Source organism: Amycolatopsis sp. NPDC101161 (genome assembly GCF_044768185.1).
GTDB lineage: Bacteria > Actinomycetota > Actinomycetes > Mycobacteriales > Pseudonocardiaceae > Amycolatopsis.
On the sequence record NZ_JBIWPI010000003.1, the window covers coordinates 1,082,087 to 1,190,216 of the forward strand.

The following is a 108,130-nucleotide window of genomic DNA, read 5'->3' on the forward strand; positions in this document are numbered from 1 at the left end:
CCCACCCATCTCCCGGTGTGCGGGGCCCCGCCCGACTCGGGGGCGCGGGTGGGGTGGGGGGGGCGGCGCGTGCGTTTTCTTTTTGCTCCCTTGTACTACCACCCCCCCCCCCCCCCCCCCCCGGCCGCGGCAGATCCGGGAACCGGTGATCAGTCGTTGGCCAGCTGCTTGCGCTGGTGTTCCGTGATGTCCGCCAGCGTGCGCTTGAACCGGTCGTAGTCCTCGCGCCCCAGGCGGTCCGCGTGGCGGCGCTGGATCGCCGCCATGATCGCGTCCGCCGCGCGCATCTGGGCCAGGCCCCGCTCGGTCGGGCAGATCAGCTTCGCCCGGCGGTCACTCGGGTCCGGCCGCCGCTCGACGTACCCCAGCGCCGCCAGCTCGTCGATCAGCGTGCCGATGATCTGCTTGTACTGCCCTGAAAGCCGGGACAGCTCCGTTGCCCGCACGCCGTCCGGGTCGAGGTAGGCCAGCACCGCGCCGTGCCGGTGCTTCAGGTCGTCGAACCCCCGCGCCGCCAGCGTCGCGAAGAGCTCGCGCTGCACCGCGAACAGGAGCCGTCCCGAAAGGACACCCAAGTCGGGGTCCGTCGCGTTCCGCTCCGCGCGGGTGACCATCGGCTGCTCTCCTCACCGTCGGTCTCCCACCTTAACCAGCGGTGGGGAGGAACGCCGGAGCCCGGCGCGCCGGGGCGGCGCGTTCGAACGCCGCGGCGAACGCGAGCACGCGGGCGTCGGCCCAGCGGCCGGCGAAGAACGACACCCCGATCGGCAGCGGGCCGGCGAACCCGGCCGGGACCGACACGTTCGGGTAGCCCGCGACGGCCGCCGGGGTCGACGAGCCGAGGACGAACGCGTCGCCCGCCGCGTAGTCCGTCTTCCACGCCGGGCTGTTGGTCGGCGCCACGATCGCGTCCAGCTGCAGCCGCGACAGCGTCTCGTCGATCGACCGCTGCGCCAGCGACGTGGCCGTCGCCCGCTGCTGCCGGTACGCCGGGTCGCTCGGCGCCGGCGCGGCCGCGGCCTGCTCGAACAGCTCCTGCCCGAACTTCGACAGCTCGATCGGGTCCCGCCGGTTGAAGGCGATCAGCTCGTCGAGCGTGGCGGGGTGCCCGGGCCGGTGCTTCAGGTAGGCGTTCAGGTCGCGCTTGAACTCGGTCAGCAGCGCCGGGGTCTCGGCTGCTCCGATCTGGTCCTGGTAAGGCAGATCGACGTCGACGACCGTCGCGCCGCGGGCGGTCAGCGTCCGCACGGCGTCGCCGGTGACCCGGTCGACGTCGGAGTCCAGGCCGGCCAGCCGCCAGACGCCGATCCGCGCCCCGCGCAGGGCGTCCGGGCGCAGGAGCGCGGCGTAGTCCCGCGGCTGACCCGCGGGGATCGCGCCCGTCGCGGGGTCGGCCGGGTCGCGGCCCTGCAGCACCGACAGCGTCACGGCCGCGTCGACGACGTGCCGCGCCATCGGCCCGGCGGTGTCCTGCTGCGCGGAGATCGGCACGACGCCGGTCCGGCTGACCAGCCCGAGCGTCGGTTTCTCGCCGACGACGTCGTTGGCGCCGGCCGGGCAGACGATCGAGCCGTCGGTCTCGGTGCCGATCGCGACCTGGGCCAGCGTCGCCGCGACCGCCGCGCCGGAGCCCGACGACGAGCCGCACGGGTTGCGGTCGAGGACGTACGGGTTGTTCGTCTGGCCGCCGACCCCGGACCAGCCGGACGTCGAGTGCGTCGACCGGAAGTTGGCCCACTCCGACAGGTTCGTCTTGCCGAGGATCACCGCGCCACCGCGCCGCAGCCGGTCCACCAGCGCCGCGTCGGCGGCCGGCCGGCTGCGCGGCAACGCCCGCGATCCCGCGGTCGCCGGCTGCGCGCGGGTGTCGATGTTGTCCTTGAGCAGCACCGGGATCCCGTCCAGCTGCCCGAGGGGGTGCCCCGCGCGGCGGCGGGCGTCGCTGGCGGCGGCCGCCCGGAGCGCGCCCGGGTCGACGGCGACCACCGAGTGGACCTTGCCGTCGAGGGCGTCGATGCGGCGGAGGTAGGCGGTGGTCAGCCGCACGGCGGTGAGACCGCCGTGGTCCATCCGCTGCTGCAGTTCGGGGATGGTGGCCGCGTCGAGGTCGAACCCCAGCGCGGGCGCGGCGGTGGCGGTGGCCGGGACCAGGAGGGAACCGGCGAGGGCGGCGAGCACGGCGGCCGAGCGCAGACGATTCACGGCGTCCATGCCACTCCTGAACGCGCCGGCGGTCAACCCCCCGTTGGTCGGGCCTGTCTGTCCACAAGGGACTCGATGCCGGGCGGGAGGCTCGCCCGGTCGGCCACGAACCCGACGAGCGCGGTGCGCAGCGCGCGGACGGCCCGGGTCGGCTCCACTTCCTTGCGGTACGCCAGCTGCACGATCCGCGTCATGCCCGCTTCGGGCACGAACCGCGTGCGCCGGAACCGGTCGCCCGCCACGGTGCTCGGCACCACCGCGGACCCGACGCCGGCGCGCACCAGCTCCAGCACGGCGTCCATCTCGCCACCCTCGATGGCGAACGACGGCTCGAACCCGGCCGCGCGGCAGGCGTTGACCGTCGCCTCCCTGACGTCGTAGCCGCGGCGGAACATCACCAGCGGGACGTCGGCCAGCTCGCGGACGTCGAGCCGGGTCTTCCGCACCGGCGCGTCGGCGGGGGAGATGACGACCAGCTCTTCCAGCAGCAACGGGGTCGCCGCCAGGTGCGGGTCCGCCGGGGCGCCGGCCAGCAGCGCCAGGTCCAGCGCGCCTTCGGACAGCCGTTGGCGCAGGTCGCGCGAACCGCTTTCCTGCAGTTCCAGCTGGATGCCCGGGTACCGGCGGCGGAACGCCGACAGCATCGCGGGCAGCAGGCCCGTGCACAGGCTGGGCGGCGCGCCGAGCCGCACGCGGCCGCGGTCGAGCTCGTCCAGCTCCCGGATCGCGAGCCGCGCGCTTTCCGTCTCGGCCAGGATCCGCCGCGCGATCGGCAGCAGCACCTCGCCGGCCTCGGTGAGGGAGACGTTGCCGCGGATCCGGTGGAACAGCGGCGCGCCGAGGTCGTGTTCGAGCGTGCGGATCTGCTGGGACAGCGAGGGCTGCGCGACCCGCATCTCCTCGGCCGCGCGGGTGAAGTGCCGGTGCTCGGCGACGGCGACGAAGTAGGCGAGCTGGTGCAGCTGCATGGCCCGAGCATAGCCGTTGCCTATCAAGAGCAGAGTTATCATGTCTTTGACCTCTGGTGGCCGCGCTCCTAACGTCGATCGGGTGGTGAACGACCTCGCGAGCCGGCGCTCCGTCCGGCAGTTCTGGGCCTCGACGATCGGCAAGAAGATCGTCATGGCGGTGACCGGCGCGCTGCTGCTCGCGTTCGTCTTCGCGCACATGGTCGGCAACCTTAAGACGTTCCTCGGTGCCGACGACCTCAACCACTACGCCCACTGGCTGCGGACGATCGGCGAGCCGGTCCTGCACTACGCCTGGTTCCTCTGGATCCAGCGCGTGGTCCTGCTCGTCGCGCTCGTCCTGCACGTCACCGCGGCCGTCCAGCTGGTGAAGCGGGACCGCCGGGCCCGGCCGGTCCCGTACGTCCACCGGCGGCCGGTGCGCGCCACCTTCGCCGTGCGCACGATGCGCTGGGGCGGGGCGACGCTGGCGCTGTTCGTCGTCTGGCACATCCTCGACTTCACCGTCGGTGCGGTGAACCGCGACTTCGTGCCGGGCGACCCGTACCACAACCTCGTGGCGGACTTCCAGGTCTGGTGGGTGAACCTGATCTACCTCGCCGCGCTGGTGATGCTCGGCCTGCACATCCAGCACGGCTTCGCCAGCGCCGCGCGCACGCTGGGCGTCACCAGCGCGCGGCGGGAACGGGCGATCAAGATCTTCGGCAACGCGACGGCGGTCGTGGTCGCGGGCGGCTACGCGCTCGTCCCGGTCGCGATCATGACGGGACTGGTGGACTGATGGGCGACTACCTGACCGGCGACCCGATCGCCGACACGAAGACACCGGCCGTCCCGCTGGAAAACCGCTGGGACGAACGGAAGTTCGCGGCGAAGCTGGTGAACCCGGCCAACCGGCGCAAGCACCGCGTGATCGTCGTGGGCACCGGCCTGGCCGGTGGCTCGGCCGGGGCGACCCTGGCCGAACAGGGCTACCACGTCGTCCAGTTCTGCTTCCAGGACTCGCCCCGGCGGGCGCACTCGGTCGCCGCGCAGGGCGGGATCAACGCGGCGAAGAACTACCGCAACGACGGCGACTCGGTGTACCGCCTGTTCTACGACACGGTGAAGGGCGGCGACTTCCGGTCCCGGGAGTCCAATGTGTACCGGTTGGCCCAGGTGTCGGCGCAGATCATCGACCAGGCCGTCGCGCAGGGCGTGCCGTTCGCCCGGGAGTACGGCGGCCTGCTCGACACGCGCTCCTTCGGCGGCGTGCAGGTGCAGCGGACGTTCTACGCGCGCGGCCAGACCGGCCAGCAGCTGCTGATCGGCGCCTACCAGGCGCTGTCCCGGCAGATCGACGCGGGCAACGTCGAGCTGCACCCGCGCACGGAGATGCTCGACCTGGTCGTCGTGGACGGCCGGGCACGCGGCATCGTCGCCCGCGACCTGGTCACCGGCGAGATCGAGACGCACCTGGCCGACGCCGTCGTCCTCGCCACCGGCGGCTACGGCAACGTCTTCTACCTCTCCACCAACGCGAAGGGCTCCAACGCGACCGCGATCTGGCGGGCGCACAAGCGCGGCGCCTACTTCGCGAACCCGTGCTTCACGCAGATCCACCCGACGTGCATCCCGCGGTCGGGGGAGCACCAGTCGAAGCTGACGCTGATGAGCGAGTCGCTGCGCAACGACGGCCGGATCTGGGTGCCGAAGCGCCAGGGCGACACTCGGCCGCCGGCGGAGATCCCCGAGGCCGACCGCGACTACTACCTCGAACGGCTGTACCCGAGCTTCGGCAACCTGGTGCCCCGCGACATCGCGTCGCGGGCGGCGAAGAACGTCTGCGACGCCGGGCTCGGCGTCGGGCCCGGCGGCCTGGGCGTCTACCTGGACTTCGCCGACGCGATCGAGCGCATGGGCCGCCCGGCGATCGAAGCCCGCTACGGCAACCTCTTCGACATGTACCAACGCATCACGGCGGAGGACCCCTACCGCGTGCCGATGCGGATCTACCCGGCCATCCACTACACGATGGGCGGGCTGTGGGTCGACTACGACCTGCAGAGCACGATCCCCGGGCTGTTCGTCATCGGCGAGGCCAACTTCTCCGACCACGGCGCCAATCGGCTCGGCGCGTCGGCGTTGATGCAGGGCCTCGCCGACGGCTACTTCGTGCTCCCGGCGACGTTGAACGACTACCTCGGCGGAAACCGCTTCGGCGACGTCCCGCCGGACGCGGTCGCGCGGACGGAATCCGAGGTGCGCGACCGGATCACGCGGCTGCTCTCGGTGCGGGGGACGCGGTCCGTCGACTCGTTCCACCGCGAGCTGGGCCTGCTGATGTGGGACCACTGCGGCATGTCCCGCAGCCGCGAAGGCCTGCGCAAGGCCCTGGACCGCGTGCCGGAGCTGCGCGCGGAGTTCTGGCGGGACGTCCGGATCCCCGGCGGCGCGGCGGAGCTGAACCAGGAGCTGGAGAAGGCCAACCGCGTCGCGGACTTCCTCGAGCTGGCCGAGCTGCTGCTGGTCGACGCGCTCGCGCGGGAGGAGTCCTGCGGCGGCCACTTCCGCGAAGAACACCAAACCCCCGAAGGCGAGGCCCGGCGCGACGACGAGCGGTTCTCCTACGTCGCGGCGTGGGAGTACGGCGGGCCGGACGGCCTGCCGGTGCTCCACCGCGAGGACCTCACCTTCGAGCACGTCCACCCCACCCAGCGGAGCTACACGTGAACCTCACCGTCCGCATCTGGCGGCAGGCCGGCCCGGCGACCGAGGGCAGGCTGCTGTCCTACCCGGTCGCCGGCGTCAGCCCCGACATGTCCTTCCTCGAACTGCTCGACGTCCTCAACCAGGAGCTCATCGCGAACGGCGAGGAGCCCGTCGCGTTCGACCACGACTGCCGCGAAGGCATCTGCGGCTCCTGCGGCGTCGTGATCAACGGCCAGGCGCACGGGCCGGAGCGCACGACGGCGTGCCAGCTGCACCTGCGCTCGTTCCGCGACGGCGAGGTCATCGACGTCGAACCCTGGCGCGCCAAGGGTTTCCCGGTGATCAAGGACCTGGTCGTCGACCGCTCGGCGCTGGACCGGATCGTCCAGGCCGGCGGCTACGTCAGCGCCCCGACCGGCAGCGCCCCGGACGCCCACGCGACCCCGGTCCCGAAGCCGGACGCGGACCTGGCCTTCGACAACGCGACGTGCATCGGCTGCGGCGCCTGCGTGGCGGCGTGCCCCAACGGCTCGGCGACGCTGTTCACCGCCGCGAAGGTGACGCACCTTTCGCTGCTCCCGCAAGGGCAACCGGAACGGGCGCGGCGCGTGCTGGACATGGTGGACGCGATGGACGCCGAGGGGTTCGGCGGCTGCACCAACACCGGCGAGTGCGTCGCGGCCTGCCCGAAGGGGATCCCCTTCGCGAGCATCGCCGCTCTCAACCGGGAGTTCCGGAAGGCGAGCCGGGCTTGAGCTTGGCGTACACGATGACGTTGTCGAGGTAGTTGCGGTTCGCCGCGTCGTACTTGCCGCCGCAGGTGATCAGCCGCAGCTCGGCGTCGTTCGTGTTGCCGTACACGGCCTCCGTGGGGAACTCCTTCTTGGCGATCTGGTCGACCTTCGTCACCTCGAAGGTCAGCTTGCCGCCGTCGGCGCGCTCGATGTGCACCGGGTCACCGGGCTTCAGCTCGTGCAGCCGCCAGAAGATGCCCTTGCGGTGGTCGCCGTCGATGTGGCCGAGGATCACCGCCGGCCCGACCTCGCCCGGCGTCGGGCCGTATTCGTACCAGCCGGCCTGCAGCGGCCGGTCGACCGGCGGGACCTCGACCGTGCGGTCGGCGTTCAGGCCGAGGGACACCAGCGTCGACTTCGCGTCGATCGCGGGGACGTCGAGCGCGGTCGGCAGGGACCGCGTCAGGCCCGCGGCGGCCGGCGCCGACGCCGGCGCCGGTGTGCCGGCCGGAGTCGCCGTCGCGCCGCAGCCGGCGAGCAGCAGCGCGGAGACGGCGACGAGGAGTGCGCGACGCAGCATCGGCTCAGCCCTCGGCCAGGCTGCCGTCGCCGGTCTGCGGCGCCCCGGCGGGGATGACGACGACCTGCCCCGGCCCGCGCGGCGGCGCTTCGGGCGCGCGTTCCTTCGACGGGCCGCAGGTGACGGACGCGAGCCTGATGTCGCCGCTGCCGAGCGCGGAGGTGGCCTTGCCGCCGAGCAGCTTGATGTGCAGGGCCGTCACTTCGAGCGCGCCGTCGTAGCGCTGGAGCTGCTCGTTCACGGTCACTTCGGCGACCCCGGGGATGCCCAGCTTCTGGTTGGGCGACGTCGCGGCGGGGAGCGTGCCCAGCCGGCCGAGGTTGACGCCGGCGAGGTCGCTGCTGCCGGTGACGTGCCCGTCGGCGGACCCGCAGCGGGCGCTGACCAGCCGGATCGACGGCACGCGCCCGGCGGCCGCGGCGAGCAGCGGCAGGGTCACCTCGGCGACGCTCGCCTTGGCGGCCACGGAACCGGCGCCGCCGACGACGGAGCTGCTGATGGCCTTGGCGGTGACGAGCCCCTTGAGCGGGATGTCGGCGACGCTCGCCTCGGCGGGGCCGGCGCTGCCCGACTCGGCCAGCCGGCCGGTGTCGACGGTGATCCCCTTGCTGTTCGTGAGGACACCCGGCAGCAGGGAGACACTGGCCGCGGCGCCGTAGGCGGACCCGGTGACGGTGTCGTCCGCGGTGGCGACACCGGTGGAGCCGGCGAGCACGGCGACGGTCACCCCGGCCAGGCTCCCGGCTCGGAGCAGGGTCGTGCGCATGGGGAAAGTCCTTTCGCCGGAACGGAAAACGGGGAGAAGCCGCAGCGGGGTCGTGCCCCGGCGGCGACCGAACGCTACCAAAATCGCTACCGGGGGCAAGGATTCGTTGCGGCGCCGACGTTTCCGGCGGAACGCGAAAAGTGATCACCGACGGTGTAGGCAACTCGAAGCGGTCACGCCGATGCGGAGAATTCCGCGATCGGCGGACGGGGAGTAGTGCGCGTTGCGGCATTCGAGGCGGTTCAGCGCCCGCCCAGACACGGAAGAGTGATTACCTGGACGGGCGGCGGCGAACACGCAGCGTCATGTGACCGCCACGGCGTTTCGGTGCCGCTCAAGCGCGGTACGGACCGTGGTTCCCGATGTCCGGGCTCACGTGCGGGGCCGTCCCGTTCTGCCCCGGGACCGGCGTGACGGTCGTCTGGTCGAGCGCCGGCTCCGCCGCCGGCTGGACGTACACCTCGGCCGGCCGGTCGCTCTCCTGGAAGTGCGTCTCCACGATCGTGTCCTGCCGGCGTCGGCCCAGCACCGCCACCGTCAGCGCGTGGGCCACCGCGAGCAGCAGGAGGAACACGCCCAGCCGGCCCACCAGCGCCGCCGTCGTGCCCGACCAGCCGGGCCCCACCACCGACAGCAGTGCCAGCACGCCGAACGCGACCAGGTGGAAGACCGTCACCACCATCCAGGCCATCGATCCGGTGCCTTCGCCGCCGTCCGGGCCGCTCAGGTAGCGGCGGCCGCCGCGGTAGAGGATCTGGCCGTCGGCCACCACGAAGATCAGGCCGATGATCAGGAACCCCGGGAGCTCGTTGTCGGGCATCGTCTCCTCCTCCTTTCCGAAGGGGTACCCGGGAACGGCGGCGCGACGGGGTGCTTCACCGGATCGAGCGACCGGCGCGTGGGCTCCCACCTGGAGGAACTCCAGGCTTACGATCACGATCATGCGATTCGCCATCAAGACCTCGCCCCAGGACACCGCCTGGGCGGACATGCTCGCCGTGTGGCAGGCCGCCGACGAGATCGAGCTGTTCGAGTCCGCCTGGACGTTCGACCACTTCTACCCGATCTTCTCCGACCCGACCGGCCCGTGCCTCGAAGGCTGGGTCACGCTCACCGCGCTCGCGCAGGCCACGAAGCGGCTCCGGGTGGGCACGCTGGTCAGCGGGATCCACTACCGCCACCCGGCGCTGCTCGCGAACATGGCCGCGACCCTCGACATCGTCTCCGGCGGCCGGCTGGAGATCGGCATCGGCGCGGGCTGGAACGAAGAGGAGTCCGGCGCGTACGGCATGCGGCTCGGCTCGGTCAAGGAGCGCAGCGACCGCTTCGAGGAAGCGTGCGAGGTGCTCGTCGGCCTGCTGACGCAGGAGACGACGACGTTCCGGGGCGAGCACTACCAGCTCACCGACGCCCGCTGCGAGCCGAAGGCCGTGCAGACGCCGCACCCGCCGATCTGCATCGGCGGCAGCGGCGAGAAGCGCACCCTGCGCACAGCCGCGAAGTACGCCCAGCACTGGAACTTCGTCGGCGGCTCGCCGGAGGAGTTCGCGCACAAGCGCGACGTCCTGCACCGCCACTGCGCCGACATCGGCCGCGACCCGAGCGAGATCCTGCTGTCCTCGCACGTCCGGCTGAGCCCGGACGGCGACTACGCCAAGGTCGCCGCCGAAGCGGAAGCCCTCGGCGAAGCCGGTCTCGACCTCGCGATCGTCTACCTGCCGCCGCCGCACACCCCGGCCGTGCTGGAGCCGCTGGCGAAGGCGCTCGAGCCGTTGCGCTGACGCGGCCGGGGCGGCTTCACCCTGGCGTGCGGAGCCGATCACCCGGCCGGTTACCGCGAATTGCGCGACCCCGGACCCGGTGGGAGCGTCGGGACTCCGAACTGTTTCCCACCACGGATCCAGGAGCCGCGCATGACCACCACCGAAATGCCCGCCGTGCACGAATGCACCGTCAGCGGTTGTTCCTACAACCACGACGGCTGCCACGCCTTCGCGATCACCGTCGGCGGCGACAACGGGTCCGCCGACTGCGGCACGTTCGTCCCGCTGAACACGAAGGGCGGCCTCGACCGCGTCGTGGCCCAGGTCGGCGCCTGCTCGCGGGCCGACTGCCGGCACAACTCCGCGCTGGAGTGCACGGCGTCGAGCGTGCGCGTCGGCCCGGGCGAGGGCGGTCACTCCGCCAACTGCCTCACCTTCACGAAGTAGCCGGCGCCGCCGCGGCGCGCCGCCGGGCGAACTGCAGCCCGGCGGCCGCGGCGGCACCGGCCGCGGCGACGACGCCGGTCGCCACCGGACTCAAGGACTTCGACAGACTCGGTGCCGTGCCGGGCCCGAGCAGCCAGACCGCCAGCGGGACGACGTAGGCCGTCGTCATCAGCGCGCCCCACCCGCGCGCCGCCGGCGAACGCAGGGTGCGTACCAGCACGATCGCGGCCGGGATGCCGGCCAGCAACGCGAACTGGCCCAGCACCATCACGGGGAACGCCCAGGCGGCGACGAGAACGCCGCGAGTGGTCGCAGTCATCGTCTTCTCCTTTTCAGCGCGCGTCAGCACGCGGCTTCGGCGGCGGTTTTGAGGTCGGCCAGCCAGCGGTCGAGGCCCGGGGCGAGGAACCGGATGGCCGTCGCGGGGTCGGCGTCGACCTGGCTGCCCGTCCAGCTCTCCTCGGTGCGGACGGCGACGCCGCCCCGGACCGGCGTGAACGTCCAGACGTGGACGCCCCGGTCGATGCGCAGGCCGTCGCCGATCGCGGGGCCGCTCCAGCGGACGCAGTGCTCGCGCTGGACCTGGTGGACCGTGGACGTGATGACGAGCGTGGTGGCGGGGGTGGACGGCGTCGCCGGGACGGGCGTCGTCCAGCGGAACCGCGAGCCGGGGTGCAGGGGACCCGGATCCAGCCGCTTCGCGCTGGTCACCGCGGACTGCCAGGCCGGCCACCCTTCGACGCCCGTCTGCACCTTCCAGACGGTGCTGAGCGGCGCCTTGACGAACGTTTCGGCGCCGTAGTGCAGCTGCGCGGCCGGGTCGATGCCCTGACCGCGGCAGGTCAGCGGGGTCGTGGTGGCCGCGTCCGCCGGAGCGGCGGCGAACAGGGCCGCGGCGGCCAGCGGGACGGCGAACAAAGCCTTGATCATGGCGTTTCTCCTCGGTGAGTTAGTGGCTCTTGCTGTAGTTAGAAGCTATAACCAGCAGCGGCTTAGTGTCAATAAGAAAAGTGATAGCCTCTAACTCGCCAGGAAGGAGCCGCCATGACGGACGCAGGACCGACTTCGCGCGAGCGGTACCGGGCGCAGGTGCGCGCGGAGATCAAGCAGCACGCGTGGGAGCAGATCGCGACGGCGGGCGTGCCGGCGTTGTCGCTGAACGCGATCGCCAAGCAGCTGGGCATGAGCGGCCCGGCGCTCTACCGGTACTTCGCGAGCCGCGACGAGCTGATCACCGCGCTCATCCGCGACGCGTACCGGAGCATCGCCGACACGGTCCGCGCGGCGTACGACGACGGCGCCGACCTGGCCGGGCTGGCGCACGTCATCCGGGACTGGGCCCGCGGCGACCCGCAGCGGTACTTCCTGATCTACGGCACGCCCGTCCCCGGCTACCACGCCCCCGACGACACGACCGCGATCTCGTTCGAGGTCATGGCGGTGCTCATCGAAGCGTGCGGCGCGCTGGGGGAGGGTGGGCCGGAGACGCCGTTCGACGCCCACCTCGACCGCCACCGGACGTGGGCGGGCGGCCATCCCGCGCCGCCCGCGGTGCTGCACCGGGCGCTGTCGTTCTGGACGCGCCTGCACGGCGTGCTCTCGCTGGAGCTGGCCGGCCACTTCGCGGGGATGCGGTTCGACCCGGATCCGCTACTCGACGAGGAGATCGCCGGTTTGGCGCCGGGCGGGCGGGGGTAGCCGAGCCGGCATGCCCGGACGCGAAGACCTGCCCAGCACGCTTTTGCGATCGCCGCGCAAGGCGCAGGACACGTGGGTGGCGGCGCACGACTCGGCGCTGCGGACCTACGGCCCAGGCCGCCGCGCCCAGCAGACGGCGTACTCGGCGTTGAAGCATTCGTTCGAGAAGGTCGGCGACCACTGGGAGCCGAAGCCCGAGCGCGGCCCGTCGGACGAGCAGGCGGCCCGCGGCGCGGGGCAACCGGCCAAGCCGACGCGTGGCGGCGTCAACGCGACGGCCAGCCGGCAGCACCTGTACGAGCGGGCCAAGCAGCTCGGCATCCCCGGCCGGTCGCGAATGTCCAAAGAGGACTTGGTGGCCGCGCTGGAGAAGGAGAACCGGCGGCGGACCGACCGGGCCCGCCGCGGGAAGTGAAAGTCGCTCGGCGGCGGGCGGACAGTCTCGCCACGAGGGCGGCCTCAGGCGCGGGACTCCGTCGACGGCGCGACGAGCCCGCTCAAGCCCAGCCGGGCGAGCTTCCCCTCCACCGCGGCCGATGCCGTCACGATCAGCCGGCTGCCGGGCCGCCGCAGGTGCGGGATGATCGCCGCGACGGCTTCGGTGGTGAAGTGGTCGACCCCCGTCAGGTCGAGCAGCACCGTCGCCGCGCCGCGGGTGGCGCCGGCCAGTGCCGCGGCGAGGTCCCCCGCGTCCGGGGCGCCGTGCGCGCGCACGGTCACCGTCCCGTCTACCGGGTCGCCGACCTCGATCGCGCCGTCTCCGGCCGGGTTCATCGGGCGAAACAGCTCAGCGGGGGCAAGGTCGCCGCCTCGCTGCCGGACAGTTCCACGAGCCACACGAGCAGGTGGATCACGACGCCGACGACGTCGTCCGGCCGCCCGCGGGCCGCCAGCTCCAGGTGGATGTCGCGGCTTTCGTGGTCTTCGCCGAGATCCGCCAGCAGGGCGCGCAGGGCGGCCAGCGGCCCGGGCGGCAGCCGGTCGACCTCGACCGGCCGGGCCCGCTCGTCGGTCACGGCCACGGTGAACACCGCTCCGGGATCGGCCGGCTGCCGGGCGCGGACCACCGACGCGCAGCGGCCGACCAGCTCCGCGACGATCGCGCCGGGGATCCGGTTCGAGCCGACGCGGGCGAGCACGCCCAGCGCGTCGGCCACGTCGTCGTACGCGCCCGCCATCGCCGCGTCGGCCAGCTCGGCGGTGAACTGCCGGACCGACGCGCCGGGGTCTCGGTTCTCCGTCATCCCCGGCAGGTACCCGGCCGGTGCGGGGCTAACCGGTCAGTGCGGTTCCGGCAGCGCGAACAGGGGGTGCTGGGCGGGATCGTCCGGTTCGCCGCCGAGGCGCAGGCACTTGCGGCAGGTCACCGGCCCGTCGGCGGGGGTGATCTCGCCCGCCGCGCCGAGGCCGGACCACCCCTGGTGGCAGGCGGGCGCGGGCAGGGTCAGCTCGTCGAGCCAGGGCACCCACGCGACGCGGTGCGCGATGCCGGACCGGCCGATCCGCAGCCGCATCCCGGTGAAGCGGCGGTGCTGCGCGTCGGCGAACCGCGCGGGGTCGACGCGCGTGCCGGGGAACAGCGGGATCGGTTCGCTCACCGGTCCAGTATGCGGGGCCCGGCGACGTGTGCGCGGTGGCCGGCCGGTCGGGGGGCGTGCCGCCCGGCCACCGCGACGAACAACGAGAGGGGCCGCCCGGCCCGGCTATGACGGCCGGGCCGGGGGTTCACCGGTTCGGGTGACGGGTCAGCCGGCGGCCAGCCAGTCGAGGTTGATCGAGCCCGTGTCACCGGGCGCGTAGGACAGCGTGACCACCGGGTCCCGGCCGCTGAGCGGGACGTCGCCGAAGGTCACCGTGCCCCAGTCGTCCCAGCTGTCGGAGACCTTCGGGAAGCTCACCTGCCGCAGCCGCTGCCCGTCGACCGACAGCGTCATCGTGCGGGTGTCGCTGTTGGCGTTGGCGTAGCGGACGGTCAGCGCGGTCGTCGCCGGGTCGCTCGACGCGCGGTGCAGCGTGAACGACGAAGCCGCGCCCTGCGCCCACAGCCCGTCGAGGAACGCCCGGCCGGAGTAGCCGGTGTGGTTGACGTTCGTCTTCACGCCGCCGGTGTTGAGCGCGTCCTCCGCTTCGAGGTGGGCCGGCGCCGGGCAGCCGCCGACGGTGCCCGCGGTGTCGGCGCAGCGGTCGGCCGCGTCGGGCACGCCGTCGCCGTCGCGGTCGCCGGCGGCCGCGCCGGTGAGCGTGATCGAGACGGTGTGGTCGCCGGTCAGCGTGGCCGGGACGGCGTTGCCCGGCGCGGGCCGGCCGTCGATCGTGAACGAGCCGACCTTGGTGCCCGCGCCGTGCAGCGCGATCGTGAGGGTGGCGTTGCGGTAGCGGAGGTTCCGGAGGGTCACGTCACCCCAGCCCGCCGGGAGATCGGGCGTGAAGACCAGGCCGCGGTCGGTGAACGTCAGCCCGAACAGGCCGGTGTGGATCATGTCGAGGAACGCCGTCGCCGACCAGGTCTGGTCGGGTTCGGAGCCCCAGTGGAACTTCACGGTGTCTCCGAGCCGCTGGTAGCCGCCGTCCACGACGCCGTTGTTGCCGTTGTAGATCTCCCAGAACCCGCTGTTGCCGTCGGCCAGCTTGGCCAGGCGCGCCACCTCCGACGCGAACGCGCTCTGGTTCCCTTGCCCGGCCAGGGCTTTCGCCCAGAGCCCTTGGACCAGCGGCCAGACGATGGCGTTGTGCCGTCCGGGCTGCGCGTCCGAATAGCGCGCCCAGTTCGGGAACGTGTCGGGCATGCCCCACGTCATTTCCCGGGCGTTCGCGACGATCGACCGGGCCTGCGCCGGGTTCGCGACGCCGAAGAACAGCGCGAAGGCGAGCCCGGTGCCTTCCTGGTAGGCGCCGCGGGTGCCGTCGGCGAGGAGCTGGTAGTTGTACAGGCCGGTCTTCGCGTTCCAGAAGTGGTCGTTGATCGCGGCTTTCAGCGCGTTCGCCTTGGTCCGGTAGCCGGCGACCTCCGCGCCCGGCCGGCCCAGTTTCTCCGCCATGTTGGCGGCGTTGACGTACGCGGCGTAGTAGACCTCGTTGGTGCTCAGGTACATCCCGCTCGCGACGCCCGGCCACGGCATGCTGCCGGTGCTGACCGACTCGGTGGCGTCGGCGGGCGGCGCCGGGTAGCCGGCGATGCCGTCGTTGAAGAACGACGCGCCGGTGAACAGCCCGTACTTCGCGTTGAAGCCGGCCGTGGTGGCGTGTTCGCGAATGGTCAGCGTGTTCGCCGTCGCGCGGTAGGCGTCGCCGAGGAACGCCGTGTCGCCGGTGACGAGGTAGTGGTGCCACGCGGCGGTCGCCCAGACGACCTGGTCCCACTGCTGGTCGTCCTGCTGGACGCGCAGCGCGCCGCCGGCGTCCTTGTCGACGACCGCCCACAACGTGTTCCGGGCCAGCGCGGGGGAGAGCAGGCTCGTGGCGTTCCAGCTGTTGATCGACGCGTCGCGCGTCCACGGCTGGTTGTAGCCACCGCCCGCGCGGACGATGCCGGTGTCCGGGTCGAGCAGGCCGCTCTTGTCGTACTTCGCGTCGTAGCCGATGGTGTTGGTGCGCAGCAGGTTGTCCAGCGCTTCCTGGTAAGCGGTGCCGAACAATGCCTGGCTGGCGGGGTTCGCGAACTCGATGCCCGGCGCCGCCGCGGCGGCGGCCGCCGGGGTGGCGATCAAGCCGCACGCGAGCACCGTCGCGAAGAGTGCCGAACGGACCCGTTTCCTCATGCGCGTACCTCTTCCGGCGCCGGGGGACCGGTGACAGTGCACCACGGAACGCCGGTTTTTCCCCGCCGAGCACGGGAATTTGTCCATTCTTGTCGCGGCGGTTCGCGCTGATGGCGCCGGCCGAGTGGCCGACGACAACGAGGCGCCGGCGGTCGCGGGACGGTCGACCACGCCGGCCCGGCGGCGCACGTGGTCGTCACCCTGCGGGACCTCGAGCGGCCCGAGCTGCTGCGTCGGTGACGCTCCCGGAGTCGTTGGGCCGGCCCTGGGCGCGCGTATGGAGCAACGGTCCTGGCGGCGCGGACGGGCGAAGGGCTGGTGGTGAACCCGTCGTGGGACGCGGAGCCGGCGGCCTGGGCGGTGCTGTACTACGTCGGCCCCCGCCGGTTGACGGGCCCGGAGGTCGAGATCGCCCAGCGGGATCCTGCGTAGTTGGTCGCTTTGTCCGGTTTTTTGTGGTCGGAAGGTGGCCGCGAGGGGCTGGGGGTTGCATACTGCGACCATGGCGCGAGGGAAAGCGGAGGTCGCGCGGTGAGTCCCCGGGAGGGGCCGTCCCGCCCGAAGTTCGGCAGGATCGACCCGTACTGCCTGATGGCGGTGCTGCCGGTGCTGCTGGTGGCCGGCATCATCGGATCACTGGTCAACGTGGCCCTGGGGCTGGGGTGCGCGGTGTTCGCGGGCTTGATCGTGCTGTTCGACTCGTGGGCGAACCGCCCATCCCGGGCGCGCGAGGAGCCGGAGCAGGAGCCCCGCCCGGCGACGGCCCGTCCCCCGGTGAGGCGGGCGGGCCCACCCCCGCCGGCGCGGACGCAGGTGGCTCGCGGGCAGGCACCGCGGGCGCAGGTGCCACGTGGGCAGGCGCCACGGGGACAGGTGCCTCGGACGCAAGTGCCGCGGGCTCAGGTGCCGCGGGCGCAGGCGCCGCGGGCGCAGGCGCCGCGGGCACGGCAGGCGCCGGGCGGAGCGCCTTACCGGTGAGCCCGGTGCGGTGACGCACTGGTGATCGGGCCTCGCTGAGGCTGGAAGGGTCGCTTCCTCGCCACTGCCGCCGTCCCGTCCCGGATCAGTCCGATGTGGACATCACACCGCCCCCATGTCCAGCGACAGCCAATGCTCCGGCCGCAAGAACACCACAACGTGCTCCCCGACCCGAGTCCGCTCGAACTCCAGGTACTCCTCGACCTTCTCCTCCGGCAAATACCGCCCCGCCATCTCCCGGGCCCGCGCCGGACTGTCGGGCTCGGTCCGCAGCACCGGCCCCTCCACCGACACGTACCGAACCGTCGGTGTCGCCCGCTGGGCCAGCAAACTGAACCGCCCCGCCGCGTCGATCGCCTTCATCTTGCGGGACTCCGGCAGCGTCCGGATCCACAGCTCGCCGCCCGGGGTGTACTGGTACCACAGCGGCATCGTCAGCGGGGCCCGGTCCGGGCGCTCCGTCACCGACAGCGCCCCGATGTGGGGTTCGGCCAAAAACTTCTCGCGTTCCTCCGTCGAAAGAGCCATGCGCCCGACGCTACCGGCCCCCACCGACAAAAGATCACGTCTCCGGGAGCGCGAAGACCTCCTCGATCGCCCACTGCCGCGCGGAAAGTCCCTGCTCATGGTGGTAGCGCAAATAAGTCTCCAAAGTCGCTCGATTGGCTGAAATCCCGTAGGGCCACCAATCCGATCCGAACTCGGCTTCGGTGCGCTCGACGAGCGCGTTCATCCACGGCACCATCGTCGGCACCTGGTACAGGCGGCGGTCGCGCCGGTAGCGGTCCGCGGCCGACTCCGCCGCCGACGAGAACAGGCGGTAGACCTCGGCCGCCGAGTCCAGCAGCTCGCGGCGGATCACCACCGCGTGCATGATCGGGAAGATCCCCGTGCGCCGGTGGTAGTCGCGCTCGACCGGCTCGAAGTCCGGGAACAGGCGGACCACGTCCGGGGCGCCGTCCAGCACGCACTGCGGCACGTTCGCCGTGAACAGCGCGTCGATCTCGCCCGCGGCCAGCAGGTCGCCGAGCGCCCGGTCGGACGTCGTCACCGCGACGTCCTCGGGGTGCGGGTGCGGGGTGAAGCCGAACGGCTCCGCCGGCCGGTCCAGCCCGCCGATCACCCACCGGTTGCGTGCGGGCTCGAAACCGTACTCGTCCATCAGGATTCCCTTGGCCCACACGCCGGAGTCCTGCCCGTACGTGCCGAACTCGCCGATCGTCCGGTCCACGAGATCACCCGGTCCGGTGATCCCGGACCGCCTGTTCACGAAGACGCACGAGTGCCGGAACACCCGGTTGGGGAAGATCGGCAATGCGACGTACGGCAGGCCGGATTCCAGCAGCCGCAAGTAGAACGTCAACCCGAGCTCGGCGACGTCGAACTCGTGGTCGCGGATCGTCCGCTCGAAGATCTCCGGCAGCGTGTCCGCCGTTTTCACCGTGACGTCGGTGCGGTCGAACAGCGGCCGCGTCGTGTCGTATGTGTAGCACCCGATCGTGAGAGTCATACCCACGATCGTTCGCCACCGGCCCCGCACGCGTCCAAGTCCGGCTCGGTCCGCTCGATACCGCGAAGGTATCGTGTCGTGGTGGACCTGCGTGCGCTCAAGTACTTCGTCGCGGTCGCCGACGAACGGCACGTCGGCCGGGCCGCGAGCCGCCTGCACATGACGCAGCCGCCGCTCAGCCGGGCGATCCGGCAGCTGGAGGACGAGCTCGGCGCCGCCCTGTTCGAGCGCACGCCCAAGGGCGTCACGCTCACCCCCGCCGGCACGGTGCTCTACACCGAGGCGGACGCGCTCCTCAAGCAGGCCGACCGGATCCGCGGCCGGGTCACCGCCGCGGCCGGTGCGGCGAGCCTGACCGTCGGCACCCTCGCCGACGCGGCCGAGCACGTCGGTACCCGGCTGGTCCCGCTGTTCCGGGAACGCCACCCGCACGTCGACGTCCGCGTCCACGAAGCCGGCCTCGGCGACCCGACGGCGGGCCTGCGCACCGGTCTCGTCGACGTCGCCCTGACGCGAACCCCCTTCGACACCACCGGAATCGGCACGCACGTGCTGCGCTCGGTGCCGGTCGGCGTCGTGGTGCGCGACGACGACCCGCTCGCCCGCCACTCCTCGATCCCGGCCGCCGAGCTGAAGGGCCGACGGTGGGTCCGGCTGCCCGACGGGACCGATCCACTGTGGACCGCCTACTGGACCGGCGGCGCGCCGGACGAGGCGTCGCCGGTGCTGCGGACGGTCCAGGAGTGCCTGCAGGCGGTGCTGTGGAACGGAACCGCGGCGCTCGCCCCGGTCGACCAGCCGCTGCCGGCCGGCCTCGTCGTCGTGCCGCTGGCGGACCGGCCGCCGAGCGACCTCGTGGTGGCGTGGCCGAAGAGCGGCCGCAGCCCGCTGGTGCGCAGCTTCGTCCAGGTGGCCGCGACCGGCCACCCGAAATGACGGCGGTAAAGGCCGTCCCCGGTGCGGGAAGAGCCGCACCGGGGACGTCGGCTCACTGGCAGGCTTCGCAGTCCGGGTCGTCGATGCGGCAGGCCGCGCCGTCGGTCAGGTCGAAGTCGAAGTCGTCGAGCACCGGGACCACCGGGGTGGTCGCGGCCTCGGCCGGCGTGGTGGTGGCGGACATGGCCCTCCTTGGGGGTGCGATCGGTTCCTACTCCTGTGTAGCGCCCAAGATCGACGCGCATTCCGTGACCCGGGCCACATCCGGTGTGCTAGCTTCCCCGCATGCGCCTCGCCTTCGCCCGGACGCTCGCGGTCATCGCATCCCTCCTCCTGTTTTCCCTGGTCACCCCGGCCGCGGACGCGTCGCCGGCGGCGCCGTGCGAGTGCGCGACGCCGTCGATCGACCGGTTGCAGCAGTGGCTCGCCAGCGGTGAGGGCACCACCGTCCCGGCCACCGGGAACCTTCTCGTCCGCGACGGAAACCGGTACACGGCGAAGATCGACTTCGTGAACGCCGAGTGGCACGTGGCCGTCGTGTGGCTGGGGAACCGGTTCGAGGCGCAGGCCGACCTCTCCCGTTCCGCGGGCTTCTGGCTGACCTACCGCGCCACCGACGACCTCTACGTCCAGCTGCGGCCGGCGTCGCACTGGAGTGGCGGCGACAAGTGGCTCACTCTGGTGCCGTCGACGCGGGGGAAGCTGGTCACGAAGTTCTTCAGCTTCCGGCCCCGCGCGTGGACGTCACTGCCGGAGCTGGGGACGCCGTCGTACTCGTTCGCGTCGGCGCTCGCCGAAGCCCGCGGCCTGGTCTTCGTGGGCAAGACGCCGAACCGGCTCGAGTTCCGCGGCCTGCGGATCGACGGCTACCGGCCGCCCTGCCTCTGACGGATGGCCTCCTCGGCCGTCGCGTAGGTGGGGAAGTAGTCCGACAACCCCGTCAGCGCGAACGTCCTCGTGAGCCGGGCCGGCACGGCGGCCAGGGCGATCGACGCCTCGGCCGACTCGGCGGCGTTGCGCGCCGCGATCAACGCCGAGATCCCGCTGGAGTCGCAGAACGTCACCCCGGCCAGGTCGACCACGAGCAGCTGCCCGGCCGCCAGCGCCAGCTCCCCGATCCGGGTGCGCAGGCGGGACGCGGTGGCGACGTCGAGTTCGCCGCGGACGGTCAGGATCGGCCCCGTGTCCGCGGTTTCGGTCGAGGTCGAGAACGGGCTCGTCATGGCTGATCGCCTCCGGGCAGGGGAATGCCGAACGCCAGCAGCGCGGTGTCGTCGTCGACGCCGTCGCCGAAGCCGGCCAGCAGGTCGGTGACCGCCTCGACCACCGCCGGGGCGGTCGTCGGGGCCAGGCCGGTCAGGTCTTCGCGAAGCTGTTCTTCGCTGTAGCGGGTGCGGCCGTCCGCGCGGGCTTCGGTCAGCCCGTCGGTGTAGAGCAGCAGCGTGTCGCCGGGCGCCAGGTGCACGTCGAGCGAGACGAACCGCGCGCCGGGCAGGGCACCGACGAGCTGGCCGCCGCGCAGCGGCAGGAACCGCGCGGCGCCGTCGGCCGGGATCAGCAGCGCGGGCGGGTGGCCGCCGCCGGCCAGGGTGATCGTCGCGCGGTCGCCGTCCGGCCGGATGCGGCCGTTGACCACCGTGCAGTAGCGCGGGTCGTCGCTCTGGAACTGCTGGTTGAGCGCCGTGTTGAGGATGCCGAGCGCGACGGTCGGGTCCGGGTCGTGGACGGCGGCCGCCCGCAGCGTGTAGCGCGCCAGCGACGTCACCACCGCGGCCTGCGCGCCCTTGCCCGAGACGTCGCCGAGGAAGAACCCCCACGTGTCGCCGGTGACCGGGAACAGGTCGTAGAAGTCGCCGCCGACCTCGTCGGCCGACGCCGGGTGGTAGTACGCCGCGACCTGCATGCCCGGCACTTCCGCCGGTGCCGGCGGCAGCAGCGTCTGCTGCAGGGTCCGCGCCAGCCGCTGCACGCGGTCGCGTTCCCGCTCGGCTTCGTCGCGCGCCCGCAGCAGTTCCTGCTCGTAGGCGCGGCGGTCGCGCGCGTCGAACACGGTGGTGCGGATGAGCTGGGCCTCGCCGTCGGAGCCGGTCTTGACCGTCGAGGTCACCAGCACCGGCAGCCGGCCGCCGCTCGCCGTCTTCAGCTCGAAGGCGACGCCGCCGAGCTCGCCCTGCATGCGCAGCAGCGGCGCGAAGTGCGTCTCGTGGTAGAGCCGGCCGCCGACGGTCAGCAGGTCGGAGAACCGCCGTCGCCCGACGATCTCCTCGCGCTCGTGGCCGAGCCAGTCCAGCAGGGTGGCGTTGATCCTCGCGATCGTGCCGTCCAGCAGCGTCGAGAGGTACCCGCAGGGGGCGTTCTCGTAGAGGTCCTCCGCGCTGTCCTCCAGCAGCGCGGAAAACGCCGGGTCCGCGCCCTTGCGGCCGCCCGCGTCGGCTTCGCACATCATGGGCCGCTCACGAACGCCGTGATCGCGGCGGTGGTGGCCTCGGGCGCGCTGAGCTGCGGGCAGTGCCCGATCGCGTCGAGCGTCACCAGCCGGCTGCCGGCGATCCGCTCGTGGGTGAACTGCCCGACCTCGGGCGGCGCGATGGCGTCCTGCGCGCACTGGACGACCAGCGTCGGCACGGAGACCGCCGGCAGGTCGTCGCGGTTGTCGGAAAGGAAAGTGGCGCGCGCGAAGACCCGCGCGATCGCGGGATCGGTGCGGCAGAAGCTGTTCGTCAGCTCCTCGCCCAGCTCCGGGCGGTCCGGGTTGCCCATGATCACCGGCGCCATCGTCGCCGACCAGCCGAGGTAGTTCGACTCCAGCGCTTCGAGCAGCTCGTCGATGTCCTCGCGGCTGAAGCCGCCGCGGTAGCCGTCGTCGTCGATGTAGCACGGCGACGGCGTGAGCAGCACCAGTTTCGCGAACCGCTCCGGCTCCCGGTTGGCGGCCAGCACGGCGATCATCGCGCTGACCGAGTGCCCGACGAGCACGACGTCGGTCAGGTCGAGCTCGCGGCACAGGGCCAGGATGTCGTCGGCGTAGCCGTCGAGGGTGCCGTAGCGCTCCGGCGTCCACGCGGACAGGTCCGAGCGCCCGGCGCCGGTGTGGTCGAACAGCACGACCCGGTACCGCTCGGCGAGCGTGGGAACGACGAGGCGCCACAGGTTCTGGTCGCAGCCGAACCCGTGGGCGAGCAGGACCACCGGGCCGTCTTCGGGCCCGGCCTCGACGACGTTGTTCCTGGTCCGCATGCTCACCGGCCACATCCTGCCACCCGCGCCGCGGCGGCGTGGGCCGAGCCGGACTTGTTTGATTTCCGGCCGAAGTGGGTACGACTATCGGTCCCCGCCGTTCCGTGACCCGGTGAACGCCAGCAGCGCCTCGGCCGTCCGCCCCGGGTCTTCGAGGATCGGGGAGTGGCCGACGCCGGGCAACGCGACGACCCGCGCGCCCGGCACGGACCGGTAAGCCGCGAGCGCCGTCGACGGCCGCCATCGCCGGTCGTCCTCGCCGAAGAGCACCAGCACCGGCGTGCCCAGCGCCGCCAGCCGGTCCGGGATCGACTGCCGCACAAGGTATTCGACGGCTCCTCGCTGCGCCGCGGCGAAGGCGGCGAAGGTCATTCCCCGCACGTCCTCGACGAGCGACGCCGGAGCTTCGAAGCCGGGCCGGAACGCGGAACTCATCGCCTCGCGGATCTGCGCGTCGGTCAGCCGCGCCCACTGCTCGGGGTCGAAAGCGGTCTGCGGCCCGATGTAGGTGTCCATGCTCGGTCCCGTGTCGACCAGCACGACCGCGGCCACCAGGCCGGGCCGCTCCTCGGCGAGCGCGGTCGCGACGAGCCCGCCGGTCGAATGGCCGGCGACGACGGCGTGCCCGATGCCCAGCCGGTCCAGCTCGGCTCCGGCCCGGCGGGCCTGCTCGGCGATGCCGTAGTCGGCGTCCGCCGGCTTGGCCGACCGGCCGTGCCCGAGCAGGTCGACGCGGACCACGCGGTGGTTCTCGAGCAGCAGCGGGAGCAGGGCGTCCCAGGACCGGACCGAGGACGCGGATCCGTGGACGAGGAGGAGGACCGGGGCGTCGCGGGGGCCGTCGTCGGTCACGTGCAGGTTCGTCATGCGCCGAGCCTGGCCGCACGGCCACCCGCGTGGCTTGGACGAATGTTCCGCGTAGCTTGGAACCGTGGCCGAGGCGCTGTGGGACGTCGCTCGTCCGGTGCGGCCCGGGCGGGTCGCCGGGGCGACGATGGCCGGCTTCCGCGACCGCGGCCGCACCCCGGCCGGCCTGATGCTGGTCCCTCCTCCGGCCGTGACGCTGGCGGTGATCTTCGGGTCCGGCACGGTCGCCGTGGCCGACGCCGCCGGGCGCCGGCAGCGGGGGAGCGTCGTCGCCGGGCTCGGCTTCGGCACGACGCGCATCACGCGGGCGACGGACTTCGCCTGCGTGCAGGTCCGCCTGCCCCCGGTCGTCGCGGGCGCGGTCCTCGGCGTCCGCCCGGGCGAACTCGACGGCTTCGTGACCCTGGACGACCTATGGGGCCGGGAAGCGGCGCGGCTCGGCGAGCGGCTGAGCGAAACTTCGTCGTGGGACGAGCGGTTCGCGCTGACCGACGCGCTGCTCGCCCGCCGCGGCGAGACGGGACCGGCAGTGGACCCGGAGGTCGCGTGGGCCTGGCACCGGATGGTCCGCACCCGCGGCCGGGTCCGCGTCGACGAGCTGGCCGTCGAGGTCGGCTGGAGCCGCAAGCGGCTGTGGTCCCGGTTCCAGGCGCAGGCCGGACTGCCGCCCAAGCGGGCGGCGCGACTCGTCCGCTTCGACCACGCCGTCCACCGCCTGGTCGCGGGTGACGACGCGGCCCGCGTCGCCGCGGACGCCGGCTACGCCGACCAGTCCCACCTGCACCGGGAGGTCCGGGCGTTCACCGGCAGCACGCCGGCAGTGGTGGCGGGCGAGCCGTTCTTGACGATCGACGACGTCGCTTGGCCTTCGCCGCCAAGGGGTTGAGCCGCCGGATCGGTCGCAAGTGGACAGTCGGCGGACCACGAGCGGGATTGGTCCGCTTCGCTGCCCGGTTACTGTGCGGGCTCGGCCGGAAGTCCGAAATGCCCGGTACCTATCTTTTGTCCTGTACGACGAAAGTCGGTACCGCGGGCTTCCCCGCCGGATCACCCTCGGGCGCACCGGATCACCGGACACCCATCGCGACCGGCGCGGCCATCCCTCGCGCCGGTTCCCCGTGAAAGCGAGTACCGGCATGCGCACAAGACACCTGCTCGCCCGCACCGCCACCGCGCTGGTGGCCACCGCCGCAGTCGCCGGCTTCCTGACGAGCCCGGCCGGCGCGGTCACCATCGACGGCTACGCACCCGACGTCCAGCGCGACGCCGTCGCGTCCCTCGCCGCGGAAACCGGCATCAGCGAGTCCGCCGCGGTCGCGCTGCTGCGGACGCAGGCCGCGAGCGTCGAGACCCTGCACCAGGTCACCGCGGCGCTCGGCGCCCGCGCGGTCGACGGCTACCTCGACGCCGCCGCGAAGCCCGTTGTGAACGTGCTCGACCAAGCGGCCGCCGACCGGGTGACCGCGGCCGGCGCGCAGGCTCGGCTCGTCAAGCACTCGGGCGCGGCCCTCGCGGGCGCGCAGAACGCCCTGCAGGCGCTGCCCGCGGTCGCGCACACTTCGGTCGGCCTGGACCCGAAGACCAACCAGGTCGTGCTGACGGTCGCGGACGCGGCCAAGGGCACCGACGCCCTGCTGGCGGCCGCGGCGTCGCTCGGCGACCGCGTCCGGGTCGAACGGGTCGCCGGCGAGATGCACACCGCGATCTACAACGGCGAGGCCATCACCGGCGGCGGCACGCGCTGCTCGGTCGGCTTCAACACCAACCGCGGCGGCCAGAACTACATCCTCGACGCCGGGCACTGCACGCGGGCGGTGTCGCAGTGGAACGTCGGCCCGTCGCAGGGGTCGAGCTTCCCCGGCAACGACTACGGCCTGATCCGCAACACCACCGGCAGCGCGCCGGGCGCGGTCACCCTGTGGAACGGCTCCACGCAGCGGATCAGCTCCGCCGGCACCGCGACGGTCGGCCAGCGGATCAGCAAGAGCGGCAGCACCACGCACCTGACATCGGGCTCGGTCACGCGCACGAACGTGACCGTGAACTACGCCGAGGGCTCGGTTTCCCAGCTGATCCAGACCAACGCGCTGGTCAACCCGGGCGACTCGGGCGGCTGCCTGTTCGCGGGCAGCGTCGGCCTCGGCATCACGTCCGGCAAGGGCTCCGGGACGTCGTTCTTCCAGCCGGTCGGTGAGGCGATGAGCGCCTACGGCGTCAGCCTCAACTAGTCGCGGCGGCTGCGTCCGAAGGCCATCCGGTAGATGACCAGGATGATCAGCGCGCCGAGGACCGCGAGGCCCCACGTGCGGAGATCGAAGAACGTGCCGAGATCCGTGTGGAACAGGGTCTTGCCGACCCAGCCGCCGACGAACGCGCCGCCGATGCCGAGCAGGATCGTGATGATGCAGCCGCCGGGGTCCTTGCCCGGCATGAGGGCCTTCGCGATCAAGCCCGCGATGAGCCCGAGCACGATCCAGCTGATGACGCCCACGGGTGCCTCCGTCCGCCTGTCTTCCTGACCGCAAGAGGATGGCAGGCGGACGGCGTCCCGGCGCGTTGAGCCACGCCGACGTGAGCGGATTCTCAGCCGGCGAGCGCCCGGTAACCGGAGCAGAGGACGCGCAGCCACCCGATTTCGCCGTTTTGCACCGTGTAGTACGCCTGCTGCTCGACGAGGTGGTCGACGCCGTCGCGCTCGACCCGCAGCCGGTAGGTGACGTGCTCGCAGTCCGCGACCCGGCCGGTGGTCACCGAGCACAGCTCGTGGATCGTCCGGCCGGGACCGAACCAGCGGCCGAGGATCACGTCGTCGACGATCTCCGCGGGATCGGTGGCGCTCCAGTGGCGGCCCGGGGTCAACGCGGCGAAGTCGACTTCGCCGGCCAGTACCGCGCGCAGCCCGGCGGAGTCACGGGCCGCGAGCGCGTGGGCGAACTGCTCGCCTGCGGTGGTCATGGCGTCAGTAGCTGAACGTCGTGACGGGCTCGTCGCCGATCCACTCCCACATCGGCACCGTGCCGCCGAGGGACGCGTTGGCGACCAGGCCGTCGTCGGCGAGGTGGCGGGCGGTGAAGCAGATCGGGCAGACCAGGAACCGGCCGCCGGCGGCTTCGTAGCGCTTGACGAGGTCGGCCAGCGGCGGGCAGCCCTCGCACGCCGTCGCCTGGGCGAACCCGTCGAGGGCGAGGCGGACCGCCTCCTTGGTGAGGAACATCAGCGTCGCGCGGTGCTGTTCGGCGGCGCCGACCGCGACGAGGAACGCGACGGTGACCTTCTCGGGGTCTTCGAGTCCGGTGGTGAGGCTGATGACGGCACGGGTGGGCATGGCGGGCTCCTTACGGTTCGCCCCAGCCTCGTGCTCGCCCGGCCGCCCGCGCATGGGGCGGATGCCTCATCTTCCGGGCAGGCCGGCGATGCCGTGTTCGAGCGCGAACAGCCCGGCGCCGGTCCGGTTGGACACCCCGGCCTTGGCGTAGATGTGCTCGACGTGGTTGCGGACGGTCTTCTCGCTGATCGACAGCGCCCGCGCGATCTCCCGGTTCGAGCCGCCGCCGGCGAGCAGCCGCAGCACCTCGACCTCGCGGCCGGTCAGCCCCGCGGGGTAGGACGTCCGGCGGCGCGCGTGCCCGGCCGCGAGCAGCACGGCGTCGACGGCTTCGGCGTCCAACCGGGACTCCCGCGCCTGCTGCCGCAGGATCTCGGCCGCGTCCACGGCGTCGCGCGCCGGGCGGTGCGGGCGCGGTTCGCGCAGCGCGTGGTAGACGTCGGCGGCGGCGAGCAGCCGCGCGTGCGGGGTCAGGGCCGCGCCGGCCGCGCCGAGCGGGTAGCCGGAGCCGTCGAGCCGTTCGTGGTGCGCCGCCGCGATGGCGGCGACCTGCGCCAGACCCGTGACCCGGCGCAGGATCCGGCCGGTCAGGTAGGGGTGCAGCCGGACGCGTTCCCGCTCGGCTTCCGACAGCGGCCCGGGTTTCTCCCAGATGCTGTTGGGCACGCCCATCCGGCCGAGGTCGTGCACCAGCCCGGCCCGCCGGACGAGCCGGATGTCCGGTTCGGACAGTCCGCTGCGCCGGGCGGCTTCGGCGGCGAGGTCGGCGACCCCGCGCGAGTGCCCGAGGGCGAAGGGGCACTTGAGGTCGGCGAAGTCGCCGATCGCGGTGAGCAGGTCGTCGAGCTCGTCGTCGGTCAGCGTCCGATCGCGGTCGGGAGCCTGCTCGAGGGCGGCCGTCCAGACGTCGTCGTCGAGCAGGCCGTCGAGGATTTCGCTTGCGGCGCCGGTGAAAGCGGCGACGACGGCGGGGTCGAACTGGCGCCCGCTGCGCGCTTCGGCCATGGCGCGCGCGGCGGTGACGCCCCCGCGGCGCAGGTGGACTTCGGCAACTTCGGCGAGGTGCACGACACGTACTTCGATCGGCAGCCGGTCGCCGCGGGCGCCGGTGGGCAGGCCGCTGCCGTCCCAGCGTTCGAAGGTGCCGGCCAGCGCCCGGGCGACGGTCTCGTTCAGCCCCAGCCGGTCGGCGAGCCGCCCGGCGGAGGAGCAGTGGGAGTGGATCAGCTCGGCGAGCCGGCCGCGGGCGTTGACGAGGAAGGCGGCGGCGACGACCCCGCGCGCGACGGGCGCCCGGTCCCGCCCGGCGTGCGTCGCGAGCAGACGCAGGAACGGCAGGCCGGCCCAGTCGACGCGGTAGGTGGCGGAGCGGAAGGCGATGTCGTCCCCGAACCACGCGGCGAGCTCGTGCGAGTCGGCGTGGCACCCGATCCAGGCGACGAGGGTGGCGTAGAAGGTGGTGCCGCGCTGTTCGCCGTCGAGCCCGAGCCGGTCGGCGAGCCGGGTGGCGATGAGCGCGGAGCGCAGCATGTGCTCCATGGGCTGCCCGAGCCCGAGATCGATGGCGAGCGAAAGAGCGGCGAGCACCTCGGCCCGCCGCGGCCCAGCCGGCTGCAAAGCCATGGGCACCGCCTTTCGTCCGGAAGAAGCGTGCCACCGGGGCGGCCCGGTGACCAAGCGCAGCGGAGTGGGGCCCGCCTCTTGTAACGCTCTGTGGCCGGAAGCCGACTCGTAAACATCGATGGCGGCGGGACTTCGCCGGCCGCCCCTCGGGAGAGGGATGCCCGATGTCGTCGCCGGAACCGCCGTCACAGTACGAAGAACTCGCCAGGGCTTTGGTCGGCCGGGGAGCTGCCGAGACCACGGAGTTCTACCGCGCCGGCCTCATCACGGACGTCGCCGTCGACGCCGAGCGGTTTGCACGGCAGTACCGCTACCTCGAAGAAAACGACCTCCCGATGATGGTCGTCTACGGGAGAGCCGGGGGAATTCTCCCCGTGAACCTCCACGCCGCGATCTTCCCCGCCGAGGGGGTGGAAAACGATCCGCGGACGGTTTTCACCATCCTGCGCCGGGCTACCCGTGGAGATCGAGGGCGCCGCCGGGAATTCCGTGATCTCGTCGATCCGGGCGAAGCGCGCTCGGGATTCATCGCCCGGATGGGGCGGTTCCTCTCCGTGCGGTTATCAGGGGAGGGGCGCCGGTCCGCGGAGCCCTCGGCCCCCGGTCTCGACTTCGAGGTACACACGGATTCGCCGGACCTGCGCGTGCACTACCACCCGGCGTACTGGCGTGATGAGGCGTTGGTCTTCGGGGCGCCCAGTACTCCGGTCCGAGGGTGTCTCCGGCCCGGCAGGTACTGCTTCGGCGCTTCGGGGCAGTTCCTTCCCCTGACTTTCGAAGACGCCGAGTACGACGTGCCTTCGGCGACCAGCGCGAAACTGTACTTGTGAGGCGGAGATGCAGCCCGACTACGGTTCCTTCGCCGGATTGGTCAACGTCGCCGGCACGATCATCGCGATGGGTTCGGCCCTCGCGCTGACCTTCCGAGGGCGGTCGCGGTGGGAGCCGAGCGAAGAAGACGTCCCGCGCGGAGCTCAGAAGGTCAGCGGCCTGCTGGCCGCGCTCGCCGTGGCGTTGCTGTGGGTGACCTACCGGGAACAACCCCAGGACATCGGCTGGCGCCTCCCCATCGTGCTCGGCGGCCTCACCTTCGGGTTCTTGCTGCTCTACGGCTTCCTGATCAGCAATCAGACCTACGAAGTGGAGAGAATGGCCGGTGCCACGACCAAGCAGGTCAAGATCATCGGCGGGTTCTGGCTGACCGCGAAGGCCCGTTCGCTCGTCGCCAAGGGGAAGACGTGCCAAGACGTTCTCGCCGGCGCCGCCTACCAGCTGGACCGCGTGTGGCCCAGGCCCTCGCGGTCGCTCGCGAAGCTCTCCTTCGTCGTGGGGTACACCGGCCTCGTCGTGTGCGGCACGGTCGCGCTGGGCGCCGTGGCGATCCGGGTGGGTGGTGTCTGAGGCGGTGCTGCTCCGTCCGGGTGACCATCCGTAACGATCCAGTCGCTCTCGGAGACTGACTCTGCGGTGACCCCGATGAAGCGGAGGCCGTGGATGAAGATCGACCTGTTCAACGAGATCCAGAACCCGCGGCCCTGGCCAGAAGGGCACGAACAGCTGCGGTTCCGGCAAGCCATCGAACAGGCCGTCCTCGCCGACGAACTGGGCTACGGGTGCTGGTGGCAGGTCGAACACCACGGCGCCGGGGAGTTCAGCCTTTCCTCCGCGCCCGAACTCATGCTGGCCGCGCTTTCGCAGCGGACCAGCCGGATCCGGCTCGGGCACTCCGCGGTGCTCGCGCCCGGGCGGTTCAACCACCCCATCCGCGTCGCCGAGCGGGCGGCGACGCTCGACCACCTCAGCGGCGGGCGCGTCGAACTGGGCCTGACCCGGTCGACCATCCCCGAGTGGCGCCTCTTCGGCATCGAGCCGGACGACGCCCGCGCGCAGACGCAGCAGGCCTTCGAGATGGTGCCGAAGATGTGGACCTCCGAACGGTTCTCCTACGAGAGCGACGCCTACCGCGTCGACGGCGTGGGGATCGGGCCGAAGCCGCTGCAGCAGCCGCACCCGCCGTTGTGGCAGGCCGCGGCGAGCCCGGCGTCGTTCGAGGAAGCCGGGCGCCGCGGGGTGGGCGTGCTCGGGACGACCATGTGGGAGTCCCTCGAGCGCGCGGGCCGCCTGATCGGCCTGTACCGGGCGGCGGCCGCGCAGTGCACCGAGCCGGTCGGGGCGTTCGTCAACGACCAGGTCGGCTTCTTCACGTTCGTCCACTGCGCGGACACGGACGAGGAGGCCATGCGCAACGGCGCGGCGGCGGCCGCGGCGTGGTACACGGTGACGGCGCTGACGTTCTTCGAGGCGGCGACGGAGTTCGTGCGCGCCAACGCCCGCAACGAAGAGCTGGTGAAGTCCCCGGGCCTGACGGGCGACTTCCTGCGTGGCGAGGCTTCGAACGCGCCATCGGAGGCGAACCTCCTGATCGCCCGGATCCTGCAGGGCGAGCAGGTGCCGGACGAGGAGGTCTTCGAGGTGCTGAGCGCGCAGGACTCGCTGATCGTGGGCAGCCCGGAGACGTGCCGCAAGAAGCTGCGCGCGTACGCGGAGCTGGGCATCGACCGGATGATGTGCCTCCAGCAGATCGGCGGCATCCCGCACGAGAAGGTGCTGAAGAGCATCCGGCTGATCGGCGAGCTGATCCCCGACCTGGCCTGAAGGGGCGGCGGACTGGCTGGTTGCCGCCCTCCGGAATCGTCGGGCATCCTCCGTGCATGGCTGTCGTCGTGTCGTTCATCGCGGTGCTGCTCAGCACGCTCGTGTTCGTCTACAACCGGCGGACCTCTCGCCGGGACCTGCTGCTGAACGCCCACGAGAAGCAGCTGGTCCCCGAGAATCAGCACGGCCGGCGAGTGGTCTTCGAGCTGCGCGAGACGGGGGAGTCTCCCGAAACGTTGTCCGCCGACGATTTCCGATCGGCGAACCACGCGCTCTCGTCCCTCAACATGCTGGGCTTCCTGTGCTGCCGCCGGTACGTCTCGATGTCCGATGCGATCGCGTTGTGGGGACTGACGGTCGTGCGAGTCGTCGACGCCGCCGAAAAGTCGGGCTTCTTGGCCTTGCGTGACTCCCAGCAGGAGGGAACGCCGGTCTGGCCTTACCTTCGCGAGTTCGCGCTGATCGCGCGCGCTCGGTCGCGCTTGTACTTGAACCCGTTGCGGGTAGCCGGTTTCCGGCGGAGGCCGCGGTTCAAGGTGGCGGTCCCGCCGGTTGCCGACGAGGCGTAGCCGGGTGGCGAGCCTTGGCCCGCCACCCGGCCGGCTCACGCCGTGAAGCCGCCGTCGACCGGGACTACCACTCCGCTCAAGTGGCTTGCCCGGTCGCTCAGCAAGAACGCCGCCGTCGAGCCGACTTCCGTGCCCGTGCCCGCCTTCCGCAACGGTGTTGCCGCGATGCGGGCCTCCACGCCGCCCGGGATCGTGCGGCGCAGCTCGTCCAGCATCGGGGTCTCCGTCGGGCCCGGGGCGAGCACGTTCACCCGGATCCCCAACGGCCCGAAGTCGTGGGCGGCCGTGCGGGTCAGGCCGATCACCGCGTGCTTCGTCGCCTGGTACGCGCCCATGCCCGGGCTGCCGCGCAGGCCGCCGATGCTGCTCACGTTCACGATCGAGCCCGCTCCCTGGCGCTCCATCACCGCGACCTCCGCCCGCAGGCACAGCCACGTCCCCTTGACGTTCACCGCCATGATCCGGTCGAAGTCCGCTTCGGACACCTGGTCGAGCCGGCCGCCGCCGCCCATCGCCGCGTTGTTGAACGCGCCGTCCAGCCGGCCGAAGCGGGACACCGTCGCCGAGACGAACGCGTCCACATCGGACGCCGACGACACATCGCCCGTCGTGTACGCGACGTCGTAGTCCGACAGCTCCGCGGCCAACTTGGCCAGGGGCTCCTCGTTCCGGGCCACCAGCATCACCGACGCACCGTCCGCGGCGAACACCCGCGCGGCATCCGCGCCGATGCCCGAACTGGCCCCGACGACCAGGACCACCTTGCCCGTCAGCAAACTCATGCCGCTCCTCCTCGCAGTGCCAGCATCGCGCGTGCGTCGGCCGGGGTGGCGATCGGTTTCCCGAGGTCCTCCACCACCGCCCGGATCTTCCGGACCTGCTGGGCGTTGCTCTCCGCGAGCCGCCCCTTGCCAATCCACAGGCTGTCCTCCAGGCCGACCCGCACGTGCCCGCCGAGCCACGCGCTGTGCGTGCCGAAGCCGATCTGGTCACGCCCGGCGGCGAACGCCGAAAAGCAGTAGTCGTCGCCGAAGAGCTTGTCCGCGATCCGCACCATGTGCTCCAGGTTCGCGTGGTCGGCGCCGATCCCGCCCAGGACGCCGAACACGCCCTGGATCAGCAACGGCGGTTTCGCCAGGCCCAGCTCGGCGAAGTACGCCAGCGAGTACAGGTGCCCGATGTCGTAGCACTCGTACTCGAACCGCGTTCCGGACTCGCCGAGCGTCCGCAGCGTGTGCTCGATCTTGTCGAACGTGTTCACGAACGGCTTCGAGTACGTGTTGAGCACGTACGGCTTCTCCCAGCCGTGCTTCCACTCGGTCACCTTGTCGGCGATGCCCGAGTAGACGAAGTTCATCGACCCCATGTTCATCGACGCGAGCTCGGGCCGCAGCCGGTAGGCGGCCGCGAGCCGTTCGTCCATCGTCATCGAGGACGCGCCGCCCGTCGTGATGTTGATGACCGCATCGGATTCCGCGGTGATCCGCCCGACGATCTTCTCGAAGACGTCGGGATCGGGCGTCGGCCGGCCGTCCGGCTCGCGGGCGTGCAGGTGGACGATGGCCGACCCCGCCTCGATCGCCTCCAGCGCGGCGTCGGCGACCTCGTCGGCGGACAGGGGCAGGTACGGGCTCTGCGACGGGATGTTCACCGAGCCCGTGATGGCGGTCGTGATGATGACTTTTTCGGCCGGGCGCATCAGTTCTCCTCCAAGGCGAGTGCGCGGTAGGCGTCGAGCTTGACGTCGTCGAGCGGGCCGACCAGCGTCACCGCGACCTGCGTGGCGCCCGCGTCGTACTGCGCTCGCACCGCCTCGCGCACCTGGGAAGGCGTGCCGCAGGCGACGAGCGCGTCGACGAGCCGGTCGGATCCCGGCGGCGCGAGGTCGGCGTCGGTGAAGCCGAGCCGCTTCAGCTTGGCGAGCTGGTGGGGGAGCGTCAGGTAGTAGGCGAGCCGATCGCGCGCGACCTCGCGGGCGGCGGCGCGCGACCGGCCCACCACCGCCCACTGGACCACCGACAGGAAGAGGTCGCCGACCGTTTCGCGCGCCCAGCGGGTGTGCTCCGGCGTGACGAGGAACGTGATCAGCCCGTCGGCACGCTCGGCGGCCAGCCGCGTGATCCCCGCCGAATACGCCCCGAGCACCTTCGGCACCCCGTGCGCCACCTTGTCGACGCCGTCGAGGTACTCGCGCAGGAAGGGGAGCGGTCCGACCCCGCGTTCGCGGACCGCTCCGCTCACCCCGAGCCCCAGCACGTACCGCCCGGGGTAGCCGGCGGCGAGGTCCCGCGCCGCCGAGCCCGCCGACTTCGGCACGCGCTCGAGGGCCCGGGCGACGCCGTTGCCGACGATCAGCCGGGACGTCGACGCCAGCACCAGCGCCGCCGTCGTGAACGCCTCGCGCCCGTTGACCTCGGGGATCCAGACCATCCGGTGGCCGGCGTCCTCGAGCGCCCGCACGAACCGGACGACCCCGTCGTGGTCGAGGTCGTCCAGCTCGGCGATCGACAACGCGGTGCGCGGCAGCGAGAGCGTCATGCCGTCGCGTCCCGGAACGCCCGGACCAGGCCGCGGGCGGCTTCGGCCAGCATCGTCGTGTCGTTGCTGACCAGCACGAAGTCACAGCCGTCGCGCACGGCCCGCGCCGCCTTCTCCGGGACCCCGCCGAAGGCGAGCCCGCACTTCTTCCCGGCGTCGTGCGCGGCCGCGATCGCCGAGGCGATGAGGTCGAGCACGTCGGGGGACGCGGGCGTCGACCCCATCGACATCGAGAGGTCCGCCGCGCCCACGAACACGGCGTCCACTGTGTCCAGTGCGAGCATCTCCGGCGCGGCCTTGATCGCCTCGACGCTCTCCAGCTGCGGAATGCACAGGACGTCGTCGTTGCCGGCGGCCAGGTACTCGGCGTTGGGCCGCAGCCCCCAGGCGCCGGCTCGGCTGGTCCCGCCGGCGCCGCGGACGCCGTGCGGCGGGAACCGGCACGCCCGCCCGACGGCCGCCGCCTCTTCGACGGTGTCGACGTGCGGCACGAGGATGCCCATCGCGCCGGCGTCGAGGATCTTCTGGATCGTCGACGGCGTCTTGTCCGGCACCCGCACCAGCGGAGTCATGCCCAGCGCCGCGGCGGTGTTGATCAGCCGGTACGCCGTCACCAGGTCCAGCGGCGCGTGTTCCAGGTCGATGACGACGAAGTCGAACCCGGCGAACGCCATGATCTCGGCGGGCTCGGTCGAGGCGATCTTCAGCCACGTCCCGACGGGCGTGGCCTCGCGGGTGAACAGACCGCCTCCGGTCCGCCCGCTCACGGCATCGGGTAGTCGTCGGCGTTCAGGACCCACCCCGGCTTCTCCGAAAAGTCCACCCGCGGCGGGCTGAAGATGTCGATCAGCTGGTTGACGCCCGGGTCGCTCGCCGCGGAGGTGTGCACGGTCGGCGGCGGGATGATCGTCACCGACGGGCTGCCGATCCGCACGTGCTCGTCCTCGCGCCACGTCGTGCTGTCGGGCAGCCACGGCGTCCGGATGTGGTGTACGTATTCCCCTTGCACGGCCAGGGAAAGCTGCTCGAAGTCGTCGTGGTGGTGCGGTGAGAGCTTGCGCGGGTCGCGCGGACCGTCTTGCAAGGGCAGGAAGTTCACCATGAACGACCGCGTCCGGAAGATCCGCCCGAACCGCTTCGGGTCGTCCGGTACCTCGGACAGCGGGTAGAAGCGGACCCGCTCTTCGGCGGGCGCCGGCCAGCGCTCCAGCAGCGTGACCCGCGGGTGGTTCTCGGCGTAGGCGCCGGCGTTCGCGACGCGGTCCCGCCACGCGGGTTCGGTCGCCTCGACCAGCCGGACCAGCGGGCCGTCGCCGTGGACGCCGATCCGCGACGCGCCGGGCGGGACCACCACGAGCCCGGGGGAGTCCACCTTGGTCGCGCCGTCGTCGGTCAACACCGTGAACGCGGGGGAGGCGTCGGTGACGATGATCGCCAGCTCGCCCTCGAGGGTCCCGTTGTCGAGGTCGTCGCCGTCGCGGGCGTCGGTGTGGACGAGGATGACGTTCTGCGCCCGCACGACCGGCGTTTCCCGCAGGTCGAGGTACTGCGCGGCGGTGATCGCGGCGCCGCTGTCGGGGCGGGCCGCGGTGGCCAGGGCCGAGCGGGGATCGTCCTTTTCGTACACGAGCGGGTCCTTTCAGGCGTCGAGGTTCAGCAGGTACGTCGGGTTGTCGCGGACCATCCGCCGCAGGTCCTTCTCCGGCAGGCCGAGGTCGAGCAGCGCCTCGCCGACGCGCAGCCACGCGTCGACCGGCTTCGGGTTGGCCTTCTGGCCGAAGTCCGACGCGAGCACGGTGTGCTCCGGGCCGAGGGCCTCGATCCAGGTCAGCAGGTTCTTCGGGTCCCACTTCTGCGTGCCCTCGGGGTCGTACATGCCGACCTCGTGCTCGATGAACGCGCCGAGGTCGATCAGCTCGCGGCACAGCGCCGGGTCGGCGCCGATCACGAAGTCGGGGTGGCTGACCACCATCCGCTTCATCCCGCGCTCGTGCGCCTCCTGGAACAGCGTCTTGATGTACTCGGGGTACATGTGGCCGCCGTTGAGGACGGCCTGCTGCTCCTTGATCTCGTCGAGGATCTCGAGCGCCTCGGGCTTGAGCGCGCCGTCGCCGTCGACGATGTCGATGCGCTCCAGCGTCAGCGGGACGGTCGTGGTCGGGAAGGCGCCGTCCTCGGGGTGGCAGTCGATGTGCCGGCCGGAGGAGATGGTCGGGAACCAGACGACCTTGCCGCCCATCCGCAGGGTCATCCGCACGGCGTGCACGTTGAGGCCGCCGACCGTGCTGTTCAGCGCGATCCCGCCGAACACCTGTGCTTGGACGTCGGCGAGGCGGCCCTTCATCGAGAGGACGTCCATCTGGGTGTTGTGGTGGTGGGACTTCGCGACCATGGCGCGCATCCCGATCCGGGCGCCGTCCTGCGCGGCCTCCACGTGGTCGAAGCGCCGGGGGAACGGGCTCGGCCCGGAGTGGACGTGCATGTCGACCAGGCCGTCCAGGACGGCGGCGATGGCGGGGCTCATCAGCGTGCCTCTCGTTCGCATTATGAAGTCAAAGTTCACTATAAGACCGGCTGTCAACCCTGTGACCGCTCTTGTGTTCACGGTTGGCGGTATTTAGAGTGTCTGACGTTCGCTTCGTGAACACTAGGTTCGAAAACGGAGGACACCGATGTCCACACCGCCCGACGCCGCGGAGGCGGCCGTCCGCCCCGGCACCCCGCACGGCCCGGACCCCGCGAAGGTGCGCGCCGCGGTCCGCGGCGGAACGCTCGCCTACTTCGTCGACCAGTTCGACATCTACCTGCCGATCGTCGTGCTGGCGCCGGCGACCGCGTACTTCCAGGCCGCGAACCTCAGCGCGAGCACGACGGCCCTGCTGGCGTCCCTGGTGTTCGCCTCGACGCTGATCGGCCGCCCGCTCGGCGCGGTCATCTTCGGCCACTTCGCCGACACGGTCGGGCGCAAGCGCACGACGCTGGTCGCGGTCGGCGGGTTCGGCGTCATCACGCTGGTCACCGCCTGCCTGCCCGGGCACGAGACGATCGGGATGTGGTCGGTCGGCCTGCTGATCGCGCTGCGGTTCGTCGACGGGATCTTCCTCGGCGGCGAGTACACGACGGCGGTGCCGCTGGCGATGGAGTGGAGCCCGAAGCACAAGCGCGGCCTCTACGCCTCGATCATCACGTCGACCTCGCCCGCCGCGTACGCGGTGATCGCCGCGATCACGCTGCTGATGCTGCAGCTGCTGCCCGCCGCCGGCCTGCACAGCGCGTACGTGCAGTGGGGCTGGCGGGTCCCGTTCCTCGTCGGCGCGCTGCTGGCCGCCGTGCTGTTCCGCTACTACCTCAAGCAGGTCCACGAGCCCCCGGTCGAGCTGACCGGTGAGAAGCACAAGCTCCCGCTCGTGCGGCTGGTGAAGAAGTACCCGCGGGCGCTGGGCCAGGTGTTCATCCTGATGACCGGCACGTGGCTGGCGACCAACATGGAAGCCGCCGTGACGCCCGCGCAGCTGAAGGCGCACCTCCTGCTGTCCAGCAAGGAGGTCACGCTGACGATGCTGGTGATCAACGCGTCCGCCGCGCTGTCCTACCCGCTGTTCGGCCTGCTGTCCCAGCGGATCGGGCGACGGCGGTTCTACATCGGCTACGGCCTGGCGATGGTCGTGCTCGGCGCGGGGTCGTACACGCTCTTGATGACCTCGAACGGCGGGTTCGGCGCGGCGCTCGGCTTCGGCGTGCTGATCGGCGTGTTCACCGTCGGCACGTTCGGCCCGATCGCGGCCTACCTGACCGAGCGCTTCCCGGCGAGCATCCGGTCCACCGGCTACGGCGTCGGGTACAGCCTCGCGCTCATCGCCCCGGCGTTCTACCAGTTCTACCTGCAGCGGTTCGACGGCTTCATGCCGGCGCACCTCGCCCCCGCCGTCCTGATCGTGCTCGCCGGTCTGCTGATCAGTCTGGGCGGGTTCCTCGGCCCGGAGACGAAGGACGTCGACATGGCCGACGACAGCACGATCCCGAAACTGTCCTGAATGGACGTCGCCGGGCTCGCCACCGCCAATCCGGTGTGGGTCGGCTCCTCGGAGCTGACCATGACCCTGGACGGGATCACCGCGTGCGTCGACGCGGGCGCCGGGGCGGTGGTGGCGAAGTCGGTGAACGAGAGCGCGGCGGCCCGAACGCAGCTGGGCATCGCCGACTACGCCTTCGTTTCCGCCGGCGGCGAGGTGCGGCCGCCGGGCACGGCCCGGGCCGGTGACGGGCTGCTCAACCGGTCCGGGCTCGCGGCCGTGGACCTCGACGACTGGCTGGCGATGCTGGCCGCCGCCGTTTCCCACGGCGCGGCACGCGGTTGCCCGGTGGTCGGCAGCATCACCCTGGGCGACCCGGCCGCGGCCGCGCGGATCGGCCGTGCGCTGGCGTCGGTGGTACCGGCGGTCGAGCTGAACATCGGCGCGCCGCACGGCCGCGAGGCGCGCGCGGTGCGGCAACTGACCGAAGTGGACGGTGTGGCCGACGCGGTGCGGACCGTGCGGGCCGCCGTCGACGTCCCGTTGTTCGTGAAGCTGCCGGGCCAGGCGTCGGACGTCGTCGCGCTGGCTCGCGCGGCCCGTTCGGCCGGTGCGGACGCCGTAGGGCTGGTCGGCCGCTACCCGGGCTTCCTGCCGGACCTCGACGGCGGCTCGGTGCTCGGCTCGTGGGGCGCGTGGAGCTCACCGGGGTGCCTGCCGATGAGCCTTTACTGGGTGGGCAAGGCTTTCCAGCGGCTCGACGTGCCCTTGATCGGGACGAACGGCGCCCGCACGCCTGAAGACGTGCTGCGGTTCCTCGCCGCCGGCGCGCGGGCCGTCGAAGTCGTGACGGCGTTGTGGACCGGCGGACCCGCCGTGCTCCGAGAGCTGGTCGACGGAGTTTCCCGCGTCACCGAGGACTTCATCGGCAGCGCGCTGGCCGGGACGCGCGAGTACGCGGACGTCCCGCCGCTGCCGTCACCGGCGTGGCTGCCCTACACCGCGCGCTGGAGGTCGTCGGGCCGGTAGTGCCCGCCCAGCTCCAGGGTGAGCTCGCGCGCGGTGTCGACCACGACCCGCAGCTCGGGCGTGTCGTCGCCCATCGACAGCGTGTTGTCCGGGCCCACGATCGCGATCGTCGCGCAGATGCCGTACTCGTCGAAGACCGGCGCCGCCACGGCCACGATCCCCGGCGTGCTCATCGCCGAGCAGTGCCCGACCGCGCGGACCCGGTCGACGTCGGCGCGCAGCTCGTCGCGTGCGGTGCCGGAGAGGTTGCCGATCAGCCGTTCCATCGACAGCTGGTCGGCGTGGTAGGCGAGGAAGACCTTGCTCTGCGCCGTGTCCAGCGGCAGGTGGCTGCCCACCCGCACCGACACGATGACGATCGTCGACGCGTTCTCCTCGACCCGCGAGACCACCGGGCCGGTGAGGCCCCACAGGCTGAGCACGACGCTCGTCTGCGTGGCGCGCGAGAGCGCCTGCATGTGCCGCGGCGCGAGGTTGACCACGCGGCGGTGGCCGATGGCGAACGCGCCGAGCTGCAGCAGCAGGCCGCCGGGGACGTACCCGCCTTCGTTGCTGCGCTCCAGAAGCCCCGCCGCGACCAGGGACGTGCAGTAGCGGTACGCCGTGGTGCGGTTGAGGCCGAGCCGCTCGGCGACCTCGCCGGCGGTGACCTCGGGCGTGGCCGGGTCGAACAGGGACAGGATCTGGCTGACCCGGCTCACGGCCTGGATGTCCGCCTGGTCGGCGCGGGAGTCCGGGGACCGCGTCGGTTTGGTCACGAGGGCCTCCGCCCGGAGTTGGTACGGCTGTTCACTTCGTGAACACAGGCTACCGGACCGGACGGAGGCCGACCCGGGTCAGCCGGCGAACCCCACGTACAGGAACGCCAGCGCCGAACCCGGTCCGACGAGCAGGCAGATGCCCAGCCCGCCGAGCAGCGGCTCGTCGTCCCGGTACATCTTCACCATCAACCCGGCGGAAACCGCGATCGCGGCGAGGAGCAGAGCCAATACGACAACGGACACCATCGAAAATCCTTCGCGCAGCAGGGAACACGACGCCGGGCGCGGCGTCGTGGAACGGGTTCAGCTCGCGAAGGCAGGCGGAGCGCGGGTGGACCGCGAAGTGGGGAGGGCGACGGCCCGCAGCGCCGCGCCGGGGAGTTCGGCGCGCCACCACTTCGGGGCGGGCGCGACGGTGGCCGAGGACGGCGTGAGCGCCCACGGGACCGGGGTGGTGGCCGGGCCGCGGGGGACGGCGGGCCGGACCGTGACGAGGTCGTGCGCCGGCGCGGTGGCCACCGCCGGGCCCTCGGGTGCCGGCGACCACGCGGGAGCCGCCGGCGTCCCGCCGAAGAACAGCAGGACGGCAAGCAGCAACCCGAGGCGGCGGTACCGCCTCGGGTTGCTCAGCTGTCCGAATCGTCCGATGTGGTCAGGCTACCTCAGCCGCCGCCGTAGGTGGCCTGGGTGACCGCGAAGACGTTGCGGTTGCCCGCGCCCTCCTGCAGCGACCACAGCAGGTCGGCGGCGGTGTCGTCCTCCCAGTAGGACAGGCTTTCGCCGCTGCCCACCCACGCGAACGTCGACGGCCCGGCGGTCGGCGTCCAGTAGTAGAGCTGCTTCGAGCCGGACGAGTTGAACCACCAGCGCCCGTTGTGCGACGCCACGCCGTTGAGCTTGTACCAGGGCAGCTGCAGCGCCTGGCTCGCCGTCGTCGTGGCGGCGAACGTGCCGGACGAGGCGAACGGGTAGCGGATCGCCCGCGGCGCGCGGTTCGGGTAGTCCGTGCAGCCGGACGGGCAGGTGTACTCCGTCATCACGATCGACTTGCTCACCCGGTCGAGGGAGATCGACGACCACGCGAGGTTCGTGCCGGACGTCGTCTTCGACGTGACCGTGCCCACCTGCGGCAGGACGTACCCGTAGTTGTGGGCGTAGTACGTGCTGCCGGACTGGTGCCCGATCTGGTCGGCCGTGCCGCCGGGGTCGGTCTTGAGGATCTTCCGCATGTCGAAGACCCGCATGCCCTTCCCGGTGTCGGCGACGTAGAGGTAGTCGCCGTACCAGGAGACGCCGCCGGCGTGGATCGGGATGTCCTTGAAGTCCGGGGCCGCCGCCGTGCCGGTCGGCTCGACCAGCAGCACCTTGCGGTACTTGTTCGGGTAGGTGGCGTCCCAGTCGGCGAGGGTGATCCGGCTGCGCGTCTGGCCGCCGTCGCAGCCGTCCTTGGTGTACCAGCTGACCAGGACGAGCTGGTGCCCGTCGTAGTTGCCGCTGTTGGCCGTGCCGACGGCGTCGCGGCTGGTCGTGATGCCCTGCGGGTAGTTCGTGCAGTCGGAGTTGTCGCCGCTGTCGAACCGGAACCCGGTCGACAGCCCGGCGACGGAGAACGACGACGGCAGCGCCGCCCGGTCGTGGTTCGCGTTGTCCATGACCGTGTGGACGGCCGCCGTGCCCAGCGTCGAGACGAGCGCCGAGTTGACGGTGGCGAACTGGTCGTAGCTCGCGGCCAGGGTGTACTGCGAGGCGGGCAGGGTGGTCGGCCCGGCCGCGGCGAGGGCCGCCGAGGGCGCGGCGACCAGGCTCGCGAGGACGCCCGCCCCGACGGCGGCGTTCACCACTCTGTGGCGCAATGACATGAGACCCCCAGTAGTCCGATCAATGCCCGGGACAAGGTAGAACCGGGCGGGGTGAATGGGCAACAGCTTCCCGGTGAAAAAGGGAAGATCTTTTCGCGACGTCTCACATTGAGACCTGCGCGGTCCGGGTGACGTGCTGTGATCGCGGGCATGGAGTCCGAACCGGAACCCGGCGAGCACCGGGTGTGCTTCGAGCGGGCGCTGGTGCCCGCCGGGTGGCAGATCGATTTCGAGGACGCCGGCGCGGTGCGCGGGGCTACCAGCTCGACGGCACGTAGGCCCAGCCGAGGTAGTCGGAGCGCTGCGCGTACGTGCTCGTCTGGTACACCGACGGACCGGTGCTGATCGCGACGCCGCCGCCGAGCGCGAGCATGATGTGCCCGTTGCTGGTCGTGCTGGTGAAGAACACGGCCGCGCCGGCCGGGGCGACCGAACCGGTGTGGATGCGGCCATTGGCCTTCTGCCACTGGTAGTGCGTGGTGGCCGAAGCGAACCGGGCGCTGGTGCCGAAGGAGCGTTCGACGAACAGCTCGCACTGGTTGTTCCAGTCGGTGTGGCCCAGGCGCGCCTTGGCGAACGCGATCGCGCTGTCGGCGCGCGGGTCCGCCGGGAACGCCGTGCCGCCCGCCTTGAGGCCGTCGGTGTCGCAGTGCGGGACGCCGTCGACGAACCCGTCGGTCCCGGTCTTGACCACGGCGTCCGGCACCCACAGGTTGTCGCTGGTGAAGTCCCAGATCTCGTCCGACGCCGTGGCCTGGCAGACCACCGGCACCGACGCGCCGGCCGGGTACTTGTCCGCCACGCTGCCGGCCGCGTCCGCCGCGTCGCCCTTGTGCGCGCGGCCGTTGAGGTCGGCCTTGGCCGGGAACGCGTGCGGCGTGGTGCACCGCGGCGCGACCATCGACGTCGAGCCGGTCTTGACGTAGGCGTCGGGCACCCAGAGGCCGTCCGTGGTCAGGTCCCAGATGCTGCTGCCGCCGTACGCCGGGCCGGTGTCCTGGCACGCCAGCGTCACCGAAGTGCCCGACGGGTACATGTCGGCGATCCGCTGCCGGCCGACGGCCACGTCGGGGTCCTTGACGGTCCGACCGTCCACTGTGGTCGTCACGGGGTAGGCCGACGCGGCCTCGGCCGCGGGTGCGGCCAGCCCGGTCAGCGCGACGCCCAGGCCGATCGTGGCCACGGCCGCCTTGAGTGTGGTGTTCACGTTTCCTCCATCGGGATGTCCGGCGAATCGTCGGCGGACGCCGTACAAGAGCCGTACAAGCCCGCCGGGCGGCCTAGTACTTTCCGCCTAGCCCGGACTCCCCGAAGATCGGATGTGCGGGCGCGCGCGATCGGCGATCTTGGCTGTGGGACACCGACGTGAGGAGAACGCCCATGCAGCCGGCCGCCCTGATCCGAGGCCACGAGGAAACCTGGTCGTGGCTCTTGCTCGGCCTGACGGGGGCCGTGTTGCTGGCCTTCGTGGTGCTGTTCCTGGCCGCGCTGGTCAGCATCCTCGGCTCGCGGCTCACCGGCGGCATGAAGCTCGTCTGGGTGATCTTCGCCTTCTGCGCGCCGTTCCTGGGCAGCCTGCTGTGGTTCGCGGTCGGCCGTCGCGACGCCTACCTCCCGGTCCGCCGGTGATCGTCGCGGACGGGCTCGCGAAGACCTACCGCGGCGGCGCCGGTGTCGAGGACCTGTCCTTCACCGTCCGGCCCGGCGTGGTGACCGGTTTCCTGGGGCCCGGCGGCGCCGGCAAGTCGACGACCATCCGGCTGATGCTCGGCCTGACCCGCGGCCGCGGCCGCACCACCTTCGGCGGCCGGGTGTACGCGGACGTCCCGGGTCCACTGCGGACGGTCGGCGCGCTCACCGACGCCGCCGCCGTGCACCCCGCCCGGCCGGCCGCCGCGCACCTGCGGATGGTCGCCGCGGGCGGCGGCTTGCCGGCGCGGCGCGTGCGGGAGGTCCTCGCGACCGTCGGCCTCGAGTCCGTCGCGAACAGGCCCGCCGGCCGGCTCAGCCTCGGCATGAAGCAGCGGCTCGGCCTGGCCACGGCGCTGCTCGGCGACCCGGAGTACCTGGTCCTCGACGAGCCGGCCAACGGGCTCGACCCCGGAGGCGTGCGGTGGATCCGCGACCTCCTGCGGCGGCTGGCGGGGGAGGGGCGCACGATCCTCGCGTCGTCGCACCTGCTGGCGGAGATGTCGCTGCTGGCCGACGACCTGATCGTCATCGGCGCCGGCCGGCTCGTTTCGGCCGGGCCCCTGGACGAGTTCGTCCGGCGGCACGCGCACGCGGACGTCGTGGTGCGCGCCGAGCAGCCCAGCGTGCTCATGGTCGCGCTGGCCCGCGCCGGGCTGCGCGTGCGGCAGGAAACCGGCGAACTGGTCGTCGAGACCGCCGACCCCGAGCGGGTGGCGGCGGTCGCCGGCCGCGCGGGCGTCGCGGTGCGGGAGCTGTTCGTGCGGCGCAGCGGGCTGGAGGACGCCTTCCTCGCCGCGACCGCGGCCGCCGGCCGGTACCGGACGGAGCTGCCGTGAAGCACGCGCTGGCCTACGAGTGGGTGCGGGCCCGCTCGCTGCGGTCGACGTGGCTGCTGCTGGCGGGAGCGGGGGTGCTCCAGTTCGCGTCCGGCCTGTTCTGGGGTTTCAAACGTGACTTCGGCGCGTTCACCTCGGCGTTCGGACCGGCCGCCCGCCTGGGGGCGCTGCTGGTCGCGGCGATCGGGATCGCCGCGTTCGGGCTCGACCGTCGGCACGGCACCCTCGCGACCACGCGGCTGGTGCTGCGCTCGCCGGTCCGGATCGTCGCCGCGCGGGCCCTGGTCACCGCCGGGCTCGCGCTGCTGGGCGGGGTGCTGATGGTGGTGCTGACCGCCGCCGGGGTGCTGACCGGCGGGGGCGCCCTGCCCGCCGGCGCGGGGGCGGCGGGCAGGGCGGCGGCCGGGGTGCTCGCGCTGACCGTCCTTTCCGGACTCGCCGGGGTCGCGCTCGGCGGGCTGCTGCGCCACACCGGGCTCGCCGTCGGGTTGTTCGCGGGGTGGACCTTCGTCGCCGAGACGGCGCTGGCGACGCTCACGCGCGTGCCGGTGGCCGTGCTGCCCTTCGGCGGCACGGCCCGGTCCGCGCTGCCGGGGACGGCGGTGTTCGCCGCCCTGGTGGTCCTCGCCCTGGGCGCGGCGACGTTCACCCTGGCTCGCCGTGACGGCTGACCGGGCGCGCCCTAACCTGGGCACGGTGAAGCGCTGGCTGAGCTGGTCGGACGGCCGCGTCGTCCTGCTGGCGCTCGACGTCGCGGTGGCGGCGGCCACGATCGCGGTCAGCCTGCTCGGCGGCGACCCGCGCGACCAGCACCCGGCGCTCTACGTGCCCGCGGTGGTCGTCTCCGGGCTCGCGCTGCTCGCGCGGCGCCGGTGGCCGCTCCTCGTGCTGGCGGTCGCCGCGCTGTGCTTGCTGGCCGGCGTGACGCTGCTGCCGGTGACCATCGCGACGTACTCGGTCGCGGCCCGGCACGGTGTCAGCTGGCAGACCGGGGCCGCGGTCGTCGTCGCCGGCGCGACCGGCAACGCGTTCGGCGTGCTGCGGCAGCCGGGGGGCTTCATGATGGTCGCGCTCGTGCTGGGGTTCTTCGTGCTCGGCCCGGTGCTGGGCGGGCTGTGGATGCACCAGCGCGCGACGTTGCTGGCCGTGCTGCGGGACCGCGCCGAGGAGGCCGAGCGGGCCCGGACGCTGCTGGCCGACCAAGCCGTCTTCGCCGAACGGCGGCGGATCGCGCGCGAGATGCACGACGTCGTCGCCCACCGCGTGACCGCCGTCGCGCTGCAGGCGGGCGCGCTGTCGCTGCGGGCGCCGGACGAGAAGACCGAGCAGGCCGCCGAGACGATCCGGGCCACCAGCGCGACGGCGCTCGACGAGCTGCGCGGCATCCTGCGCGTGCTGCGCGACGACGCCCCGGCCTCGGACGCGGGTCCGGGCGTGCTGGCGTCGCTGGAGGACCTCGTGGCGGAGGTCGCGGCGACCGGGGCGCGGGTCGAGCTGACGCTGCCGGATCCGCTGCCCGCGGTGCCCGACCAGGTCGGCCGGGCCGTCTACCGGGTGGTGCAGGAGTCGCTGACCAACGCGGGGAAGCACGCGCCGCACGCGGCCGTCGACGTCCGGCTCGCCTTCACCGGGGAGCGGCTGGCGGTCGAGGTCACCAACCGGCTGACCCCGCACGGCAGCGCCGTCCCGGGGTCCGGCTACGGGCTGGTGGGCATGCGCGAACGCGTCGAGCTGGCCGGGGGCGACCTGCGCACCGGCCCGACGGGGGACGGCCGATTTCAAGTGTCCGCGGGGTTCCCGGTCGGGAGGGGCGAGTGACGGTCAAGGTCGTGCTGCTGGAGGACGAGGAGCTGGTCCGCAGCGGCATCCGGATGATCCTCGAGTCGGCCGAAGACGTCGAGGTGGTCGCCGAGGACTCGAACGGCGCGCGGGCGGTCGAGCTGACCGACCGGTTCCGGCCGGACGTCGTGCTGACCGACGTCCAGATGCCGAAGGTGGACGGCATCGAGGTGGTCAAGCTGCTCGCGGCGCACCCCGCGGCGCCGGCGGTGGTGGTGCTGACGACGTTCGACGTCGACGAGTACGTCTACGCGGCCCTGCGCCACGGCGCGGCGGGCTTCCTGCTGAAGGACACTCCGCCCCGCGAGCTGGTCAACGCGGTCCGCGTCGCGGCCCGCGGCGAGGCGATGCTGTCGCCGAAGATCACCAAGCGGTTGCTGACGGACTTCGCTTCCGGGGGCGGGAGTTCGCGGGCCCGCGCGCGGCTGGCCGAGCTGACGCCCCGGGAGCACGACGTCGCCGTCCACATCGGACGCGGGCTGAGCAACGCGGAGATCGCGAAGGCCCTGGTGGTGAGCGAGTCGACCGTGAAGGTCCACATCGGACACATCATGGCCAAGCTGGAGGCGGCCAACCGCACCCAGGTCGCGCTGCTGGTCCACGATGCCGGCCTGGGCTAGCGCGGCACCCGGCGTTCGAGGATTTTCAGCGACTGCTCGCACCAGCGGAGGTTCTCCCGCTCGAACGCCAGCCCGCGCATCAGCGTCAGGTACGGGCCCACCCGCTCGGCCTCCGCGAGGTACTCGTCCTCGAACCGGCCGTCGAGCAGACCCGCCCGCAGGCGCTCGTAACGGGCGATCTTCGTCTCCGCGCGGCTCATCCGCTCCGCCAGCGCCCGGCGGACGGCTGCCTCGTCACCGGAGTCGAGCGCCTGGACCTGGATCAGCAGCTCGTCGCGGATCACGCCCGGGCGCGGCGGGTGCGCCGTGAACTCGTGGAGGGCCCGCGTGCCCGCGGCCGTCAGGGAGAACAGCCTCTTGTCCGGCCGCTTCTCCTGGCGGACCAGCCGGGCGCGGACCAGGCCCTCCGCTTCCATCCGGTCCAGTTCGCGGTAGAGCTGCTGGGGTGTCGCCGGCCAGAAGTTCGCCACCGACGCGTCGAACCCCTTCGCCAGGTCGTAGCCCGAGGCCTCGCCCTCGAGCAGCGCCGCCATCAGCGCGTGACGGAGAGCCATGGTGAACTAGTTGAGTGCTTCGCGCTGGATCTGGTCGAACTGGGCCGCCATCGCTTCCGAAAGCGCCTGCGCGGCCGACAGCGGCCGGACCATGACCGTGAACTCGTCGATCAGCCCGTCGTCGTCGAAGTGCAGGAAGTCGCAGCCCTCGACGCGCGCGTCACCGATCCGGGCTTCGAAGACGAGCGCGTGGTCCCGGCCTTCGCCGCCGCTCAGCTCGCGCACGTACCGGAAGTCTTCGAAGACCCGCAGCACGCCGCGCAGGATCGCGGCCGTGATCGCCTTGCCCGGGTAGGGCTTGAACGCCACCGGGCTGCGGAACACCACGTTCTCCGCGAGCGTCGCGGCCATGGCCTCGGGGTCACGGGCCTCGACGGCCTTCCGGAAGCTGGTCATGCCTCACCTCACCTAGTCAATTAGTTGAGTAGGAGTGTACCGCTCGGCGACCCACCGGCCCACCACAGCACTGCGACGCGGGCGGCCCGCACTCCGGCGCGGAAGCGGCGTCCGGCGGCGGGACCCCGCCCACCGGAACGCCGCCGACCTCGGGCCCACCGACGACCAGCGCTGCCTGCGCGGTGCCCAGGTCACGCCGATCCGGACCACGACAGCAGTCAGCCCAGCTTCGCGTACGGGCACAGGGTTTTCGCCCGCTCGACCAGCCGCTGCACGTCGTCGGTCCCCGGCCACGTCACCGCGACTTCGGTGCGCAGCAGGGAACCGGCGCCGGCCGGGTCGCGGCCGACGGCCACCGTCACCGCGACGGTCAGCGCGGCCGGGTCGGCGCCGGTCTCCCGTGCGAGCACGCTCAGCGTCGCGTGGAAGGAGGCGGCGTACCCGGCCGCGAACAGCTGCTCCGGGTTCGTGCCGGCGCCGTCGCCGCCGAGTTCGGCGGGGAGCCGCAGGTCGAGCCGGAGCGTGCCGTCGGCGGACCGCGCGCGGCCGGACGCCCGGCCGTGCGCGAGCGAACCGCCGTCCACCGTCACGGTGGTCGTGTAGAACGCCGTGCCCGCACGGGTGGCGCCGGGCCACCCGTGCGGCGCCGTCACGACCGGGCCAGCCAGTCGGCGAGCTTGGTCTCGGCCAGCTTCGCGTCCGGGCCGGGCAGGAGGTCCCGCGGTCCCGGCACCGCGCCGAAGTACGGCGCCTCCGGGTCGGTGACGACCTCGCGCGGGTCTTCGCGCGCGGTCAGCACGGTGCGCACCCACTCGTCGAGGCCGAAGACCTCCGGGCCGGCGATCTCGGTGACCCCGCCGACCGGCTGCCCGGCCGCAGTCCGGGCGACGGCCGCGGACACCTCGGCCGCCGCCATCGGCTGCACGCCCGCGCCCGGCAGCCGCACGACGCCGTCCGTCGTCGACGTGTCCGCGATCCCGCCGGCGAACTCGAAGAACTGCGTCGCCCGCACGATCGAGAACGGCAGGCCCGACTCGGTGATCAGCTTCTCCTGCGCGACCTTGGCGCGGAAGTACCCGACGTCCGGCTGCCGGTCGGTGCCCACCACCGACAGCGCGACGTAGTGCGTGACGCCCGCTTCCTTCGCCGCCGCGACGAGGTTCCCGGTCGAGGTGCGGAAGAAGTTCATGACGTCGTCGTCGGCGAACGACGGCGAGTTCGACACGTCGATCAGGACGTCCGCGCCCAGCAGCACCTCCTTCAGCCCTTCGCCGGTCAGGGTGTTCACCCCGGTGCTGGGGGCGGCGGCGACCGCCTCGTGGCCGTGCTCGGCCAGCCGCGCGACCACGTTCGTGCCGATCAGGCCGGTTCCGCCGATGACGACGACCTTCATGTCCGTTCCTTCCGCTCGGGCGCCGTCCCGGATGTCCCGCAACGGCTGCGCACCCACTAGGACAAGACGGCGCGTTCGTTCGTGACAACGGGCCAGCCTCGCAGCTTCGCGGGGTTGAGGACGAGCCAGAGGTCGGTGATCACCCGGTCGCGGGCCCGCCAGAGGACGACCGCCGCAACGCGGTCGTCCACCCGCACGACAAGGCCGGTGCTCCCGTTGACCGAGCGCTCGGCCACCCGCGTGCCGGGCCGCGGCGCGAGCAGGGTCAGGACGGCCCTGGTCACTTCGGTGCGGCCCCGCAGCGGCCGGTCCGCCGTGCGCAGCTTCCCGCCGCCGTCGAACCAGGCGGTGACGTCGTCGGCCAGCAGCGCACCCAGTGCCTCGACCGACTCCGCGGAGCAGGCGGCGCGGAGTCGCCCACCGAGCTCGTCGGGTGTGGTGCGAGGGGCCGCGAGCCGGTGCAGGCACGCGCGGCCGACCGCCCGGGTCAGCCAGTCCGCCGGCGACGCGACGGCTGCCCGGTCGGCGGGACCGAGCGCGTACCAGGCCCGGTAGGCCTCGTCGGCGACCTCGCCGGACCCGGTGAGCCAGGTGGCGACGTCCTCGAGGTGACGGCGTTCGGCCAGCAGCTCGGCCAGCGCGGGATCGACCATGCCCGTTCGACAAGACAGCGGCCCGGAACGTGACGTGTCACAACGGCCGGGGCTGTCTTGTCCTCACTGGCATGACCACCCACATCCCGGGGCCGCCCCCGCAGCTGGACGTCGTCGCGACCGTGCCGGGCGCGCCGCAGATCCACGAAAACGCCGAAGCCATGACGATCCTCGTCACGCTGCCGCCGGGCAGCCCGGGCGCGCCGCCGCACCGGCATTCCGGCCCGGCCTACGGTTATGTGCTCAAGGGCGAGATCGTCTTCGAGCTGGAGGGCGAGCCCGAGCGCGTCGTCAAGGCGGGCGAGGCGTTCTGGGAGCCCGGCGGCGACGTCATCCACTACCAGGACGGCAACCACCTGTCCGACGCCGAATCGGCGTTCGTGGTCACGATGTTCTGCGTGCCCGGCCGGCCGATGCTGGAGCCGGTGAGTGCGGAAGAGCTGGAGCAGCGCCGGGACCGGCGGGCGCCGCGGCCGTGATTCGCCGGATCGGATGATCAACGCAGGTCTTCCGCGGCCGGTACGCTGCCGCTGTCAGAAGGGATCCGCACGCATGGAGGACACCGGCCTCGAGGACGCGACCGCCGTCTTCGCGGAGGTGCGGCCGCGGCTCTTCGGCATCGCGTACCGCATGCTGGGCAGCGCCGCCGACGCGGAGGACCTGCTCCAGGAGGTGTGGCTGCGCTGGCAGGCCAGTGACCGGGCCGCCGTCCGCACCCCGGCGGCCTACCTCGCCACGACGACCACCCGGCTGGCGATCAACGCGACGAAGACGGCGTACGCGCGCCACGAGACCTACATCGGTCCGTGGCTGCCCGAGCCCGTGGACACCTCGGCCGATCCCCAGCTGGGGGCCGAGCGGGGTGCGGCGCTGGAGCTCGCGGTGCTGCTCCTGCTGGAGAAGCTGACGCCGACCGAGCGCGCGGCTTACGTGCTGCGCGAGGCGTTCGACTACCCGTACGTCCAGATCGCCGAGATCGTGCAGACGACGGAGGTGGCGGCCCGGCAGCTCGTCAGCCGCGCGCGCAAGCACCTGGCCGCGGAACGGCGGACGCCGGCCGCGCTGCCCGAGCAGCGCCGGCTTCTGACCGCGTTCGTCACCGCGGCCCAGGAAGGCGACTTGTCGACACTGGAGGAGCTGTTCGCCGCCGACGTGATCAGCTACTCCGACGGCGGCGGCGTGGCCCGCGCTTCGCGCATCCCGGTGCGCGGCGCGACGACGGTGGCCAAGTACGTCCGCGCGTTCAAGGACCGCTTCTGGGTGGGCGTGACCGTGACCCCGGCGCTCGTCAACGGCGCGCACGCGATGCTGCTTTCCCGTGACGGCGAGGTGTTCACGGTGCTGACGGTGACCGCCTCGGCCGCGGGCATCGACCAGGTGCTGTGGATGATGAACCCGGGCAAGCTCAAGGCGGTCGTCGCCGTATAACGCCCTACACGCTCGCGCGGCGGGGCTCGTACTTCGCCCGCAGCGCCTTCTTGTCCGGCTTCCCCAGCCCGGTCATCGGCAGCGACTCGGCGATGATCACCTGCTTCGGCACGTGCACCGGGCCCTTGCGCTCCCGCACCGACGCCTGGAGCTCGCCGGTCAGCTTCTCGATCGCGGCGTCGTCGGTGGCCGCGTCGGAGCGCAGCACGACCACCGCCGTCACCGCTTCGCCCCACTTCTCGTCCGGGGTGCCGATCACGCCCACCTGCGCGATCGCCGGGTGCTCGGCCACCACGTCCTCGACCTCGCGGGGGAACACGTTGAACCCGCCCGTGACGATCATGTCCTTGACGCGGTCGACGATGAACCAGAAGCCGTCCTCGTCTTCGCGGGCGACGTCGCCGGTGTGCAGCCAGCCGTCGCGGAACGTCTCCGCCGTCACCTCCGGCAGGTTCCAGTACCCGGCGGCCAGCAGTGGGCCCGCCACGCAGATCTCGCCCGGTTCGCCGGGCGCGACCGGGTTGCCGTCGGCGTCGAGCAACGCCGTGCGCAGGAACGCCGACGGCCGCCCGCACGAGGCCAGCCGCGCGTCGTCGTGGTCGCCCTTGGCGAGGTAGCTGATCGCCATCGGCGCCTCGGACTGGCCGTAGTACTGCGCGAAGATCGGCCCGAACCGGTCGATCGCCTCGCGCAGCCGCACCGGGTTGATCGACGCGGCGCCGTAGTACACCGTCTGCAGCGACGACAGGTCGCGCGTGTGCGAGTCGGGGTGGTCCATCAGGGCGTAGAGCATGGTCGGCACCAGCATGGTGGCCGTGATCCGCTCCTCTTCGATGATCCGCAGGACGTCGGCGGGGTCGAACTTCGGCACGACGACCAGCGAGCCGCCCTTCAGCAGCGTCGGCGCGAAGAACGCCGCGCCGGCGTGGGAAAGCGGGGTGCAGATGAGGAACTTCGGGGCCTCCGGCCACTCCCACTCGGCGAGCTGGATCTGCGTCATCGTCGCCATCGCCTGCGCGGTGCCCATGACGCCCTTGGGCTTGCCGGTCGTCCCGCCGGTGTAGGTGATCGAGACGACCTGGTCCGGCGGCAGGGCGGCGGGCTCCAGCGGCCCGGGCGCGAACTTCGCGGCGGTCGCGGTGAGGTCGTGCCCGACGTGGGCCAGCGGCTCGGGCACCGGCCCGATGGTGAGCACCTGCGTGAGGCCGGGGACCTTCTCGAGCAGGCCGAGCGCCCGCTCGACGAACATCGGCACCGGGTCGATGATGAGCGTGGTGATGCCGGCGTCGCCCAGGATGTAGGCGTGGTCGTCGAGCGAGCCGAGCGGGTGCAGCGCCGTCCGCCGCGAACCCTGCAGCTGGCCGGCCGCGATGATCAGCAGGACCTCGGGGCGGTTCAGCGAGAGCAGCGCCACCGCCGCGCCCGTGCCGGCTCCTAGCTCCTCGAAGGCTTGGGCGTACTGGCTGACCTGCTCGGCGGTCCCGGCTCCGGTCATCGTGGTCTCGCCCAGCACCATCACCGGCGCGTCCCGGTGGCGTTTCAGGGCGGAGACGACCAGGTGGCCGAGGTGGTTCGGATACCGCATCGCCGGTTCGCCCATCGGAGTCCCTTCCCCGCCGTCAGACTAGAACACGTTATAGTTCTATGCCCTGGACCGTCCTGGCGCAAGTGCTTGCGGCTGACGGCGGGGAAGGGAACAGGTTTCATCGCGACTGTGGTTCATCAGGCCCTCGTGGATCCCGCGCACCGGTTGAACAGCGTTCGCTCAAGTGGTCGACCGCACGGCGGACCGCCTGCGAAAGCACGCCGTAGGAAAGGGATGCGTGCACGGGACGACGATTGTCCATTTAGGACAGTGAGGCGGTGGCTGCCGCCCTTCGTTTCCGCCGCCTCCGGTAACGTCGCGGCAGCGACACTTCGCCGGACCGGGAGGAAACCCGGCGGGAACGCTCGGTCACCTGACAACACGGGGGTCGGGGACGCCCGCCGCGGAAGAAAAAGGGCTTTCCGTGCCGAGACCTTGCGCCCGGCCGCTCGGTGGACGACTATCGCGGGACGTTCTGCACGTGCAAGCGCACGAGCAAGGGGGAGTGGTGACCGAGGTGGCACCGGCGGTGGCCGGGACGGCGGACGTCCCGAGCGACGCGGTCTTGATCCGGGCGGTGCGCGACGGGGATCTCGCCGCGTACGGCCAGCTCTACGACCGGCACCTGGTCGCCGCCCGCCGGGTGGCGGCCGCGATCGCGTCGGGTGAAGCGGAGCGGGACGACCTCATCGCCGAAGGGTTCACCCGCGTACTGCGGATCCTGCGCGCCGGCGAGGGCCCGGACGAAGAGTTCCGGCCCTACTTGCTGACGACGATCCGGAACACGATGATCAGCTGGCGCCGGCGCGACTCCGCGCTGTCGCTGGTCGCCGAGGTGCCGGACGTCCTGCCCAGCGAGGGCAGCGACGAGCCGGTCGGCAGCCGGATGCACGCCACCGTCGCCGCGGACGCGTTCGCGAGCCTGCCCGAGCGGTGGCGGTCCGTGCTGTGGCGCACCGAGATCGAAGGCGAGTCGCCGGCCCGGATCGCCCAGGACCTCGGCATGACGCCGAACAGCGTCGCCGCGCTGGCCTACCGCGCCCGGGAAGGGCTGCGGCAGGCCTACCTGGACCAGCACGTCCCCGAGGCCCGGCGGCGCAACTGCCGGATCATCTCCGGCCAGCTCGCCCGCTGGGTGCGCGACGGCGTCGGGGACCACAAGAGCCACCGCATCACCACGCACCTGGACCGCTGCGCGGACTGCCGGAAGCTCGCCGTCGGGCTCAAGGAGCTCAACGCGGAGCTGCCGGCCACCGTCGCCCCGCTCATCCTCGGCATCCCGGTCGTGACGCACTGGCTGACCACCGGCGGAACCGTCGCCTCGTCCGGCGCCGCCGGCACGGGTGCGTCCGCGCTGTCGTGGGCCACCGCGGCGAAGGTGGCCGCCGCGAGCGCGGCGCTGGTGACGACGGTGACCATCGGGGCGAGCAGTTCCGACATCGCGCCCCCGCCCCCGGCGACCGGCGCGGACGGCTCGACCACGCAACCGGTGGGCACGCGACCCGCGCGGCCCGGGGCGACCGGGGGCGCCGGCCCTCAGCTCACCTCGGTTCCGGCGGCCGCCCCCGGCGAACCGGCCACCGGGGACGAAGCCGCCGGGGAGTCCGGGGCCACGCAGGGGAACGGACCCGCCTCGCAGGCGAACGAAAACGCCACGAAAGACAAGGCAGCGGCCCAGGAGTCGAGGCAGGCCGCCAAGGAGTCGAAGCAAGCGGCGAAGGAATCCACGAAGGCCGCGAAGGAGTCCGCGAAAGAGTCGAAGAAGGCGGAGAAGACGAAGCAGCCTCAGGGCTGATCCGGCCCCCGCGCGGGGGCCGGATCACCCGCTCAGCAGGGCTGCAGCAGCCAGCAGAGCCGGTACTTCGCCTGGTAGGTGGCGGAAGTCGCCGGAGCGACGATGTTCTGCGTCCGCGCCCCGCCGTGCGCCCAGCTCGTGAAGGCGTACTTGAGGTTGAGCGGCGGCAGGTTCTGCGGGCTGTCCGCGCTGATCGAGTTGGTCGAGCCGGCGATCACCGTCCGGGAGAACGGCGTGCGCTGCTGCGTCCCGCCGACGGTCAGCAGTGCCTGGTCGGGACTCGACGTGAAGCTCAGCGTCACCGTCTTCGGCTGCAGGTCGACCGTCTTGGACCCGGTGCGGCCCGTCGAATCCGTCGCCGTCAAGGTGAGCTGCAGGTACGACGGGTACTCGTGGTCCGGCGCGACGAACGTGCCCGCCGCGACGCCCGGGAAGTCCTGGACGTTGTGCGTGTGGCAGGTGCCGTTGGCCGCGCAGTGCCGGATCGCGAGCCGCCACGACAGCGCCGAGGGCGGCAGGTCGCCGTCCTGGGCGTCGATCGCCCGGCCGGAGAACACGACGGTCTGGCCGACCGACCAGGTCAGCGCCGCGTCGGGCGCGTCGATGACCGGGACGGGGTCGAGCCCGGCCGGCGTCCCGACGGTCACCCGGACCGTCGTGGTCGCCGTCGCGCCGTGGGAGTCGGTCACCCGCAGCCCGGCGTCGACCGCGGCCGACGTCGTGTAGGTCCAGGTGGGCCGGGCGGCGGACGAGTCGTCGTACGCGCCGTCGGCGTCGAGGTCCCAGGCGTAGGACAGCACGTCCCCGGAGTCCGGATCGGTGGACCCGGTGCCGTCGAACTGCACGGTCAGCGGCGCCGGGCCGCTCGACGGCGTCGCCGTCGCGGCGGCGACCGGCGGCCGGTTGGTGCCGCCCGGGTAGCTCACGCGGCGCAGCTCGCCACTGCCCAGCGCGACGTAGAAGATGTCACCGCCGGGTCCGGTCAGCACCTGCACGGGTGTGCTGGCGCCGGTCACGAACGGCACCAGGCGGCTCGGGCTGGGCTGCCCGTTCGCCGTCTGCATGGCCCAGATGCAGCCGCGCGAGGAGTCGGCGAAGAACAGCGCGCCGGCGTACGCGGCGGGATAGTTGCTGCCCGACTCGAAGGCGATCCCGCTGATCGACGAGCCGCCGGTCGGGCACGGGTCGCCCGCGACGACCTTGGCGTTGTGGTTGTAGGCGTAGTACGGCGCGGTCTGCCCGCCGGCGGCGTACAGCGATTCGCAGCGGTCGAGGTTGGCGCCGTCGTAGCCGGCTTGGCGGGCATTGCCTTCGAAGCACGGCCAGCCGAAGTTCTCGGCCACCGCGTCCCCGGCGTTCGCGACGCGGTTGATCTCCTCCCACGTGTTCCAGCCGACGTCACCGGCCCACAGCTCGGCGGTCCCGGGCCGGAACCCGAACCGGAACTGGTTGCGTGCGCCGTAGGCGATCACCCGCCGTGCGTTGGCGTCGGTGCTGCTCGCGAAGGGGTTGCCGGGCAGGCCGTCGCCGGTGTCGGGGTCGATGCGCAGCAGCGTGCCGTTGAGCAGCACGGGCTGCCCGGCCGCGCGGCGGGGGGACTGCGACCGCAGCGCGCCGCCTTCGGCGTTCGGCGGGGCGAGGTTGGTCCCGGCGGGGGAGGGCGGGTCGGCGCACGGGTTGCCGGTCTGGCCGTAGTCGGCGTAGTTGAAGCTGGCGCCGTCGCCGCCGCCTGCGTACAGGGCGCCGTCCGGGCCGAAGGCCAGCGCGCCCACCGAGTGGCTGGGGAACTGCTGGCACCACCCGGTGACGAGGGGTTTCTCGCTGACGGCGGTGCCGTCCGGGCCCATGGTGAGCCGGGAGACCCGGCCGGTGACCACGCAGCCCTGGTCGGTCGCGCCCGGCGGGGTCGGGCAGGCGTCGCCCCACTGCGGCGCGGTGCCGCCGGGCAGGGCGTCGAGCGTGTAGGAGACGTAGACGTACGGCCGGGCGGGGAACGCGGGGTCGACGGCGAGGCCGAGCAGGCCGCGGTCCCAGAAGTCCTGGGTCGGCGTCCGCAGGTCGGCGAACACCGTCGCCGTCGGGTCGGCGAGGGAGTCGAAGACCTTGACCAGGCCGCTCTTCTCGGCGACGAACACCCGGCCGTCGGGCGCGAACGCCGCGGCGGTCGGCGAGGTCAGCCCGCCGATCGCGACGGTGTCGGTGAACCCGGTGGGCACGGCGGCCGCGGGTGCGGCGAGGGCCACCGCGAGCGCGGCGGCGACCGGCACGACGACCGCCGCGGCGAGGGCGCGGCGCGATCTTCGGGGGAACGGGAAAGGCATCACGAGGACTCCTGGTGCGCGGGGACCGGACCGTCCCCTATGGCGCCGGAAGTCCGATAGTTGTTACATCAAGACGGAAAATGCACACGAACCGCTCAGTCGCGGCCGAGCCACTCCGCGAGCAGGGCGCGCTCGGCGCCGGTGAGCATCGGCAAGTCGGGTGGGACGGCGGGCGGGGCCGGCGCGTCGGTCAGGATCCGGGCGGCCACGGCTTCGTACATGGCGTCGGCGAGGCCTTCGGTGGGCCGGCTCAGCAGGGCGAGCACCGCGCCGGTGCCGGCGGCGTGGATCAGTTCGACGGCGAGGGCTTCGGGGACGCGGAGCCGGCCGGCTTCCGCGACGCGGTGCACCCGGGCGCGCAGGACGGCGAGGCCCGCCTCGGCCGCCGGGGACGTCCGGCCCGGCGTCACGAGCAGGCCGAACAGGGCCGGGTTGGCCAGGCCGAAGCCGAGGTGCGCGGTCCAGCCGGCGCGGAGGTCGTCGACCGGGTCGCGGTCGTCGTCGGCCGCCTTCTCGCTGACGTAGGCGGCGGAGACGTGCTCGGCGACGGCGTCGAGCAGGGCGTCCTTGTCCTCGAAGAACCGGTAGAGCGCGGGGGCCTGCAGGCCCGCGGCCTGGGCGACCGCGCGGATGGTGAGCGCGGCCGCGCCTTCGTCGTGCAGGAGCCGCGCGGCGGTCTCGAGGATGTGCGCCCGCGTCTCGCTCCGGTCCTTCGCCATGATTTCGATGGTAACGCATACTTGCTATCAGTGGTGCTAACGTGGTTAGTATCAGCGGTAACCAATCGAAGGGGTCGACCATGATCGTGATCACCGGGGGAACCGGCAAGCTGGGCTCGCTGATCGTCGAGGAGCTGCTCCGGCGCGTGCCGGCGGAGCAGATCGGCGTCAGCGTGCGAGAGCCCGGCCGGGCCGCGGGCCTTGCCGGACGCGGAGTGCGGGTCCGGCGCGGCGACTTCGCCGATCCGGAGTCGCTTGCGCACGCGTTCGAGGGTGCTTCCCAGGTTCTCGTCGTCTCGACGGACGAAACGGGGGAGACGGCCGTGAGCCGTCATGCCGCGGCGATCGATGCCGCGCGGGACGCGGGCGCCAAGCGTGTTCTCTACACGAGCCACCAGGCTGCGGCCGAGGACTCGCTGTTCGCGCCGATGCCCGACCACGCCGCGACCGAGCGGCACCTGGCGGCCGGGGTGTTCACCGCGCTGCGCAACGGTTTCTACGCGAGCACCGTTCCGCTGCTGGTCGGCCAGGCGCGGGAGACCGGGGAGCTGGTCGCGCCCGCGGACGGGCCCGTGTCGTGGACCGCGCACGCCGATCTCGCCGAAGCCGCGGCGGTCGTCCTGGCCGGCGAAGGCCGGTTCGACGGGGCGACGCCGCCGTTGACCGCGCCGGTCGCGCACGACCTGTCCGATGTCGCGGACATGCTGAGCGACCTGGGGGGACGCCCGATCCGCCGGGTGGTCGCCGAGGACGACGAGTGGGTGGCCGGCCTCGTCGGGCACGGCGTCCCGGAGGACCGGGCCACGTTGCTGCTCGGCATGTTCCGCGCGGCCCGCCGGGGCGAGTTCGCGGCGACCGGTCCCGAGCTGGAAGACCTGATCGGACGGCCGGCCACCCCGCTGCGGGCCCTGTTCGAGTGATCACTATGCACTCCGGCTATACACCTCGTGTAGAGTCGCATGCATGTCGATCGGACACACCCTGCTCGGGTTGCTGGAGAACGGGCCGCGCCACGGCTACGACCTGAAGCGCGCCTACGACGACCGGTTCGGGCACGACCGGCGCGTCCACTACGGCCAGGTCTATTCGACGCTGGCCCGGCTGCTGAAGCAGGGCCTCGTCGAGGCCGACGGCGTCGAGGCGGGCGGCGGCCCGGAGCGGAAGCGGTACGCGATCACCGAGGCCGGGGTCGCCGACGTCGGCACGTGGCTGGCGACCCCGGAGAAACCCGAGGCGTACCTGCAGAACACGCTGTACACGAAGGTGGTGCTGGCGCTGCTGTCCGGCCGCCCGGCCGCCGACGTCCTCGACGTCCAGCGCACGGCCCACCTCGACGCGATGCGCGAGCTGACCCGCCGCAAGACCGGGGGCGACCTCGTCGACCAGCTGGTCTGCGACCACGCGCTGTTCCACCTGGAAGCCGACCTCCGCTGGCTGGAGCTGACCACGGCCCGGCTCGACCAGCTGGCGAAGGAGATCGCGTGAGCACCGTGCTGCTGGAGGCGGCCGACGTCCGCAAGGCGTACGGGCCCACGGAGGCGCTGACGGCGGCGAGCCTGCGGGTGCGCGCGGGGGAGGTGGTGGCGTTGATGGGCCCGTCCGGGGCGGGCAAGTCGACGCTCCTGCACTGCCTGGCCGGGATCGTCCGGCCGGACGACGGCGCGGTCCGCTACCAGGGTCAGGACCTGGCGGCGCTGACGGACCGCGCGCGGTCGGCGTTGCGCCGTACCGACTTCGGGTTCGTGTTCCAGTTCGGCCAGCTCGTCCCCGAGCTGACGTGCCTGGAGAACGTGGCCCTGCCGCTGCGCCTGAACGGCGAGCGCGGCCGGGCCTCGGCCGGGCGGGCGCTGGAGATGCTGGGCGAGCTGGGCCTGGCCGACATCGCCGGCCGCCGCCCGGGCGAGGTGTCGGGCGGGCAGGGCCAGCGCGTGGCGGTGGCCCGGGCGTTGGTGACGGGCCCGCGGGTGGTGTTCGCCGACGAGCCGACGGGGGCGCTGGACTCCCTGAACGGCGAGCAGGTGATGCAGCTGCTGACGACGGCGGCCCGCGACCGCGAGGCGGCGGTGGTGCTGGTGACGCACGAACCCCGCGTGGCGGCGTATTCGGACCGCGAGGTCGTGGTCCGCGACGGCCGGACCCGGGAGCTGGAGGTGATCCGGTGACGGGGTCGTGGAGAGGGCGGTTGCAGGATCGCGGAGTGGGGGAGTCCGGGGTCGGGGCCTTTGCCGGCCGATCCCGGCGGCGAGGCGCGGCGACGGTCGTGGCTTCGCTCGTGGCCTGGGCTGACCACCTCCGTCCCTCCGAGGTGGTCCGGTGATCCGCCGCTGGACCGCAGACCTCCTCCTCGGCATGCGTCTCGCCCTGGGTGGCGGGGGCGCGCGCACCGCGTTGGTACGGCTTGCACTGACCGCCGCCGGGGTCGGGTTCGGGGTGGTCGTCCTGCTCACCGCCACCTCCGTTCCCCACCTCATCGGCGCCCGGGACGACCGGGCCGGCGCGCGCGTGCTCGACTTCGCCGCCACCGCCCCCGGTGTCGATCCCGTCTACGCCCTCGCCCGGGCCGACGAATACCGCGGCCGCGGCCTCGGCGGCTACCTCGTGCAGCCCACCGGCCCGCACCCGCCCGCCGCTCCCGGCGTCGATCGGCTGCCCGGCCCCGGGGAGGCCGTGCTGTCCCCGGCGCTCGTGGATCTGCTGCAGTCGCCGGAAGGCGAACTCCTGCGCCCGCGGTTCCCCGGACGCGTCGTCGGCACCATCGGCGAAGCCGGGCTGACCGGACCGCACGAGCTCTACTTCTACGTCGGCTCCGCCACCGTCGCGCAGCTGCGCGACGCCGCGCCGGTGAGCCGGTTCGGCGCTGAGACGCACCGGCGTCCCCTCGGCTCGCTCGAGCTGCTGCTCGTCGTGGTCGGCGCGACGACCTGCCTCGTCCCCGTGTTCGTCTTCGTCGTCACCAGCACCCGGCTCGCCGCCGCCGCGCGGGACCGGCGGCTCGCCGCGCTGCGGCTGATCGGCGCCGACCGCGGGCAGGTGCGCCGGATCGCGGCCGGCGAGGCCCTGCTCGGCTCGTTCGCGGGCCTGCTCGCCGGGCTCGGGCTGTTCCAGCTCGTCCGGGTGCTCGTCCCGCGGATCACCGTGACCGCCTTCCGCGGCGGCCTCTTCGGCACCGACCTCGTCCCCGACTGGCGGCTGGGCGTCCCCGCCCTGCTGGTGCTGCCAGTGCTCGCCTGCGCGGCGGCGGTGTTCGCGCTGCGGACGGTCGTCATCGAGCCGCTCGGCGTCGTGCGGCGCGGGACGCGGGTCCGGCGCCGGCTCGGCTGGCGCCTCCTGCCCGCGGCCGCCGGCGGGGCCCTGCTGTTCACCGGCACCGACGACGCCGAAAGCCCCGGCGTGATCGCCGGTATCGTGCTCGTCCTCGCGGCCGTGCCGCTCGTGCTGCCGTGGCTCGTCGAGCGGGTCGCGGGCCTGCTGCACGGCGGCTCGCCCGCCTGGCTGCTGGCCGTCCGCCGGCTCCAGCTGGACAGCGCGACCGCCGCGCGCCTGGTCAGCGGCGTCGCCGTCGTACTAGCCGGATCCATTGCGCTGCAAGGTGTCTACGCCCGCACCGAGAGCGACCGGCCCGCGCCGCGGGAGGTCAAGGTGCTCGCGAGCTACTTCGCCACCAGCTACGCCGACGCCGAGGCGTTCGCCGCCGCCTTCCGCGCGCTGCCGGGCCAACGCGACGCGCAGCTGCGGTCCCGCGGCCTGATCGAGAACGCCGCGGGGGAGCGGGCCTCGATCGCCGTCGGGTCGTGCGCGGAGCTGCTTGCCCGCGCCGGGCTCGTGGACTGCCGCGACGGCGACGTCTACGCCACCGGGTCCGTGGGCTACCTGCCCGAGGCCGGCGACCACGTGTGGTTCGACGAAGCTCGCCGCGCCGGCCCGCACGCCGTTCCACAGTGGACGGTCCCGGCGGTCCACCTCGTCGCCGGCGCCCGCGGCGAATCGGCGTCATTGCTCGTCACCCCGGCCGCGCTGGCGACGGCGACCGGCGTCGGGCTGTCGGTGTCCGCGGACGTCCCCACCGCCGACCCGGACCTGGTGGAGCGCGTCCGGAACACGGTGGGGTGGAACGGAACCGTGTACTCGCTAGGGACCGAGACCGACGGCACGTACGCGCTCATCACCCGGGCGCTGTCGGTCGGCTCGGTGCTCGTGCTGCTGTTCGTCGCGGGCAGCCTGCTCGTCGCCGCGTGGGAGCAGCTGCGGGAACGGCGGCGCAGCCTCGCCGCGCTGATGGCGAACGGCGTCGGACGCGGGGTGCTCGCGCGGTCGCTGGTGTGGCAGCTCGCGATCCCGGTCGCGGTCGCGGTGGCCGTCGCCGTACCGGCAGGGCTCGCCCTCGACTGGCTCGTGCTGACCCTCGTCGTGCACCGGCCGATGGTGGTCGACGGGCCGGCCATCGCGGTCCTGACGGCGACGGCGATCGCCGCGGTACTGTTCGTCACCGCGCTGACACTGCCCGCGTTGTGGCGGACGACGAGCCTGGAGAATCTGCGGGAGGAATGAGCGGGAAAGACGGCGGGTCCGGTTGTTTCCGAATTCACGGGAGCCTCGGAAAGCCTTTTCGGGCAACCGGATCCTGCCCGAAAAGGCGCCCCATCCGCCCTGGCGGCGGTTTCCGTTTCCGGGCATCCTGAATACGCCGATATTCGCCGATCCACGATTTCGAGGCGAGCCGATGCGTATCATGTACGACGCCGTCACCGCGGGCAACATCCTGAAGAAGGACCGACAGCCCGCCCTCGTGGCCGGGTACGTCGACCGGATCAGGCTCGCGCCGTGGAGCGCCGCGGACTGGGGCCTCTTCCCGGACGCGCTGCAGGTGCGGATCGTCAAGAAGGCCTCGACCAACGACGGGCACGTCCTCGACGTCGAGCCGGGGGACGCCACCCCCGACGAGGCGCCGGGCTGGGCCCGGATGCGGCGTGAGTCGGGGTTCGCGCACCCCGTCATCTACTGCAACCGGTCGACCTGGCCGAAGGTGAAGGCCGCGTTCGCGGACCAGGGCGTCGAACCGCCGCTGTACTGGATCGCCACGGCCACCGGCAAACCCGAGATCCCCGCCGGCGCGATCGCCGCGCAGTACCTGCTCGACGTCGCGCCCGGCATCGACGTCTCCGTCGTCGCGGACTACTGGCCGGGCGTGGATTCGCCGGCGTCGCTGACCACCGAACCGGAAGTGGAGCTCATGGAACGCATCACCGTCACCCCGCCCAACGACGGGCAGAACACCGTGCGGCTGAACCTGTCCGGCAGCGCCGGCGCCGCCATCGTCGTCCGCCCCCGGATCAACCGGGACGGCGTGTCGAAGCCGATGTGGGTCGGCAACATCTTCGCGTGGGGCTCCGACAAGGTGGGCGTCGGGCACAACCCGAAGTCCGACCCGAACTACGACGACCGGCTGACGTCCCACCGCCGCTTCGTCCTGCCGGGCGCGGTGTGGGCCGACCTCGAATACAGCGCCGCGGAGGCGTTCGACATCGACATCGTCGGCTGAGCGCCGCTCAGCCCGTCAGCCGGTTGCGGAGGAACGCGATCCCGGCGTCGGTGACCTGCTCGAGTTTCCGCTCGCCGTAGAAGTGGCCCGCGCCGTCCAGCCGGATCAGGTCCGCGTCGGCACCGGCGCGCCAGTACGCGGCGACCAGGGCTTCGCTGTGGGCGATCGGGATGCCGGCGTCGTCGGTGCCGTGGGCCAGCAGCAGCGGCGCCGAGGTCGCCGACGCGTGCAGCAGCGGGCTCGCCGTCGGGCCGGGGAGCCAGTCGTGCGGGTCGTGGCCGCTGCTGTGCAGCACCGAATCCGCCGGGGGCGGCGGGATGCGCGTGAAGTCCGTCGGCGGGCTCCACGCGATCGCCGCGCCGAGGCGGCTCGACGGGCCCGTGATCCCGAGGTCGCCTTCGAAGGCCGGGTCGTCCGCGGTCACCGCGAGCATGGCGGCGAGGTAGCCACCCGCCGAATGTCCCCACGCCCCGACGCGGCCGGCGTCGAGCTCCAGCTCGGCCGCGTGGTGGCGGACCCACCGGACGGCGGCCTTGACGTCGTGCACCTGCGCGGGGAACGGGGCCTCGCGCCCGTGCCGGTACTGCGCCCGCGCGACGGCGAACCCGGCGGCCACCAACCGGTCCGTGACGCGGTCGCCGAGCCGGCTGTGCTTGTGCGACCCGGCCGCCGGCGCGCCGCCGTAGAGGTAGACGACCACCGGGTGGCTCCCGGCGCCCGCGGGGACGACGAGGTCCAGCAGCAGCGGCCGGTAACCGGGCAGGGGTGCCACGAGTGCGTCCCGATAGGACACTCGCGTCTCGGTCCGGTCGGCCCGGGGGAGGGTGAGCGGGGCACGGGAAGTGAGCACCCCGCTACTATCGGGGCATACCGGTCACCGCGGCCAGCCGTATCAGGATGCGGGACCCGAGCCGACCCACTCGGCGGTGCCCTCGCCGCGGTCGGGCTCGGCGAGGCCTACCTCCGCTCGGACCCGGCGCGGGCGCCCGGCTCGCGCCGCGACGATGTCCGTCTACGCGAACGTCCGGGACCTCGATCCACCGGTCCAGCTCGCTACGATCCCGGCAGCGCTGGTACAAGAGCCGTACAAGCGGGTGTACGGATTTTGGATCCCCGTCTGGCGCACTGTCACCCATGCGAATCCGTGAAGTCCTCCTGCTCGCGCTGGCCGTGGCGGCCGGTGCGCTGGCGCTGCCCGGGACGGCGAGCGCCGCCTACAGCGACCCGCTGACCACGACGACCAAGCAGAACCTCGTCTGGCACGCCACCCCCGCCGCGGCGCTGACCGCGCTGGACAACGCGCTGCCGAACGTCAGCCTCAACACCGTCGTCAACGACACCAGCTACGCGATGACCAGCTGCACGACGGCCGAGAAAGCCGCGCTGCCCAAGGCGCCGGTGGCCGCGAAGTCGCTGTGCTGGGACTCCGAACGCGCGGGCAGCACCACCTGGGTGCCGCAGGGCATCACGACCTCCGGCGACGCCGACGACGACGGTCTGTGGGGCGCCGACAAGATCATCCTGTCCGGCTGGCACGGCACCGACGCGCTCGGCCGGTACAACGACGCGCGGATCCAGGCGATCAACTACAACGCCCCCGCCTCCGCCGCGCACCGGATGATGTACCTGGCCGTGCCGAACAGCACCGGCAGCAGCTTCTCCGCGGCGCAGGCGCACATGGGCGGGATGGCCTGGTACGGCGACAAGATCTACGTGACCGCCGAAGGCAACACGTCCACCGCGATCCGGGTGTTCAGCACCAAGCACATCCTGCAGCTGACCGACACGACGTCCAACGCGATCGGCAAGACGTCCGGTGGGTATGCGGCGTACACGTACAAGTACGCGATGATGCAGGTCGGTTACTACACCTACGCCGGTGGCACGTGCAGCATGGCGTCGGACACGGGGGTGCCCTGCTTCTCGTCGATTTCACTGGACCGCAGCACGAGCCCGGCGTCGATCGTGACGACGGAGTACTTCTCCGACCAGAGCCTCCACGGCCGCCTCTACCGCTTCCCGATGGGCACGGACTACCTGCTGACCGGCACCGCGTCCGAGGCGTTCCGCAGCTACGTGGGCAACATGCAGGGCGTCCTGTCCCACGACGGCAAGTGGTACGTGGCCCACAGCTCGGCGACGATCAACGGCCAGCTCTGGGCCCAGACGACGGCGGCGAGCACGTCCGCGACCTGCGGCTCCACGGCCGCGTGCTGGGCGGTCCACCCGGAGGCGCTGACGTACGACTGGTCGACGGGGCTCGTGTGGTCGCAGTCGGAGTGGTCGACGGCGGACTGCCAGGCGCAGAACCAGGTCTGCGGCCGGTCGGTGTTCGCGGTGCCGCTGACGTCGCTGGGCTAGCCGCCGAGCAGGGACGTTCCGAGCGCCGAGATCAGGTACAGGACCTGGCGCCCGGAACGTTCCCGGTCCACCAGGCCGTTTTCGCGCAGCACGGCCAAGTGCTGCGACACCGCGCTGGGCGTGACGCCGAGGGCGCGGGCCAGCTCGGTCGTGGTGGCGGGGGAGCGGAGGGCTTCGAGGAGCCCGGCCCGTGCCCGGCCGAGCAGCCGGACCGTGCCGGCCGCCGGGGGCCGGGTGGCCGCCGTCCACAGGGCGCCGCGGCCGCGGGCCGGGTAGCGGACCGTCGTCTGCGTGGACGTGCTCCGCTTGACCAGGACGTGGGGGCAGCCGAGCACGACGGGGATGAGGACGAGCCCGCCGGGGCCGCGGTGCACCGGGCGGCAGTCGCCGTTCAGCAGCAGCCGCCCGTCGCGCCACCCCAGTTCCGGGTGCAGGCCGGCGAACAGCTTTTCGACGCCGCCCGTGGCGAGCGTCCGGGCGCGGTGGGCGACGTCGGCGTCGAGGACGGCGCGGATCCGCGGCCAGTGCGGGGCGATCAGGCGGTCGTGCGCCTCCCGCAGCTCGCCGGCGATCACCTTCAGCCCCTCCGCCGGCCGCTCGGCGAGCTCGGCGGTCGTCCCGCGCAGGTCCGCGCCGAAGACCCGGCCGAGACTGCGCCGGACCTGCCGCGCGGTGGTCCGCCGGAACGCGGCCAGATCGTCCTCTATGGACGGACCGGCGCCGCGGGGAGCGGGCACCAGGAACTCCGGCCAGTTGGGCCGGTCGCTGACGATCAGCGGCCACGTCCACGGCAGGTCCAGCGGTGCGCGGGCGAGTTCGTCCTCCGCCCAGCGCAGCCACGGCAGCGCGCTCGCCTGCCGTTCGCGGCCGCCCAGCTGCCGCAGGCACGCGACCGTCTCCGACAGCGGGGAGATCGCGACGCGGGTCGCGGCCAGCTCCGCGACGTCGAGTTCGATCGTCAGGACCATGGTCCCGAGTATGTAGCACCGCGCTAAATGGTGTCCCGCTCCGGCGCGGGCCAGCAGGCTCCGGATCATGACCCTGCCGACGGCGTATCGGCGGCTCTGGTGGGCCACCGGCATCGACAACCTCGGCACCGGCGCGTTCACCGCGGCGGTGCCGCTCCTGACCGTCACGGTCACCCACGACCCGCGGCTCGTCTCGCTCGTGTCGGCCGCGGCGTACCTGCCGTGGCTGCTGCTGTCCCTGCCCGCCGGGGCGCTGGCCGACCGCCACGACCGGGCCGCCCTGATGTGGCGCGCCCAAGCGGTGCAGGCCGTGCTGGTCGCCGTGACCGCGATCTTGGCCGCGTGCGGCGCGGCCGGGGTGCCGGTCCTCGTCGTCACGGCGTTCGGGATCGGCGCGGGCGACGTCGTGTTCGGCACCGCGGCCCAGGCCATCCTGCCGGACCTGGTCGCGCAGCCCCTGCTGCCGCGCGCCAACGGTCGTCAGCAGGCCGTCACGACGGTCACCGAGCAGTTCGCCGGCCCGCCGCTGGGCAGCCTGCTGTTCGGCGTCGCGGCGGCCCTGCCGTTCGCCCTCGACGCCGTTTCGTTCGCGCTTTCCGCGGTGCTGGTGGCGACGTTGCCCCGGCGAACCCACGTCGTCCGGACGCGCTCCGCCGTCCGGGAAGGGCTGTCGTGGCTGTTCAGGCATCGATTGCTGCGCACGCTGGCGATCCTGGTGGGCGTCAACACCTTCTGCGGCCAGCTCGCCTTCGCGACGCTGGTGCTGCTCGCCACCGAGGTGGTGCACCTCGACGCGCGCGGCTACGGCCTGCTGCTCGCCGGGGCGGCGCTCGGCAGCGTGCTCGGTGGCCTGGTCAACGCGCGGATCGTGGCCCGGATCGGCGCCCGGGCGGCGTTGCTGGCCGCGCTCGCGGCCAACGTCGGCGCGTTCGCGGGTGTCGGCCTGAGCCGCGATCCCGTCGTGCTCGGCGGGTTCCTCGCGGTGACCGGCTTCGTGACGACGCTGTGGAACATCGTCACCATCGGCCTTCGGCAGCAGCTCGTCCCGGCCGCGCTGCTGGGCCGCGTCACGAGCGCGTACCGCCTGCTCGGCTGGGGCCTGATCCCGGTGGGCACCCTGGCCGGCGGGCTGGTCGCCCATCAGCTGGGGCTGCGGGCGCCCTACCTGGTGGCGGCCGCCGTGCGCGGGATCGCCCTGCTGGCGGTCCTGCCCGTACTGGTCCGGTCGCTGCGTAGTCCTAAGTGGACATATGCTGGTCAGCGGCGGGTGTAGATGAGACCCAGCTGGTCGACCTCGTCGCCCGCCCGGCCGTGGAAGCCCGCGATCTGCCACCCGTCGGGAGCGGTCGCCGTGGTGCAGTCCGCCGTCGTCGTGCCGCCCGCCAGTACGCCGCCCCGGTTCGTCGTGAGGCGGGCGGAGAAGATCCGCGTGTGCCCGTTGTAGCTGCCGCGGCACAGCTCGGCGGACACCGCGTACTCGCCGTCGGCCAGCTGGTAAGTCCGTGCCGTGCCGCCGGTTCCACCGTGGCCGAGGATCGTGCCGTCGGCCAGCGTCAAGCCGATCCGGTCGACGCGGCTGCCCGCGCTCAAGGTCAGCGTCGTGGCGCGCGCGGCCGGCGGGACGCGGTCCAGGTCGGTGAACGGCGTCCCGTGCGGGCCGCCGAAGCGGTCGCTCAGCCGGAACGCGGGGTCGGCCGACCAGCTGAACCGCACGGTCACCGGATCGTGGTCGGACAGCATCGCGCCCGAAGAGTCGAGGAACGCGTTGTGCTCGTTGTTGTAGTACGTCGCGTCCAGGGAGATCTGCTTGTTGCCGCGGTAGAGCACCTTGTCGACGACCTCGCAGGCGTTGGTGACCGCGTTTTCGTCGCACAGAAGGGGATCGCTGCCCGCCGCGGGCGGGACACCGCCGCGTTCAAGCCGGACCCACGCGTCGGTCAGGCCGTTGTCCGCGGCGAACGCCTGGATCGTGTCGGCGGCCCGCGTGTAGCGGGTATTGGTGTCGCCCATGACGACGACCGCGTTGCCCGCCGAATGCGTGGCGATGTACGCCGTGAGCTGGCGCAGGTTCGCCGCGCGCGACGCGAGGTCGCCGTCGTTCGTGCCCGCGTTCGTGTGGATGTTGTACGCGTCGACGTACACGCCTTCGGCGAGCCGCAGCCGGGTGAACGTGAAGCCCTTCGGCGTCAGGCAGTCGCCGGAGTCGAACTGGCACGAGTCCCAGCGGACGCGTTCCAGCTCGTCGGACGGCACGGACGACAGGCTGTTCAGCCCGCTCCCGATCCCGGCGCCGCCGCTGGTCGGCGTCCGGTACGGGTGGGTGTCGGCCGCGTACAGGTTGGCGTGGTAGTTGAAGTCTTCCTGGACGTGCACCACGTCGTACGGGCCGAGGCGCTGCCCGATCGCCGTCGTGCTCGACGCGCGCGGGGTCGGCGCGCTGGAAATGCCCTCGGGCAGCCCGGCGACGTTGTAGCTCAGCACGCTGAACGTGCCGCCGGCGGCGGGGAGGGTGGCGGCGGCGAGCCCGGACGCGGCCAGCAGGGCCGTCGCGAAGGCGGTGAACACTCTGCGCAAGGCGGTGTTCCTTCCGTGGCGGGGGAGCGGGAACAGCCGGCAGGATCGTGAATGAGTTTCACGTTAGCCCGTTGTTCGCGCTCACACAACCGCCCCTCAGCCCCCGGGGTGACCGCACGCGTAGACCGACGCCGAGGCCAGCCGGACGCACGCGGGGCAGGTGTTCACCGGCCGGTCGCGGCGCCCGTGGAACGGGTGCCGGGCGCCGCACAGCGCGATGAGCACGTCGCCCGGCTGCGGATCGGGGTGGCACCGCGGGCAGAAGGCGTGCGCGGCGCGTTCGACGTCGGTGCTCATGCTCCCCCGAGTACCCGGGGCTCCGGCGCGTCAACCCGCCGGGACCGGCGCCACACCGACCGGCCGCCGGTGAAGCACCAGATCGCGATCACCGGGTCGCAGAACGCGCAGCCGAACGACGAGTCGTGCGCGAACGGCAGGATCGGCTGCCCCTTGAGGTGGTGGACGACGTCCCAGCCGGTGTGCAGGAGCCAGCCGATGCCGATGAACGTCCACGAGTCGAGCCCGCGGAAGGCGAGGTACGTCATGACCGCGCTGAACACGAGCTCCCACGGCCCGAGCGCGCCGCCGGAGAGGTAGGCCGCGCCCGCGCCGCCGACCATGAGGGCGTTGAACTTCTGCCGGTGCGGCTCGGCGATGAGGGAGTTGAGCCCGACGTAGAGGAGGCCGATCAGGATCGGCGCGAGCACTGCGATCATGATCGACACGCTAGGAACGGCCGCCCGGGGCGGCCAGTGGCTGTTCTGCCACGTTCCGCCGGTTTCTCGCCAGCCGGGGCGGCTCCGTAAGGTAGGGGGCCGGTGGATGATCAGGTGGTTTCGAAATGAACGTGAAGGCGGCCCGCGCGAGTGCGACGCGGGAAAGCATCCTCGTGACGGCGGAGCGGCTCTTCGCCGAGCACGGGGTGCAGGTGGTGTCCAACCGGCACATCAGCGAGGCCGCCGGGCAGGGCAACAACGCCGCCGTCAACTACCACTTCGGCACGAAGGTCGACCTGGTCCGGGCGATCGTCCGCCGGCACGCCGAGCGCATGGAGCGGCTGCGCGCGGACCTCGTCGAGGCGATCGACGGCGACGGCGACCTGCGCGCCTGGGTGGCCTGCCTGGTCCTCCCGAGCACGACGTACCTGCGCGAGCTCGGCGCCCCGACGTGGTTCGCCCGGTTCAGCGCCCAGGTGATGACCGACCCGGCGCTGCGCGAGATCATCGCCGAGGAGTCGCTGTCGTCCCCGGCGCTGGCCCGCGCGGTCGAGGGGCTGAACCGCTGCCTCGACGGCCTGCCCGCCGACGTCCGCGCGGAGCGCGGCGACATGGCCCGCCAGCTGATGATCCACATGGTGGCCGAGCGCGAGCGGGCGCTGGCCGAGGGCACCCCGACCCCGCGCGCGACGTGGGACGACGCCGGGACGGGCCTGATCGACGCGATCACCGGCATGCTGCTGGCCCCGGTGACCCCGGTTCGTCCGCGCGGCTGAACCCCGCCGCGGCGGCCGGTGCTCCGGTTGCGTCGGGCGGCCGCCCCCTCGCCGCGGGCGGTCTCCGGACAGCCCACTTCTGGGCGGTCACCAGGCCGGTCCACGCGACCCGGTTCGTCCGCGCGGCTGAACGCCGTCGTCCCGGTTCGTCGCCGCGGACGAACGGCCCCGCCGCAAATCCTCCTAACGTCGCCGGGAAGCGACGACGAGGAGGCGGACGGGTGCACACACTTCTGCGGGGCGGCCGGGTCGTGGACCCCGGGAGCGGGTTCGACGGCGTCGCCGACGTCCTGCTGGACGGCGACCGGGTCCAAGCCGTCGGCCCGGATCTCGACGCGCCGGACGCGGTCGTCGTCGACGTCACCGGGCTGGTCGTCGGGCCCGGGTTCGTCGACCTGCACAGCCACGTGCACTCCGTCGCCGGGCAGCGGCTGCAGGCCGTGGACGGCGTCACGACCGCTCTCGACCTCGAAGCCGGGCTGATGCCGATCGAGCGGGCCTACGCCGAAGCCGCGAAAGCCGGCCGGCCGCTGAACTACGGCTTCTCGGCCTCCTGGGGCGCCGCCCGGGCCCAGGTGCTCGCGAACATCGCGCCCGACGCGAGCATCGACAGCGGCCTCGCGATCCTCGGAAACCCGCAGTGGCAACGGAGTTCGTCGAAGAAGGAGCTGGCCGCGTGGCTCGCGCTGCTCGAAGGCGAGCTCGCCGGGGGCGCCCTCGGCATCGGCATCCTGATGGGCTACGCGCCCGCCACCGACCCCGGCGAGTTCCTGGCCGTCGCGCACCTCGCCGCGAAGGCCGGCGTGCCGACCTACACCCACGTCCGCGAGCTGGTCGAAGTCGACCCGGCGATCCCGGTCGACGGCTCCGTGGAGATCGTCGCCGCCGCGGGCGAGACCGGCGCCGCGATGCACCACTGCCACGTCAACAGCACCTCCGGCCACCACATCGACCGCGTGCTCGCCACGCTCGAAACCGCCCGGAGCGAAGGCTCCCGCGTCACCGTCGAGGCCTACCCGTACGGCGCGGGCAGCACGGCGGTCGGCGCCGCCTTCATCGAGCCGGACCGCTTGCGGCTCAAGGGGTTGAAGCCGTCGAGCGTCGTCATCCTCGAGACGGGGGAGCGGGTGCGCGACGAAGCCCGGCTGCGGCAGCTGCGGGCGGACGACCCGGGTGCGCCCTGCCTGCTGGAGTTCCTCGACGAGACCGACCCCCGCGAACGCGGATTGCTGCACCAGGCGCTCGCCTTCCCCGACGCCGTCGTCGCCAGCGACGCGATGCCGGTGTACTGGAAGGACGGCCGCACCGAGAGCACCGAGTGGCCATTGCCGCCGGGTGGCACGACGCACCCGCGGACCGCGGGCACCTTCGCGAAGACCCTGCGCCTGATGGTCCGCGAAACGGGCGCGTGGAGCTGGCTCGAAGCGTTCCGCCGCTGCTCGTACTTGCCCTCGCGGCTCCTCGACGACGTCGCGCCCGCCGCTCGCGGCAAGGGCCACCTCGGCGCCGGAGCCGACGCCGACCTCGTGGTCCTCGACCCCGCCGCGATCACCGACACCGCGACCTACACCGACCCGACCCGCCCCTCAGCGGGCGTCCGGCACCTCTACGTCGGCGGGGTTCCCGTAGTGGGCGACGGAAACTTGAACACCGACGCGCTGCCCGGCAAGCCGCTGCGGGGTGAGCCGCGGTGATCGACGACATCGAGACGCTCGTCCGCTGCGAGTCGCCCTCGGCCGACCACGAGGCCGTCGCGCGCAGCGCCGAGGTCGTCGCCGGGCTCGGCCGGCGCCTCCTCGGCGTCGAGCCCGAACGGATCGTCACCGACGGCTGCACGCACCTGCGCTGGCGGTTCGGCGAAGGCGAGCCGCGGGTCCTGCTGCTCGGCCACCACGACACCGTGTGGCCGCTGGGATCCCTGCGGACGCACCCCTTCGAAGTCCGCGACGGCATTCTGCGCGGCCCCGGCTGCTTCGACATGAAGGCCGGCGTCGTGATGGCCCTGCACGCGGCCGCCGCGCTGCCCGGCCGCGACGGCCTCTCGATCCTCATCACCGGCGACGAGGAGATCGGCTCGCCGCTGTCCCGCTCGCTCATCGAGGAGGAAGCCAAGAGCTGCGACGCGGTCTTCGTGCTCGAAGCTTCGGCCGACGGCGGTGCCCTGAAGACCCGCCGCAAAGGCGTTTCCCTGTACCGCGTCGAGGTCGAAGGCCGTGCCGCGCACGCCGGGCTCGAGCCGGAGAAGGGCGTCAACGCGGGAATCGAGGTCGCGCACCAGATCCTCGCGATCGCCGCGCTCGCCGACCCTGACCGGGGCACCACCGTCGTCCCGACCGCGTTGACGGCCGGGACCACGACGAACACCGTGCCCGCCAAGGCAAGTGTTGCCGTCGACGTGCGGGTGTGGGACGCGGCCGAACAAGAACGCGTCGACCGCGCCATCAGAAGCCTGGCACCGGTGCACGAAGAGGCCCGGATCCACATCGCCGGGGGCATCAACCGCGCGCCGCTGGACGCGCGGGCGTCGGCGGAGCTGTTCGTGCTCGCGAACGAACTCGCGGGCGGAACGCTCACCGAAGCCGCGGTGGGCGGCGCGTCCGACGGCAATTTCACCGCGGGACTGGGCATTCCGACGCTCGACGGCCTCGGCGCGGTCGGCGGCGGTGCCCACGCCGACGACGAGCACGTCGTCGTCAGCGAGCTGCCCCGCCGCGCCGCGCTGCTCGCCGCGCTCACCGAAACCGTGCTGGCGCAACGGAGTTCGTCCGCGCCGACGAACACGCGGGGCGAAACCGGTGCGGGACAACGGTGACCCGCGGGGCTTCTCCGGCCAGGATCGGAGTGTGACAGAAGTCGTGACGAACACAGCCCCGCCGCTGCGGGACGAGGCGGCCGCCGCGGCGACCGCCGCCGCCACGGCCTCGGGGGTCGAAGTCCGGACCCTGGCCGAGGTCGCCGACCTGACCGCCGTGACGCGGCTCTTCGAGTCGATCTGGCGCCCCGCGCCGGGAAACCAGCCGGTGACGTCGGAACTGCTGCGGGCCATGGTCTCGGCGGGCAACTACGTCGCCGGCGCCTTCGACGGGCCCGAACTGCTCGGCGCCTGCTTCGGGTTCTTCGGCGGTCCCGCGAAGGGAGGACTGCACAGCCACATCGCCGGCGTCGCCACCGCCGGACACGGCCGCGGCATCGGCTTCGCGCTCAAGCTGCACCAGCGCGCGTGGGCGCTGCGCCAGGACGTCCCGGTGATCTCGTGGACGTTCGACCCGCTGGTGCGCCGCAACGCCCACTTCAACCTGACCAAGCTCGCCGCGCTCCCGGAGCAGTACCTGCCCGACTTCTACGGCCCCATGAACGACGGCATCAACGGTGCCGGCGACACCGACCGGATCATGGCCGTGTGGCACCTGGCGAGCCCGGCCGTGCGCTCGGCCGCCGAAGGCTCGCCCGCTCCCTTCGACGCGGCGGCGCTCAGGGCCCAGGGTGCCGCGGTCGCGCTGGCGGCGGACTCCGGCGGCGGCCCGGTCACCGGAGCCGCCGACGCGCCGCTCGTGCTCGTCGCCGTGCCGCCGGACATCGAGACGCTCCGGCGCGCCGACCCCGACCGGGGCCGCGCGTGGCGGGTCGCTTTGCGGGAGGTGCTCGGCGGCCTGCTCGCCGACGGCGCCTCGGTCATCGGATTCGATCGGGCCGGCTGGTACGTGGTCGCGAAGGAGCGAACGTCGTGAAACTCACCGGAGTGGAACTGCTGCGCGTCCGGATGCCCCTGGTGGCACCGTTCCGGACGTCGTTCGGCACGCAGGCCGAACGCGAACTCCTGCTCCTGCGCGCGGTGACCTCCGAGGGGGAGGGCTGGGGCGAGTGCGGGGCGATGGTCGACCCGCTCTACTCGTCGGAGTACGTCGACGGCGTCGAGCACGTCCTGCGGACCTTCCTCGTGCCCGCGTTGCTGGCCGCCGACGACCTCACCGCGAACAAGGTCGCGCCGCTGCTGGCGAAGTTCAAGGGCCACCGGATGGCCAAGGCCGCCCTGGAGATGGCGGTGCTCGACGCCGAGCTCCGTGCGCACGGCATGTCGTTCGCGACGGCACTCGGGTCCACAAAGGACTCGGTGCCGTGCGGGGTGTCGGTCGGCATCATGGAGACGATCCCGCACCTGCTCGACGTCGTCGGCGGCTACCTGGACGCCGGGTACGTGCGGATCAAGCTGAAGATCGAGCCGGGCTGGGACGTCGAGCCGGTGCGCGCCGTCCGCGAACGCTTCGGCGACGACATCCTGCTGCAGGTCGACGCGAACACCGCGTACACGCTCTCGGACGTGCCGCAGCTGCAGCGGCTCGACCCCTTCGAGCTGCTGCTGATCGAGCAGCCCCTCGAAGAGGAGGACGTGCTCGGCCACGCCGAGCTCGCCAAGCACATCCGGACGCCGATCTGCCTGGACGAGTCCGTCGTCTCCGCGCGCTCGGCCGCCGACGCGATCAAGCTCGGTGCCTGCCGGATCGTCAACATCAAGCCGAGCCGCGTCGGCGGGTACCTGGAGGCGCGGCGGGTGCACGACGTCTGCGCCGCGCACGGCGTCCCGGTGTGGTGCGGCGGCATGATCGAAACCGGGCTCGGCCGGGCGGCCAACGTCGCGTTGGCGTCGCTGCCCGGGTTCACCCTGCCCGGCGACACCTCGGCGTCGGACCGGTTCTACACCAGCGACATCACCGAACCGTTCGTGCTCGAAGGCGGCCGGCTGCCGGTGCCGTCCGGACCGGGCCTCGGCGTCACGCCGATCCCGGAGCGGCTCGCCGAGGTCACCACCGCCAAGTCCTGGCTGACGTCATGACCACAGTGGACGCGGTGGCCGCGCGGGTCCGGGAGTACGCGCTCAAGGCGGCGGTCGCCACGTCGAAGGCGCGGGTCCGGGTCGCGGTGGCGTACGCGGCGGTGCGGGCCGCGCCGTCCCGGCGGTTCCGGCCGCGCGACCCGCGGTGATTCGTCCCCCGCGATGAAAGTTCCGCCGGGTCTCGTCGGTTTCGACGAATCGGCCGCCCCGGTTCCCGTCCTAGCATCCCCGCAACGCCGGTCCCCAGAGAGGCAACCATGTCGAAACTCACCGAACTCGCCGCCTGGCTCGAGACCCGGCTCCCCGCCGTGCTGGCCGAACACGACGTGCCCGGCGCGGCCGTGGCCGTGTACGCCGGCGGCGAGATCGTCGACCACGCGGCCGGGGTGCTCAACAAGGGCACCGGCGTCGAGGCCGACGCCGACTCGCTGTTCCAGATCGGGTCGATCACCAAGATCTGGACGACCACGCTGGCCCTGCAGCTCGCCGACGAGGGCCTGCTCGACCTCGACCAGCCGGTGCGGAAGTACCTGCCGGAGTTCACGATCGCCGACGAGGAGGCGGCCGCGCGGATCACGGTCCGGCAGCTGATGTGCCACACCTCCGGCTTCGAAGGCGACATCTTCACCGACACCGGCCGCGGCGCCGACTGCGTCGAGAAGTACGTCGCCACCCTCGGCGACGTCCCGCAGCTGTTCCCGCCCGGCGAGATGTTCTCCTACAACAACGCCGCCTTCTGCGTGCTCGGCCGGGTCGTGGAAGTGCTGCGCGGCAAGTCCTACAACGACTGCCTGGCCGACCACCTGTTCGTCCCCTTGGGACTGACGCACGCCGCGGCCAGCCCGTACGAGGCGATCCGCTTCCGGGCCGCGCTCGGCCACCTCACGCCCGAGCCCGGTGCCGACCCGCAGCCCGCGGGCGTCTGGGCGCTGGCGGCGTCCAACGCCCCGGCCGGCTCGATGCTCGCCATGCGCCCGCGCGACCTCGTGACGTTCGCCGGCATGCACCTGCGTGACGGCGAAGGCCCGGACGGCACCCGCGTGCTCGGCGCGGAAAGCGCCCGCGCCATGCGGGAACGCGTGGTGGAGCTGCCCGACCTCGGCATGATGGGCGACGCGTGGGGCCTCGGCTGGTCGCTGTCGGAGGGCGGCGCGGTCGTCGGTCACGACGGCGGCACGATCGGCCAGTCGGCCTTCCTGCGCCTCGCGCCGGAGCACGGCGTCGCCGTCGCGCTGCTGACCAACGGCGGCAACCCGATCGCCGTCTACCACGAAGTCGTCGGCCACCTCCTGAAGGAGCTGACCGGCATCGAGCTCAAGGCGCCGCCGGTGCCCGACCCGGCCGCGCCGCGGATCGACGCCACCCGGTACGTCGGCGAGTACTCGTCGTCGGTCGCGGACATCACGGTCAGCCAGGACGACGACGGCCGCGTCTGGGTCGAGCGCGTCCCCAAGGGGATCTTCGCCGAGCTGGCCAAGCCGGAGAAGACCGAGCTGGTCGCGATGAACGGCGACACGCTCATCCTGCGCGAGCCGATGCAGGGGATGTACCTGCCGCACGCCTTCGTCGGCGACGACGGCACCGGCCGCGCGCTGTACCTGCACACCGGCCGCGCCGACCGGCGGGTGAGCGCGTGAGCAAGGTCGAACAACGGATCGCGGACGCCTTCCTGGCGGCCGGCGCGCGGGGTTTCCTGCACGCGCGGGAGATCGGCGGCGAGGGGGAGGTGGCCGTCGGCGCGGACGACCCGGTGGTGCTCGCGTCGGTGTTCAAGATCCCGGTCGCCGTCGCCTACGCCCGCGAGGTCGTCGCCGGCCGGCTGGACGAAACCGAGCGCACCCGTGTCAGCCAGCGCTACCGCATCGGCGGGATCGGCACCGCGGGCTGCGCTGACGACGTCGAAATGACCTGGCGCGACCTCGCGCTGTTCATGCTGACCATGAGCGACAACGCGGCCACCGACGTCATCTACCACCGCGTGGGCCAGGCCGCCGTCGACCGCGTCCTCACCGATCTGGGCCTGCACCGCACCCGGCTGATCGGCTGCTGCGAAGACCTCTTCGCCTCCGTCTTGGCGGACCTCGGCGCGACCGAGGACGCCGACCTCGAGGCCGTGTTCGCCGGGGCGACGCCCGAACGGACGTGGAAGCTCGCGGTGCTCGACCCGGAGCGGACGACGTCGTCCACGCCCCGGGAAGTCACCACCCTGCTCGAAGCGATCTGGACCGACCGCGCCGGCGAGCCCGCCGCGTGCGAGCGGGTCCGCACGATCATGGCGCAGCAGATCTGGCCGCACCGGATCTCCTCCGGCTTCGGCTCCGACGTCGCCGTCGCGGCCAAGACCGGGACGCTCCCGGCCGTCCGCAACGAAGCCGGCGTCGTGTCCTACCCGGACGGCCGCCGGTTCGCCGTCGCCGTCTTCACCCGCGCGGACTCCCTGGCCGAGCGGCAACCCGCCGTCGACGCCGCGATCGGCAAGGCCGCCCGCCTCGCCGTGGACCACCTCCGGAAGGAAACGCCATGACCAGGACTCGGACGGCGGGGGTCGTGCTCGGGGTGCTCGCCCTCACCGCGACCGCCTGCGGGGGATCGGGCAGTGCCGGCAGCGGGGACGGCACGCCGGTCGACGGCAAGACCTTCAGCCTCGGCGTCGGCTCCGACCCCGGCAGCCTCGACCCGCACATGACCGTGCTGTCGGTGGCCATCCAGGTCGACCGGTTCCTCTACGACACGCTGCTGAACCTCGACGACAGCGGCAAGCCGATCGCCGGGCTGGCCGCGAAGTGGGAGGCGTCGACCACGACGGCGTCCTTCACGCTGCGCCAAGGCCTCACCTGCGCGGACGGCACCCCGCTGACCGCCGCCGACGTCGCGGCCAACATCAACTTCATCGGCGACCCGGCGAACAAGTCGCCCATCGCCGGGCTGTACATCGCGCCGGGCACCAAGGCGACCGCGGACGCGGCCGGCACGATCAGCGTCACCAGCGGGAAGCCGGACGCGTTCCTCGCCCGCAACGTCGGCGGCGTGCCGATCGCCTGCGCCAAGGGGCTCGCCGACCGGAAGCTGCTCGCCAAGGGCGAGGCCGGCACCGGGATGTTCACCGTCAGCGAGGCCGTGCCCAACGACCACTACACGTTCACCCGCCGCAAGGACTACACGTGGGGGCCCGGCGACTGGAAGGCCGAACCGGGCCTGCCGGACAAGGTCGTCGTCCGGGTCATCCCGAACACGACGACCGCCACCAACCTGCTGCTGTCCGGCGAGCTGAACGCGGCGCAGATCAACGGGCCGGACCGGCAGCGGCTGGAGGCGCGCAAGCTCTTCCACGCCGACTTCACGGCCCCGATGGGCGAGGTGTTCTACAACGAGGTGGCCGGGCGGCCGGGGCAGGACGAAGCCGTCCGCCGCGCGCTCACCCAGGCCCTCGACCTGCCCCAGCTCGGCAAGGTGCTGACCAGCGGCGCGGGCAAGCCGTCGAAGGGCATGATCACGAACGAGCCGGAGGTGTGCCCGGGCGACACCGTCACCGGGAACCTGCCGGCCCACGACCCGGCCGCGGCGGCGTCCGCTTTGGACGCCGCGGGCTGGACGAAGGGCGCGGACGGCGTGCGCGCCAAGAACGGCAAGAAGCTTTCGCTCACCGTCCTCTACGGCACCCAGCTCGGCCCGACGATGGCGCCGACCGCGGAGCTGGTCCAGCAGCAGTGGAAGTCGCTCGGCGCCGACGTGGCGCTCAAGGCCGTCGACAGCCCCGGCCTCAGCCAGGTCCTGTTCGGCACCGGCGAGTGGGAGGTCTCCCTCGCCCCGGTCGGGTTCTCGCTGCCGAGCCAGCTGGTGCCGTTCGTGTCCGGCCCGGCCGCGCCCGACGGGACGAACTTCGCCCACGTCGCCAACCCCGGGTACGACCAGGCTGCTCAGCAGGCGGCGGCGAAGCCCGGCGACGCCAGCTGCGCGGACTGGAACACGGCGGAGACCGCGCTGATCAAGCGGGTGGACGCGGTGCCGTACTTCGACTCCGTCGTGCCGACCTACGCCAGCGGCGCGAAGTTCGCCCTCAGCCAGGGCAGCCTGACGCCGGCCTCGATCCGGATGTACGCGAAATGACCACGGCGGCGGCGCCCGCCGGCCTGCGGGGCAACCCGTGGCCGGCGTTCGCCGCGCGGCGGCTGGCCCGGTTCGCCGTCTCGCTGTGGGCGCTGCTCACCGCGGCGTTCCTGATGATCCACCTGGTTCCGGGCGACCCGGTGCGCGCGTCGCTCGGGATGACCGCTCCCGCCGCGCTGGTGGCGGCGAAGCGGGCCGAGCTCGGCCTGGACGACCCGCTTTGGGTGCAGTACGGGCACTACGTGCGCGGCCTGCTCACCGGCGACTTCGGGACGTCGATGGCGAGCGGGCAGCCGGTGGCGCAGGTGATCGGCGACCGGCTGCCTTCGACGTTGCAGCTGGCCGTGCTGGCCTTCGCGGTCGTGGTCGTCGTCGCGGTCCCGGCCGGCGTCGGCTTCGCGGTGCTCACCCGCGGCGGCCGCCGCCGGGGCGCGGAGCTGGGCTTCACGTCGGTGAGCGTGTTCATCGCCGCCGTCCCCGAGTTCCTGATCGGGGTCGGGCTGGTCGCGCTGCTCGCCGTCGGCCTCGGCTGGTTCCCGGTGGCGGGCACCGACGACGCGACCTCGTACGTCCTGCCCGTGGCGGCGCTGGCGATCGGGCCGGCGGCGGTGCTGGCCCGGATCATCCGCGTCGAGCTGCTTTCCGTGCTGGGCGCCGACTTCGTCCGCACCGCGCGGGCGAAGCGGCTGCCCGCGCGGCTGGTCTACATCCGGCACGCGCTGCCGAACGCGCTGACCGCGACGCTCACCCTGGGCGGCCTGATGCTGACCGCGATGGTGGCGGGCACGGTCCTGGTGGAGAACGTGTTCGCCTGGCCCGGCCTCGGCTCGACGATCGTGCAGTCGATCGTGACGAAGGACTACCCGCTGGTGCAGGGGATCGTGCTCGTCTACGGCGTCGGCGTGCTGCTGGTCAACCTGCTGGTCGACGTCGTGCTCGGGTTGCTCGACCCCCGCTCGGCGATTCGGGAGGCCTGAGATGGCGCGACGACGTGGATCGGCGTGGACGGCCGCCGTGCGCACCCCGGTGGGCGCGTGCTCGGCCGTGCTGCTGGCCGTGGTGGTCCTGCTGGCGGTGGTCGCCCCGCTGGTGTGGGGCGACGCCGCCGGGGCCATCGACACCGACGCGATCGGCCAGGGCCCGTCGGGTGCGCACTGGTTCGGCACCGACTCCCTCGGCCGCGACCTGTTCTTCCGCACCCTGGTCGCGACCCGGCTCTCGATCGGGCTCGCCCTCCTGGCGACCGCGATCGGCGTCGGGGTCGGAGTCCTGCTCGGGACGCTGCCGTCGGTGCTGCCGCGGTGGGCCGGCCGGCTGCTCGTCGCGGCCGTCGACATCGCGGTCGCGTTCCCCGGGCTGCTGCTGGCGCTGTTCTTCGCGGTGATCTTCGGCGTCGGCACGCAGGGCGCGGTGCTGGCGATCGCGTTCGCGATGGCGCCGGGGTTCGCCCGGCTCGTGCAGACGCTGTCGGCGTCGGTGAGCGGGCGCGACTACATCGCCGCGGCCCGGATCGCCGGTGTCGGCCGGATCCGGCTGCTGGCCCGGCACGTGCTGCCCAACATCGGGGAGCCCCTCGTCGTCAACGCGACGATCGGGGCCGGCTCGTCGCTGCTCGCGTTCGCGGGGCTGTCGTTCCTCGGGATCGGCGTGCAGGCCCCGGACTACGACTGGGGCCGGCTGCTGCGCGAAGGCCTGGACGGCATCTACGTCAGCCCGGTGGCCGCGCTCGCGCCCGCCGCGGCGGTGGTGCTCGCCGGGCTGGCGTTCAACCTGGTCGGGGAGACGGTGGCCGCGGTGGTCGGCGTCCGCACCCGCGCCTCGCGGCGCGCCGCGGGACCGCTGCCGGCCGCGTCGGGGGACACCGTCGGGGCCGACCCCGCCGCCGACGCGGTGCTGGTCGTCGAAAACCTCCGGGTCGCGTTCCCGGGCCCGGCCGGGTGGACCGTGCCGGTGCGCGGGGTGAGCTTCAGCGTCCGTCGCGGCGAGGCGATCGGCGTCGTCGGCGAATCGGGCTCCGGCAAGAGCCTGACCGCGCTGGCGGTGTCGCGGCTGATCGAAGCGCCCGGCGTGGTCACCGCGGACCGGCTGGAGTTCGACGGCAAGCCCGTGGACAAGGCGCCGGACCGGGAGCTCGGCACGTCGCTGGCGATGGTCTTCCAGGACCCGATGACGTCGTTCAACCCGGCCCGCCGGGTCGGGCGGCAGCTCGCCGAGGTGTCCGAACAGCACCACGGCCTGTCCCGGCGTGCGGCGTTCGCCCGCGCGGTCGACCGGCTGGCCGCGGTGCGCGTCCCGGCCGCGGCCCGGCGGGCCCGGCAGTACCCGCACGAGTTCTCCGGCGGCATGCGGCAGCGGGCGATGATCGGCATGGGCCTGATGGGACAGCCGAAGCTCGTCATCGCCGACGAGCCGACGACCGCGCTCGACGTCACCGTGCAGCGGCAGGTCCTGCGCCTGCTCGCCCGCACGCGCGAAGCGGAAGGCGCGGCGATCATGCTCATCAGCCACGACATCGCCGTCGTTTCCCAGACGTGCGAACGGATGCTGGTGATGTACGCCGGGCGCGTGGTGGAGGACCTGCCGACCGGGAGCCCGGCCCAGCACCCGTACACGCGGGCGCTGCTGGCCACGACGGTGGACCTCGACACCGACCGCGACGAGCCCCTGGCCGTGATCCCCGGCCGCCCGCCGGAGCCGGACCAGGTGCCCGGCGGCTGCGCGTTCGCCGCCCGCTGCCCGCTGGCGTCGGAGGAGTGCCGGACCGAGGACCCGGTACTGGCCCCGACCGCGGAAGGTCACCGGGTCGCCTGCTGGCACCCGCAGGTGAGTGTCCTTTCCGGACAGTCGCACGAGGAGGGAGCGGCATGAGCGCGCTGGAGTTCGACGCCGTGAGCGTCCGCTACGGCCGGCTGACCGCCGTCGACGGCGTCAGCCTGACCGTCCCTTCCGGACAGGTCGTCGGCCTGGTCGGCGAGTCCGGCTCGGGCAAGTCGACGCTCGCCAGGGCCGCGGTCGGGCTGGCGCCGGTGCACGCCGGCCGGGTGCTGCTCGACGGCGTGGACGTGCGCCGGCTGCCCCGGCGCCGCGGGGTGCAGATGGTGTTCCAGGACCCGTACTCGTCGCTGGACCCGCGGATGGCGATCGGCGAGTCGATCACCGAGGCCATGCCCCGCGGCACGGCCCGGGCGGCCCGCCGTGCCGAGGTGGCCCGGCTGCTCGAGCTCGTCCAGCTCGACCCGGAACGCGCCGCGATGCGGCCCGGGCAGCTCTCGGGCGGGCAACGCCAGCGCGTCGCGCTCGCCCGGGCGCTGGCCGGGCAGCCGAAGGTGCTGATCGCCGACGAGATCACCTCGGCGCTCGACGTCTCGGTGCAGGGCGCGGTGCTCAACCTGGTCCGCGACGTCCAACGGCGGCTGGCGCTGTCGATGCTGTTCATCTCGCACAACCTCGCCGTGGTGCGGTACGTCAGCGACCTCGTCGCCGTGATGTACCTCGGCCGGATCGTCGAGGCCGGGCCGGCCGAGCAGGTGCTCACCGACCCTCAGCACCCGTACACGCGGGATCTGCTGGCTTCCGCGCCGTCCGCGCACCGCAGCCTGCTCGCCGACACCGACGACCCGCTCGCCGACACCGAACCCGCCGACCCGCACCACCCGCCGGCCGGCTGCCGCTACCACCCGCGCTGCCCGATCGGCCCGCTCGTGCACACCGACCGCACGCTCTGCACCCAAGCCGACCCGGCCGACGACGCCGCCCACCGGCCGCACCGCGCGGCCTGCCACTTCGCCGCGTGAAACCGTTTCCCACAAGGAGATCCCGCATGACCCGACGTCTGGGCACCGACGACCTGTACGCCCTGGAGTTCCCCGAACAGCCGGCGATCTCGCCCGACGGCACCCGGATCGTCTACGCGGTGCGCACCGCGGACCGCGAAAAGGACACCGACACCCGCTCGCTCTGGCAGGTCGCCACCGGCGGCGGCGAGGCCCGCCGGCTGACCCGCGGCCGGGCCGACGGCGCCCCGGTGTGGTCGCCGGACGGCACGCGGATCGCGTTCCTGCGCGCCCAGGACGGCCCGGCGCAGCTGTGGCTGCTGCCCGCCGACGGCGGCGAGCCCGAGCAGGTCACCACCCTGCCGCTCGGCGCGGGCACCCCGGTATGGCGGCCCGACGGCGCCGAGATCGCCTTCAGCGCCCCGATCGACCTCGCGGCCGAGGAAGGCGAAGACGACGGCGCGCAGGGCCGCCGCGGGAGCGCCCCGGTGGTCGCCGACCGGCTCGACTTCAAGGCCGACGGCGCCGGCCTGCTGCGCACGCTGCGCCAGCACGTCCACGTCCTCGACGTCGCTTCCGGCGAGGTCCGGCGGGTCACGACGGGGGACTGGCACGCCGGCGACCCGGCCTGGTCGCCCGACGGCGGCCGGCTGGCCTTCCCCGCGGCGCGCGACGCCGACTCCGACCTCACTTTCCGGTCCGGCGTCTACGTTCTCGACCCCGGCGACCGCACCGCCGAACCGCGACCGGCGGGCTCGGCCGAGGGCATGGCCGGGACGGTCACCTGGACCGCGGACGGCGAAGCCCTGCTCGTCATCGGCCGCCTCGACACCGCGCCGGGCCACGCCGGGCTGCTGCGCGTGCCGCTGGACGGCGGCGAGACCGTCGACCTCGCCGCGCCGCTCGACCGCAACGTCATGCCGGGCGGCCCGGGCTACCCCGGCGCGGTCCCGCGGCTCGCCGGCGACGGCTCGACGGTCCTGTTCTGCGTCCGGGACCGCGGCTGCACGCACCTGTACGCCGTCGACGTCACCGGAGGGGAGCCGCGGCGCGTCCTCGGCGAGGCCGGCACCGCCGTCGACGGGCTGAGCGTCGCCGGGACCACCGCGGCGGTCGTGCTGACCACGCGGACGTCGTTCGGCGAGGTCGCGACGGTCGACGTCACCGGCGGAGAAGCGCGGGTGCACACCGCGCACGGCCCGGACGAAATCGAGCTGTTCACCCGCGAGGAGCGGGAGTTCACCGTCTCCGACGGCACGGTCGTGCACGGCTGGCTGCTGCGCGACCCCGCCCGCACCGGCCCGCTCCCGCTGCTGCTCGACATCCACGGCGGCCCGCACAACGCGTGGAACGGCACGGCCGACGCCGTGCACGTCCACCACCAGGAGCTCGCCGCCCGCGGCTGGGCGGTGCTGCTGCTCAACCCGCGCGGCAGCGACGGCTACGGCGAAGCGTTCCTGACCGCCGCGGTCGGTGCCTGGGGCGTGGCCGACGCCAAGGACTTCCTCGAGCCCCTGGACGACCTCGTCGCCGAAGGGGTCGCGGACCCGCGGCGGCTCGCGGTGACCGGCTACAGCTACGGCGGCTTCATGACCTGCTACCTCACCAGCCGCGACGACCGGTTCGCCGCCGCGATCGCGGGCGGGGTGGTCAGCGACCCGGTGAGCATGGCGGGCACGTCCGACAGCGGGCACTACCTCGGGGTCGCCGAGCTCGGCGCCGTCCCGTCGGAGAACCGCGCGCACTACGCGGCGCTTTCCCCGCTGGCGCAGGTGGAAAAGGTGCGCACGCCGACGCTGGTGGTGCACGGCGCCGACGACGACCGGTGCCCGGTGGGACAGGCCGAGCAGTGGTTCACCGCGCTGCGCGAGCAGGGCGTGCCCAGCCGGCTGGTGCTCTACCCGGGCGCGTCGCACCTCTTCATCCTGGAGGGCCGGCCGTCGCACCGCGTGGACTTCAACCGCCGCGTCGTCGACTGGGTCGAGCAGTACGCGGGGGAGCCGGGCAAGCCGGCGCGGGTGCCGCTCGACGCCGCGCACTGGCGCCGGCGCTTGGCCGAGCTCGCGCGCAAGCACCGCGTCCCCGGGGCGGCGCTCGGCATCCTGCGCCTCGACGGCGACGAGGTCGTCCAGGTGAGCCACGGCGTGCTGAACAAGGCGACCGGCGTCGAGGTCACCGACGACTCGGTGTTCCAGATCGGCTCGATCACCAAGGTGTGGACGGCGACCGTCGCGATGCAGCTGGTCGACGAAGGGCTGCTGAAGCTCGACGCGCCGATCGTCGACGTCCTGCCCGAGCTGCGGCTCGCCGACCCCGACGTCACGAAGAAGGTGACGCTGCGGCACCTGCTGACCCACACCAGCGGCATCGACGGCGACGTCTTCACCGACACCGGCCGCGGCGACGACTGCCTCGAGAAGTACGTCGCGATCCTCGACCAGGCCGCGCAGACCCACCCCCTCGGCGCGACGCTGTCCTACTGCAACTCGGGGTTCGTCCTGATCGGCCGGGTGATCGAGAAGCTGACCGGCAAGACCTGGGACGCGGCCCTGCGCGAGCGGCTGTTCACCCCGCTCGGCCTCAAGCGGACGAGCACCCTGCCGGAGGAGGCCCTCCTGCAGCGCGCGGCGATGGGGCACGTCGCGGCGGGCGACGCCGAGCCGGAACCGGCGCCGGTGTGGGGCCTGCAGCGTTCGGCGGGCCCGGCCGGGCTCATCACGGCGTCGACCGACGACGTGCTGGCGTTCGCCCGCCTGCACCTGACCGGCGGCCTCGGCCCGGACGGCTCGCGCGTGCTCTCGGCGGAGTCCGCCCAGGCGATGACCGAAGAGCAGTTCGAGATGCCGGACAAGGACACCCTCGGCGACTCGTGGGGCCTCGGCTGGATCCGCTTCGGCTGGGACGGCCGGCGCGTCTACGGCCACGACGGCAACACGATCGGGCAGGCGGCGTTCCTGCGGATCCTGCCGTCGCACGGGCTGGCGGTCACGCTGCTCACCAACGGCGGCAGCACCCACGACCTCTACGAAGAGCTCTACCGCGAGATCTTCGCCGAGCTGGCCGGGGTCGCGATGCCGCAGCCGCTCGAACCGCCCGTGCCGGCTCCCGAGGTCGACGCCTCGGAGTTCCTCGGCGTCTACGAGCGGGAGTCGGTCCGCACCGAGGTCCTCGACCGGGACGGGAAGCTGTGGATCCGCCAGACGGTCACCGGCCCGCTCGCCGAGCTGGTGCCGGAGCCGACGACCGAGGACGAGCTGGTGCCGGTCGGCCCGGCGCACTTCGCCTACAGCCCGGCGGGCATGCGCGGCTGGGTGTCGGTGACGTTCTACGAGCTGCCGACGGGGGAGCGGTACCTGCACTCCGGCGTGCGGGCGACGCCGAAGGTCAAGGAGTGACGACGACGCGCTGAGCCGTCCCGGTGTCCCGCCAGGCCGTTTCGACGTCCTGGAGGGGCACCGGGCGCGCGTCGATCCGGAAGCGCCCGATCTCGGTGACGAGGGTTTGCAGCTCGGCGACGATGTCCCGGGTGGGCACCGAGCCCTGCCCGCTGCCGACGAGCTGCAGGCGCGCGGCCCGGAGCGCGGCCGAGGGGAGCTCGATCGCCGGTCCCGCCACCGAGCCGATCTCGACCCACGTCAGCGGCCGGCCCCGGTCCGCGCGTTCGGTGACGATCGTGCGCAGGGCGTCGGTGGTCGGCGGTCCCCAGACGTAGTCGAGGACGACGTCGACGTCGGCGGCCTTGCCGAGTTCGTCGAAGGTGAGGGTGTCGTCGGCGTGCACGTCGGCGAGTTTTTCCGGGTCGCGGCCGGCGGCGATCACCCGGCCCGCACCGAGGTGCTTCGCGACCTGGACGGCGAGCCGTCCCGCGTTCCCGGTGGCGCCGAGAACCAGGACGTCCCGCCCGGCGGTGAACTCGATCCGCCGGCGCAGGGCGATCCACGCGGACATCGCGGGGTTCATGCCCGCGGCCACGGCGATGGGGTCGGCGTCCGCGGGCAGCATGACGCTGCGTCCGGTGTCGACGACGGTCCGTTCGGCCATCGAGCCCAGCGACGTGTCGGGCAGGACGAAGTACCGGAGCGTGCCGTCGGGGCCCCTTCCGACGCCGTCGATGCCGGGGACGAGCGGAAGTTCACCCCTTCCGGTGTAGTGCTCGCCCTTGGCCTGGGAGCGGACCCGGGGGTGCAGCCCGGCGGCGACGACGTCGACGACAATCTCGTCTTCGGTGCGTGGCCGGGGATCGGCGAAGTCCCGGCAGACGGGCGGAGTACCGAACTCGGTGACGACGGCTGCGCGCATGACTGCTCCTGTTAGTTGGGAATGCCCACTACTTTAGATGGCATTACCAACTAGTTCAAGGTAGTCTCGGCGGCATGACCGAACCCGACGAGGTGCTGGACAACCTCGCCCAGGTGTCCTTCGCGGTGATGGCGCGGCTGAGCGAGGTCGCGGCGGCGCACGAGCTTTCCCTGACGCAGCTGCGGGTCCTGGGCATCCTGCGCGACCGCACGCCGAAGATGGCGGAGCTGGCGACGCACCTGGGGCTGGACCGGTCGTCGGTGAGCGGCCTGATCGACCGGGCGGTCCGCCGGGGTCTGGTTCTCCGGGAGGCCAGCCGCGACGACGGGCGTTCGGTGCGCGTCAGCCTGACCCCGGCCGGCGTCGCGCTGGCTCGTGAACTGACGGCGGAGGCGGGGCGGGCGATGGCCCCGCTGACGTCGGGGCTGGGAACGGCGGACCGCACCCGGCTGGGCGTCCTGCTGGGACGGATGCTGGCATGAGCCCGGTCACGTCGGGAACACCTGCGCGGCCAGGGCGTTGTAAGGGGTGTCGGTACGGAGGAGTCCCCGGGCCTCACCCAATGCCTTCACGGAGTGCCAGTCCGGCTGGAGCCGTGTAGCGCCACTCGCCGCGAGGCGACCCCCGTACCGGCCTCGAACTCCCGTTTCCGCTCGCAGGTTCCCCCCAGCCTTCGCCGAGCGGAAGCGGGACTTTTTCGTCCTCAGTGGACGCTGCGGGGCTGCGGGGCTGCGGTCTGCCGCGGTGGGTCGTGAGTGAGAAACAGTGTTCTAACACTGTTTCTCGCTCACGACCGTCAGTGCTTCGGTGCGGCCGCCGCCCCCGGAGTCGACTTCCGGATGAACCAAGTCCCCGCGAAGGCCAGCAACCCGATCACCCCGGCCACCACGAACGCCGCCCGGAGGCCCGAAGCGTCCGGCCCCGCGGCCGCCCCGTCCGCGCTCCACAGCGTCGCCACGCTCACGAACACCGCCGTCCCCAGCGCGCCCGCCACCTGCTGCAGCGTCGAGAGGATCGCGCTCCCGTGCGAGTACAGGTGGTCCGGCAGCACGCCCAGCGACTCCGTGAACAGCGGCGTCATCATCAGCCCCAGCCCGGCCATCAGCAGCACGTGGATCCCGATCACCGCGATCAGCGGCGACCCCGCCCCCAGCGTCGTGAACAGCCACAACGACACCGCCATCGCCGCCGCGCCCGGGATCACCAGCGGGCGCGCGCCGACCTTGTCGAACAGCGCCCCCACCGGACGGCCCAGCAGCCCCAGCACCAGCCCGCCCGGCAGCACCGCCAGCCCGCTCACGAACGTGCTCGTGTGCAGCACCGTCTGCAGGTACAGCGGCAGCAGGATCGCCGCCGCGCCGATCAGGCACACGAACAGCAACGCCGTCAGCACCAGCGCCACCACGAAACTCCGGTGCGTGAACGGCCGCAGGTCCAGCAACGCCCGGTCACGCCGCTGCAGCCGCAGCTGCCGCCACGTGAACACCGCCAGCGCGACCACACCCACGACGATCGGCACCCACGCCGGCACCAGTGGTGCCGCCCCGGCCTGCTCGCCGGTCGACGACAGCCCGTACAGCACCCCGCCGAACCCGATCGCCGACAGCAGCACCGACGGCACGTCCAGCGGCACCCGCCGCGTCTCGCTCTCCAGCCGCAGCTGCAGCGCCCCGGTCACCAGCGCCGCCACCGCCAGCGGCAGCACGATCCAGAACATCCACCGCCAGCCCAGCGACGACAGCACCGCGCCACCGATCGTCGGCCCGATCGCCGGTGCCACCGCGATGACGATCGTGATCGTCCCCATCGTCGCGCCCCGCCGCTCCGGCGGCACCAGCCGCATCACGGTCGTCATCAGCAACGGCAGCATCACCGCCGTCCCGCACGCCTGCACCACCCGCCCCGCCATCAACATCCCGAACCCCGGCGCGAGCGCGCACAGCAACGTCCCCAAGCTGAACGCCGACAGCGAGAACAAGAACACCTGCCGCGGCGAGAACCGCTCCAGCAGGAACCCCGTCGTCGGGATGACCACCGCCATCGTCAGCAGGAACCCGCTGGTCAGCCACTGCACGGTCGTCGTCGGCACCCCCAGGTCGACGGTCAGGTCACGCAGCGCGACACTCAGGATCGTCTCGTTGAGGATCATCACGAACGCGGACAGCACCAAGACCCCGATGAGGAGCCCCGGGCGCACCGGAGCGCGATCCAGGTCGGCGGGCGGGGTGGACACGGTGTCGGTCATCGGGGCGAGAGCTCTCCTGATCGGGCGCGGCCGCCGGCGACAGCAGGCGGTCTCCTTGCAGTCTGCCCGTTCCGTCGCCTTCGTGTCACGGCGGTTTCCGCCGTGCCCGCGGTCACAGGGGACCCCCCGCTGACGCTCCGAAACCGTCCGATATGCTTCAGCGAGTACGGAGTTCCGCAGCGCGCGATTAGCTCAGCGGGAGAGCGCTTCCCTGACACGGAAGAGGTCACTGGTTCAATCCCAGTATCGCGCACCACGAGCCCACCCCCGGGAACTCGTGGAAGTCCGTACCGCGGGCGATTAGCTCAGGGGGAGAGCGCTTCGTTCACACCGAAGAGGTCACTGGTTCGATCCCAGTATCGCCCACGAGATGGTTGAGAGGGTCATGTTCGCGGAAAGCGCGAACATGACCCTCTCTTTGTGTCTTGTGGGGGCCGAGCCCCCACGCCCCCGCCGGGGGCAAGCCCCCGGACCCCCGCGTGTGGCTGGGTTTTCTCTTCGGCTGGCGGTTTTGTCCTTAGTGGACTTCTACAGCAGGCGGCGCTGTACTACGTCGGCTGTCACTGTGTTCACCAGCTTTTCCAGCTCTGTCGGGTCGGGGAGGGTGTGCCTCTGGCGGCCTGCGAAGAGCAGGTGGCTTGCTCCGATCAGCGACAGGGCCAGGGAGTCCACGTTCGCGTCCGCCGCTATGCGGCCCTGTGCTCGCTCTGCTGTCAGGTAGGTCGACAGCATCTCCTTTGCCTCTGCCAGGAACGGCAGGCCGTCGCCCGGGCGGCGTAGGCGCTCCCTGAGCTCGTCGCGGAAGAAGACCAAGCTTGTCAGGGCTATCGATACCGGGTCGAACAGCTCTGTCAGGGCGTCTACCAGGTTCGATGGGACTGTGCGGGTTCCTGCTGAGGCCTCCAGGATTGCCGACTGGTCCGTCAGGCGGGCGATGCGGTCCTGCACCAGCTCCGCCAGGAACGCGTCGAAGTCGGTGAAGTGGCGGTGGAGCACGCCCTTTGCCACGTCTGCCTCGGCTGTCACTGCGCGGCTCGTCAGGGCGTTCGGGCCGTCGCGGAGCAAGACTCGCTCCGCCGCCTCGAACAGCTGCTTGCGGACGTCGCGCAAGTGGACACCGGTCGGCATGGCCCCATTCTCCGTTACGCCCCCGGCGAACGCGCGGGCGGTTGTTCGAGTGGGCGCGTGCCCATTAGAGTGGGCACATGCCCACTAAGCCTCATGAAGCCCGGTCCTTCGCCGAATCCTTCGGGGTCGACGCCGAACGCTACGACCGCGCCCGTCCGGAGTATCCCGCCGAACTGGTTGCCCGGGTCGTCGCCGCGAGTCCCGGTCCCGACTTCCTCGACGTCGGCTGCGGCACCGGGATCGCGGCGCGGCAGTTCCGCGCCGCGGGCCGCCGGGTGCTCGGGGTCGATCCCGATCCGCGGATGGCCGGCTTCGCCCGTAGTTCCGGCGTGGAGGTCGAGGTCGCGAAGTTCGAGGACTGGGACAGCGCGGGACGGACCTTCGACGCGATCGTCGCCGGGCAGTCCTGGCACTGGGTCGACCCCGTCGCCGGTGCGGCCAAGGCGGCCGGCCTCTTGCGTCCCGGCGGGCTGCTCGCCTTGTTCGCGCACGTGTTCCAGCCGCCGCCGGCGGTGGCGGACGCCCTCGCCGCGGGCATCCGGCGCGTCCGGCCCGATTCGCCGTTCGCGGGGGAGTCGCGAACGGCCGCCGAGCTCTACGACGTCATGTTCGCCAAGTTCGCCGACGGGATCCGGGAGTCGGGTGCCTTCGCCGCGCCCGAGCGGTGGTCGTTCGCGTGGGAGCGGACGTACACCCGCGACGAATGGCTGGATCTCTTGCCGACGACCGGCGGCCTGACGCGCCTCGAGCCCGACGCGCTGGCGGACGTCCTCGCCGACGTCGGCGCCGCGATCGATGCGCTCGGTGGTGGCTTCACCATCGAGTACACGACCTTGGCGGTGGCTGCACTCAGGTCTTGACAAGAAAAGTTGTCGGTGACATCTTGGTGGCAAGCATGAGATGCCGATGAACCTTCGGTCCGAACTGGGGAGTTACCGATGTCTTTTCAGGCCTACCTCGACAAGGCGGAGCAGCAGACCGGCCTCACCCCGCGCGCGTTCCTCGAACTGGCCGCGGAGAAGAAGCTGACCAAGCACGCCGAGATCATCACGTGGCTGAAGACCGAGCACGCCCTCGGCCACGGCCACGCAACGGCGATCGCGCGGCTGGTGACGAAGGGCCCGGAGTTCGTCGCGGAGCACCACACGGACGGCGTACTCCACCTCGACGGAGTAGCCGCCCGATCCTGACCGGGCGGCCGCGCCCGCGCATCCGGTCACGCGACTGGCTGCGGTCCATCCCGGCACCCCGATAGCGTGGCCGCCCGGCCCTGACCCGCGGCCGGGCCCGGTCGTGCGATCGCGCGGTTCGCTGCCGCCCAACGCAAAGCCGCCGGCCGGCCGCCCGGTCCACCCCGGGCGGCCACCCCGCCTCACCCGATCGGCCCGAGATACGTCCCACCCGAAACGTCAAGGGTCCGGCCCGTGATCCATCGCCCGTCGGGCCCGGCCAGGAACCCGACCACCCCGGCCACATCCTCCGGCTCGCCGATCCGCCCCAGCGCCGTCATCGCGGTGAGGCCCGGCCGCCGCCTCCGGGATCGCCAGCAGCGGCTCTGTCAAATCCGTGCGGATCGGCCCGGGCGCGACCGTGTTGACCGTGATGCCGCGGTGGCCGAGCTCGTTGGCCAGCGTCGGCGCGAGCGCCTCGACCGCGGCTTTGCTCACCGTGTAAGCGATCTGGCTCTGCACCGCGATCCGCGAAGCCATCGAACCGACGGTGATCACCCGGCCGCCGTCGTTCAACACCGGCAGCAGCCGCTGGACCAGCAGCATCGGGGTCTTCACGTTGATCGCCAGCAGCCGGTCGAGCTCCTCCTCGGTCACCTGGCCGATCCGGCTGTGCGAGCCGATGCCCGCGTTGTTGACCAGGACGTCCAGCCCGTCGAACGCCTCGGTCACCGCGTCCGCCAGCCGGTCGACGGCCCCGGCTTCGCCGAACCGGGCGCACACGGGGAAGGCGTGCCCGCCGGCGGCCTCGATCAGCGCGACCGTCTCCTTGGCCGCGACCTCGTTGCCGCCGTGGTGCACGGCGACCACGGCGCCGTCGGCCGCCAGCCGCAGCGCGATCGCGCGGCCGATCCCGCGCGAAGCCCCCGTCACCAAAGCGTTCTTCGTCATTTCCGGCTCCTCCGGGTCGGTGCCGGACCGTCCTGGCCCGGCGCTGACCCGAAGGTTTCCGCGCGGCGCTTACCGGACGCGCACCGCGCGCGAACCGCCCCTCCAGGCGACGGTCAGCGGCCCACCGCGACGGGTTCCGGGCTCGCGGGCGCCGGAGAGCGCCGGGGCAGGAAGGCGGCGACGCCCAGCGCGATGAGCGCGGCGGCCGATCCCATGCCCAGCACGAGCCGGAACCCGTTCTGCGACGGCAGTTCCACCGGTCCGAACCGGATGGTCAGCCGCGCGAGGATCAAACCGGCCGTCGCGCTGGACACCGACGTCCCGATCGAGCGCATCAGCGTGTTCAGGCTGTTCGCGGCCGCGGTCTCCGACACCGGCACGGCGCCCATCACCAGCGACGGCATCGCGCCGTAGGCGAGCCCGATGCCGGCGCCGATGACGCTCGACACCAGCACCAGGTGCCAGGTCGCGCTCATCAGCACGATGCCGAGCGCGTACCCGGCGGCGACGACCACCGCGCCGAGCATCAGCGTCGTCTTCGGGCCGCGGGTGGCCGTGATGCGCGCGGACACCGGCGCCAGCGCCATCATGACCAGCCCCGACGGCGCCATCACCAGGCCCACCACCAGCATCGACTTCCCGAGGCCGTACCCGGTGGCGGCCGGCAGCTGCAGCAGCTGCGGGAGCACCAGCGACATCGCGAACATCGCGAAGCCGAAGACCGCCGACGCGATGTTCGTCAGCAGCACCTGGCGCCGCGCGCTCGTCCGCAGGTCGACCAGCGGCCGCGGCCTGCGCAGTTCCCACCGGCCCCACAGCAGCAGGACGACGACCGCCGCGGCGATCAGGCCGAGCGTCGCTGCGCTGCCCCAGCCCCAGTCCGCGCCCTTCGAGATGGCGAGCAGAAGGCAAACCAGCGCGACGGACAGCCCGGCCGCGCCGAGGACGTCGAACCGCCCGCCGGTGCGCACCGGCGACTCCGGCACGAGCGCGACGACCAGCGCCGTGACGACCACGCCGAGACCCGCCGCGGTCCAGAAGAGCACGTGCCAGTCGGCGTTTTCGGCCAGCAGCGCCGCCGCGGGCAGGCCCAGCGCGCCGCCGACACCGAGCGACGCGCTCATCAGCGCCGTCGCCGAGCCGAGCCGTTCGGCGGGCAGCTCGTCACGCATGATGCTGATCCCGAGCGGGATGACGCCGGCGGCGAGCCCCTGCAGCGTCCGGCCCACGACCATCGGCACGAGGGTGTCCGAGAGCCCGCCGATCGCCGAGCCCACGACGAGCGCGCCGAGGCTGACGAGCAGCATCCGCCGCTTGCCGTACATGTCGCCGAGCCGGCCCATCGTCGGCGTCGCGACCGCGCCCGCGAGCAGGGTGGCGGTGATGGCCCAGGTGGCGTCGCCCGCGGAGGCGTGCAACAGCCCGGGCAGGGCGGGGATCAGCGGGATGACCAGCGTCTGCATCAAGGAGACGGTGATGCCCGCGAGAGCGAGGACCCCAACGACGAGGTTCGCGCGCGGCGAAGCCTCTCCGGTGGGCGTGGATGGGTCGGGCACGAGGGGTCCTCCGTGGGGATGTCCGAATTAAATCAGTCGCTTGACTTAGCGTAGCAGTCTTCGGTTGACTGATCACGAACTGACGGCCACCGCGGAGGAACGATGACGAGCACCGCCGAGATCCCCGAGTTCCCGATGACGCGCGCCGCCGGCTGCCCGTTCGACCCGCCGCCCGCGGCCCGCGCGCTGCAGGCGGAGGCACCGCTCGCACGCGTCCGGCTGTGGGACGGCAGCACGCCGTGGCTGGTGACGCGCTACGCCGAGCAGCGGTCGCTGCTGGCCGATCCCCGCGTCAGCGCCGACATCACCCGGCCCGGCTACCCGAGCCCGGCGCCGCTGCCGAAGGGCGGCACCGGGATCAGCTTCATCCTGATGGACAACCCGGAACACGCGCGGCTGCGGAAGATGGTCACCGCGCCGTTCACGATCCGGCGCACGGCCGCGATGCGCCCGGCGGTGCAGCAGATCGTCGGCGAGCAGATCGACCGGCTGCTGGCCGGTCCGAAGCCGGTGGACCTCGTCGAGGCGTTCGCGCTGCCGGTGCCGTCGCTGGTGATCTGCGAGCTGCTCGGCGTCCCGTACGCCGACCACGACTTCTTCCAGGAGAACAGCAAGGTCATCATCCGGCGGGACGCGAAGCCCGAGGAACGCGCGGCCGGGCACCAGGCGCTCGTCGGCTACCTCGACGGGCTGATGGGGGAGAAGCTGGCGGCGCCCGCCGACGACCTGCTGTCCGGCCTCGCCGCCCGCGTCCACGCGGGGGAGCTGACCCGGACCGAGGCGGCGCAGATGGGCGTGCTGCTGCTGATCGCCGGCCACGAGACGACGGCGAACATGATCGCGCTCGGCACCCTGGCCCTGCTGGAGCACCCGGACCAGCTGGCGCTGCTGCGCGAGTCCGACGACCCGGCGCTGGTCGCGTCGGCGGTCGAGGAACTGTTGCGGTACTTGAACATCACGCACAACGGCCGCCGCCGCGTCGCGCTGGAGGACATCGAAGTCGCGGGCGAGACCATCCGCGCGGGCGAGGGCGTGATCATGGCGAACGACGTCGCCAACCGCGACCCCTCGGTCTTCCCGGACGGCGACCGGCTCGACGTCACCCGCGACTCCCACCGGCACGTGGCGTTCGGCTTCGGCGTGCACCAGTGCCTCGGGCAGCCGCTGGCCCGGCTCGAGCTGCAGGTCGTCTACAGCACGCTGTACCGGCGGATTCCGACCCTGGCGCTGGCCACGGACGTCGAGCGGATCCCGTTCAAGCACGACGGGTCGGTGTACGGCGTCTACGAGCTGCCGGTGACCTGGTGAAGCGGGTCAGACGCTCCGCAGCACCGAAACGACCACGCCCAGGATCGCCGCCCGGTCGCCGTCGATGACGGCGTACGCCGGGTTGCGGGGCTCGAGGTAGACGTGGCCGTCGCGGCGGCGGTACACCTTGACCGTCGCCTCCTCGTCGATCATCGCCGCGACGATCTGGCCGGAGTGGGCCTCGGTCTGCTGCTTCACCACGACGATGTCGCCGTCGCAGATGGCCGCGTCGATCATCGAGTCGCCGCGCACGCGCAGGCCGAAGACGTTCCCGCGGCCGGTGAGGTCGCGCGGCAGCTTGAGGACGTCGTCGACGTGCTCCACGGCCGAGATCGGCGTGCCGGCGGCGATGTCGCCGACGACGGGCACGGGCACCGAGTCGGAGTCTTCGCTCGGCGCACTGCCGTGCAGGAACGCGCGCACGTCCATCGGGCGCGACACCGTGGCCCCGCGGCGCAGGAAACCCTTGTCCTCCAGGCTCGCCAGGTGCTTCGACACCGACGACGTCGACTGCAGGCCGACGGCCTCGCCGATCTCGCGGGTGCTGGGGGAGTAGCCGTGGCGGACCACCCAGTCGCGGATCACGACCAGGATCTTCTGCTGCCGCTCCGGCAGGGCCGCGGCGTCGAGGTGCTCGAACGTGTCGTCGTAGGTGGTCACCGGCGGAATCCTAGAGGCAGGCGCGGCGCGGGGTGCGGCCTGGTCGGTCCGGCGAGTCCCGCTGACCGGAACATCGGGTGACGGTTGGCGCCTTACCAACATGAACGAGGACTTCGCCATCTGTTGACCTGATGTCCGATTCGACGTATGGTCTAGACCACAATTTTCCTTCGCTCGAACCCCTTCCCGGAAGCGGTGGGCCTTCCCGCCGCGGCTTCGTCGTACCCGGGAAGCGAGCCTGTCCCCGAAGGAGCTTCCATGAACCGCAAACTGGTCGCGGCCGCGACGGGTGCCCTCCTGGCCCCGGTCCTGGTGGTGGTGAACCCAGCCGGCATCGCCAGCGCGCACGGTTACGTGAATTCCCCGGCCAGCCGCCAGGCCCAGTGCGCGCAGGGCACGGTGTCCTGCGGCGACATCAAGTACGAGCCCCAGAGCGTCGAGGGCCCGAAGGGCCTGAAGTCCTGCAACGGCGGCAATGCCCAGTTCGCCGAGCTGAACGACAACGGCAAGGGCTGGCACGCGTCCCCGGTGGGCACGACGGCGACGTTCACGTGGACCTTCACGGCCCGCCACCGCACGTCGAACTACGAGTACTGGATCGGCGGCGCCAAGGTCGCGGACATCAGCGGCAACAACCAGCAGCCGCCGGCCACGGTGTCGCACCAGGTGAACCTGAGCGGCCACACGGGACGCCAGACGGTGCTGGCGGTGTGGAACATCGCGGACACGGCGAACGCGTTCTACAGCTGCATAGACCTGCAGGTGGGGTGAGAGCTCCGTCCACCCGGGAGCGCGCGGCTCCCGGGTGGACGGTTACCGCGCTAGCGTGAGTGCGTGGACTTATTCCTGCTCGGAGCCGAGCTGAGCAGTCGCGCGCGGCGCTTCGTGGCCATGCACGGGGTGCGGCTCGACGCGGGTTCGCTGGAGCCGCTGCGGGAATCCTGGCTGCGCGCGGGCATCCCCGCTGCGCAGATCGACCGGGCGGCGGCGTTCCACGATCGCTGGGGCGGTGTCACCCTCCCGCCGGCACCCTGCTACGACGGCGGTCCGCGGTCGTTCGGCGCCGACTTCCCCTACCGGCGAAAGGAAACCGGCTGGCTCTTCGACGCGGGAACCGCCCGCTCGGCGGTGCCCTACGGGTTCGTCATCGGACCGGCGGGCGAGTTCGGGTTGGACGGTGACCACTGGACCCCGCTGCACGCGAGCATCGAGGGCTGGGTGGAGTCGCTGGCCCTGGCCGGCCACGCGGCGGCGAGCGCGACGCGGACGACCCGCCTGACGGGCGACGCAGCGGCCGGGTTCGACCTCACCGGGTACACCGAGGTTCGGGAGGTCGCGGGCATGGCCGACACGTGGTGGCGCGGCGACGGCGAGCTCGTGGCGGTGTACCGGGGCGAGGCGGCGGCATACGCCTTCCCCGCCGGCCGGACAACGCTCGTCCACGCCGGCCTCACGGACATTCACCTGAACGGCGTCGGCTAAAGCGCCGGCGCCTGCCGCCCCTTGACCTTGACACTGTGACAAGGTCTTCACTGGCGGCAGGAGGTGATCCCCATGAACCGGGAACAACACACGCGCCTGCTCGCCGCGCTGGCGGCCGGGACCTCGTCCACGCGCCTGGAAGCGGCGCTCGCCGCCGGCACGGACGCCGACGCCGGGCTCGTCGACGCGCTCGTCGGCCGGTGCGCCGTCGAGCCGGACTTCTTCGTGCGCGACATGCTCACCTGGGCCCTGACGCGGCTGCCCGCCGACGTCACCGTCCCCCGGCTCCTGGCCGAGCTCCGCTCGGAGCACGCCCAGGCCAGGAGCCAGGCGCTGCACACGCTGTCGAAGATCGGCGACCGGACCGCGTGGCCCGCGATCACGCCGTCGCTGCTCGGCGACGCCGACGACGACGTCAAACGCAGCGCGTGGCGGGCCGCCGTCGTGCTCGTGCCGCACGAGGATCGCGCGGAGCTGGCCGCGACGCTGGCCACCCAGCTCGGCCGCGGCGACCGGGACACCCGGCTGAGCCTCAGCCGGGCCCTCGTCGCCCTCGGGGACGTGATCGAGCCGGCGCTGCGGACGGCGCTGGCCGGCGCCGACCCGGCCGTGCGCGCGCACGCCCGGGCCACGCAGCGGCTGCTGCACGACCCGGACGCCGGGTTCGACCTGGCCGTCGAAGAGGCGAAGCGGGTCGTCGCGCTCGGCCCGGAGCGCGCCGGGGGAGCGGCGTGCTGATCGGTGAGGTGGCCCGCCGGTCCGGGGTGAGCACGCGGATGCTGCGGCACTACGACTCCCTCGGGCTGGTGCAGCCGACCGGCCGCACCGTGGGCGGCTACCGCGAATACTCCGAAGAGGACATCCGCCGGATCTTCCACGTGGAAGGCCTGCGGTCGCTGGGGTTGTCGCTGCGGCAGATCGGCACCGCCCTGGCGGACGCGGACTTCCCGCCGGCCGTGCTGGTCGGTGACCTCATCCGGCGGACGGAGGACCGGATCGAGCGGGAACAGGAGCTGCTCGACCGGCTGCGGGCGATCGACGCGTCGGCGCCCGGCGGCTGGCAGGACGTCCTGCGCGTCGTCGAACTGCTGCACGGGCTCGACTCGCCCCACGCCGCCCGCCGGCAGCAGGCCGTCCTCGCCCCGGCCGAGGACGGCCCGGTGCCCGCCGACGTGCTGGCCAAGGCGGTCCTCGCCGAGTCCGACCCGAACGTCGCCGGCGCGCTGCGGTGGGCGCTCGCGCGGGCCGGCGGCGACGGCGTGGCGACCGTGGCCGCCGGTCTGCGCTCGGCCGACGCGGGCGTCCGGCATCGCGCGGTCCGGGCGATGGCCGAGCTGCCCGGCGACGAGGCGGCCGCGGCGCTCGTGGGCGCGCTCGGCGACCCGGACCCGGCTGTCCGCCGGCCCGCCGCGCTGGCCGTCGGCAGCCGCGGCGGGCGCGCGGCGGTGCCGGTCCTCGTCGGCATGGTGGTCGAGGGAGCGAGCGACGTCGAGGCGGCCGAGGTCCTGAGCGTGCTGGCCACCGGACACGGGTGCGCGGACCAGGTCATGAGCGCGCTCGCCGGCGAACTGGCCGCACCGACAGCGGACTCCGCGGTGCGCGTCCGCCTGACCCAGGCTCTCGCCGAGCTGCCGGCGACGCTCACGAAAGACGTTCTGCGGCACCTGGCTCACGACGACGACCAGGCGGTCGCCCGTCTCGCCGCCACCCTTCAGCGGGCGCCGTAGCGGAGGCCGTCGACGAGGACGGCGACTAGGCGCTTGCCGTGCCCGGGGTCGCGGCCGGGTACGGGCTGGCACAACAACGCGATCGCGTACAGGAGGTCTTCGGCGCCGAGATCGCCGCGGATCGCGCCGTCGGCCGCCGCCGCGTCGAGCAGGGCCGTGAGCGTGGGACCCAGCCGCTCCATGAAGTAGCTGGGCAGCCCCTCGAACGCCGGATCGCCCGAGTGCAGGGCCGAGGCGAGCCCGCGTTTGGTCCCCAGGAGCTCGACGAACCGGTCGATCCAGAGCGAAAGCGCCCGCTCCGGCGGGTGGGCGGCGCTCAGCTCGGGGCCGGCGTCGGCGACGGCGTCGATCCCGGTCCGCACCACGGCTTTGACCAGGTCCGAGCGCTGGGGGAAGTGGCGGTACAGCGTGCCGACGCCGACGCCGGCGAGGTCGGTGATCTCCTTGGCCGGGGCGTCGACGCCGGACGTGTCGAAGACCGTCCGCGCCGCCTCGACGAGGGCGTCGACGTTGCGCTGGGCGTCGGCGCGCCGACGCCGGGTCTCCTGGGTCACTTCGCCCCTCTCGGTTGCGTAACCGGAAAGTTTTTCCGTATAGTTCCGGAATAGCTTTCCACTTACGGCCAGCGTACGCCATCGGCGCCGGCCGGCACCTCGGCGGGAGAGAACCCATGCACTACCGCACCCTCGGCCGGACCGGGATCAAGGTCAGCCCGTACGCGCTCGGCGCGATGATGTTCGCGACGTCCTTCGGCAACCCCGACCCGGACGACTCCGCCCGCATGATCCACAAGGCACTGGACGCGGGCATCAACTTCATCGACACCGCCGACGCCTACGGCGACTCCGAAGAGGTCGTCGGCAAAGCGTTGCGGGGCCGCCGCGACGACGTCGTGCTCGCGACCAAGTTCGGCCGCCAGGTCGGCGACGACCCGCACCACCAAGGCGCGTCCCGGCGCTGGATCGTCACCGCCGTCGAGAACTCGTTGCGGCGCCTGGGGGTCGACCACATCGACCTCTACCAGCTGCACCGCACCGATCCCGCGACGGACGTCGAGGAAACGCTTTCCGCGCTGACCGACCTGCTCCGCACCGGCAAGGTCCGCGCGATCGGCACGTCCCAGAGCCTCGCGTCCGACCTCGTCGAGGCCCAGTGGGTCGCCGAACGGCGCGGCCTGGCGCGGTTCCGCACCGAGCAGGCGGCCTACTCCCTCCTCAACCGCGGCGTCGAACGCGAAGTGCTGCCGCTGGCCCAGCGCTTCGGCATGGGCACGCTGATCTGGGGCCCGCTCGGCCAGGGCCTGCTCACCGGGCGCGTCCGCAAGGGCGAGCGGAACGACCTGCGCCGGGCCCACCTGCTCAAGCACCTCACCGACGAACGCCGGCTCGACGTCGTCGAGCAGCTCGTTCCGCTGGCCGCCGAAGCGGGCCTGCCGATGACCCACCTGGCGATGGCCTTCGTCATCGCGCACCCCGGCGTCACCAGCGCACTGCTCGGCCCGCGGACCATGCCGCAGCTCGACGACCTGCTGGCCGGCCTCGAGGTCCGGCTCACCGACGACGTCCTGGACCGCATCGACGAGATCGTGCCGCCCGGCACGAACGTGGGCGCGCTCGACCAGAACTACCAGCCGCCGGCGGTGTACGACCCGGACCTGCGCCGCCGCCCGCTCGCCGAACGCGCCGCGGCCTAGGCTCCCGTGCGGGCCGACGCGGCGAGGACTACGGCGAATCGGGAAGCCGTCCCACCACCGCGGCAACAGCGGCTTCGACGACGGCGAGATCCTGCTCCCCGCTGCCGCCACTCGCACCGATACCCCCGACGACCACCCCGTCCTCGACGATCGGCACCCCGCCCTTGCCGAGCATCACCCGGCCGCCGGTGGCCACGCTGATCGACGTCGTGAACTGGACACGGCCGTCGAACACCGCCGCGACCTCGGCCGACGGCCGCCCGAACGCCGCGGCCGTGTACGCCTTCCCGATCGCCACCTCCGTGAGCGGGAACGGCGTGCCGTCCGCGCGGGCGAAGGCCACCAGCGCCCCGCCGCCGTCGACCACCGCGATCGCCATCGGCACGCCGGAAGCAGCCGCTTCGGCGCGAGCTGCCCGCACCAGCGCGAGGGCGACCTCGCACCGCACTCCCGTCATGACGCACTCCTCGTCAGTCCACCGTCCACATAGGTCGTCGTGCCCGTCAGATAGGCGGCTCGCGGCGAGGCCAGGAACGCGGCGACGTCGGCGAACTCCCGGACGGTTCCCCACCGCCGCAACGGGATCTCTTCGGCGAGCCGGGGCGGCACGCCGTCCGGGAACACGACGTCCCGGCGCTCGGTCGCGATCCGCCCCGGCGCCAACGCGTTGACGGTGATCCCGTCCGGACCCAGCTCGGTCGCCAGTGTCTTCAGGTACCCGTGGATCCCGGGACGGACGGCGTTGGACGCCGCCATCCCCGGAGTGGGCTCGCGGACGCCGTTCGTCGTGATCGCCAGGATCCGCCCGCTCGAACTCCGGCGCAGGTGCGGGACGGCGGCCTGAACGAGCCGGACGAGCGGCAGCAACACCAGCGACGCCGCCTCCGCCACCTGCTCGGCCGTCAGGTCGAGCGCGCTGACCGGAGGCGGCCCGCCGCTGTTCCACAGCACGATGTCCAGCCCGCCGAACCGTTCCACCGTCTCCGCGACGACTCGCGCGGGCTCGGCGGGCAAGGTCAGGTCCGCGGCCACCGCGTGGGCGCCGATCCTGGTGGCGTGCGCGGCCAGCACGTCACCGCGCCGGGCGGTCATGACGACGTCGGCGCCCTCGCCGGCCAGGACTTCCGCGATCCCCAGCCCCATCCCGGACGACGAGCCGCTGACGAGGGCGACCTTGCCCTTCAGCTCCAGATCCACCGTGACGCTCCTTCAGCCCTGGTCATGCGGGCGAAGGTATCTTCGGGAGATCGGTATCTTCAACGAAACCGGGAGGAGCCAGGCGATGGGCGCCGCGCACGACTCGCTGGCCGCCCGGTGCCCGAGCTGGGCCGTGCTCAACCTGATCGGCGCGCGCTGGGTGCCGACCGTGCTCAACGCGCTGGACCCGGGTCCGATGCGGTTCACCGAGCTGAAGAAGGTCGTCGAAGGCGTGACGGCCAAGGCGTTGACCGAGACCCTGCGCACCCTGGAGTCCGACGGGCTCGTCGACCGCGTCGAGACGCCGTCGGTGACGCCTCCGAAGGTGGAGTACTCGCTCACCCCGCTGGGCCGCTCGCTGTTCGAGGTGCTGATCCCCGTGCGGGACTGGGCCGAGCAGCACGCCGGTGACATCGCCGAGGCCCGCGGGCGGACGGGTGATCCAGATTCGTGATAGTCATGAATCATGACTGAATCGGCGGTGCGGTTCGGCGTGTCCCTGATCCCGGACGTCGACATCGCGGCCGTGCGCGCTCGCGCGGTGGCCGCCGAAGAAGGCGGCTTGGACCTGGTCGGCGTCCAGGATCACCCGTACGTGCCCACCTACCTGGACACGTTTGTGGTGCTGGGCCACCTGCTCGCGGCCACGCGGACGATCCGCGTCTTCCCGGACGTCGCCAACCTGCCGCTGCGCCCGCCCGCGCTGCTGGCCAAGACCGCGGCCGCGCTCGACGTCGTGTCCGGCGGGCGGTTCGAGCTGGCGCTCGGCGCCGGCGGGTACTGGGACGCCATCACCCGGCTGGGCGTGCCCCGCCGCACCTCGGCCGAGGCGAACGCCGCGCTGCGGGAGGCGATCGCGGTCCTGCGCGCGTTGTGGGCGGACGACGGGGAGCCGGTCGAGCTGGCGGGGGAGTACTACCCGCTCGCCGGCGCGCCCGCGGGACCGGCGCCCGCGCATCCGATCGAGATCTGGACCGGCGCCCAGGGGCCGAAAGCGCTCGCTCTCACCGGCGAGATCGCCGACGGCTGGGCCGCCCCGATCGCCGCCTACCTCCCGTACGAGAAGTGGGCCGACGCCAACCGGCTGATCGACGAAGCGGCCGTCACCGCGGGCCGCGACCCGGCTTCGGTCCGCCGGATCGCCCAGGTCGTCGGCACCATCACCACCGAGCGCGGCCGGCCGCGCCTCGACACGGGCGCCGCGCCCGTGCGCGGAACGGCGGCGGAGTGGGCGGACCTGCTGGCGCGGCTGGGCACCGGGCAGCCGTTCACCTCGTTCGTGTTCTGGCCCGAACAGGAGACGACCGGCCAGATCGCCGCGTTCGCCGGCGAGGTGGTCCCCGAGACCCGCCGGCTGCTGGGCGCATAAAAGGTTGCCCACGTCGATTTCCTGATGTCCGCACCGGGCAAGGGTGGCTCTCGCAGTACCTGTATCGCCAGGATCTCCCGGAAGTCCAGGGCGCCTGTCAGTCTCTTCGAGACGGCACCTGCCTCCACGACAAAAGGAACGAAAACCAATGGCGGACACCCAGTTCACCAGCCACGCAGATCTTTTCGATCTGAGTGGGAAGCACGCACTCGTCACCGGCGGCACCAGGGGAATCGGCCTGATGATCGCGCGCGGCCTGCTGCAGGCGGGCGCCCGCGTCATCATCAGCTCGCGCAAGGCGGACGCGTGCGAAGAGGCACAGAAACTGCTTTCCGAATTCGGTGACGTCCGAGCATTCCCCGCCGACCTGTCCCATCACGACGAGTGTCAGCGCCTCGCTGAGCTTGTCACGGCCGACTCGGACCGCCTGGACATCCTCGTCAACAACGCGGGAGCGATGTGGCGCGAGCCGCTGGAGACGTTCCCGGACGAGGGCTGGGACTCGGTGCTCGACCTCAACCTCAAGTCGCCGTTCTGGCTGGTGCAGGCGCTGCTCCCGGCACTTCGCCGGGCGGGCACCGCCGATGATCCCGCGCGGATCATCAACATCGGCAGTATCGCCGCCATCCACGTCGCCGAGGCGCCCAACTACTCGTACGCGAGCAGCAAAGCGGCACTCCACCAGCTCACCCGAGTGCTTGGCCGGGAACTGGGCCCCCAGCACATCACGGTGAACGCGGTCGCCCCAGGACCGTTCCCGTCGCAGATGATGGCGGCCACGCTCGACGCCATCGGCGACAAGATCGCGGCGAAGGCGCCTTTGCGCCGGCTCGGCCGCGACGACGACATGGCGGGCATCGCGGTGTTCCTCGCCAGCCGCGCCGGGTCCTACCTCACGGGCACCATCATCCCGAGCGATGGCGGTATCGCCACGACCGCGACGGGTACCTAGGGCGCGTGCGCCATCGGGGTACCAGCAGAACCTCCCTCCGCCCGCGGACAGGGCCTACGGTGATGGGGTGGCCATGATCGATCTACGCACCGAGATCAAGGAGTTCCTGACCTCGCGTCGCGCGCGGATCACGCCCGAGCAGGCCGGACTGCCCGCCTACGGCGGCAACCGCCGGGTCGAAGGTCTGCGTCGCGAAGAGGTGGCTCTGCTGGCGGGGGTCTCGGTCGACTACTACGTGCGGATGGAGCGCGGGAGCCTCACCGGCGCCTCCGACGGGGTGCTCGACGCGTTGGCCTCCGCTCTGCAACTCGACGAGGCCGAGCGTGATCACCTGTTCCACCTCGCTCGGCAGTCGAGGGCGCCCGGCGGTCCACGCCGCCGGCGACCCGCCGGGACGGTGCGTCCGGCGCTCCAGCAGGTGCTCGACGCCGTCACCGACGCGCCGGCTTGGATTTGCAACGGCCGTTACGACGTCCTGGCCACGAACCACCTCGCCCGCGCGCTGTATTCACCGGTGCTGGCCGACCCGCGACGGCCGGCCAACACCGCGCGGTTCGTGTACCTGGATCCCGCGGCGGCGGAAACGTTCTTCGTCGACTATGACCGAATCGCCGGCGATGTGGCCGCGAAGCTGAGAATGGAAGCCGGCCGCAATCCGCACGACGAGGAACTGATCGCCCTGGTCGGTGAATTGTCGACCCGCAGTGAGCTGTTTCGGCAGCGGTGGGCCTCCCAGGACGTTCGGCTCCACCGGTCCGGACGCAAGCGGCTGCACCATCCGGTGGTGGGCCGGCTCGACCTGGACGTCGAGTCGATGGAGCTGCCTGCCGAACCCGGCCTGCTCCTGAACGTCTACACGGCGCCTGCCGGTACGGCGACCGCGGACGGTCTGGCCCTGTTGGCGTCGTGGGCGGCCGGTCAGGAGGGGCTGGCGAGCGAGATTCGAGCACTCGGCTGATCTTCCTTCGGCAGCCCGGCGTGGGCACCTCCCGAACGAGCAGGCCGCGTTCAAGTGCGCTCGTATGCTGGGGTGATGGAGCGGGATGACGGGCCGCGGAGTGATCCTGGGGCTTCCTGGGGGTTGGGGCGGGCGGAGTTGGCTCGCGAACTGGCGCGCGTGGGGGCCATCGCACTGCGGACGACGGCGTGCTGTCTGGTCTGGATCCCGCCTCTTGTGTTCTTGCTTGTTCTATACAGCAATGGTGACGGTGATGCTCCCCGGAATACTGCGCCGGGTTTCTTGGAATACCTTCCCATTGTGATGATCGCGGCGTCGTTGTGTTTCACGCCGGGGGCGGTGTTGTGGTGGATGCGCTACGAGTCGGTCCGGCGCACCGGCTGGCGAGCTGCGACGGTCACGGCGGAGTTCGTGGTGGAACCGGCGGGTTGCCTCGCGGCGGCTTTCGCTCCCCCGGGCATGGAGCCTGGGAGAAAGCTCGACTACGTCGTCCAATACCGCGACGGCGGTGGTGCTCGGCTCCGAGGTGGTGCCAGCTTGTGGCATCACCCGCCGCTGTTGGCCTTCGACCGCGGGCAACCCGCGTGGGTCGGTGGCTCGGGCCGCTGCACCGTTGTCCTGTTCGCCAGCAGTCGCTGGGGCCCCCGCCGTCCGCGTGCCGTACCCGCAACGTTCATCGCCGTCCTTCCCGCGCGCTCGCAGTAGCCGAAGGTCTCAGCGGATCGCGCCGCGCGGGAGGACTGCGTGCACGCCCCACGTCTCGTTGGCGACCTGGGTGATCCGCAGGTCGACGACCGGCGAGGCGAGCGCCAGGGCGGTCGGCCGGTCCAGGCCGTGCAGCCGCTGCAGCCAGGTCACCATGGCGTCCAGCGCGTCGGCCATGGCCTCGTTGAGGTCGGTACCGAAGCCGAAGGTGACCCGGCCTTCCGGGGTTTCGGCGTGGATGCCCGGGACCGCCGCGTCCGCGGCCAGGGTGAGGGTCACCTCGGTGGTCATCGGGCACTCGATCGCCGTTCCGCCGACCTCGCCGTGGCCCTGCGCCGCGTGGCCGTCGCCCAGGTGCAGCAGCGCGCCCGGGACGGTCAGCGGCAGGAACAGCGTCGACCCGGCGACGAGGTCGCGGCAGTCGAGGTTGCCGCCGCCGGCCGGCCGCGGCGGGATGGTCGGGTGCGGCCCCGGTTCGGCGGGCGGCACGCCGATGACGCCGAGGAAGGGCGCGACGGCGACGGTGTGCCCGAGGTTGCTGGTGGCGGTCTCGGGTCCGATGTCCCACGTCAACCACGCGCCGGGGCCGCCGGCCACCCCGAGCCGGCGGTTGAGCGCGTTGTCCTTCGTCCCCGCGGCGGTCCAGCCCCAGTCCCCGGGCGTGATCGACGTGAAGTGGACGCCCAGGACCATGCCGGGCTCGGCGCCGCGCACCGCGATCGGCCCGGTCAGGCAGTGCCCGCGCCGGTCCGGGAACATCGTGGGGCCCTGCACCCGCCGGTCCAGGTAGCCGGCGGCGTCGAGCGAGCCGACCACGACGGAGTCCCCGGGGTCGACCGTGAGCACGGGCGGGGTGGCCCGGTCGAAGACCTCCACTGTGGACTCGCGCGTCGCGGGAAGCTGGTGCTCGGCCAAGGGTTTCCTTTCCGACGTCGGGCTCAGCGGAGCGCCGACCCGGCGGTCGGCAGCAGGCGGATCGTGGCCGCCGGGTCGCCCGTCAGCGCCGAAACGGTGGCGGCCAGCGCGGCGCACCGGGGATCTTGGTGGACGGCGTCCAGGATACGTTCGCGATCGGCGTCGTCTTCGAAGCGCCGGATCCAGACGACGGTGTCGGCGGCCCCCGTGAACGAGCCCACCACCTGCATCCCGTGTTCCCGGTGCAGCGGGATGACGGTCTCGTCCAGGTAGCGGGCCAGTTCGGCGCCGCGGCCCGGCTGGGCGTGCTCGGTGCGGATCTCGTAGAACATCGGCGGTGCTCCTCAGGTTCGGGGTGCGACGCGGGCGGCGGCGAGGGCGTAGACGTCCGGGGAGCCTTCCCACGGCGCGGTGCGCACCACGGTCCAGTGCTCGATGAGCCACCGCCCGTCGAGCTTGCGCAGCTTCAGGTCCCAGCGGCCGCGCATCGTGCAGTGGTCGACGACGCCGGGCTCGGCGGGAACGTGGTGGTAGGCGACCATGTGCGCGCGGCAGGTGGCCTCGTCGCCGGCCTGCCGCACGAGGAGGTCGGTGGCGGCGTGGTGGGTGCAGTCGAACCCCGCCAGGGTCGTGCGGGCCAGCTCGACCAGGTCGTCGGCGGTCACGGTGGCCGGCGGCCTGCCGTGGTAGTGGGTCGACAGGTCCAGCGTCACCCGCTCGGCGAACAGCCGCCGGAAGGCGACCCAGTCCTGGTCGTCCTGGGCGTGGGCCAATCCGGCGACGACGTCGGCGATGGCCAACCGGTCGGACAGCTCCGGCAGCGCGGTCATGCT

At 72.6% G+C, this 108,130-nt stretch carries 118 protein-coding genes, 2 tRNA genes and 1 pseudogene; 61 read left to right on the plus strand and 60 right to left on the minus strand.

Going from position 1 to position 108,130, the window contains the following annotated elements:
* Positions 1-149 precede the first annotated feature (149 nt).
* The 3 genes from ACIRSS_RS26515 to ACIRSS_RS26525 are packed head-to-tail and all read right to left on the minus strand — an operon-like array spanning position 150 to position 3,170.
* Positions 150-614 (minus strand): MarR family winged helix-turn-helix transcriptional regulator, encoded by a 465-nt coding sequence (locus ACIRSS_RS26515; protein WP_400899407.1) that lies wholly within the window; start codon positions 612-614, stop codon positions 150-152.
* A gap of 31 nt (positions 615-645) precedes the next feature.
* Entirely contained in the window at positions 646-2,211 is a 1,566-nt protein-coding gene (locus ACIRSS_RS26520; protein ID WP_400899409.1) for an amidase, read from the minus strand.
* Positions 2,212-2,234: 23 nt separating this feature from the next.
* On the minus strand, positions 2,235-3,170 hold the full coding sequence (locus ACIRSS_RS26525; protein ID WP_400899411.1) for a LysR family transcriptional regulator: 936 nt from the start codon (positions 3,168-3,170) through the stop codon (positions 2,235-2,237).
* 82 nt (positions 3,171-3,252) lie between these two features.
* On the opposite strand from ACIRSS_RS26525, the gene ACIRSS_RS26530 reads away from it, so the two are divergent.
* From ACIRSS_RS26530 to ACIRSS_RS26540, 3 genes are read left to right on the plus strand one after another with little or no spacing between them, the layout of a single operon-like run.
* Positions 3,253-3,951, plus strand: coding sequence for a succinate dehydrogenase cytochrome b subunit (locus tag ACIRSS_RS26530; protein ID WP_400899413.1), 699 nt, complete (start codon positions 3,253-3,255; stop codon positions 3,949-3,951).
* Positions 3,951-5,882, plus strand: coding sequence for a fumarate reductase/succinate dehydrogenase flavoprotein subunit (locus ACIRSS_RS26535; RefSeq protein ID WP_400899415.1), 1,932 nt, complete (start codon positions 3,951-3,953; stop codon positions 5,880-5,882). The genes ACIRSS_RS26530 and ACIRSS_RS26535 overlap by 1 nt, the downstream gene beginning before the upstream one ends.
* Entirely contained in the window at positions 5,879-6,616 is a 738-nt protein-coding gene (locus tag ACIRSS_RS26540; protein WP_400899417.1) for a succinate dehydrogenase/fumarate reductase iron-sulfur subunit, read from the plus strand. The genes ACIRSS_RS26535 and ACIRSS_RS26540 overlap by 4 nt, the downstream gene beginning before the upstream one ends.
* Here the strand turns inward: ACIRSS_RS26540 and ACIRSS_RS26545 are convergent.
* The 3 genes from ACIRSS_RS26545 to ACIRSS_RS26555 form a co-directional block, all read right to left on the minus strand.
* Positions 6,582-7,175, minus strand: coding sequence for a class F sortase (locus ACIRSS_RS26545; protein WP_400899419.1), 594 nt, complete (start codon positions 7,173-7,175; stop codon positions 6,582-6,584). The two genes, ACIRSS_RS26540 and ACIRSS_RS26545, sit on opposite strands and share 35 nt — an antisense overlap.
* Positions 7,176-7,179: 4 nt before the next feature.
* A complete protein-coding gene (locus tag ACIRSS_RS26550) occupies positions 7,180-7,941 on the minus strand; it encodes a choice-of-anchor P family protein (RefSeq protein ID WP_400899421.1) in 762 nt (253 codons plus the stop codon).
* Positions 7,942-8,275: 334 nt separating this feature from the next.
* Positions 8,276-8,761 (minus strand): hypothetical protein, encoded by a 486-nt coding sequence (locus ACIRSS_RS26555; RefSeq protein WP_400899423.1) that lies wholly within the window; start codon positions 8,759-8,761, stop codon positions 8,276-8,278.
* A 121-nt stretch (positions 8,762-8,882) separates the two neighbouring features.
* On the opposite strand from ACIRSS_RS26555, the gene ACIRSS_RS26560 reads away from it, so the two are divergent.
* Both ACIRSS_RS26560 and ACIRSS_RS26565 read left to right on the plus strand, forming a co-directional pair.
* The gene (locus ACIRSS_RS26560; protein ID WP_400899425.1) at positions 8,883-9,722 is read left to right on the plus strand and encodes an LLM class F420-dependent oxidoreductase; all 840 of its coding nucleotides are present in this window, start codon (positions 8,883-8,885) and stop codon (positions 9,720-9,722) included.
* Between the two features lie 132 nt (positions 9,723-9,854).
* Positions 9,855-10,151: a DUF1540 domain-containing protein gene (locus ACIRSS_RS26565; protein ID WP_364455042.1), complete on the plus strand. Its 297-nt coding sequence runs from the start codon at positions 9,855-9,857 to the stop codon at positions 10,149-10,151.
* On the opposite strand, the gene ACIRSS_RS26570 is transcribed toward ACIRSS_RS26565, so the two are convergent.
* Together ACIRSS_RS26570 and ACIRSS_RS26575 are read right to left on the minus strand one after the other, a co-directional pair.
* Positions 10,141-10,470, minus strand: a complete 330-nt coding sequence (locus ACIRSS_RS26570; RefSeq protein WP_400899427.1) for a hypothetical protein — start codon at positions 10,468-10,470, stop codon at positions 10,141-10,143. The two genes, ACIRSS_RS26565 and ACIRSS_RS26570, sit on opposite strands and share 11 nt — an antisense overlap.
* A gap of 23 nt (positions 10,471-10,493) precedes the next feature.
* Positions 10,494-11,081 carry an SRPBCC family protein gene (locus ACIRSS_RS26575; protein ID WP_400899429.1) on the minus strand — a complete coding sequence of 196 codons (588 nt, stop codon included), beginning with the start codon at positions 11,079-11,081 and terminating at the stop codon, positions 10,494-10,496.
* Between the two features lie 114 nt (positions 11,082-11,195).
* On the opposite strand from ACIRSS_RS26575, the gene ACIRSS_RS26580 reads away from it, so the two are divergent.
* Together ACIRSS_RS26580 and ACIRSS_RS26585 are read left to right on the plus strand one after the other, a co-directional pair.
* On the plus strand, positions 11,196-11,849 hold the full coding sequence (locus ACIRSS_RS26580) for a TetR/AcrR family transcriptional regulator (RefSeq protein ID WP_400899431.1): 654 nt from the start codon (positions 11,196-11,198) through the stop codon (positions 11,847-11,849).
* A 10-nt stretch (positions 11,850-11,859) separates the two neighbouring features.
* The gene (locus ACIRSS_RS26585; protein ID WP_086673674.1) at positions 11,860-12,264 is read left to right on the plus strand and encodes a ChaB family protein; all 405 of its coding nucleotides are present in this window, start codon (positions 11,860-11,862) and stop codon (positions 12,262-12,264) included.
* A gap of 44 nt (positions 12,265-12,308) precedes the next feature.
* Here ACIRSS_RS26585 and ACIRSS_RS26590 read toward each other — a convergent pair whose 3' ends face one another.
* The 4 genes from ACIRSS_RS26590 to ACIRSS_RS26605 form a co-directional block, all read right to left on the minus strand.
* Positions 12,309-12,623 carry a hypothetical protein gene (locus tag ACIRSS_RS26590; protein ID WP_400899433.1) on the minus strand — a complete coding sequence of 105 codons (315 nt, stop codon included), beginning with the start codon at positions 12,621-12,623 and terminating at the stop codon, positions 12,309-12,311.
* Positions 12,620-13,093 (minus strand): hypothetical protein, encoded by a 474-nt coding sequence (locus ACIRSS_RS26595; protein ID WP_400899434.1) that lies wholly within the window; start codon positions 13,091-13,093, stop codon positions 12,620-12,622. The genes ACIRSS_RS26590 and ACIRSS_RS26595 overlap by 4 nt, the downstream gene beginning before the upstream one ends.
* A gap of 36 nt (positions 13,094-13,129) precedes the next feature.
* Positions 13,130-13,447, minus strand: coding sequence for a hypothetical protein (locus ACIRSS_RS26600; protein ID WP_400899436.1), 318 nt, complete (start codon positions 13,445-13,447; stop codon positions 13,130-13,132).
* A 147-nt stretch (positions 13,448-13,594) separates the two neighbouring features.
* Positions 13,595-15,607 (minus strand): MGH1-like glycoside hydrolase domain-containing protein, encoded by a 2,013-nt coding sequence (locus ACIRSS_RS26605; RefSeq protein WP_400899438.1) that lies wholly within the window; start codon positions 15,605-15,607, stop codon positions 13,595-13,597.
* 531 nt (positions 15,608-16,138) lie between these two features.
* Between ACIRSS_RS26605 and ACIRSS_RS26610 the strand changes: the two genes are divergently transcribed.
* Positions 16,139-16,585 (plus strand): hypothetical protein, encoded by a 447-nt coding sequence (locus ACIRSS_RS26610; RefSeq protein WP_400899440.1) that lies wholly within the window; start codon positions 16,139-16,141, stop codon positions 16,583-16,585.
* A 102-nt stretch (positions 16,586-16,687) separates the two neighbouring features.
* On the opposite strand, the gene ACIRSS_RS26615 is transcribed toward ACIRSS_RS26610, so the two are convergent.
* Positions 16,688-17,113, minus strand: coding sequence for a pyridoxamine 5'-phosphate oxidase family protein (locus tag ACIRSS_RS26615; protein WP_400899442.1), 426 nt, complete (start codon positions 17,111-17,113; stop codon positions 16,688-16,690).
* 34 nt (positions 17,114-17,147) lie between these two features.
* On the minus strand, positions 17,148-18,095 hold the full coding sequence (locus ACIRSS_RS26620) for a 4,5-dihydroxyphthalate decarboxylase (protein ID WP_400899444.1): 948 nt from the start codon (positions 18,093-18,095) through the stop codon (positions 17,148-17,150).
* A gap of 81 nt (positions 18,096-18,176) precedes the next feature.
* Here ACIRSS_RS26620 and ACIRSS_RS26625 point away from each other — a divergent pair, with 81 nt between their 5' ends.
* Entirely contained in the window at positions 18,177-19,031 is an 855-nt protein-coding gene (locus tag ACIRSS_RS26625; protein WP_400899446.1) for a LysR family transcriptional regulator, read from the plus strand.
* A gap of 52 nt (positions 19,032-19,083) precedes the next feature.
* Here ACIRSS_RS26625 and ACIRSS_RS26630 read toward each other — a convergent pair whose 3' ends face one another.
* The gene (locus ACIRSS_RS26630; protein ID WP_400899448.1) at positions 19,084-19,215 is read right to left on the minus strand and encodes a hypothetical protein; all 132 of its coding nucleotides are present in this window, start codon (positions 19,213-19,215) and stop codon (positions 19,084-19,086) included.
* 101 nt (positions 19,216-19,316) lie between these two features.
* Here ACIRSS_RS26630 and ACIRSS_RS26635 point away from each other — a divergent pair, with 101 nt between their 5' ends.
* Positions 19,317-19,919, plus strand: coding sequence for a hypothetical protein (locus ACIRSS_RS26635; RefSeq protein WP_400899450.1), 603 nt, complete (start codon positions 19,317-19,319; stop codon positions 19,917-19,919).
* Here the strand turns inward: ACIRSS_RS26635 and ACIRSS_RS26640 are convergent.
* The 4 genes from ACIRSS_RS26640 to ACIRSS_RS26655 form a co-directional block, all read right to left on the minus strand.
* The gene (locus tag ACIRSS_RS26640) at positions 19,898-20,254 is read right to left on the minus strand and encodes an STAS domain-containing protein (protein ID WP_400899452.1); all 357 of its coding nucleotides are present in this window, start codon (positions 20,252-20,254) and stop codon (positions 19,898-19,900) included. The genes ACIRSS_RS26635 and ACIRSS_RS26640 overlap by 22 nt on opposite strands.
* Positions 20,251-21,474, minus strand: a complete 1,224-nt coding sequence (locus tag ACIRSS_RS26645) for a PP2C family protein-serine/threonine phosphatase (RefSeq protein ID WP_400899454.1) — start codon at positions 21,472-21,474, stop codon at positions 20,251-20,253. The genes ACIRSS_RS26640 and ACIRSS_RS26645 overlap by 4 nt, the downstream gene beginning before the upstream one ends.
* On the minus strand, positions 21,474-22,274 hold the full coding sequence (locus ACIRSS_RS26650) for an alpha/beta fold hydrolase (protein WP_400899456.1): 801 nt from the start codon (positions 22,272-22,274) through the stop codon (positions 21,474-21,476). Before ACIRSS_RS26650 ends, ACIRSS_RS26645 begins: the two co-directional genes overlap by 1 nt.
* Before the next feature lie 78 nt (positions 22,275-22,352).
* Positions 22,353-23,135, minus strand: coding sequence for an alpha/beta fold hydrolase (locus tag ACIRSS_RS26655; protein WP_400899458.1), 783 nt, complete (start codon positions 23,133-23,135; stop codon positions 22,353-22,355).
* 64 nt (positions 23,136-23,199) lie between these two features.
* Between ACIRSS_RS26655 and ACIRSS_RS26660 the strand changes: the two genes are divergently transcribed.
* Together ACIRSS_RS26660 and ACIRSS_RS26665 are read left to right on the plus strand one after the other, a co-directional pair.
* Positions 23,200-24,021 carry a helix-turn-helix domain-containing protein gene (locus ACIRSS_RS26660; RefSeq protein ID WP_400899460.1) on the plus strand — a complete coding sequence of 274 codons (822 nt, stop codon included), beginning with the start codon at positions 23,200-23,202 and terminating at the stop codon, positions 24,019-24,021.
* Between the two features lie 250 nt (positions 24,022-24,271).
* Entirely contained in the window at positions 24,272-25,363 is a 1,092-nt protein-coding gene (locus ACIRSS_RS26665; RefSeq protein ID WP_400899462.1) for a S1 family peptidase, read from the plus strand.
* Here the strand turns inward: ACIRSS_RS26665 and ACIRSS_RS26670 are convergent.
* The 4 genes from ACIRSS_RS26670 to ACIRSS_RS26685 form a co-directional block, all read right to left on the minus strand.
* A complete protein-coding gene (locus tag ACIRSS_RS26670) occupies positions 25,360-25,626 on the minus strand; it encodes a GlsB/YeaQ/YmgE family stress response membrane protein (protein ID WP_247023841.1) in 267 nt (88 codons plus the stop codon). The two genes, ACIRSS_RS26665 and ACIRSS_RS26670, sit on opposite strands and share 4 nt — an antisense overlap.
* A 92-nt stretch (positions 25,627-25,718) precedes the next feature.
* Positions 25,719-26,090, minus strand: coding sequence for a hypothetical protein (locus tag ACIRSS_RS26675; protein ID WP_400899464.1), 372 nt, complete (start codon positions 26,088-26,090; stop codon positions 25,719-25,721).
* Between the two features lie 4 nt (positions 26,091-26,094).
* Positions 26,095-26,460: a DsrE family protein gene (locus tag ACIRSS_RS26680; protein ID WP_400899466.1), complete on the minus strand. Its 366-nt coding sequence runs from the start codon at positions 26,458-26,460 to the stop codon at positions 26,095-26,097.
* Positions 26,461-26,526: 66 nt separating this feature from the next.
* Positions 26,527-28,083: an HD domain-containing phosphohydrolase gene (locus ACIRSS_RS26685; protein ID WP_400899468.1), complete on the minus strand. Its 1,557-nt coding sequence runs from the start codon at positions 28,081-28,083 to the stop codon at positions 26,527-26,529.
* 164 nt (positions 28,084-28,247) lie between these two features.
* Here ACIRSS_RS26685 and ACIRSS_RS26690 point away from each other — a divergent pair, with 164 nt between their 5' ends.
* The 4 genes from ACIRSS_RS26690 to ACIRSS_RS26705 all read left to right on the plus strand — a co-directional run bounded on the left by ACIRSS_RS26690 (position 28,248) and on the right by ACIRSS_RS26705 (position 31,307).
* Entirely contained in the window at positions 28,248-28,913 is a 666-nt protein-coding gene (locus tag ACIRSS_RS26690; protein ID WP_400899470.1) for a hypothetical protein, read from the plus strand.
* A 7-nt stretch (positions 28,914-28,920) separates the two neighbouring features.
* A complete protein-coding gene (locus ACIRSS_RS26695; RefSeq protein ID WP_400899472.1) occupies positions 28,921-29,484 on the plus strand; it encodes a hypothetical protein in 564 nt (187 codons plus the stop codon).
* A 93-nt stretch (positions 29,485-29,577) separates the two neighbouring features.
* Complete coding sequence (locus ACIRSS_RS26700) at positions 29,578-30,738, plus strand: LLM class flavin-dependent oxidoreductase (protein WP_400899474.1); 1,161 nt, start codon at positions 29,578-29,580, stop codon at positions 30,736-30,738.
* 56 nt (positions 30,739-30,794) lie between these two features.
* A complete protein-coding gene (locus ACIRSS_RS26705) occupies positions 30,795-31,307 on the plus strand; it encodes a hypothetical protein (protein ID WP_400899476.1) in 513 nt (170 codons plus the stop codon).
* A gap of 35 nt (positions 31,308-31,342) precedes the next feature.
* Here the strand turns inward: ACIRSS_RS26705 and ACIRSS_RS26710 are convergent, their stop codons facing one another.
* The 6 genes from ACIRSS_RS26710 to ACIRSS_RS26735 are packed head-to-tail and all read right to left on the minus strand — an operon-like array spanning position 31,343 to position 36,369.
* Positions 31,343-32,089 carry an SDR family NAD(P)-dependent oxidoreductase gene (locus ACIRSS_RS26710; protein ID WP_400899478.1) on the minus strand — a complete coding sequence of 249 codons (747 nt, stop codon included), beginning with the start codon at positions 32,087-32,089 and terminating at the stop codon, positions 31,343-31,345.
* Positions 32,086-33,006, minus strand: coding sequence for a 3-keto-5-aminohexanoate cleavage protein (locus tag ACIRSS_RS26715; RefSeq protein ID WP_400899480.1), 921 nt, complete (start codon positions 33,004-33,006; stop codon positions 32,086-32,088). Before ACIRSS_RS26715 ends, ACIRSS_RS26710 begins: the two co-directional genes overlap by 4 nt.
* Positions 33,006-33,845, minus strand: coding sequence for an LLM class flavin-dependent oxidoreductase (locus tag ACIRSS_RS26720; protein ID WP_400899482.1), 840 nt, complete (start codon positions 33,843-33,845; stop codon positions 33,006-33,008). Before ACIRSS_RS26720 ends, ACIRSS_RS26715 begins: the two co-directional genes overlap by 1 nt.
* The gene (locus ACIRSS_RS26725; RefSeq protein WP_400899484.1) at positions 33,842-34,612 is read right to left on the minus strand and encodes an HpcH/HpaI aldolase/citrate lyase family protein; all 771 of its coding nucleotides are present in this window, start codon (positions 34,610-34,612) and stop codon (positions 33,842-33,844) included. The genes ACIRSS_RS26720 and ACIRSS_RS26725 overlap by 4 nt, the downstream gene beginning before the upstream one ends.
* A complete protein-coding gene (locus ACIRSS_RS26730) occupies positions 34,609-35,472 on the minus strand; it encodes a hypothetical protein (protein WP_400899486.1) in 864 nt (287 codons plus the stop codon). Before ACIRSS_RS26730 ends, ACIRSS_RS26725 begins: the two co-directional genes overlap by 4 nt.
* 12 nt (positions 35,473-35,484) lie before the next feature.
* The gene (locus ACIRSS_RS26735; protein ID WP_400899488.1) at positions 35,485-36,369 is read right to left on the minus strand and encodes a DUF6282 family protein; all 885 of its coding nucleotides are present in this window, start codon (positions 36,367-36,369) and stop codon (positions 35,485-35,487) included.
* Positions 36,370-36,517: 148 nt separating this feature from the next.
* Here ACIRSS_RS26735 and ACIRSS_RS26740 point away from each other — a divergent pair, with 148 nt between their 5' ends.
* On the plus strand, positions 36,518-37,879 hold the full coding sequence (locus ACIRSS_RS26740; protein WP_400899490.1) for an MFS transporter: 1,362 nt from the start codon (positions 36,518-36,520) through the stop codon (positions 37,877-37,879).
* A complete protein-coding gene (locus ACIRSS_RS26745; protein WP_400899492.1) occupies positions 37,880-38,887 on the plus strand; it encodes a dihydroorotate dehydrogenase in 1,008 nt (335 codons plus the stop codon).
* Here ACIRSS_RS26745 and ACIRSS_RS26750 read toward each other — a convergent pair.
* From ACIRSS_RS26750 to ACIRSS_RS26770, 5 genes are all read right to left on the minus strand, one after another.
* The gene (locus ACIRSS_RS26750) at positions 38,854-39,645 is read right to left on the minus strand and encodes an IclR family transcriptional regulator (RefSeq protein WP_400899494.1); all 792 of its coding nucleotides are present in this window, start codon (positions 39,643-39,645) and stop codon (positions 38,854-38,856) included. The genes ACIRSS_RS26745 and ACIRSS_RS26750 overlap by 34 nt on opposite strands.
* Before the next feature lie 78 nt (positions 39,646-39,723).
* Complete coding sequence (locus ACIRSS_RS26755; protein WP_400899496.1) at positions 39,724-39,894, minus strand: hypothetical protein; 171 nt, start codon at positions 39,892-39,894, stop codon at positions 39,724-39,726.
* Positions 39,895-39,951: 57 nt separating this feature from the next.
* Positions 39,952-40,245 (minus strand): hypothetical protein, encoded by a 294-nt coding sequence (locus tag ACIRSS_RS26760; RefSeq protein ID WP_400899498.1) that lies wholly within the window; start codon positions 40,243-40,245, stop codon positions 39,952-39,954.
* Between the two features lie 65 nt (positions 40,246-40,310).
* A complete protein-coding gene (locus ACIRSS_RS26765) occupies positions 40,311-41,507 on the minus strand; it encodes a hypothetical protein (protein WP_400899500.1) in 1,197 nt (398 codons plus the stop codon).
* Between the two features lie 256 nt (positions 41,508-41,763).
* Positions 41,764-42,714 carry a hypothetical protein gene (locus ACIRSS_RS26770; protein WP_400899502.1) on the minus strand — a complete coding sequence of 317 codons (951 nt, stop codon included), beginning with the start codon at positions 42,712-42,714 and terminating at the stop codon, positions 41,764-41,766.
* 173 nt (positions 42,715-42,887) lie between these two features.
* On the opposite strand from ACIRSS_RS26770, the gene ACIRSS_RS26775 reads away from it, so the two are divergent.
* Genes ACIRSS_RS26775 through ACIRSS_RS26795 form a run of 5 tightly spaced genes read left to right on the plus strand, consistent with a single transcriptional unit; the run spans position 42,888 to position 46,494 of the window.
* Positions 42,888-43,136, plus strand: coding sequence for a PLD nuclease N-terminal domain-containing protein (locus tag ACIRSS_RS26775; RefSeq protein ID WP_400899504.1), 249 nt, complete (start codon positions 42,888-42,890; stop codon positions 43,134-43,136).
* Positions 43,133-44,035 carry an ABC transporter ATP-binding protein gene (locus ACIRSS_RS26780; protein ID WP_400899506.1) on the plus strand — a complete coding sequence of 301 codons (903 nt, stop codon included), beginning with the start codon at positions 43,133-43,135 and terminating at the stop codon, positions 44,033-44,035. Before ACIRSS_RS26775 ends, ACIRSS_RS26780 begins: the two co-directional genes overlap by 4 nt.
* Positions 44,032-44,706, plus strand: a complete 675-nt coding sequence (locus ACIRSS_RS26785) for a hypothetical protein (RefSeq protein ID WP_400899508.1) — start codon at positions 44,032-44,034, stop codon at positions 44,704-44,706. Before ACIRSS_RS26780 ends, ACIRSS_RS26785 begins: the two co-directional genes overlap by 4 nt.
* Before the next feature lie 25 nt (positions 44,707-44,731).
* The gene (locus ACIRSS_RS26790) at positions 44,732-45,853 is read left to right on the plus strand and encodes a sensor histidine kinase (protein ID WP_400899510.1); all 1,122 of its coding nucleotides are present in this window, start codon (positions 44,732-44,734) and stop codon (positions 45,851-45,853) included.
* Positions 45,850-46,494, plus strand: a complete 645-nt coding sequence (locus ACIRSS_RS26795; RefSeq protein ID WP_400899512.1) for a response regulator — start codon at positions 45,850-45,852, stop codon at positions 46,492-46,494. Before ACIRSS_RS26790 ends, ACIRSS_RS26795 begins: the two co-directional genes overlap by 4 nt.
* Here ACIRSS_RS26795 and ACIRSS_RS26800 read toward each other — a convergent pair.
* The 5 genes from ACIRSS_RS26800 to ACIRSS_RS26820 all read right to left on the minus strand — a co-directional run bounded on the left by ACIRSS_RS26800 (position 46,491) and on the right by ACIRSS_RS26820 (position 49,490).
* Positions 46,491-47,048, minus strand: coding sequence for a PadR family transcriptional regulator (locus tag ACIRSS_RS26800; RefSeq protein WP_400899514.1), 558 nt, complete (start codon positions 47,046-47,048; stop codon positions 46,491-46,493). The two genes, ACIRSS_RS26795 and ACIRSS_RS26800, sit on opposite strands and share 4 nt — an antisense overlap.
* Positions 47,049-47,054: 6 nt before the next feature.
* The gene (locus ACIRSS_RS26805) at positions 47,055-47,444 is read right to left on the minus strand and encodes a nuclear transport factor 2 family protein (protein WP_400899516.1); all 390 of its coding nucleotides are present in this window, start codon (positions 47,442-47,444) and stop codon (positions 47,055-47,057) included.
* Between the two features lie 218 nt (positions 47,445-47,662).
* Positions 47,663-48,097 (minus strand): Ohr family peroxiredoxin, encoded by a 435-nt coding sequence (locus ACIRSS_RS26810; protein ID WP_400899518.1) that lies wholly within the window; start codon positions 48,095-48,097, stop codon positions 47,663-47,665.
* The gene (locus ACIRSS_RS26815) at positions 48,094-48,837 is read right to left on the minus strand and encodes an SDR family oxidoreductase (protein WP_400899520.1); all 744 of its coding nucleotides are present in this window, start codon (positions 48,835-48,837) and stop codon (positions 48,094-48,096) included. The genes ACIRSS_RS26810 and ACIRSS_RS26815 overlap by 4 nt, the downstream gene beginning before the upstream one ends.
* A gap of 56 nt (positions 48,838-48,893) precedes the next feature.
* Positions 48,894-49,490, minus strand: coding sequence for a hypothetical protein (locus tag ACIRSS_RS26820; RefSeq protein WP_400899522.1), 597 nt, complete (start codon positions 49,488-49,490; stop codon positions 48,894-48,896).
* Positions 49,491-49,561: 71 nt separating this feature from the next.
* Between ACIRSS_RS26820 and ACIRSS_RS26825 the strand changes: the two genes are divergently transcribed.
* Positions 49,562-49,969, plus strand: a complete 408-nt coding sequence (locus ACIRSS_RS26825) for a cupin domain-containing protein (RefSeq protein WP_400899524.1) — start codon at positions 49,562-49,564, stop codon at positions 49,967-49,969.
* Between the two features lie 73 nt (positions 49,970-50,042).
* Complete coding sequence (locus tag ACIRSS_RS26830) at positions 50,043-50,918, plus strand: RNA polymerase sigma-70 factor (RefSeq protein ID WP_400899526.1); 876 nt, start codon at positions 50,043-50,045, stop codon at positions 50,916-50,918.
* 4 nt (positions 50,919-50,922) lie between these two features.
* Here ACIRSS_RS26830 and fadD8 read toward each other — a convergent pair whose 3' ends face one another.
* Positions 50,923-52,518, minus strand: a complete 1,596-nt coding sequence (fadD8, locus tag ACIRSS_RS26835; RefSeq protein ID WP_400899528.1) for a fatty-acid--CoA ligase FadD8 — start codon at positions 52,516-52,518, stop codon at positions 50,923-50,925.
* 493 nt (positions 52,519-53,011) lie between these two features.
* Here fadD8 and ACIRSS_RS26840 point away from each other — a divergent pair, with 493 nt between their 5' ends.
* Positions 53,012-54,298 carry a sigma-70 family RNA polymerase sigma factor gene (locus tag ACIRSS_RS26840; protein ID WP_400899530.1) on the plus strand — a complete coding sequence of 429 codons (1,287 nt, stop codon included), beginning with the start codon at positions 53,012-53,014 and terminating at the stop codon, positions 54,296-54,298.
* A gap of 32 nt (positions 54,299-54,330) precedes the next feature.
* Here ACIRSS_RS26840 and ACIRSS_RS26845 read toward each other — a convergent pair whose 3' ends face one another.
* A complete protein-coding gene (locus tag ACIRSS_RS26845) occupies positions 54,331-56,619 on the minus strand; it encodes a PQQ-dependent sugar dehydrogenase (protein WP_400899532.1) in 2,289 nt (762 codons plus the stop codon).
* Between the two features lie 95 nt (positions 56,620-56,714).
* Positions 56,715-57,338 (minus strand): TetR/AcrR family transcriptional regulator, encoded by a 624-nt coding sequence (locus tag ACIRSS_RS26850; RefSeq protein WP_400899534.1) that lies wholly within the window; start codon positions 57,336-57,338, stop codon positions 56,715-56,717.
* Between the two features lie 80 nt (positions 57,339-57,418).
* On the opposite strand from ACIRSS_RS26850, the gene ACIRSS_RS26855 reads away from it, so the two are divergent.
* The 5 genes from ACIRSS_RS26855 (at position 57,419) to ACIRSS_RS26875 (ending at position 62,877) form a co-directional block, all read left to right on the plus strand.
* Positions 57,419-58,258, plus strand: a complete 840-nt coding sequence (locus ACIRSS_RS26855; RefSeq protein ID WP_400899536.1) for an NAD(P)H-binding protein — start codon at positions 57,419-57,421, stop codon at positions 58,256-58,258.
* Between the two features lie 43 nt (positions 58,259-58,301).
* Positions 58,302-58,823: a PadR family transcriptional regulator gene (locus ACIRSS_RS26860; RefSeq protein WP_400899537.1), complete on the plus strand. Its 522-nt coding sequence runs from the start codon at positions 58,302-58,304 to the stop codon at positions 58,821-58,823.
* Positions 58,820-59,500, plus strand: coding sequence for an ABC transporter ATP-binding protein (locus ACIRSS_RS26865; protein WP_400899539.1), 681 nt, complete (start codon positions 58,820-58,822; stop codon positions 59,498-59,500). The genes ACIRSS_RS26860 and ACIRSS_RS26865 overlap by 4 nt, the downstream gene beginning before the upstream one ends.
* Before the next feature lie 151 nt (positions 59,501-59,651).
* Positions 59,652-61,886, plus strand: coding sequence for an FtsX-like permease family protein (locus ACIRSS_RS26870; RefSeq protein ID WP_400899541.1), 2,235 nt, complete (start codon positions 59,652-59,654; stop codon positions 61,884-61,886).
* Positions 61,887-62,058: 172 nt separating this feature from the next.
* Entirely contained in the window at positions 62,059-62,877 is an 819-nt protein-coding gene (locus tag ACIRSS_RS26875) for a hypothetical protein (RefSeq protein WP_400899543.1), read from the plus strand.
* 7 nt (positions 62,878-62,884) lie between these two features.
* Here ACIRSS_RS26875 and ACIRSS_RS26880 read toward each other — a convergent pair whose 3' ends face one another.
* The gene (locus ACIRSS_RS26880; protein WP_400899545.1) at positions 62,885-63,727 is read right to left on the minus strand and encodes an alpha/beta hydrolase fold domain-containing protein; all 843 of its coding nucleotides are present in this window, start codon (positions 63,725-63,727) and stop codon (positions 62,885-62,887) included.
* A 284-nt stretch (positions 63,728-64,011) separates the two neighbouring features.
* On the opposite strand from ACIRSS_RS26880, the gene ACIRSS_RS26885 reads away from it, so the two are divergent.
* Complete coding sequence (locus tag ACIRSS_RS26885) at positions 64,012-65,238, plus strand: hypothetical protein (RefSeq protein WP_400899547.1); 1,227 nt, start codon at positions 64,012-64,014, stop codon at positions 65,236-65,238.
* Here ACIRSS_RS26885 and ACIRSS_RS26890 read toward each other — a convergent pair.
* On the minus strand, positions 65,235-66,206 hold the full coding sequence (locus tag ACIRSS_RS26890; protein WP_400899549.1) for a DUF5937 family protein: 972 nt from the start codon (positions 66,204-66,206) through the stop codon (positions 65,235-65,237). The genes ACIRSS_RS26885 and ACIRSS_RS26890 overlap by 4 nt on opposite strands.
* A gap of 67 nt (positions 66,207-66,273) precedes the next feature.
* On the opposite strand from ACIRSS_RS26890, the gene ACIRSS_RS26895 reads away from it, so the two are divergent.
* A complete protein-coding gene (locus ACIRSS_RS26895) occupies positions 66,274-67,479 on the plus strand; it encodes an MFS transporter (RefSeq protein ID WP_400899551.1) in 1,206 nt (401 codons plus the stop codon).
* Here ACIRSS_RS26895 and ACIRSS_RS26900 read toward each other — a convergent pair.
* From ACIRSS_RS26900 to ACIRSS_RS26910, 3 genes are all read right to left on the minus strand, one after another.
* On the minus strand, positions 67,464-68,771 hold the full coding sequence (locus tag ACIRSS_RS26900) for a jacalin-like lectin (protein WP_400899782.1): 1,308 nt from the start codon (positions 68,769-68,771) through the stop codon (positions 67,464-67,466). The two genes, ACIRSS_RS26895 and ACIRSS_RS26900, sit on opposite strands and share 16 nt — an antisense overlap.
* A gap of 105 nt (positions 68,772-68,876) precedes the next feature.
* Entirely contained in the window at positions 68,877-69,077 is a 201-nt protein-coding gene (locus ACIRSS_RS26905) for a hypothetical protein (RefSeq protein ID WP_400899552.1), read from the minus strand.
* Positions 69,074-69,496 carry a DUF6010 family protein gene (locus ACIRSS_RS26910; protein ID WP_400899554.1) on the minus strand — a complete coding sequence of 141 codons (423 nt, stop codon included), beginning with the start codon at positions 69,494-69,496 and terminating at the stop codon, positions 69,074-69,076. The genes ACIRSS_RS26905 and ACIRSS_RS26910 overlap by 4 nt, the downstream gene beginning before the upstream one ends.
* A gap of 125 nt (positions 69,497-69,621) precedes the next feature.
* Between ACIRSS_RS26910 and ACIRSS_RS26915 the strand changes: the two genes are divergently transcribed.
* The 13 genes from ACIRSS_RS26915 (at position 69,622) to ACIRSS_RS26975 (ending at position 86,378) form a co-directional block, all read left to right on the plus strand.
* Positions 69,622-70,272 carry a TetR/AcrR family transcriptional regulator gene (locus ACIRSS_RS26915; RefSeq protein ID WP_400899556.1) on the plus strand — a complete coding sequence of 217 codons (651 nt, stop codon included), beginning with the start codon at positions 69,622-69,624 and terminating at the stop codon, positions 70,270-70,272.
* 221 nt (positions 70,273-70,493) lie between these two features.
* Positions 70,494-71,966, plus strand: coding sequence for an amidohydrolase family protein (locus tag ACIRSS_RS26920; protein ID WP_400899558.1), 1,473 nt, complete (start codon positions 70,494-70,496; stop codon positions 71,964-71,966).
* Positions 71,963-73,084 (plus strand): M20 family metallopeptidase, encoded by a 1,122-nt coding sequence (locus tag ACIRSS_RS26925; protein WP_400899560.1) that lies wholly within the window; start codon positions 71,963-71,965, stop codon positions 73,082-73,084. Before ACIRSS_RS26920 ends, ACIRSS_RS26925 begins: the two co-directional genes overlap by 4 nt.
* A 31-nt stretch (positions 73,085-73,115) precedes the next feature.
* Entirely contained in the window at positions 73,116-74,000 is an 885-nt protein-coding gene (locus tag ACIRSS_RS26930) for a GNAT family N-acetyltransferase (RefSeq protein WP_400899562.1), read from the plus strand.
* Complete coding sequence (gene menC, locus ACIRSS_RS26935) at positions 73,997-75,103, plus strand: o-succinylbenzoate synthase (RefSeq protein WP_400899564.1); 1,107 nt, start codon at positions 73,997-73,999, stop codon at positions 75,101-75,103. The genes ACIRSS_RS26930 and menC overlap by 4 nt, the downstream gene beginning before the upstream one ends.
* Positions 75,100-75,252: a hypothetical protein gene (locus tag ACIRSS_RS26940; RefSeq protein WP_400899566.1), complete on the plus strand. Its 153-nt coding sequence runs from the start codon at positions 75,100-75,102 to the stop codon at positions 75,250-75,252. The genes menC and ACIRSS_RS26940 overlap by 4 nt, the downstream gene beginning before the upstream one ends.
* A gap of 108 nt (positions 75,253-75,360) precedes the next feature.
* A complete protein-coding gene (locus ACIRSS_RS26945) occupies positions 75,361-76,740 on the plus strand; it encodes a serine hydrolase domain-containing protein (protein WP_400899568.1) in 1,380 nt (459 codons plus the stop codon).
* Complete coding sequence (locus tag ACIRSS_RS26950; RefSeq protein WP_400899570.1) at positions 76,737-77,627, plus strand: serine hydrolase; 891 nt, start codon at positions 76,737-76,739, stop codon at positions 77,625-77,627. The genes ACIRSS_RS26945 and ACIRSS_RS26950 overlap by 4 nt, the downstream gene beginning before the upstream one ends.
* Positions 77,624-79,210, plus strand: coding sequence for an ABC transporter substrate-binding protein (locus ACIRSS_RS26955; RefSeq protein ID WP_400899572.1), 1,587 nt, complete (start codon positions 77,624-77,626; stop codon positions 79,208-79,210). The genes ACIRSS_RS26950 and ACIRSS_RS26955 overlap by 4 nt, the downstream gene beginning before the upstream one ends.
* The gene (locus tag ACIRSS_RS26960) at positions 79,207-80,187 is read left to right on the plus strand and encodes an ABC transporter permease (protein ID WP_400899574.1); all 981 of its coding nucleotides are present in this window, start codon (positions 79,207-79,209) and stop codon (positions 80,185-80,187) included. Before ACIRSS_RS26955 ends, ACIRSS_RS26960 begins: the two co-directional genes overlap by 4 nt.
* Position 80,188: 1 nt before the next feature.
* On the plus strand, positions 80,189-82,078 hold the full coding sequence (locus ACIRSS_RS26965; RefSeq protein WP_400899576.1) for a dipeptide/oligopeptide/nickel ABC transporter permease/ATP-binding protein: 1,890 nt from the start codon (positions 80,189-80,191) through the stop codon (positions 82,076-82,078).
* The gene (locus ACIRSS_RS26970) at positions 82,075-83,004 is read left to right on the plus strand and encodes an ABC transporter ATP-binding protein (RefSeq protein WP_400899578.1); all 930 of its coding nucleotides are present in this window, start codon (positions 82,075-82,077) and stop codon (positions 83,002-83,004) included. Before ACIRSS_RS26965 ends, ACIRSS_RS26970 begins: the two co-directional genes overlap by 4 nt.
* 26 nt (positions 83,005-83,030) lie before the next feature.
* On the plus strand, positions 83,031-86,378 hold the full coding sequence (locus ACIRSS_RS26975) for a serine hydrolase (RefSeq protein WP_400899580.1): 3,348 nt from the start codon (positions 83,031-83,033) through the stop codon (positions 86,376-86,378).
* Here ACIRSS_RS26975 and ACIRSS_RS26980 read toward each other — a convergent pair.
* Positions 86,368-87,282 (minus strand): zinc-binding alcohol dehydrogenase family protein, encoded by a 915-nt coding sequence (locus ACIRSS_RS26980; protein ID WP_400899582.1) that lies wholly within the window; start codon positions 87,280-87,282, stop codon positions 86,368-86,370. The two genes, ACIRSS_RS26975 and ACIRSS_RS26980, sit on opposite strands and share 11 nt — an antisense overlap.
* A 74-nt stretch (positions 87,283-87,356) precedes the next feature.
* On the opposite strand from ACIRSS_RS26980, the gene ACIRSS_RS26985 reads away from it, so the two are divergent.
* The gene (locus ACIRSS_RS26985; protein ID WP_400899584.1) at positions 87,357-87,764 is read left to right on the plus strand and encodes a MarR family winged helix-turn-helix transcriptional regulator; all 408 of its coding nucleotides are present in this window, start codon (positions 87,357-87,359) and stop codon (positions 87,762-87,764) included.
* A gap of 314 nt (positions 87,765-88,078) precedes the next feature.
* Here the strand turns inward: ACIRSS_RS26985 and ACIRSS_RS26990 are convergent, their stop codons facing one another.
* Positions 88,079-89,527, minus strand: coding sequence for a DHA2 family efflux MFS transporter permease subunit (locus ACIRSS_RS26990; RefSeq protein ID WP_400899586.1), 1,449 nt, complete (start codon positions 89,525-89,527; stop codon positions 88,079-88,081).
* 181 nt (positions 89,528-89,708) lie between these two features.
* On the opposite strand from ACIRSS_RS26990, the gene ACIRSS_RS26995 reads away from it, so the two are divergent.
* Together ACIRSS_RS26995 and ACIRSS_RS27000 are read left to right on the plus strand one after the other, a co-directional pair.
* Positions 89,709-89,783: transfer RNA gene (locus ACIRSS_RS26995), tRNA-Val, on the plus strand.
* A 38-nt stretch (positions 89,784-89,821) separates the two neighbouring features.
* Positions 89,822-89,893: transfer RNA gene (locus ACIRSS_RS27000), tRNA-Val, on the plus strand.
* Between the two features lie 162 nt (positions 89,894-90,055).
* Here ACIRSS_RS27000 and ACIRSS_RS27005 read toward each other — a convergent pair.
* Complete coding sequence (locus tag ACIRSS_RS27005; RefSeq protein ID WP_400899588.1) at positions 90,056-90,655, minus strand: TetR/AcrR family transcriptional regulator; 600 nt, start codon at positions 90,653-90,655, stop codon at positions 90,056-90,058.
* Positions 90,656-90,732: 77 nt separating this feature from the next.
* Between ACIRSS_RS27005 and ACIRSS_RS27010 the strand changes: the two genes are divergently transcribed.
* Positions 90,733-91,515, plus strand: coding sequence for a class I SAM-dependent methyltransferase (locus ACIRSS_RS27010; RefSeq protein WP_400899590.1), 783 nt, complete (start codon positions 90,733-90,735; stop codon positions 91,513-91,515).
* 78 nt (positions 91,516-91,593) lie between these two features.
* Positions 91,594-91,845 (plus strand): DUF4287 domain-containing protein, encoded by a 252-nt coding sequence (locus tag ACIRSS_RS27015; protein WP_400899592.1) that lies wholly within the window; start codon positions 91,594-91,596, stop codon positions 91,843-91,845.
* A gap of 182 nt (positions 91,846-92,027) precedes the next feature.
* Here ACIRSS_RS27015 and ACIRSS_RS27020 read toward each other — a convergent pair whose 3' ends face one another.
* The 3 genes and pseudogenes from ACIRSS_RS27020 to ACIRSS_RS27030 form a co-directional block, all read right to left on the minus strand.
* Positions 92,028-92,165 carry an SDR family oxidoreductase gene (locus ACIRSS_RS27020; RefSeq protein WP_400899594.1) on the minus strand — a complete coding sequence of 46 codons (138 nt, stop codon included), beginning with the start codon at positions 92,163-92,165 and terminating at the stop codon, positions 92,028-92,030.
* Between the two features lie 94 nt (positions 92,166-92,259).
* Positions 92,260-92,775: pseudogene (locus tag ACIRSS_RS27025) on the minus strand (SDR family NAD(P)-dependent oxidoreductase); the annotation flags it as partial.
* Positions 92,776-92,888: 113 nt separating this feature from the next.
* A complete protein-coding gene (locus ACIRSS_RS27030; RefSeq protein WP_400899596.1) occupies positions 92,889-94,331 on the minus strand; it encodes an MFS transporter in 1,443 nt (480 codons plus the stop codon).
* Between the two features lie 102 nt (positions 94,332-94,433).
* Between ACIRSS_RS27030 and ACIRSS_RS27035 the strand changes: the two genes are divergently transcribed.
* Positions 94,434-95,639, plus strand: coding sequence for a cytochrome P450 (locus ACIRSS_RS27035; RefSeq protein WP_400899598.1), 1,206 nt, complete (start codon positions 94,434-94,436; stop codon positions 95,637-95,639).
* Positions 95,640-95,645: 6 nt separating this feature from the next.
* Here ACIRSS_RS27035 and lexA read toward each other — a convergent pair whose 3' ends face one another.
* Complete coding sequence (lexA, locus tag ACIRSS_RS27040; protein ID WP_400899600.1) at positions 95,646-96,299, minus strand: transcriptional repressor LexA; 654 nt, start codon at positions 96,297-96,299, stop codon at positions 95,646-95,648.
* Positions 96,300-96,557: 258 nt separating this feature from the next.
* On the opposite strand from lexA, the gene ACIRSS_RS27045 reads away from it, so the two are divergent.
* From ACIRSS_RS27045 to ACIRSS_RS27060, 4 genes are all read left to right on the plus strand, one after another.
* Positions 96,558-97,070: a lytic polysaccharide monooxygenase auxiliary activity family 9 protein gene (locus ACIRSS_RS27045; RefSeq protein ID WP_400899602.1), complete on the plus strand. Its 513-nt coding sequence runs from the start codon at positions 96,558-96,560 to the stop codon at positions 97,068-97,070.
* Positions 97,071-97,133: 63 nt separating this feature from the next.
* On the plus strand, positions 97,134-97,781 hold the full coding sequence (locus ACIRSS_RS27050; RefSeq protein WP_400899604.1) for a hypothetical protein: 648 nt from the start codon (positions 97,134-97,136) through the stop codon (positions 97,779-97,781).
* 72 nt (positions 97,782-97,853) lie between these two features.
* Positions 97,854-98,519, plus strand: coding sequence for a HEAT repeat domain-containing protein (locus tag ACIRSS_RS27055; protein ID WP_400899606.1), 666 nt, complete (start codon positions 97,854-97,856; stop codon positions 98,517-98,519).
* Positions 98,513-99,508 carry a HEAT repeat domain-containing protein gene (locus ACIRSS_RS27060; RefSeq protein ID WP_400899608.1) on the plus strand — a complete coding sequence of 332 codons (996 nt, stop codon included), beginning with the start codon at positions 98,513-98,515 and terminating at the stop codon, positions 99,506-99,508. Before ACIRSS_RS27055 ends, ACIRSS_RS27060 begins: the two co-directional genes overlap by 7 nt.
* Here ACIRSS_RS27060 and ACIRSS_RS27065 read toward each other — a convergent pair.
* A complete protein-coding gene (locus ACIRSS_RS27065) occupies positions 99,493-100,062 on the minus strand; it encodes a TetR/AcrR family transcriptional regulator (RefSeq protein WP_400899610.1) in 570 nt (189 codons plus the stop codon). The genes ACIRSS_RS27060 and ACIRSS_RS27065 overlap by 16 nt on opposite strands.
* Positions 100,063-100,178: 116 nt before the next feature.
* On the opposite strand from ACIRSS_RS27065, the gene ACIRSS_RS27070 reads away from it, so the two are divergent.
* On the plus strand, positions 100,179-101,201 hold the full coding sequence (locus tag ACIRSS_RS27070) for an aldo/keto reductase (RefSeq protein ID WP_400899612.1): 1,023 nt from the start codon (positions 100,179-100,181) through the stop codon (positions 101,199-101,201).
* A gap of 28 nt (positions 101,202-101,229) precedes the next feature.
* Here ACIRSS_RS27070 and ACIRSS_RS27075 read toward each other — a convergent pair whose 3' ends face one another.
* Complete coding sequence (locus tag ACIRSS_RS27075; RefSeq protein WP_400899614.1) at positions 101,230-101,658, minus strand: heme-binding protein; 429 nt, start codon at positions 101,656-101,658, stop codon at positions 101,230-101,232.
* On the minus strand, positions 101,655-102,398 hold the full coding sequence (locus ACIRSS_RS27080; RefSeq protein WP_400899616.1) for an SDR family oxidoreductase: 744 nt from the start codon (positions 102,396-102,398) through the stop codon (positions 101,655-101,657). The genes ACIRSS_RS27075 and ACIRSS_RS27080 overlap by 4 nt, the downstream gene beginning before the upstream one ends.
* 85 nt (positions 102,399-102,483) lie before the next feature.
* Between ACIRSS_RS27080 and ACIRSS_RS27085 the strand changes: the two genes are divergently transcribed.
* The 4 genes from ACIRSS_RS27085 (at position 102,484) to ACIRSS_RS27100 (ending at position 105,677) form a co-directional block, all read left to right on the plus strand.
* A complete protein-coding gene (locus ACIRSS_RS27085) occupies positions 102,484-102,852 on the plus strand; it encodes a winged helix-turn-helix transcriptional regulator (protein ID WP_400899618.1) in 369 nt (122 codons plus the stop codon).
* Between the two features lie 12 nt (positions 102,853-102,864).
* Positions 102,865-103,767: an LLM class flavin-dependent oxidoreductase gene (locus ACIRSS_RS27090; protein WP_400899620.1), complete on the plus strand. Its 903-nt coding sequence runs from the start codon at positions 102,865-102,867 to the stop codon at positions 103,765-103,767.
* 148 nt (positions 103,768-103,915) lie between these two features.
* The gene (locus ACIRSS_RS27095) at positions 103,916-104,719 is read left to right on the plus strand and encodes an SDR family oxidoreductase (protein ID WP_400899622.1); all 804 of its coding nucleotides are present in this window, start codon (positions 103,916-103,918) and stop codon (positions 104,717-104,719) included.
* Positions 104,720-104,786: 67 nt separating this feature from the next.
* Positions 104,787-105,677 (plus strand): helix-turn-helix transcriptional regulator, encoded by an 891-nt coding sequence (locus tag ACIRSS_RS27100; protein WP_400899624.1) that lies wholly within the window; start codon positions 104,787-104,789, stop codon positions 105,675-105,677.
* A 714-nt stretch (positions 105,678-106,391) separates the two neighbouring features.
* Here ACIRSS_RS27100 and ACIRSS_RS27105 read toward each other — a convergent pair.
* The 3 genes from ACIRSS_RS27105 to ACIRSS_RS27115 are packed head-to-tail and all read right to left on the minus strand — an operon-like array spanning position 106,392 to position 108,127.
* The gene (locus ACIRSS_RS27105) at positions 106,392-107,297 is read right to left on the minus strand and encodes an acetamidase/formamidase family protein (protein ID WP_400899626.1); all 906 of its coding nucleotides are present in this window, start codon (positions 107,295-107,297) and stop codon (positions 106,392-106,394) included.
* A gap of 23 nt (positions 107,298-107,320) precedes the next feature.
* Positions 107,321-107,629: an NIPSNAP family protein gene (locus ACIRSS_RS27110; protein WP_400899628.1), complete on the minus strand. Its 309-nt coding sequence runs from the start codon at positions 107,627-107,629 to the stop codon at positions 107,321-107,323.
* Positions 107,630-107,641: 12 nt separating this feature from the next.
* Entirely contained in the window at positions 107,642-108,127 is a 486-nt protein-coding gene (locus ACIRSS_RS27115) for a nuclear transport factor 2 family protein (RefSeq protein ID WP_400899630.1), read from the minus strand.
* Positions 108,128-108,130: the final 3 nt, after the last annotated feature.

Bases quoted from the DNA above. Each gene is read 5' to 3' on its own strand.
- ACIRSS_RS26675 (WP_400899464.1), bottom strand. From the start codon at position 26,090: ATGACCACCGCAGGCGAGCAGTTCGCCCACGCGCTCGCGGCCCGTGAC.
- ACIRSS_RS26645 (WP_400899454.1), bottom strand. From the start codon at position 21,474: ATGTGCGAAGCCGACGCGGGCGGCCGCAAGGGCGCGGACCCGGCGTTT.
- ACIRSS_RS27055 (WP_400899606.1), top strand. From the start codon at position 97,854: ATGAACCGGGAACAACACACGCGCCTGCTCGCCGCGCTGGCGGCCGGG.
- ACIRSS_RS26630 (WP_400899448.1), bottom strand. From the start codon at position 19,215: ATGTCCGCCACCACCACGCCGGCCGAGGCCGCGACCACCCCGGTGGTC.
- ACIRSS_RS26560 (WP_400899425.1), top strand. From the start codon at position 8,883: ATGCGATTCGCCATCAAGACCTCGCCCCAGGACACCGCCTGGGCGGAC.
- ACIRSS_RS26940 (WP_400899566.1), top strand. From the start codon at position 75,100: ATGACCACAGTGGACGCGGTGGCCGCGCGGGTCCGGGAGTACGCGCTC.
- ACIRSS_RS27070 (WP_400899612.1), top strand. From the start codon at position 100,179: ATGCACTACCGCACCCTCGGCCGGACCGGGATCAAGGTCAGCCCGTAC.
- ACIRSS_RS26830 (WP_400899526.1), top strand. From the start codon at position 50,043: ATGGAGGACACCGGCCTCGAGGACGCGACCGCCGTCTTCGCGGAGGTG.
- ACIRSS_RS26565 (WP_364455042.1), top strand. From the start codon at position 9,855: ATGACCACCACCGAAATGCCCGCCGTGCACGAATGCACCGTCAGCGGT.
- ACIRSS_RS26585 (WP_086673674.1), top strand. From the start codon at position 11,860: ATGCCCGGACGCGAAGACCTGCCCAGCACGCTTTTGCGATCGCCGCGC.
- ACIRSS_RS26820 (WP_400899522.1), bottom strand. From the start codon at position 49,490: ATGGTCGATCCCGCGCTGGCCGAGCTGCTGGCCGAACGCCGTCACCTC.
- ACIRSS_RS27075 (WP_400899614.1), bottom strand. From the start codon at position 101,658: ATGACGGGAGTGCGGTGCGAGGTCGCCCTCGCGCTGGTGCGGGCAGCT.
- ACIRSS_RS26525 (WP_400899411.1), bottom strand. From the start codon at position 3,170: ATGCAGCTGCACCAGCTCGCCTACTTCGTCGCCGTCGCCGAGCACCGG.
- ACIRSS_RS26665 (WP_400899462.1), top strand. From the start codon at position 24,272: ATGCGCACAAGACACCTGCTCGCCCGCACCGCCACCGCGCTGGTGGCC.
- ACIRSS_RS26980 (WP_400899582.1), bottom strand. From the start codon at position 87,282: ATGCGCGCAGCCGTCGTCACCGAGTTCGGTACTCCGCCCGTCTGCCGG.
- ACIRSS_RS26635 (WP_400899450.1), top strand. From the start codon at position 19,317: ATGCGCCTCGCCTTCGCCCGGACGCTCGCGGTCATCGCATCCCTCCTC.
- ACIRSS_RS26735 (WP_400899488.1), bottom strand. From the start codon at position 36,369: ATGAGCCCCGCCATCGCCGCCGTCCTGGACGGCCTGGTCGACATGCAC.
- ACIRSS_RS26815 (WP_400899520.1), bottom strand. From the start codon at position 48,837: ATGAAGGTCGTCGTCATCGGCGGAACCGGCCTGATCGGCACGAACGTG.
- ACIRSS_RS26580 (WP_400899431.1), top strand. From the start codon at position 11,196: ATGACGGACGCAGGACCGACTTCGCGCGAGCGGTACCGGGCGCAGGTG.
- ACIRSS_RS27045 (WP_400899602.1), top strand. From the start codon at position 96,558: ATGAACCGCAAACTGGTCGCGGCCGCGACGGGTGCCCTCCTGGCCCCG.
- ACIRSS_RS26620 (WP_400899444.1), bottom strand. From the start codon at position 18,095: ATGACTCTCACGATCGGGTGCTACACATACGACACGACGCGGCCGCTG.
- ACIRSS_RS26765 (WP_400899500.1), bottom strand. From the start codon at position 41,507: ATGTCATTGCGCCACAGAGTGGTGAACGCCGCCGTCGGGGCGGGCGTC.
- ACIRSS_RS27020 (WP_400899594.1), bottom strand. From the start codon at position 92,165: ATGACGGCGCTGGGGCGGATCGGCGAGCCGGAGGATGTGGCCGGGGTG.
- ACIRSS_RS26960 (WP_400899574.1), top strand. From the start codon at position 79,207: ATGACCACGGCGGCGGCGCCCGCCGGCCTGCGGGGCAACCCGTGGCCG.
- ACIRSS_RS26855 (WP_400899536.1), top strand. From the start codon at position 57,419: ATGATCGTGATCACCGGGGGAACCGGCAAGCTGGGCTCGCTGATCGTC.
- ACIRSS_RS26615 (WP_400899442.1), bottom strand. From the start codon at position 17,113: ATGGCTCTTTCGACGGAGGAACGCGAGAAGTTTTTGGCCGAACCCCAC.
- ACIRSS_RS26895 (WP_400899551.1), top strand. From the start codon at position 66,274: ATGACCCTGCCGACGGCGTATCGGCGGCTCTGGTGGGCCACCGGCATC.
- ACIRSS_RS26825 (WP_400899524.1), top strand. From the start codon at position 49,562: ATGACCACCCACATCCCGGGGCCGCCCCCGCAGCTGGACGTCGTCGCG.
- ACIRSS_RS26985 (WP_400899584.1), top strand. From the start codon at position 87,357: ATGACCGAACCCGACGAGGTGCTGGACAACCTCGCCCAGGTGTCCTTC.
- ACIRSS_RS26890 (WP_400899549.1), bottom strand. From the start codon at position 66,206: ATGGTCCTGACGATCGAACTCGACGTCGCGGAGCTGGCCGCGACCCGC.
- ACIRSS_RS26905 (WP_400899552.1), bottom strand. From the start codon at position 69,077: ATGAGCACCGACGTCGAACGCGCCGCGCACGCCTTCTGCCCGCGGTGC.
- ACIRSS_RS27095 (WP_400899622.1), top strand. From the start codon at position 103,916: ATGGCGGACACCCAGTTCACCAGCCACGCAGATCTTTTCGATCTGAGT.
- ACIRSS_RS26775 (WP_400899504.1), top strand. From the start codon at position 42,888: ATGCAGCCGGCCGCCCTGATCCGAGGCCACGAGGAAACCTGGTCGTGG.
- ACIRSS_RS26680 (WP_400899466.1), bottom strand. From the start codon at position 26,460: ATGCCCACCCGTGCCGTCATCAGCCTCACCACCGGACTCGAAGACCCC.
- ACIRSS_RS26845 (WP_400899532.1), bottom strand. From the start codon at position 56,619: ATGCCTTTCCCGTTCCCCCGAAGATCGCGCCGCGCCCTCGCCGCGGCG.
- ACIRSS_RS26700 (WP_400899474.1), top strand. From the start codon at position 29,578: ATGAAGATCGACCTGTTCAACGAGATCCAGAACCCGCGGCCCTGGCCA.
- ACIRSS_RS27085 (WP_400899618.1), top strand. From the start codon at position 102,484: ATGGGCGCCGCGCACGACTCGCTGGCCGCCCGGTGCCCGAGCTGGGCC.
- ACIRSS_RS26740 (WP_400899490.1), top strand. From the start codon at position 36,518: ATGTCCACACCGCCCGACGCCGCGGAGGCGGCCGTCCGCCCCGGCACC.
- ACIRSS_RS27005 (WP_400899588.1), bottom strand. From the start codon at position 90,655: ATGCCGACCGGTGTCCACTTGCGCGACGTCCGCAAGCAGCTGTTCGAG.
- fadD8 (WP_400899528.1), bottom strand. From the start codon at position 52,518: ATGGGCGAACCGGCGATGCGGTATCCGAACCACCTCGGCCACCTGGTC.
- ACIRSS_RS26800 (WP_400899514.1), bottom strand. From the start codon at position 47,048: ATGGCTCTCCGTCACGCGCTGATGGCGGCGCTGCTCGAGGGCGAGGCC.
- ACIRSS_RS26915 (WP_400899556.1), top strand. From the start codon at position 69,622: ATGAACGTGAAGGCGGCCCGCGCGAGTGCGACGCGGGAAAGCATCCTC.
- ACIRSS_RS26545 (WP_400899419.1), bottom strand. From the start codon at position 7,175: ATGCTGCGTCGCGCACTCCTCGTCGCCGTCTCCGCGCTGCTGCTCGCC.
- ACIRSS_RS26595 (WP_400899434.1), bottom strand. From the start codon at position 13,093: ATGACGGAGAACCGAGACCCCGGCGCGTCGGTCCGGCAGTTCACCGCC.
- ACIRSS_RS26575 (WP_400899429.1), bottom strand. From the start codon at position 11,081: ATGATCAAGGCTTTGTTCGCCGTCCCGCTGGCCGCCGCGGCCCTGTTC.
- ACIRSS_RS26720 (WP_400899482.1), bottom strand. From the start codon at position 33,845: ATGACGCTCTCGCTGCCGCGCACCGCGTTGTCGATCGCCGAGCTGGAC.
- ACIRSS_RS26965 (WP_400899576.1), top strand. From the start codon at position 80,189: ATGGCGCGACGACGTGGATCGGCGTGGACGGCCGCCGTGCGCACCCCG.
- ACIRSS_RS26755 (WP_400899496.1), bottom strand. From the start codon at position 39,894: ATGGTGTCCGTTGTCGTATTGGCTCTGCTCCTCGCCGCGATCGCGGTT.
- ACIRSS_RS26945 (WP_400899568.1), top strand. From the start codon at position 75,361: ATGTCGAAACTCACCGAACTCGCCGCCTGGCTCGAGACCCGGCTCCCC.
- ACIRSS_RS26875 (WP_400899543.1), top strand. From the start codon at position 62,059: ATGCGTATCATGTACGACGCCGTCACCGCGGGCAACATCCTGAAGAAG.
- ACIRSS_RS27015 (WP_400899592.1), top strand. From the start codon at position 91,594: ATGTCTTTTCAGGCCTACCTCGACAAGGCGGAGCAGCAGACCGGCCTC.
- ACIRSS_RS27115 (WP_400899630.1), bottom strand. From the start codon at position 108,127: ATGACCGCGCTGCCGGAGCTGTCCGACCGGTTGGCCATCGCCGACGTC.
- ACIRSS_RS26695 (WP_400899472.1), top strand. From the start codon at position 28,921: ATGCAGCCCGACTACGGTTCCTTCGCCGGATTGGTCAACGTCGCCGGC.
- ACIRSS_RS26690 (WP_400899470.1), top strand. From the start codon at position 28,248: ATGTCGTCGCCGGAACCGCCGTCACAGTACGAAGAACTCGCCAGGGCT.
- ACIRSS_RS26970 (WP_400899578.1), top strand. From the start codon at position 82,075: ATGAGCGCGCTGGAGTTCGACGCCGTGAGCGTCCGCTACGGCCGGCTG.
- ACIRSS_RS26910 (WP_400899554.1), bottom strand. From the start codon at position 69,496: ATGATCGCAGTGCTCGCGCCGATCCTGATCGGCCTCCTCTACGTCGGG.
- ACIRSS_RS26955 (WP_400899572.1), top strand. From the start codon at position 77,624: ATGACCAGGACTCGGACGGCGGGGGTCGTGCTCGGGGTGCTCGCCCTC.
- ACIRSS_RS26685 (WP_400899468.1), bottom strand. From the start codon at position 28,083: ATGGCTTTGCAGCCGGCTGGGCCGCGGCGGGCCGAGGTGCTCGCCGCT.
- ACIRSS_RS26805 (WP_400899516.1), bottom strand. From the start codon at position 47,444: ATGACCAGCTTCCGGAAGGCCGTCGAGGCCCGTGACCCCGAGGCCATG.
- ACIRSS_RS27110 (WP_400899628.1), bottom strand. From the start codon at position 107,629: ATGTTCTACGAGATCCGCACCGAGCACGCCCAGCCGGGCCGCGGCGCC.
- ACIRSS_RS27035 (WP_400899598.1), top strand. From the start codon at position 94,434: ATGACGAGCACCGCCGAGATCCCCGAGTTCCCGATGACGCGCGCCGCC.
- ACIRSS_RS26570 (WP_400899427.1), bottom strand. From the start codon at position 10,470: ATGACTGCGACCACTCGCGGCGTTCTCGTCGCCGCCTGGGCGTTCCCC.
- ACIRSS_RS26715 (WP_400899480.1), bottom strand. From the start codon at position 33,006: ATGCGCCCGGCCGAAAAAGTCATCATCACGACCGCCATCACGGGCTCG.
- ACIRSS_RS26850 (WP_400899534.1), bottom strand. From the start codon at position 57,338: ATGGCGAAGGACCGGAGCGAGACGCGGGCGCACATCCTCGAGACCGCC.
- ACIRSS_RS26975 (WP_400899580.1), top strand. From the start codon at position 83,031: ATGACCCGACGTCTGGGCACCGACGACCTGTACGCCCTGGAGTTCCCC.
- ACIRSS_RS26885 (WP_400899547.1), top strand. From the start codon at position 64,012: ATGCGAATCCGTGAAGTCCTCCTGCTCGCGCTGGCCGTGGCGGCCGGT.
- ACIRSS_RS26655 (WP_400899458.1), bottom strand. From the start codon at position 23,135: ATGACGAACCTGCACGTGACCGACGACGGCCCCCGCGACGCCCCGGTC.
- ACIRSS_RS26590 (WP_400899433.1), bottom strand. From the start codon at position 12,623: ATGAACCCGGCCGGAGACGGCGCGATCGAGGTCGGCGACCCGGTAGAC.
- ACIRSS_RS26990 (WP_400899586.1), bottom strand. From the start codon at position 89,527: ATGACCGACACCGTGTCCACCCCGCCCGCCGACCTGGATCGCGCTCCG.
- ACIRSS_RS26555 (WP_400899423.1), bottom strand. From the start codon at position 8,761: ATGCCCGACAACGAGCTCCCGGGGTTCCTGATCATCGGCCTGATCTTC.
- ACIRSS_RS26860 (WP_400899537.1), top strand. From the start codon at position 58,302: ATGTCGATCGGACACACCCTGCTCGGGTTGCTGGAGAACGGGCCGCGC.
- ACIRSS_RS26705 (WP_400899476.1), top strand. From the start codon at position 30,795: ATGGCTGTCGTCGTGTCGTTCATCGCGGTGCTGCTCAGCACGCTCGTG.
- ACIRSS_RS26520 (WP_400899409.1), bottom strand. From the start codon at position 2,211: ATGGACGCCGTGAATCGTCTGCGCTCGGCCGCCGTGCTCGCCGCCCTC.
- ACIRSS_RS27010 (WP_400899590.1), top strand. From the start codon at position 90,733: ATGCCCACTAAGCCTCATGAAGCCCGGTCCTTCGCCGAATCCTTCGGG.
- ACIRSS_RS26710 (WP_400899478.1), bottom strand. From the start codon at position 32,089: ATGAGTTTGCTGACGGGCAAGGTGGTCCTGGTCGTCGGGGCCAGTTCG.
- ACIRSS_RS26550 (WP_400899421.1), bottom strand. From the start codon at position 7,941: ATGCGCACGACCCTGCTCCGAGCCGGGAGCCTGGCCGGGGTGACCGTC.
- ACIRSS_RS27090 (WP_400899620.1), top strand. From the start codon at position 102,865: ATGACTGAATCGGCGGTGCGGTTCGGCGTGTCCCTGATCCCGGACGTC.
- ACIRSS_RS26640 (WP_400899452.1), bottom strand. From the start codon at position 20,254: ATGACGAGCCCGTTCTCGACCTCGACCGAAACCGCGGACACGGGGCCG.
- ACIRSS_RS26535 (WP_400899415.1), top strand. From the start codon at position 3,951: ATGGGCGACTACCTGACCGGCGACCCGATCGCCGACACGAAGACACCG.
- ACIRSS_RS26745 (WP_400899492.1), top strand. From the start codon at position 37,880: ATGGACGTCGCCGGGCTCGCCACCGCCAATCCGGTGTGGGTCGGCTCC.
- ACIRSS_RS26605 (WP_400899438.1), bottom strand. From the start codon at position 15,607: ATGAGGAAACGGGTCCGTTCGGCACTCTTCGCGACGGTGCTCGCGTGC.
- ACIRSS_RS26515 (WP_400899407.1), bottom strand. From the start codon at position 614: ATGGTCACCCGCGCGGAGCGGAACGCGACGGACCCCGACTTGGGTGTC.